This window comes from Bacteroidota bacterium (genome assembly GCA_016714535.1).
In the GTDB taxonomy this organism is placed as follows: domain Bacteria; phylum Bacteroidota; class Bacteroidia; order AKYH767-A; family OLB10; genus JADKFV01.
In genome coordinates, this window is record JADKDR010000006.1 from 1 (window position 1) to 115,343 (window position 115,343).

Annotated in this window: 85 protein-coding genes and 5 pseudogenes (1 of these 90 running past the window's edge); 40 read left to right on the top strand and 50 right to left on the bottom strand. The window is 39.1% G+C overall.

The genetic code is table 11. The features are described from left to right. Positions 1-30: 30 nt before the first annotated feature. The gene (locus tag IPO27_09660; GenBank protein MBK8846779.1) at positions 31-270 is read left to right on the top strand and encodes a hypothetical protein; all 240 of its coding nucleotides are present in this window, start codon (positions 31-33) and stop codon (positions 268-270) included. Between the two features lie 304 nt (positions 271-574). On the opposite strand, the gene IPO27_09665 is transcribed toward IPO27_09660, so the two are convergent. From IPO27_09665 to IPO27_09790, 26 genes are all read right to left on the bottom strand, one after another. Further along, positions 575-1,609 (bottom strand): tail fiber domain-containing protein, encoded by a 1,035-nt coding sequence (locus IPO27_09665; protein ID MBK8846780.1) that lies wholly within the window; start codon positions 1,607-1,609, stop codon positions 575-577. Further along, complete coding sequence (locus IPO27_09670; protein MBK8846781.1) at positions 1,609-3,048, bottom strand: hypothetical protein; 1,440 nt, start codon at positions 3,046-3,048, stop codon at positions 1,609-1,611. The genes IPO27_09665 and IPO27_09670 overlap by 1 nt, the downstream gene beginning before the upstream one ends. 25 nt (positions 3,049-3,073) lie before the next feature. Continuing rightward, positions 3,074-4,039 carry a T9SS type A sorting domain-containing protein gene (locus IPO27_09675; GenBank protein MBK8846782.1) on the bottom strand — a complete coding sequence of 322 codons (966 nt, stop codon included), beginning with the start codon at positions 4,037-4,039 and terminating at the stop codon, positions 3,074-3,076. An 18-nt stretch (positions 4,040-4,057) separates the two neighbouring features. After that, entirely contained in the window at positions 4,058-4,939 is an 882-nt protein-coding gene (locus IPO27_09680) for a T9SS type A sorting domain-containing protein (protein MBK8846783.1), read from the bottom strand. 411 nt (positions 4,940-5,350) lie between these two features. Further along, entirely contained in the window at positions 5,351-5,704 is a 354-nt protein-coding gene (locus IPO27_09685) for a hypothetical protein (GenBank protein MBK8846784.1), read from the bottom strand. A 21-nt stretch (positions 5,705-5,725) separates the two neighbouring features. Next, the gene (locus tag IPO27_09690) at positions 5,726-6,661 is read right to left on the bottom strand and encodes a T9SS type A sorting domain-containing protein (GenBank protein MBK8846785.1); all 936 of its coding nucleotides are present in this window, start codon (positions 6,659-6,661) and stop codon (positions 5,726-5,728) included. A gap of 694 nt (positions 6,662-7,355) precedes the next feature. Next, on the bottom strand, positions 7,356-7,820 hold the full coding sequence (locus tag IPO27_09695; GenBank protein MBK8846786.1) for a hypothetical protein: 465 nt from the start codon (positions 7,818-7,820) through the stop codon (positions 7,356-7,358). Positions 7,821-7,826: 6 nt separating this feature from the next. Continuing rightward, positions 7,827-8,309 (bottom strand): T9SS type A sorting domain-containing protein, encoded by a 483-nt coding sequence (locus IPO27_09700; protein ID MBK8846787.1) that lies wholly within the window; start codon positions 8,307-8,309, stop codon positions 7,827-7,829. 215 nt (positions 8,310-8,524) lie between these two features. After that, positions 8,525-9,253 (bottom strand): hypothetical protein, encoded by a 729-nt coding sequence (locus IPO27_09705; protein ID MBK8846788.1) that lies wholly within the window; start codon positions 9,251-9,253, stop codon positions 8,525-8,527. Positions 9,254-9,382: 129 nt separating this feature from the next. Further along, positions 9,383-9,772, bottom strand: coding sequence for a hypothetical protein (locus IPO27_09710; GenBank protein MBK8846789.1), 390 nt, complete (start codon positions 9,770-9,772; stop codon positions 9,383-9,385). Positions 9,773-9,805: 33 nt separating this feature from the next. Next, entirely contained in the window at positions 9,806-10,750 is a 945-nt protein-coding gene (locus IPO27_09715; GenBank protein MBK8846790.1) for a T9SS type A sorting domain-containing protein, read from the bottom strand. Between the two features lie 437 nt (positions 10,751-11,187). Next, entirely contained in the window at positions 11,188-11,529 is a 342-nt protein-coding gene (locus IPO27_09720; GenBank protein ID MBK8846791.1) for a hypothetical protein, read from the bottom strand. A gap of 194 nt (positions 11,530-11,723) precedes the next feature. Further along, a complete protein-coding gene (locus tag IPO27_09725) occupies positions 11,724-12,002 on the bottom strand; it encodes a T9SS type A sorting domain-containing protein (protein MBK8846792.1) in 279 nt (92 codons plus the stop codon). 236 nt (positions 12,003-12,238) lie between these two features. Beyond that, entirely contained in the window at positions 12,239-12,595 is a 357-nt protein-coding gene (locus IPO27_09730; GenBank protein ID MBK8846793.1) for a hypothetical protein, read from the bottom strand. A 321-nt stretch (positions 12,596-12,916) separates the two neighbouring features. After that, positions 12,917-14,914 (bottom strand): fumarate reductase/succinate dehydrogenase flavoprotein subunit, encoded by a 1,998-nt coding sequence (locus IPO27_09735; GenBank protein MBK8846794.1) that lies wholly within the window; start codon positions 14,912-14,914, stop codon positions 12,917-12,919. Between the two features lie 86 nt (positions 14,915-15,000). Further along, a complete protein-coding gene (locus IPO27_09740; protein MBK8846795.1) occupies positions 15,001-15,792 on the bottom strand; it encodes a succinate dehydrogenase cytochrome b subunit in 792 nt (263 codons plus the stop codon). Between the two features lie 135 nt (positions 15,793-15,927). Then, on the bottom strand, positions 15,928-16,518 hold the full coding sequence (locus IPO27_09745; GenBank protein MBK8846796.1) for a DUF479 domain-containing protein: 591 nt from the start codon (positions 16,516-16,518) through the stop codon (positions 15,928-15,930). A gap of 387 nt (positions 16,519-16,905) precedes the next feature. Then, positions 16,906-17,040 carry a hypothetical protein gene (locus IPO27_09750; protein MBK8846797.1) on the bottom strand — a complete coding sequence of 45 codons (135 nt, stop codon included), beginning with the start codon at positions 17,038-17,040 and terminating at the stop codon, positions 16,906-16,908. Between the two features lie 62 nt (positions 17,041-17,102). Next, a complete protein-coding gene (locus tag IPO27_09755) occupies positions 17,103-18,374 on the bottom strand; it encodes a hypothetical protein (GenBank protein MBK8846798.1) in 1,272 nt (423 codons plus the stop codon). A gap of 92 nt (positions 18,375-18,466) precedes the next feature. After that, entirely contained in the window at positions 18,467-19,939 is a 1,473-nt protein-coding gene (locus tag IPO27_09760; GenBank protein ID MBK8846799.1) for a T9SS type A sorting domain-containing protein, read from the bottom strand. Between the two features lie 92 nt (positions 19,940-20,031). Then, the gene (locus IPO27_09765) at positions 20,032-20,532 is read right to left on the bottom strand and encodes a T9SS type A sorting domain-containing protein (protein ID MBK8846800.1); all 501 of its coding nucleotides are present in this window, start codon (positions 20,530-20,532) and stop codon (positions 20,032-20,034) included. After that, the gene (locus IPO27_09770; protein ID MBK8846801.1) at positions 20,498-21,508 is read right to left on the bottom strand and encodes a hypothetical protein; all 1,011 of its coding nucleotides are present in this window, start codon (positions 21,506-21,508) and stop codon (positions 20,498-20,500) included. Before IPO27_09770 ends, IPO27_09765 begins: the two co-directional genes overlap by 35 nt. Positions 21,509-21,599: 91 nt before the next feature. Beyond that, positions 21,600-22,607, bottom strand: coding sequence for a T9SS type A sorting domain-containing protein (locus IPO27_09775; protein ID MBK8846802.1), 1,008 nt, complete (start codon positions 22,605-22,607; stop codon positions 21,600-21,602). Then, a complete protein-coding gene (locus tag IPO27_09780; GenBank protein ID MBK8846803.1) occupies positions 22,598-23,269 on the bottom strand; it encodes a hypothetical protein in 672 nt (223 codons plus the stop codon). The genes IPO27_09775 and IPO27_09780 overlap by 10 nt, the downstream gene beginning before the upstream one ends. Then, positions 23,248-25,152, bottom strand: coding sequence for a hypothetical protein (locus tag IPO27_09785; GenBank protein MBK8846804.1), 1,905 nt, complete (start codon positions 25,150-25,152; stop codon positions 23,248-23,250). The genes IPO27_09780 and IPO27_09785 overlap by 22 nt, the downstream gene beginning before the upstream one ends. Continuing rightward, a complete protein-coding gene (locus IPO27_09790; protein ID MBK8846805.1) occupies positions 25,122-25,835 on the bottom strand; it encodes a hypothetical protein in 714 nt (237 codons plus the stop codon). Before IPO27_09790 ends, IPO27_09785 begins: the two co-directional genes overlap by 31 nt. Before the next feature lie 473 nt (positions 25,836-26,308). On the opposite strand from IPO27_09790, the gene IPO27_09795 reads away from it, so the two are divergent. The 4 genes from IPO27_09795 (at position 26,309) to IPO27_09810 (ending at position 30,005) form a co-directional block, all read left to right on the top strand. After that, on the top strand, positions 26,309-27,118 hold the full coding sequence (locus IPO27_09795) for an MCE family protein (GenBank protein ID MBK8846806.1): 810 nt from the start codon (positions 26,309-26,311) through the stop codon (positions 27,116-27,118). A 162-nt stretch (positions 27,119-27,280) separates the two neighbouring features. After that, positions 27,281-28,621: a (Fe-S)-binding protein gene (locus IPO27_09800; protein MBK8846807.1), complete on the top strand. Its 1,341-nt coding sequence runs from the start codon at positions 27,281-27,283 to the stop codon at positions 28,619-28,621. Positions 28,622-28,730: 109 nt separating this feature from the next. Then, complete coding sequence (locus IPO27_09805; GenBank protein ID MBK8846808.1) at positions 28,731-29,510, top strand: (Fe-S)-binding protein; 780 nt, start codon at positions 28,731-28,733, stop codon at positions 29,508-29,510. Between the two features lie 42 nt (positions 29,511-29,552). Beyond that, positions 29,553-30,005: a hypothetical protein gene (locus IPO27_09810; protein MBK8846809.1), complete on the top strand. Its 453-nt coding sequence runs from the start codon at positions 29,553-29,555 to the stop codon at positions 30,003-30,005. A gap of 14 nt (positions 30,006-30,019) precedes the next feature. Here the strand turns inward: IPO27_09810 and IPO27_09815 are convergent, their stop codons facing one another. From IPO27_09815 to IPO27_09830, 4 genes are all read right to left on the bottom strand, one after another. Beyond that, positions 30,020-31,015, bottom strand: a complete 996-nt coding sequence (locus IPO27_09815; protein MBK8846810.1) for an NAD-dependent epimerase/dehydratase family protein — start codon at positions 31,013-31,015, stop codon at positions 30,020-30,022. Between the two features lie 64 nt (positions 31,016-31,079). Next, positions 31,080-31,685, bottom strand: a complete 606-nt coding sequence (gene gldD / locus IPO27_09820) for a gliding motility lipoprotein GldD (GenBank protein ID MBK8846811.1) — start codon at positions 31,683-31,685, stop codon at positions 31,080-31,082. A 19-nt stretch (positions 31,686-31,704) separates the two neighbouring features. Continuing rightward, positions 31,705-33,030 carry a gliding motility-associated protein GldE gene (gene gldE, locus IPO27_09825; GenBank protein MBK8846812.1) on the bottom strand — a complete coding sequence of 442 codons (1,326 nt, stop codon included), beginning with the start codon at positions 33,028-33,030 and terminating at the stop codon, positions 31,705-31,707. A gap of 55 nt (positions 33,031-33,085) precedes the next feature. Continuing rightward, positions 33,086-33,511 carry a single-stranded DNA-binding protein gene (locus tag IPO27_09830; protein MBK8846813.1) on the bottom strand — a complete coding sequence of 142 codons (426 nt, stop codon included), beginning with the start codon at positions 33,509-33,511 and terminating at the stop codon, positions 33,086-33,088. Between the two features lie 365 nt (positions 33,512-33,876). On the opposite strand from IPO27_09830, the gene wecB reads away from it, so the two are divergent. From wecB to IPO27_09865, 7 genes are all read left to right on the top strand, one after another. Then, entirely contained in the window at positions 33,877-34,974 is a 1,098-nt protein-coding gene (wecB, locus tag IPO27_09835) for a UDP-N-acetylglucosamine 2-epimerase (non-hydrolyzing) (GenBank protein ID MBK8846814.1), read from the top strand. Positions 34,975-34,999: 25 nt separating this feature from the next. Then, a complete protein-coding gene (locus IPO27_09840) occupies positions 35,000-36,289 on the top strand; it encodes a glycosyltransferase (GenBank protein ID MBK8846815.1) in 1,290 nt (429 codons plus the stop codon). Between the two features lie 9 nt (positions 36,290-36,298). Further along, entirely contained in the window at positions 36,299-37,168 is an 870-nt protein-coding gene (locus IPO27_09845; GenBank protein ID MBK8846816.1) for a hypothetical protein, read from the top strand. A gap of 126 nt (positions 37,169-37,294) precedes the next feature. Next, complete coding sequence (locus tag IPO27_09850) at positions 37,295-38,323, top strand: hypothetical protein (GenBank protein ID MBK8846817.1); 1,029 nt, start codon at positions 37,295-37,297, stop codon at positions 38,321-38,323. A gap of 2 nt (positions 38,324-38,325) precedes the next feature. After that, positions 38,326-39,237, top strand: a complete 912-nt coding sequence (locus tag IPO27_09855; protein ID MBK8846818.1) for an NAD(P)-dependent oxidoreductase — start codon at positions 38,326-38,328, stop codon at positions 39,235-39,237. A 369-nt stretch (positions 39,238-39,606) separates the two neighbouring features. After that, entirely contained in the window at positions 39,607-39,834 is a 228-nt protein-coding gene (locus IPO27_09860) for a hypothetical protein (GenBank protein MBK8846819.1), read from the top strand. Between the two features lie 33 nt (positions 39,835-39,867). After that, positions 39,868-40,266, top strand: coding sequence for a hypothetical protein (locus IPO27_09865; protein ID MBK8846820.1), 399 nt, complete (start codon positions 39,868-39,870; stop codon positions 40,264-40,266). Between the two features lie 142 nt (positions 40,267-40,408). Here IPO27_09865 and IPO27_09870 read toward each other — a convergent pair whose 3' ends face one another. The 7 genes and pseudogenes from IPO27_09870 to IPO27_09900 form a co-directional block, all read right to left on the bottom strand. Then, positions 40,409-41,866, bottom strand: a complete 1,458-nt coding sequence (locus IPO27_09870) for a DNRLRE domain-containing protein (GenBank protein ID MBK8846821.1) — start codon at positions 41,864-41,866, stop codon at positions 40,409-40,411. Between the two features lie 604 nt (positions 41,867-42,470). Beyond that, on the bottom strand, positions 42,471-42,620 hold the full coding sequence (locus IPO27_09875) for a hypothetical protein (protein ID MBK8846822.1): 150 nt from the start codon (positions 42,618-42,620) through the stop codon (positions 42,471-42,473). Beyond that, positions 42,607-43,194 (bottom strand): zeta toxin family protein, encoded by a 588-nt coding sequence (locus tag IPO27_09880; protein ID MBK8846823.1) that lies wholly within the window; start codon positions 43,192-43,194, stop codon positions 42,607-42,609. The genes IPO27_09875 and IPO27_09880 overlap by 14 nt, the downstream gene beginning before the upstream one ends. 552 nt (positions 43,195-43,746) lie before the next feature. After that, a pseudogene (locus tag IPO27_09885) lies at positions 43,747-44,384 on the bottom strand (hypothetical protein). Positions 44,385-44,610: 226 nt separating this feature from the next. Beyond that, positions 44,611-45,969, bottom strand: a complete 1,359-nt coding sequence (locus tag IPO27_09890; GenBank protein MBK8846824.1) for a T9SS C-terminal target domain-containing protein — start codon at positions 45,967-45,969, stop codon at positions 44,611-44,613. Positions 45,970-46,049: 80 nt separating this feature from the next. After that, entirely contained in the window at positions 46,050-48,485 is a 2,436-nt protein-coding gene (locus IPO27_09895) for a TonB-dependent receptor (GenBank protein ID MBK8846825.1), read from the bottom strand. A gap of 221 nt (positions 48,486-48,706) precedes the next feature. Continuing rightward, the gene (locus IPO27_09900) at positions 48,707-48,850 is read right to left on the bottom strand and encodes a hypothetical protein (GenBank protein ID MBK8846826.1); all 144 of its coding nucleotides are present in this window, start codon (positions 48,848-48,850) and stop codon (positions 48,707-48,709) included. Between the two features lie 459 nt (positions 48,851-49,309). Between IPO27_09900 and IPO27_09905 the strand changes: the two genes are divergently transcribed. The 7 genes and pseudogenes from IPO27_09905 to phoU all read left to right on the top strand — a co-directional run bounded on the left by IPO27_09905 (position 49,310) and on the right by phoU (position 54,657). Further along, positions 49,310-49,486 (top strand): hypothetical protein, encoded by a 177-nt coding sequence (locus tag IPO27_09905; protein ID MBK8846827.1) that lies wholly within the window; start codon positions 49,310-49,312, stop codon positions 49,484-49,486. A gap of 101 nt (positions 49,487-49,587) precedes the next feature. Further along, positions 49,588-50,070, top strand: coding sequence for a hypothetical protein (locus IPO27_09910; protein ID MBK8846828.1), 483 nt, complete (start codon positions 49,588-49,590; stop codon positions 50,068-50,070). 413 nt (positions 50,071-50,483) lie between these two features. Then, positions 50,484-51,462, top strand: a pseudogene (locus IPO27_09915) (PstS family phosphate ABC transporter substrate-binding protein). A gap of 16 nt (positions 51,463-51,478) precedes the next feature. Then, on the top strand, positions 51,479-52,366 hold the full coding sequence (gene pstC / locus IPO27_09920) for a phosphate ABC transporter permease subunit PstC (GenBank protein ID MBK8846829.1): 888 nt from the start codon (positions 51,479-51,481) through the stop codon (positions 52,364-52,366). Next, positions 52,359-53,216, top strand: a pseudogene (pstA, locus tag IPO27_09925) (phosphate ABC transporter permease PstA). Before pstC ends, pstA begins: the two are co-directional and overlap by 8 nt. A gap of 35 nt (positions 53,217-53,251) precedes the next feature. Next, entirely contained in the window at positions 53,252-54,025 is a 774-nt protein-coding gene (pstB, locus tag IPO27_09930) for a phosphate ABC transporter ATP-binding protein (GenBank protein ID MBK8846830.1), read from the top strand. 36 nt (positions 54,026-54,061) lie between these two features. Next, positions 54,062-54,657: pseudogene (gene phoU / locus IPO27_09935) on the top strand (phosphate signaling complex protein PhoU). A gap of 108 nt (positions 54,658-54,765) precedes the next feature. Here the strand turns inward: phoU and IPO27_09940 are convergent. Continuing rightward, positions 54,766-57,153: a carboxypeptidase regulatory-like domain-containing protein gene (locus IPO27_09940; protein MBK8846831.1), complete on the bottom strand. Its 2,388-nt coding sequence runs from the start codon at positions 57,151-57,153 to the stop codon at positions 54,766-54,768. A 60-nt stretch (positions 57,154-57,213) separates the two neighbouring features. Between IPO27_09940 and IPO27_09945 the strand changes: the two genes are divergently transcribed. From IPO27_09945 to IPO27_09975, 7 genes and pseudogenes are all read left to right on the top strand, one after another. Then, positions 57,214-58,098: a class I SAM-dependent methyltransferase gene (locus IPO27_09945; GenBank protein ID MBK8846832.1), complete on the top strand. Its 885-nt coding sequence runs from the start codon at positions 57,214-57,216 to the stop codon at positions 58,096-58,098. Between the two features lie 105 nt (positions 58,099-58,203). Then, positions 58,204-58,773 (top strand): GNAT family N-acetyltransferase, encoded by a 570-nt coding sequence (locus tag IPO27_09950; protein ID MBK8846833.1) that lies wholly within the window; start codon positions 58,204-58,206, stop codon positions 58,771-58,773. Then, positions 58,745-60,283 (top strand): acyl-CoA carboxylase subunit beta, encoded by a 1,539-nt coding sequence (locus IPO27_09955; protein ID MBK8846834.1) that lies wholly within the window; start codon positions 58,745-58,747, stop codon positions 60,281-60,283. Before IPO27_09950 ends, IPO27_09955 begins: the two co-directional genes overlap by 29 nt. A gap of 3 nt (positions 60,284-60,286) precedes the next feature. Further along, complete coding sequence (locus tag IPO27_09960) at positions 60,287-60,700, top strand: ribonuclease P protein component (GenBank protein ID MBK8846835.1); 414 nt, start codon at positions 60,287-60,289, stop codon at positions 60,698-60,700. Further along, on the top strand, positions 60,684-60,911 hold the full coding sequence (gene yidD, locus IPO27_09965; protein ID MBK8846836.1) for a membrane protein insertion efficiency factor YidD: 228 nt from the start codon (positions 60,684-60,686) through the stop codon (positions 60,909-60,911). Before IPO27_09960 ends, yidD begins: the two co-directional genes overlap by 17 nt. Positions 60,912-60,987: 76 nt before the next feature. Continuing rightward, positions 60,988-62,657: pseudogene (locus IPO27_09970) on the top strand (S41 family peptidase). A 577-nt stretch (positions 62,658-63,234) separates the two neighbouring features. Then, entirely contained in the window at positions 63,235-63,486 is a 252-nt protein-coding gene (locus IPO27_09975) for a T9SS type A sorting domain-containing protein (protein MBK8846837.1), read from the top strand. Between the two features lie 73 nt (positions 63,487-63,559). Here the strand turns inward: IPO27_09975 and IPO27_09980 are convergent, their stop codons facing one another. Next, on the bottom strand, positions 63,560-64,459 hold the full coding sequence (locus tag IPO27_09980; GenBank protein MBK8846838.1) for a LysM peptidoglycan-binding domain-containing protein: 900 nt from the start codon (positions 64,457-64,459) through the stop codon (positions 63,560-63,562). Positions 64,460-65,013: 554 nt separating this feature from the next. Here IPO27_09980 and pruA point away from each other — a divergent pair. Next, positions 65,014-66,636, top strand: a complete 1,623-nt coding sequence (pruA, locus tag IPO27_09985) for an L-glutamate gamma-semialdehyde dehydrogenase (protein MBK8846839.1) — start codon at positions 65,014-65,016, stop codon at positions 66,634-66,636. 554 nt (positions 66,637-67,190) lie between these two features. On the opposite strand, the gene IPO27_09990 is transcribed toward pruA, so the two are convergent. The 4 genes from IPO27_09990 to IPO27_10005 form a co-directional block, all read right to left on the bottom strand. Further along, positions 67,191-74,732, bottom strand: coding sequence for a T9SS type A sorting domain-containing protein (locus tag IPO27_09990; protein ID MBK8846840.1), 7,542 nt, complete (start codon positions 74,730-74,732; stop codon positions 67,191-67,193). Next, positions 74,678-85,786: a hypothetical protein gene (locus IPO27_09995; GenBank protein ID MBK8846841.1), complete on the bottom strand. Its 11,109-nt coding sequence runs from the start codon at positions 85,784-85,786 to the stop codon at positions 74,678-74,680. Before IPO27_09995 ends, IPO27_09990 begins: the two co-directional genes overlap by 55 nt. A 109-nt stretch (positions 85,787-85,895) precedes the next feature. Beyond that, positions 85,896-87,614, bottom strand: coding sequence for a hypothetical protein (locus IPO27_10000; protein MBK8846842.1), 1,719 nt, complete (start codon positions 87,612-87,614; stop codon positions 85,896-85,898). A 31-nt stretch (positions 87,615-87,645) separates the two neighbouring features. Beyond that, positions 87,646-88,083, bottom strand: a complete 438-nt coding sequence (locus IPO27_10005) for a hypothetical protein (GenBank protein MBK8846843.1) — start codon at positions 88,081-88,083, stop codon at positions 87,646-87,648. Positions 88,084-88,552: 469 nt separating this feature from the next. Between IPO27_10005 and IPO27_10010 the strand changes: the two genes are divergently transcribed. Next, positions 88,553-90,592 (top strand): thioredoxin family protein, encoded by a 2,040-nt coding sequence (locus IPO27_10010; GenBank protein ID MBK8846844.1) that lies wholly within the window; start codon positions 88,553-88,555, stop codon positions 90,590-90,592. A gap of 16 nt (positions 90,593-90,608) precedes the next feature. On the opposite strand, the gene prmA is transcribed toward IPO27_10010, so the two are convergent. The 3 genes from prmA to IPO27_10025 are packed head-to-tail and all read right to left on the bottom strand — an operon-like array spanning position 90,609 to position 91,957. Further along, positions 90,609-91,091, bottom strand: a complete 483-nt coding sequence (gene prmA, locus IPO27_10015; protein MBK8846845.1) for a 50S ribosomal protein L11 methyltransferase — start codon at positions 91,089-91,091, stop codon at positions 90,609-90,611. A gap of 24 nt (positions 91,092-91,115) precedes the next feature. Continuing rightward, positions 91,116-91,439 carry a 50S ribosomal protein L11 methyltransferase gene (locus IPO27_10020; protein MBK8846846.1) on the bottom strand — a complete coding sequence of 108 codons (324 nt, stop codon included), beginning with the start codon at positions 91,437-91,439 and terminating at the stop codon, positions 91,116-91,118. Then, positions 91,439-91,957: a GNAT family N-acetyltransferase gene (locus IPO27_10025; GenBank protein MBK8846847.1), complete on the bottom strand. Its 519-nt coding sequence runs from the start codon at positions 91,955-91,957 to the stop codon at positions 91,439-91,441. The genes IPO27_10020 and IPO27_10025 overlap by 1 nt, the downstream gene beginning before the upstream one ends. 122 nt (positions 91,958-92,079) lie before the next feature. On the opposite strand from IPO27_10025, the gene IPO27_10030 reads away from it, so the two are divergent. The 4 genes from IPO27_10030 to pdxA all read left to right on the top strand — a co-directional run bounded on the left by IPO27_10030 (position 92,080) and on the right by pdxA (position 97,449). Continuing rightward, entirely contained in the window at positions 92,080-93,903 is a 1,824-nt protein-coding gene (locus IPO27_10030; GenBank protein ID MBK8846848.1) for a gliding motility-associated C-terminal domain-containing protein, read from the top strand. Positions 93,904-94,340: 437 nt separating this feature from the next. Further along, positions 94,341-95,480: a cystathionine gamma-synthase gene (locus IPO27_10035; protein ID MBK8846849.1), complete on the top strand. Its 1,140-nt coding sequence runs from the start codon at positions 94,341-94,343 to the stop codon at positions 95,478-95,480. 86 nt (positions 95,481-95,566) lie between these two features. Beyond that, positions 95,567-96,262: a TrkA family potassium uptake protein gene (locus tag IPO27_10040; GenBank protein ID MBK8846850.1), complete on the top strand. Its 696-nt coding sequence runs from the start codon at positions 95,567-95,569 to the stop codon at positions 96,260-96,262. Positions 96,263-96,387: 125 nt separating this feature from the next. Then, positions 96,388-97,449, top strand: a complete 1,062-nt coding sequence (gene pdxA, locus IPO27_10045; protein ID MBK8846851.1) for a 4-hydroxythreonine-4-phosphate dehydrogenase PdxA — start codon at positions 96,388-96,390, stop codon at positions 97,447-97,449. Positions 97,450-97,526: 77 nt separating this feature from the next. Here the strand turns inward: pdxA and IPO27_10050 are convergent, their stop codons facing one another. Further along, a complete protein-coding gene (locus IPO27_10050; protein ID MBK8846852.1) occupies positions 97,527-100,424 on the bottom strand; it encodes a tail fiber domain-containing protein in 2,898 nt (965 codons plus the stop codon). Positions 100,425-100,436: 12 nt separating this feature from the next. Beyond that, positions 100,437-101,384 (bottom strand): T9SS type A sorting domain-containing protein, encoded by a 948-nt coding sequence (locus IPO27_10055; protein ID MBK8846853.1) that lies wholly within the window; start codon positions 101,382-101,384, stop codon positions 100,437-100,439. A gap of 556 nt (positions 101,385-101,940) precedes the next feature. On the opposite strand from IPO27_10055, the gene IPO27_10060 reads away from it, so the two are divergent. Together IPO27_10060 and IPO27_10065 are read left to right on the top strand one after the other, a co-directional pair. Continuing rightward, entirely contained in the window at positions 101,941-102,522 is a 582-nt protein-coding gene (locus tag IPO27_10060) for a DUF3109 family protein (protein ID MBK8846854.1), read from the top strand. 143 nt (positions 102,523-102,665) lie between these two features. Beyond that, positions 102,666-104,780 carry a peptidylprolyl isomerase gene (locus IPO27_10065; GenBank protein MBK8846855.1) on the top strand — a complete coding sequence of 705 codons (2,115 nt, stop codon included), beginning with the start codon at positions 102,666-102,668 and terminating at the stop codon, positions 104,778-104,780. 69 nt (positions 104,781-104,849) lie between these two features. Here the strand turns inward: IPO27_10065 and IPO27_10070 are convergent, their stop codons facing one another. Beyond that, positions 104,850-106,067 carry an FtsX-like permease family protein gene (locus IPO27_10070; GenBank protein MBK8846856.1) on the bottom strand — a complete coding sequence of 406 codons (1,218 nt, stop codon included), beginning with the start codon at positions 106,065-106,067 and terminating at the stop codon, positions 104,850-104,852. Positions 106,068-106,237: 170 nt separating this feature from the next. Between IPO27_10070 and cysQ the strand changes: the two genes are divergently transcribed. From cysQ to IPO27_10095, 5 genes are all read left to right on the top strand, one after another. Next, positions 106,238-107,041 carry a 3'(2'),5'-bisphosphate nucleotidase CysQ gene (cysQ, locus tag IPO27_10075; GenBank protein MBK8846857.1) on the top strand — a complete coding sequence of 268 codons (804 nt, stop codon included), beginning with the start codon at positions 106,238-106,240 and terminating at the stop codon, positions 107,039-107,041. Positions 107,042-107,065: 24 nt separating this feature from the next. Further along, positions 107,066-109,372, top strand: coding sequence for an oligosaccharide flippase family protein (locus tag IPO27_10080; GenBank protein ID MBK8846858.1), 2,307 nt, complete (start codon positions 107,066-107,068; stop codon positions 109,370-109,372). A 135-nt stretch (positions 109,373-109,507) separates the two neighbouring features. Further along, positions 109,508-110,260 carry a hypothetical protein gene (locus tag IPO27_10085; protein ID MBK8846859.1) on the top strand — a complete coding sequence of 251 codons (753 nt, stop codon included), beginning with the start codon at positions 109,508-109,510 and terminating at the stop codon, positions 110,258-110,260. Between the two features lie 14 nt (positions 110,261-110,274). Next, positions 110,275-111,144, top strand: coding sequence for a M23 family metallopeptidase (locus IPO27_10090; GenBank protein ID MBK8846860.1), 870 nt, complete (start codon positions 110,275-110,277; stop codon positions 111,142-111,144). Between the two features lie 15 nt (positions 111,145-111,159). Continuing rightward, entirely contained in the window at positions 111,160-111,528 is a 369-nt protein-coding gene (locus tag IPO27_10095; GenBank protein MBK8846861.1) for a YraN family protein, read from the top strand. Positions 111,529-111,537: 9 nt separating this feature from the next. Here the strand turns inward: IPO27_10095 and IPO27_10100 are convergent, their stop codons facing one another. Further along, positions 111,538-111,885 carry a hypothetical protein gene (locus IPO27_10100; protein ID MBK8846862.1) on the bottom strand — a complete coding sequence of 116 codons (348 nt, stop codon included), beginning with the start codon at positions 111,883-111,885 and terminating at the stop codon, positions 111,538-111,540. A 164-nt stretch (positions 111,886-112,049) separates the two neighbouring features. On the opposite strand from IPO27_10100, the gene mfd reads away from it, so the two are divergent. Further along, positions 112,050-115,343, top strand: the 5' portion of a protein-coding gene (gene mfd, locus IPO27_10105; protein ID MBK8846863.1) for a transcription-repair coupling factor. 60 nt of this gene lie beyond the right edge of the window; 3,294 of the gene's 3,354 nt are visible here — the first part of the coding sequence; it begins with the start codon at positions 112,050-112,052; the stop codon falls past the right edge of the window.

Consider the following 115,343-nt stretch of genomic DNA (forward strand, 5'->3'; position numbering starts at 1 on the left):
TTTAATGCCAACTATAGCAAAAAGCTTTTGATGGACGGAATGACCGCTGCCGAAATAAAAGATCTGAAAGATCCATCGTATAATAACATCATCCTTAATGCCCTATCGCGTTCCGATGCATTTGTAAATGCAAGCGATGATATGCCAAAGGAATTTGCCGCATACATTAAGAAATCGGGCAAGCCTGTGTTGAAGCATACCGAAGAAAACTATGTGGATGCATATAATGAGTTTTACGAATCGATGATAGAAGAGGAAATGCCTGTATAATTCTCCTTTCGTTCCATTCTTAAATAATAAAAAGCCGGACTGTTCCGGCTTTTTTCTTTGGTAATTATTTCAAAATTAGTGCTCTTGCTGGTATCGCATGCTAAGAGCGTATTGCTTTCTTATTTCAATTATTTGGTACTATAACTATTGTTATTGGCAACCAAAGTTGCCATTTTAAAAAAAACAAATTTACTGCTTCATCATTTTCTTACTATCCACAACTTTGCCATCTGCTATAAGTGTGTAAGTGTAAATACCGCTGCTAAGGTCAGGTGCGTAAACGTGGATGCTGCCTGCTCCTTTTTCAGTTATGGTTACCTCTTTTAGTACAGTACCCTTGGCATCTACAAATATGATAGCAGCTTGCTGCACACTGATAGTATATAAAAGCGTATAGTAGTTTCATCCTTGTATGGATTGGGATTATTTTGATCAGAATAATAGTTTGCGAATTTGATAATTCTACATCAATCTGATTTGCTTTCGTTTTGTTGTTTGATGAACAACAATTTGAAATTTGATTTTTCAAATCATTTATTTGGGTTTGTTGTTCTTTAAATCCTGCTATCAATATTGATATAAGCGGAGTATAATTAATCGCTTTGTGAGTTGTTGGGCCTGATACAACATTGCCCTGTGAATCAACCATACCAGGGTCTGTAACATCTTTTATGATTGATGGGATAACCTTTTCAACCTCTTGTGCTAATAAACCATATTGGTGTTCCTGATCAAGACCCAGATATTGATTTTTTTGAAAATCAAAATCATAACTTTTGGGCGATAATTGAGTAATAAGGTTTGTAGCATTGCTTAAATCAACAATATTTTTTTTAATGGTTGAGTCAGTGATCCATGTTGCCGCAGAGAAGCCTGGCCCAACAAAATAGGCAGCCCAGTTTGTGCCTGCATTTATAGCAGTTGAGTATATTCCATAGTTAGTACCAGCGCTACCACCACCAGTTGCTGAACATTTTACACCATAGCTACTGCCACCGTATCCTTGTCCACGATTTGCATCAGCTAATACCCCTATGTTTTCACTTGTGCTATTAACACTTTGTGCATATCCCTTTAATGCCCAATTTCTGCTAGTTGCATTAAGGGCACTAAAATCGCCACTTTGGTTATTTACAGAATTGGGACTTTCGCAATTCGACCACACCCCTGTGCAATTTGTTGAAGTTCCGGAAGAGCCTGGATTTACGCGAGTATATAAACCATATGAAGCTGTGGCATTGCCTTGTACATCATTATATATGCCTGTACTTTGCCCACCTTTTGATATAGTACTTAATGATAGCCCTCTTGCAGAACCTGAGGTGGTTGTTACATCCATCACAGATCTCCTCTGCCTGCTAACCCACTTGTTGCCACATCCAAATCACCACTATACAACGAGCGAGCGTTAGTATTGGTACTATTGGGATCTTGAAAATTCTTCACATAAATTCCGCCAGCGTTATCACCATTGCCCAGTGCCCCATTATCGGCCAGCACAAACAAACGCGAACCATTTGAATTAACCACTCCTATCCCAATATCATGATTATTATTTTCGTGTACTACAGTAGTGCAAATTTCAGTTGTATTCGATCCTTTGGTCAAATAATTTAATGTTAAGCCTGTACTACATGCATTAATGAATCCCGATCCAGGGTTATCATCATCACGCACCCAAATTACATTACCATTAGCATCTAAACTTAAAACACCTTGTGTGGCATTGGTAGGTGGATTAACAGCATTATTAACATCAGTAAAGCGTAGCCCACTGAATGTACTTCCAAGTATATTTGACGGGCTATTAACTTCCAAAGTATTTTGTGGGGTGGTTGTATTAATACCTACTTGGCCAGCAACCGCAGCACCATTACCGCCTTCGACAAAAATTGAGGGCGCAGTACTGTTCATTCCAATCATTAATGAATGGTTGATAGTATTCGTAAGAGGATTTGTTAGACCGGGAAAACCTGCATACAAGCCAACGCCTGAACCAATAACAAAAGCATTGGTCGCATTTGAGCGTACATAGTTTCCAAAGCTTTTAGCATATGGGGATAAAGCATCTGCATATATTCCATAGCCATGAGTTCCAATTCCTGTTGAAGTATTAAAAGAACCAACAGTCACACCAAATTGGTCGTTCGATGTATTATTGCATCCAATGGTGACACTCTGTGCGCCAAATGCAAAGTTAATTTTTCCTAATGAAACTGCTGTTTCACCATTTGCCCAACAGGTATTGCCCGCAGCAAAACTGGCATCACCCATTCCTTGCGTATTAAGCCCAAAACAAGCAGATCCTATCCCAATATTAACATCATCCCACAGTGGAGCTTGGGCATCGCCTGCTCTAAATGCAGAACTACGCGGGTACCATATCATCCGTGCATCTTGTAATCCGTTTGGCAACAAAGTGCCAAATCCACTTGTGCCTAATGCAATTATACCACCATCAGGATATGGGCCTGGATTTGGCGGATATGGCCCATTCGATCCTACGGTTAAATTAAAAATTGGGGTAGGGTTGTTCATGCCTATGAAGCCATCATTCCCTCTAATAGTCATGCGTTGCAAGTTGTTGGTGAAAAAATTGATTGGCTGATTCGCTAAGTCATTTCGAATTTCAAGCGTACCTGGAGTTCCTAAATTATTCCATCCTAAAAAGTTAGGCCCGATTGCAGGCCTGTTGTTCCCGAGAATTGTTGTTTGTCCATACAATGCGCATTGCATAAGTATTAGCATCACAATTGTCAAAGAAATTTTACTGTTCATTTTGTTAAATATTAAATTGTTATTTTTAATGTAAGACATTTATTTTATAATTCTGAGTGGTTGTTTTAAGGAAATAAATACCAGCATTCCATTTCGAACAATCGATATTGCTTTCACTTTTAGCATCAATAAAATATTTAGAAACAAAGCAACCAATCATATTGTAAATAGTAAAATACCGTCCTTTTTCAGAGTAGTTTTTGATTTGAAAATAATCATTTGATGGATTGGGATAGATGGTTAAATCAAAGTCGCTATTTTCAAATATAGAATTTGAAATGTTGCATAAATTTGAATCAATACTAACACAAACGTCATCTATTAAATAATAACTGGCAATTGAAAATTGATTACCAATATTTAATGTGTCCGTAATATTATCATCAAAAAAATTGCCAATAGTCATAAACCTATAACTTGAATCAGCAACAAATGAAGCCATGAAATGAAACCAATTTATCGTGTCGGCTAAAACGGAATCTGAGTGTACTTGCGCAAAGTTTATTGGGTGCGCAAAATTGCCTTGACCAAATTTTTCTGTTGTAAATAATGCTCCAAGTTTATTTGTCGCATAGACCATATTTGTTGCTCCAAGTAGTATTGCATAAAATGAAACATAATATTTTGTATTGGTCAAAAGAGTATCTAATAAATCTGCCTGTATATATTCTCGTACATTTAAGTTTGGAAAAGGTGAACTAAAATAACAACCAATTCCGGCATATGAAATTCCGGAAACCGGCTGTTGGTATGCATCCAGTATCACTGGCGGGCTAACAATTGGATTAGAAGAACAACCGTGCAAAAAATCTGGAGTTTGATTATTTATGTTGCTATCGGATGCAGAGCTCCATCCAATACAGTATTGCATTTGATTAAATTCAGTTGGACAAACAGAGTATTGTTCGAATGAAGGGTTAGGCACAAGGTTTTGCTGAGCAAACCCTAAATTAGAAGAGACTAAAAAACAAAATAACAGTAATTTTTTCATTTTGTTTTATTTTAAAAATTAGACTATTAAGAATTTAATTGTGTAGTGTTTTTTGTTAATTTCAAGAAGTAAGAAGAAATACAATCCTGTAACAAAATCTTTTGTATTAATCTCAACCATATCATTTTTAGTCAGTGATATTTTTGATTGCATTTCATATCCAGATGAATTGTATATTCTTATTGCTTCTATTTCTAAGTTAGGCTTATTGTGTTGGAGCACTAAGGAAGTTCCTCTCTCGATTGGGTTTTTGTAAAAAAATGGCAATTTTGTTTCAATGGTTTCAAGAATATAAGTTGAAGTATCTTCAATTACTTTTATGTCATCTATGTAATAGTATGCAGCATAAAACCAACCATTTACTATCTGTACATTTAAAGAAGCATTTGCCCTAAAGGTACCAATCGTCAAATATTTTTCGCCACCTGTTGCCATAAAATTGCCGCCAATCTGTACCCAATTTAAAGTGTCCTCTAAAATAACATTTGAGGTGCTTTCTATTTGGGGTATATAATTTAGTGTTAATGCTGAATTATAATCTTTGATAGTGTCATTTGAGAAACACATTCCAATTTTATCAATTGCAAAAAGTGATGTATTTGCTAACGATACCCAAAAACTACATGCATAGTTATGACCATGTTTCAAACTATCAATCAATGAGATTTCGATATAATCTCGCTGCTCCGATTGTTCGTAGCAAAAAAGACCACTGAATGCATTGCCTGATTTGGGCAATTGATATCCTTGTAAATTTGTATAAACATTAATTCCACAACTTGGATAAGTCGTAAAATAATCAGGAGTACTAATAGTTGGATTAAACCATGGGTAACAAATTAATGTTGGATAGCTCCAAGTACTACAATTTATTGTATCCTCAAAGGACCAATTAGGCACAAGGTTTTGTTGTGCTAAACAATAATCACAGTAGATTAAAAAATTAAATAACAGAACTTTTTCATTTTGAGATTTTAAAATTTACTCAAAAATACAATTGTTACTTGCAATATGTTTGTAAAGATATAAAATGAATTAACGTGTGCAACACGTCTGTCTTAATATTTATGTACAGGTAAGAATCTTAGCACCCAAAGTAAAGTTGAGGTGTCGGAAAAGTCTATCTATTTAAAAAAATTTGGATTACATATTAAAAAATTGCGTGAAGCTAAAGGGCTAACACAATTTCAAGTAAGTATTGATATGAATAAAGGTAGACAAAGTCTTTAACGTATAGAAACAGGAAGAACTAACCCGACAATTTTTTACCTCAAAGAATTAGCTGCTGCTCTTGATATAAAATTAAAAGACTTAACTGATTTCAAATATTAGTTTTTCACTACCTAAATTAATTCCACCCAATGCAATAATACCCCCATCAGGATATGGGCCTGGATTTGGCGGATATGGCCCATTTGCGCCTATAGTTAAATTAAAAATGGGCGCTGTGTTGTTCATGCCGATGAACCCTTGGTTTGCGCCAGCGACTCCAATGATGGTCATGCGTTGCAAATTAGCGGTTCGGAAGTTTACATCTGCGGCATTTGTACTGCCAAGGAAGTTGCCTAAAACTGGCGTATTACCAGTTAAGTACCATGGGATTAATTGGCTATATGCTGCATTTATATGCAGCATAATTATTATTATTGAAATTATTTTTTTCATTTTATTTTAAGATTAAACTTGTTATCGAAATATTTTTTTTGTTAACACCTTTGCATTATCGCAAAGTATAAGATTATAAATTCCTTTGTTTAAAAACGATAAATCAATTATTGTGGCTTCGGTACATGATTGCGATTTTACAACTTGCCCAAGTAGATTGACAATATTTAATTGATAGTATAAATTTTCTAAATCAACAAAACTCAATTGATGCGTGATTGCATTGTAAACAATTTGAGGCTCAACATCAAGAATGCTTTCTACACCTACATTGCAATTGGCGCCAACGCACGAAACATTGACACTATCAATAAAATAATATGCAATGGCGTATGGCGAACCGTCATTCACAGTATCGGTATGATTGTCGTCAAAAAAATTACCTATATAAATATTAGAGTAAGCACTGTCGGCTACAAAATTCCAGCTCAACAAAGTCCAATTTACAGTATCATTTATTATACTATCAGTAAACACTTGTGCTTGATTTGAAATATCAGCAATTGTAAAATTATTATAGCTGTAAGTTGTAAACCGCATGCCGAGCTTGTTGCTGCCTGCACTATTACTGTTTTGGTTTGTCCAATTACCCCTACTTACACGCATCGAAATATTGTAAATATTTCCTACAACCATTGTGTCAAGTAATGAAGCTCCAATTATTTCACGGCCGAATATGTACCAAGCATAAGCGACTAACCCAACATAAGCATTACCATCAAAATTATTTTGGTATCCGCAAAAATTATCAGGAATACAAACCGGATAGGGAGCACATGTATTATAGTAATCGGGTGATTCTAAAACGCTATGCCACCCAATGCAACTATCTACTTGGCTTGTATTGTTGGGGCAACTCACATATTGTTCAAAACTCGGATTAGGCACCAAGTTAACTTGCGCTTGCAAATTAAAACTATAAACCAACAACAATACAATAAACCAATACTTACCCATGATGAAGAATTTATTTAAGTGAAATTATTTTTATAAAAATACTTATAGCACAACGATAAATTGGTATAAAGATAAATAAAATTTGGCTGCGGGTGATTTTAGTTTGAAGTTAAAAGTTTGAAGTTTGAAGAAAAATTCATTCCACCTCAAAACTAAAATGTTGTGCAAAAAAAGTAGCTATGCACAAAAGCGCAGCCGTGTCGGTATTTCTTGCTTTATGTGGTGTGCAAAAAATGGCTTTGTTGTTTTATTAAAATTGTAAAGTGAAAGACTGTAAAAATAATAGGTGAGAAAATTTATTTTGAAGATAAAAATTGAGCTTACAAAACGTACATACTCAAAAAGCCCGCACAGCAAGCGAAAGAAAAGGAATTGAATTGAATTGAATTGAATATGTTGAATTTAGTTTTCATAAGTAACTTATATAAGGCAATAATAAAAAATTTAATCGAAACAATTATGTGTGTTGATAACTAAAAGCGATTATATCATACTTAAAATGAACCGGGTAATAGATGAAAAGATAAAACATTAATTTCTCTGCAATGTCATTTTTTCCCTCAACTCCGCCACCTCCCTTTGCAATTGAGCAATCACTGCCAATAAATCTTGCTCCTTATTTTCGATTGTAATAATTATTTTGCTGGCAGCAATGGTGCCGTTAACGGTGAGTGTATACGTTGGGGTGGTTGTATTAATACCTACATAACCTTGGTTGGCTCCCGCTACGCCCTATGATGGTCATGCGTTGGGTGTTATTTGTAAAAAAATTAAAGTCCCCAAGTGGCACTGTACCCATATTAATATTATCTGTACCGCTTGGATTTAAAATATTAAATTTTTCTCCTGCAGTACCGTTATTACTCAACATGCGCCAAGCATGTGTTACCCCCGCAGGGCCATCCGTACGGAATACTTCTCCAAAGTTTATTCCCGGATAATTAGTTGAGGCTGTCATAAAATTGGTGTTAACATGTAGGGCTGAGTTGGTAGTTACTCCCGAAGGAAAATTACCAATGCCAACGCCTCTAATTATAGGTGCTGTTCCCATAAATTCACCAAATGTTGCTGGTGTAATTTGAAACTGTGCATTTATTAGTGTCGAAAATAAGATTGCTAATGCAAGCAAGCCTATTTTTATTTTATTATTTTTTTCCATTTTGTATTATTTAAAATTATTGATTTTTATAAATTTTATTGATTTAGTTTTTGAGAATTTATTTTCTTTTAATTGGATAAAATAAATACCTGAAGAAAGATTTTCTACATCAAGTTTTATTTCATTCAAATAGCTAATCTGTTTAAATAAAACATGCTTGCCATCTACATTAAAAATAGCCAACTGATTGTATTTGCCTTTTAAATTTGTGAGCATTAATTCGCCTTCAACTGGGTTAGGAAAAAATTTTATTTCTAAATTACCGTTTTCTGCAATTCCATTTCCACAGATGTATGCATTGGGGTTAAAATAGTTTGTGTTAAAATTTGGAAACTGCTCTTTGCATATTCGACCATTGAATGTTAAAGGAAAAGTTTGATAATTGCATGCGGTTCCGTAGTTATTGGGATTTTGAATATACCCTATAGAATCTTGATAATAAAATGCTACTTTAATCCCCGCATTCTTATTTAGTTGCAATCCAAGCAACTCATTGTGAGCATAACTTACCCAGTATATAATATTTTTGAATTGACAATTAATTGCGAATCGTTTCTATTCAATTCGTATTGTGAAATATATCTCCAACAGGATTGGAAGCCCTGAAAACACTATATATAGTTTACTATTGTCTGGGGAAAATGCACAACCATATTCTTGCGAGTCTGTTGATAAAACGACCATATTATCTAATTCTCCAGTAATTAAATCAAAATCAAAAGCCTTAACCCTTTGCGTAAATTTACAAAACAATTTTTCTCCATTAGGAGAAAAGCACATACTTCCTGCATTACCAATGGTGTCCACACGGGTAGTGTATCACCAATATTTGTAATAACAGGCACAGTATCCACACCCAATGCATTTATTTTATAAGCATAAAAGGCATTTACGCTGTAAGCATGTGCCACTATCCAAAAATCAATGCCATCGCAATGGCGCGTTACAGCAAGTTGCTCGCTGCTTGGTGAAAAGAGTTGCACGTTCTTTTGTATAATAGCACCTAAGCCATTGTTTGCATTTACATTTATTACGGTGTAGCGCAAGCCATGCGTACCAAAATTTTCCCAACAGTCAACAGTAAATAAATAATAGATACTATCGTTGCCCGGGTTGGGCACTATGGCTGCTCCGTTGCTGCTGCTTTCGCAACCTACATCAAATCCATTTGTCATCATTATGTGGTTTTGGTTCCACACAGTATCACCATCGGTATAAAATAAAAGATTGCCTGCTGTATCACTCATTACTGCACATGCCTCGCGTTGACTCATGGGGCTTAGTGTATCAAGAACAGGTACACCGCTACTATAATCAATTCCAATACCTTCGCCAAAGTACCAATGGTTTGTGCGTTTAATTTCAGAAGTCTGAGCAATCAAAATATTGATAGAAATAATTTTCAACGAAATAAGTACGATTAGATTTTTCATTTTTTATATTTTTTGAATACACTAATATACGGAGTAAAAAGGAATAATGTGGTTGCATACGTAAATAAATTTAGGCAACTTCAGTTAAACACAAATTATAAAAACAAATTAGGGGCGTTCTTTTTTGCCTTATTGCGCTATAGAATAATTTACACCAGAGTTGGTTGCTGTGCGATATTCAATTCCAAATAGGGAGCCATCGGTTGCTGTTACACCAGTATTATCATTTGTAAACTGATGAAAGTTACTTCGTTTAAAATTCAAGTGCTGATGCAGTAAATTTGAAGCAGTAAAAAAATCAAAATCACCAATGCCTACAAAACCATCTGTTGTTGGACCATTGCCGGTGAGACCGCCTGCACCGTTGAAGATTCGCATGCGAGGATTTGCATTGGTGCGGAAATTTAAATTTGCAAGTCCTTGGCATCCAACATAGTCACTAGCACCAACAGTTGAATTTCCTAATAATCTCCATTCAATTTGAGCTATAGATGCCTCACAAACTATTGTGAGTAACATCAAACAAACAATTTTTTTCCTACGTTTAATTTTTTAGTGCTTTATAAATATTTTAGAAACTTGTGTAGTGTTATTTTGATAATATATTTTTGCAAAATAAATACCCTTTGCTAATTTGGAATGTAATTCGATTTTACTATTTGAAAGTTTGCCATCCGTTTGATAAACAATTTTTCCATCGCTGCTCCACATAGAAATTTTTCCAATTGAGCAATTTGATTCAAAGTTTAATTCAAATGCATCATTTAATTCAAAACGAACATCGCATTTATTCAATCCTATTACATTTATTGATAACGAAGTGTCTTCAACTACTGAAACATCATCAATGAAATAATATGCTGCATAAAAATTTACATTATTTGGATATATTGAATCAACTTGAGTATTTGAATTATCATAGAAGTTTCCTATGGTTATAAATTTTTCTCCCCCTGCAGCTATGTATTCCCCATTTATCTGAAACCAATTCATAGTATCTGTGAGCAAAATACCACCAATGGAATTTATCTGAGGAATAAAATTTATATTTCCTGCTCCTAATGCAAATAAAGAATCCTTTGTTAAAGCTGCTCCAAGTTTATCAACTTGATAATTAGCTGCATCTGCTGTTGAAGCCCAAAAACTAATTTTATATTTTTTTCCTGCTTGCAAAGAGTCGCTTAATGCTACTTCAATATATTCCCTTTGATTATTCTGTTCCCAACAAAATAATCCACAATACGCCTCACCAGATTTTGCTACTTGATAACCAACACCAGGATAATTAAGTTGTGTACCACAAGGTATTAAGTAATAAGGGGTAAAATAATCCGGTGTACTATTAGTTGGATTAAACCAAGGAGAACAAACCATTTGCGGATAGACTGTTTGTCCACAATTCAAGGTATCTTCAAACGACCAATTAGGCACAAGGTTTTGCTGTGCTAAACAATAATCACAGTAGATTAAAAAATTAAATAACAGAACTTTTTTCATTTTGAGATTTTTTAAAATTTACTCAAAAATACAATTGTTACTTGCAATATGTTTGTAAAGATATAAAATGAATTAACGTGTGCAACACGTCTGTTGCCCAATATTTATGTACAGGTAAGAATCTTAGCACCCAAAGTAAAGTTGAGGTGTCGGAAAAGTCTATCTATTTAAAAAAATTTGGATTACATATTAAAAAATTGCGTGAAGCTAAAGGGCTAACACAATTTCAAGTAAGTATTGATATGAATAAAGGTAGACAAAGTCTTTAACGTATAGAAACAGGAAGAACTAACCCGACAATTTTTTACCTCAAAGAATTAGCTGCTGCTCTTGATATAAAATTAAAAGACTTGACGGATTTCAAATATTAGTTTTTCTCTCATTATCACTTATCTTCAACTCCATCAAACCTTTTTGAGATTCCAAAATAAAAGCCATTAAATGTTGTCGTCATTCTCGGTTGTAATAATTATTTTGTTGGCAGCAATGGTGCCGTTAACGGTGAGTGTATACGTTGGGGTGGTTGTATTAATACCTACATAACCTTGGTTGGCTCCCGCTACGCCTATGATGGTCATGCGTTGGGTGTTATTTGTAAAAAAATTAAAGTCCCCAAGTGGCACTGTACCCATATTAATATTATTTGTACCATTTGGATTTAAAATATTAAATTTTGCTCCTGCGGTTCCATTATTACTAAGCATTCGCCAAGCATGCGTTACTCCAGCAGGTCCATCGGTACGGAATACTTCGCCAAAGTTGATTACATAGTTGGCCATTTATGCTATGTGAATTTATTACTACTAAACATAAGTAAGTGGATTTTGTTTACACATACTTGCACAAAATGTTTTGCAGCATGGTCACCTGCCTACAAGGCGGGTGTGACAGATTTGTTTAAAAAATCTCACGCTTGAATTGAGATCAATCGAGTTTATTTAACCGCTTTAGCTCTACATTTATAATGGCGATGTTATAGACCTTTCTTTATTAGTTTCTTTAACATGGTTCCCTTATCTGTTGTTATAGTTACCAAATAAACTCCATCTACGTAGTTTGAAATGTCGACTAAAAATGTTTTAGCATTAGCATTTTCTTGCTTTATTAATTGCCCAACCAGTGATTCAATTTTATAAGACCACACTTCATAGTCAGATTGTATAAATACAGAACCTGTTGATGGGTTTGGGAATAACGAAGTCTTATACCAGGGTGAATTCTCGAAATTCCTATCGGATAGTTTAGATAACAAGTTGTAAAATTTGGATTGCTGTAAAGTACAACTCCGTCTTTTTCAAAGCATAAAAGTGTAGGATAATAAATGTCAGCAATTGCGATTCCAGTTACACCGCTATTAAAAAATTCCCATGGTGCTTCCTATTCCTTCAATCCAATATTCATCAAATCCTGTGTTCTGATATACCAGAAATTTTTAACCTTTGTGATAATTGTTTCCAATAAGTATACTGTCAATTATGTCCACCTTAATTAAAATAGGCTAGAATAATAAATAAATGAAATGGGATAAACAGTGATTGTGTCATTTACAGATAATGAGAAGTCATAAAGCAACTGCTCTTGAGTGCTTCCTGAAGCAATTGAAAAAACTTTTTTCTGAACTGTGTCTTCCCTTAGTAGGGCAAAAAATGTTCCTGTTGTCACAATACTGTCATTGGTGAAAAGATACTTTTTATAATTCACCGAATTGTAGGTGGAGTCACCGTCAACGAAATATTTTTCATCGTAAACTGACCAAATAGCAGTTGAATCAGGGAAATTTAAGTTCTGTCCATGCACTGACATCGAAGCCAGCACAATAGTCAATAAAAATAATAAATGTTTCATGTTTTTTTGTTTTAAATGTTCTTATGTTTTTAAAATGACTATTAACTTCAAGCTCTCCAAAATAACACATCAATTCATGATGGTGAAGCAAATGAGAAAAATCAATTTCTCAATAGCTGAGCTTCAATAGCATGATGTAAATATAAAAAAATAACAACTTGCGATTGAATGATAATAAATAATTCAAATTTTTTCATCTTACACACTTTATGAAACAGTGTCCAAGGACGCCATCAAAGGCTAAAACAAAATCAAAAAAAAGCCGGAACAATCCAGCTTTTTCCTTTTGAAGTTAATTCAAACTATCAAAGATATTTCAAATTACTTATAACTCCGCTGACTGCGTTGCACAAACTCATAGTTGAGATCTTCTTTGTGTAATTGTTGAGGTACATCTTCGCCCATATATTGCCATGCTGCTGCATAGCTGTATTTCTCATCATCGCGTAGCGCCTCTCCTTCATCGTCCTGAAACTCAGCACGGAAGTGACCTCCACAGCTTTCGTTACGGTCGAGGGCGTCCATCATCATTAGCTGTCCAAGCTCAATAAGATCGGCAACACGTGAAGCTTTTTCAAGATTCTGATTAAGCTCATCGCCACTTCCTGGCACATTTACATTTTTCCAAAAGTCGGTCTTCAAGACTTTAAGTTTTTCCAAGCCTTCTTTCAAGCCGCTTTCGGTACGTTCCATGCCACAATGATTCCACATTATTAAACCAAGTTCACGATGATACTCGTGTACTGTTTTGGTTCCCTTTGTAGCTAATAGTTGTTGTACCCTGTTTTTAACAGCATTTTCAGCCTCGTCAAATTCCGGGCTTTGTGCCGAAATTGGTTTCCTTTCAATATCGGCCAGGTAGTCGCCAATGGTTGAAGGAATAACAAAATACCCATCGGCCAGACCTTGCATGAGTGCACTGGCGCCTAATCTGTTAGCTCCATGGTCGCTAAAGTTTGCTTCGCCTAATGCGAATAAACCTTTAATGGTGGTTTGCAAATGATAGTCAACCCATAATCCTCCCATAGTGTAATGCACGGCAGGATAAATCTGCATGGGCTCTACATAGGGATCTTCTCCTGTTATCTGCTTATACATATCGAAGAGGTTACCATATTTCTCGGCAACAACCGCTTTTCCAAATTCAATCATTTGGGCATCGGTAGGGTTTTTAATTCCGAGTTTGGTGGCTTCTTGTTTGCCATACTTCTCTTTCATATTGCTGGCAAAGTCAAGGTAAACAGCTTGTCCGGTAACGTTTACGCCATAACCGGCATCGCAGCGCTCTTTAGCTGCACGTGATGCTACATCACGTGGCACCAGATTTCCGAACGCAGGGTACCTTCTTTCGAGGTAGTAATCACGGTCATCTTCAGGTATATCACTTCCTTTTTTCTTGCCTGAGCGCAAGGCTTCTACATCTGATAAATTCTTGGGCACCCATATACGGCCATCGTTACGCAAAGATTCACTCATCAGTGTAAGCTTACTCTGATGATCGCCACTTACCGGTATGCAGGTAGGATGTATTTGCGTGTAACAAGGATTCCCAAAGAATGCACCACGCTTGTGCGCACGCCATATGGCAGTGGTATTGCTACCACGAGCATAGGTTGTAAGGTAAAAAACGTTGCCATAGCCACCGGTGCATAATAATACTGCATGGCCGGAATGGCGTTCAATAGCACCTGTAACCATATCGCGAACAATGATGCCACGGGCGTGGCCATCAACAACCACAAGGTCAAGCATTTCGTGGCGCGTGTATGATTTTATTTGCCCCGACTTAATCTGACGATTCATGGCAGAGTATGCTCCCAACAATAATTGTTGTCCGGTTTGACCTTTCGCATAAAAGGTTCGTGACACCTGTGCACCACCAAAAGAGCGATTATCAAGTAGTCCGCCATATTCGCGGGCAAAAGGTACGCCTTGAGCCACGCATTGATCAATAATGTTAACGCTTACTTCGGCCAGACGATGAACATTAGCTTCGCGGGCACGGTAATCACCACCTTTGAGTGTATCATAAAATAAGCGATGAACACTATCGCCATCATTACGATAATTTTTTGCAGCATTAATACCTCCTTGAGCGGCAATACTGTGTGCCCTGCGCGGACTATCCTGAAAACAAAATGTTTTCACATTGTACCCTAACTCGGCCAGTGATGCAGCTGCAGAAGCTCCTGCCAATCCGGTTCCTACTATAAGTATATCATACTTACGCTTGTTAGCCGGATTTACTAGTTTGTACTTAAACTTAGCATTTTTCCACTTATCGGCCAATGGCCCTGGAGGAATTCGTGAGTCGAGCATATTTTCTTTTGTTTATTACTATTTCTGCTTTTGATAATTACCCTATATAGTAATGGTTGCTACCTCGGCAGATATTTTAATTCATTTTATTTGTTGAAATAGAAATACAAAGGCATGGCAGCAAACAGAATTGGAACAATTATTCCAAAGGCATATCCCACAAATTTAATAATGGGTGTATAAGTCTTATGTCTGATACCCAACGTTTGAAAAGCACTTTGAAAACCGTGCAATAGATGAAACGATAGAGCTATCATACTAAATACATATAAGCATACCAACCATAGTTCATTTTGAAAATCGGTTTTTACCTCGTGATACAGATTTTTGATTATTAAAACCTTATTTGCTCCTGCTGAAAATTCTTGTGACTTAAAGTTAGGTTTCTCAGGCATTTGCTTCACCATGTCGGTAATATCTGTAAAGGTGGTTTCATTGGTTTCAAGGTTGGTAAGATATTGAGCCCATGGTACTTCGCTAAATTTGTACTCGTACCAAAAATTGCTCATGTGTACAACAATAAAAACAAGAATTATGGTTCCCAGTATTCCCATATTACGAGCCGACCATTTGCTTGTAGCACCGCTTGTTTGTCCATATCCCTTTTTGCGGGCACTCATGTTTTTAAGCGTGAGTACCAAAGCCAATACTGCATGTGCTACAATAGTAGCATAAAGCAGATACGATACAGTCTTGATAAGCGGGTTGGAAGTCATTAGTATGGTGTAGGTATTGAAGGCATACCCATCGTCATTACGAAACAACTGCAAGTTGCCAACCACGTGTATGAGTAAAAACAAAACCAGGAACAACCCTGTAAGTGACATTAAAACCTTGCGTCCAATTGAGGATGTGAATATTCCCAATAAATTATTCATAGAGTCTTGAATTTTTTTTCTGAAAAAAGCATGCAAATGTAGGCAGAATTCAATTGGATGCAAATGTTGTGTTCACTTGATTTTTTATTTTTAAAAATTGTGAACTTAATTAATTTTTATAGCTTTTTCTATCGATTAGAAACTATTGGTTAAACAGAATTGCTTGCAGCTTACTATCAAGTCAGGGAAAAAGGAATTAAAATCTTGTTCGTATTCCGCATAATCGGCAACCAGATAGTTGGTAGCATGTTCCATATTGTTGTCAAAACGGGCTCTGCGGCTCATACCACGAAAAACATTTTGCATGCCTTCGATATACTGATAATTATAAAGCCAATTGTTAGGTTCGATGTAATTGAGGATATAGCGCGTGCGCTCGGGCAAAATAGCTTTGTGTTGGTGAAGCAAGTCGTAAAATTGCTGCGTATAATGCAACAAAGGCTGATGATGATACTGTTGCCATTGTATTGCCAAAAAGTGATCATAATATAAATCTGACACAACCGGTGCATACTTGCCTACCGTAGGGTGCAGCCTCTTTTTGGTTTGGTGTACGCGCGGATGCGAATCGGTGTAGCTGTCAATGTGCTTATGCAACAAAATCCCTTTTTGAATATCGGGATGAAACATGCTTTTGTCCACACCCTTTAGTTGATCAGCAATAAAATTTCCAATTTGAATCAGCTCGTTTTCACCGGAGAGGTATATGTGTGCAAGGTAATTCATGCATTGCTGATGTTATATTTTTTAGAAAACGAATATGAGAATAAATTTTGGTAACCAAGTTTGTAGATGAGCTTTCAATCACATTACGATAAGAAGATAATGTCACATCTTCAAAAAGGAAAGGTTTAGGATCAACGCCAATTCTATTTATAATATGATTTGATTTAAAATTGCAGCAAAACATGATTTGTAATTTGTATTGCATTACAACTTGATATGTGTCAAAAAAATTGTAGTTGGGTTTGCAACTTAAAATGGTATCAAAATAAATCTAAGAATTGACATTACGATTTTTCCAAATAGGTGATGCAGTTAGTATGTACTCAGAAAGATGGTTAACTAAGTGATATGGAATTATAAATTTCCATACCTGATTAAGTTTTACTACTATTTTACTATCACAAGTTTTTGATATTGGTCAATGGCTCCATTGTCAATTGCAATAAAATATATCCCATTACTTAACTCCGCTGTGCTAACTCGGTTGTTGGTATCATTTGTCAACATTACTGATTTGAGCAAATTACCATACCCATCAAATATTTTAGCATTTATTTTTCAAACTAATGGTTCCTACATTTATTTCAAAATAATCTTTTGCGGGTTTGGTACAATAGAAACAATTGGCTTTGTGCCGGCAGGCGGTACACCCAACCCCAATGTATCGCAACTGCCCGGCAAAGGCCAAGCCTATAATTTGGATAATTTGGTATAGTGCCTCTGTGAAACCGCGGCATAATAATTTTATTTTGTAAAACCTTGCACCCTATACCAACTACATCAGGTGAATCTATTACATGGATGTTGCGCCTGCAAGCCCCTCCGCCAGGTATATAAATTCTATTATCGGCCGCCAAATAAGGCCAGGTAAATCCTTCATAATCACAACTGTCAAACACAATAGAATCCAATACCGCAACTGTATCACGAGTGGCCTTCCAATTTGTTTTAGTAAGGTCATACTGTTCAATTGCCCATCCAGTTGACAAATATAAAAGTTGGCTATTGGGAGAAAATATAGGCGTACCATAAATTTTTTTCTCTTGCCAATTACTTAACAAACCTATACAACGGTCAAAGTCATATAGGTTGATGCGTTTATTGGAGCAATTTACATATTTACTGCCATCTGGAGAGAAATACTGCACACCTTGCGAACTATGCCCGCCAGCCCAAGTGTTGATATGGCCATAAATTTGCGTAAATGGCCCACTCACTCCTTGTGGGGTTAACAAAAAAGTATAAAAAGTATCGCCTTCTGCTGAATGGCATAATACCCACCAATCTCTACCGTTGCCATGCTTTACAGCGTTTATATACCCATCCATTTTATTCCAATTTAGCGCTTGATTTTTACTTATAACAGCCCCATTACCATTATTTAGTGACATATCTATTTTGGCTAAGTATAAGTGTGATGGTAAAACAGAAGGTGGTATATCATTTTCAGGTGAAAAGGAAAATAAATTGTAAATAGGTAAGGTATCTAAAAGTGGTAAAATAATACTGGATTGTGGTCCATACCCTCCATAATTAGGGCTTAATACAGCATAAGTATTCATCAGTGTGTCACCATTCGGCAAAACATTATTATTTCTATCATACACTCTTTTCATGTCATTATAAAAGAGGAGTTTACCACTACTATCGCTTATCATACTTAGAGTCCAAAAAAATTCGTTATTTATTGAAGTTGTATCAATAAAGGCACTATCGTAAGTAAAGTTAATACTGCAACCTCCACTAAGAGGATGCTGGCCTATATTTGTGCCTAAGTACCACCAATTATCCATTTTGTTTTGGGCTTGGGTTAAGGCAGTGCAGAATAAAAAATAAATAATTAGTTTTTGTTTCATTACACATAAGTGTTTTAAAGTGTTTGAATTGTATTCTTTGGAAAAAATCAGATATGGAAAAACAGCTTTCCATACCTGATTAAGTTTTACTACTATTTTACTATCACAAGTTTTTGATATTGGTCAATGGCTCCATTGTCAATTGCAATAAAATATATCCCATTACTTAACTCCGCTGTGCTAACTCGGTTGTTGGTATCATTTGTCAACATTACTGATTTGAGCAAATTACCATACCCATCAAATATTTTTAGCATTTTATTTTTCAAACTAATGGTTCCTACATTTATTTCAAAATAATCTTTTGCCGGGTTTGGTACAATAGAAACAATTGGCTTTGTGCCGGCAGGCGGTACACCCAACCCCAATGTATCGCACACACTACCAGGCAAAGGGCCAAGCCTGTAATTGGGATAATGAGGTATAGTACCACTATGAAACTTTGGCATAATAATCTTATTTTGTAGAACCTTACACCCAACTCCAACTACATCTGGTGAATCTATAACATGAATATTGCGTCTGCAAAAACCAAATGCCGGTATATAAATACGATTATCAGATGCTAAAAATGGCCAACTAAATTTAGCATAGTCGCAACTGTCAAAGACAATGGAATCGAATACCGCGACAGTATCGCGAGTTGCCTTCCAATTAGTTTTAGATAAGTCATACTGTTCAATTACTAAACCAGTTGATAGATAAAGCACTTGACCATTGGGTGAAAAAGCCGGTGCTGCCCATATTTTTTTTTCTTGCCAATTGCTTAGTAAACCAGTACAACGGTCAAAATCATAAAGGTTTATGCGCCTATTGGAGGAGTTTACATACTTAGTTCCATCGGGAGAGAAATACTGAACATATTGAGAACTATGGCCCCCAGCCCATGTATTAATGTGTCCATAAACCTGTGTAAAAGGACCATCTACCCCATAAGGTGTTAGTAAAAAGGTGTAAAAAGTATCACCTTCAGCCGAATGACATAATACCCACCAATCTCGTCCATTACCGTGCTTTACAGCGTTAATATAAAAATCCATTTTTGCATAGTTTAACGCTTGATTTTTGCTTACAACTGCCCCCAATCCATTATTGAGTGACATATCTATTTTTGCTAAGTATAAGTGAGCAGGAAGTAACAAAGGTCCCAAATCTTTTTCACCCGATACAGAGAATAAATAATAGGTAGGAATAGAGTCAATTAAAGGTAATATAATACTACCTTGAGGCCCCCCACCTACGTTCGGGCTTAGTACACTCCAGGTATTCATTAATGTATCGCCATTTGGCATAATATTGTTATCTCTGTCATATACGCGCTTCATATCATTGTAAAATAACAAATTGCCACTACTGTCACTTATCATACTCAAAGTCCAAAGCAAATCATTATCAATCGGGGTAGTATCTACTGAGGCTGAGTCGTAAGTGAAATTAATACTGCAACCTCCACTGAGTGGATGGACTCCTATGGATGATCCTAAGTACCACCAATTATCCATTTTGTTTTGGGCTTGGGTTAAGGCAGTGCAGAATAAAAAATAAATAATTAGTTTTTGTTTCATTACACATAAGTGTTTTAAAGTGCTTGAATTGTATTCTTTGGAAAAAATCAGATATGGAAAAACAGCTTTCCATACCTGATTAAGTTTTACTACTATTTTACTATCACAAGTTTTTGATATTGGTCAATGGCTCCATTGTCAATTGCAATAAAATATATCCCATTACTTAACTCCGCTGTGCTAACTCGGTTGTTGGTATCATTTGTCAACATTACTGATTTGAGCAAATTACCATACCCATCAAATATTTTTAGCATTTTATTTTTCAAACTAATGGTTCCTACATTTATTTCAAAATAATCTTTTGCCGGGTTTGGTACAATAGAAACAATTGGCTTTGTGCCGGCAGGCGGTACACCCAACCCCAATGTATCGCACACACTGCCCGGCAAAGGGCCAAGCCTATAATTTGGATAATTTGGTATAGTGCCTCTGTGAAACCGCGGCATAATAATTTTATTTTGTAAAACCTTGCACCCTATACCAACTACATCAGGTGAATCTATAACATGAATATTGCGTCTGCAAAAACCGAATGCCGGTATATAAATACGATTATCAGATGCTAAAAAATGGCCAACTAAATTTTGCATAGTCGCAACTATCAAATACAATGGAATCGAATACTGCAACAGTATCGCGGGTTGCCTTCCAATTAGTTTTGGATAAGTCATATTGCTCAATTGCTAAACCTGTTGAAAGGTACAGCACCTGACTATTGGGAGAAAAAGCAGGAAATGCCCAAATTTTTTTCTCCTGCCAATTGCTTAATAAACCGGTACATCTATCAAAATCATATAGGTTTATGCGCTTGTTTGAAGAATTTACATACTTAGTTCCATCGGGAGAGAAATATTGAACACCTTGCGAACTATGGCCCCCAGCCCAGGTATTAATGTGTCCATAAACCTGTGTAAAAGGTCCATCTACCCCATAAGGTGTTAGTAAAAAGGTGTAAAAAGTATCACCTTCAGCCGAATGACGTAATACCCACCAATCTCGTCCATTACCGTGCTTTACAGCGTTAATATAAAAATCCATTTTTGCATAGTTTAACGCTTGATTTTTGCTTACAACAGCTCCCAATCCATTATTGAGTGACATATCTATTTTTGCTAAGTATAAATGCGATGGCAAAAGAAAATTTCCAAAATCATTTTCAGATGAGACAGAGAATAAATAATAGGTAGGATTAGAGTCAATTAAAGGTAATACAATACTACCTTGAGGCCCCCCCCCCCCTGCATTTTGATTTAAAACAAGCCATGTATTCATTAATGTATCCCCGTTTATCATTATGTTATTATTTCTATCATACACCCGCCTATTATCATTGTAAAATAATAACTGCCCACTACTATCACTTATCATACTCAATGTCCAAAGAAAATCATTATCAATCGGGGTAGTATCTACTGAGGCTGAGTCGTAAGTGAAATTAATACTGCAACCTCCACTGAGTGGATGGACTCCTATGGATGATCCTAAGTACCACCAATTATCCATTTTGTTTTGGGCTTGGGTTAAGGCAGTGCAGAATAAAAAATAAATAATTAGTTTTTGTTTCATTACAAATAAGTGTTTTAAAGTGTTTGAATTGTATTCTTAGAAAAAATCAGATATGGAAAAACAGCTTTCCATACCTGATTTAGAATTAAAATCATTTTACAATAACAAGCTTTTGGAATTGTTGCACACTGCCATTGGCAATAGCTACAAAATATATTCCATTGGTTAATCCATTGGTTTTTATCCGGTTTGTATTTTCATTTGATAATATTTGAGACTTTACTACATGCCCATAAGCATCAAGTATAGTTAGCAATTTTCCTTTTACATCAATCCCTTCTGCTTTGATTTCAAAATAATCTTTTGCCGGGTTGGGTACAATATCAAATGAAAAAGAAATTGCAGAATTGTTTGTATTTATTGTACGCATACTATAACCATCGAGCATGCAAGTGGCTTCATCATTGTAACCCATATCATCATAAAAGTGCGATAATATGGCGCGCGATTGATATACCCCTACTCCTCCATTAAATGGGCATTGCACTGCTATATCATATAAGGTGATTTTATCATCTTCGCTTAATGCTGCATTTATTTTATACTTAATTGCTATTGCATTTACAGTTTTTATGTTAGCCTCGTGCACCTCATTGGCTTGTACATTGTTATTTTGGTTACTGGCTATTTCTTTTTTTACTTTATCAATAACGGCTAATTGCACACTGCTTTGGTTGGCAGTACTTTGGCTAACTTCTAATGCTGTACAAGCCAATAAATACGCATCAATATCACTTTGCAATATTACGGTTGCATTTGTTATTGCATCCATAGCTGCTTTTGCATCATGGAATTTATTGTCACTTGTAATTTGCTCATTTATTATAGCAGTTTCAAGTGTTACTTCGCCAGCGGTTTTTTCGGTTAAGGTCTTTTTTACTTCTTTCAAATCACCTATTGTACTTGCTTCTGTAGTGTTATAAAAATCAGTCAATACTGTATTGCCGTTTTTTAAATCAGGATATAATTCAAGTTTTTCGTTCAATGCCTTTTTCATTTCGAAAAGTGTCTGTGCCTCAAACTCTTGTAATGTAGCAGTACCATCTGCAATCGTTAATTCAAACCCATTGATTTCATCATCATCTTCCCTTATAGGCAATTCGCATAATGATACATTGCATGTTGCTTTGGCACTGTGCTTATATCAAACCAATCAAAACCAAATCCTAAATTATGTGTGGGTGCTTCTATGAATATTCCTTGTGTTGGATAATTTAATACCCTAAATAAGTTGGTTGCAGAAGTCAATGCATTCAATGGTATCAACTGCGCCCCAAGACCGGGATAATTATTTAAAAAATTCCAATGATTTCCTTTGTGTAATTGTGGCCCCATATTAGGTTGCGCACGCAATCGTAAGCCTTGCCAATGTTCGTTTATTTCGTTTGAGTTAAAGTCGGTGCTGTTGCAATCATTTAGAAAACGGAAACCCACATCAGTATTGTGCGAGGTGTTGCACGAGACCGTATTGCTATTAGAGGTTTGAAAATCGTATGCAATAGACAGCGGTATATAGCTAATACCTGCTGTAGAATAACCTACCCCTTCTACATTATTGCAGGATATGTTATTGGCATGCGAGGCTTCAAGAGCTATGCCTAAATCAGGTGTTGGGGGGTGGATTGTACCCATAAGTACACGGTTATCGGTAACGGTGGCATTATTTATAGTATTTAATCGAATACCTCGTCTTGCATCGGTCATGGTTATTAAATTACTTTTAATAGTGGTATTCGTAATTACGGGTAATGCGTTTTGCACCAAATACCTGTTCTTGGTAAACTATTGCCACCAGGATTTTCAATAAATACTTCGTTATTATTTACCGTAATCATACCTGTACATTCTTCTATGCGCATACCATGTTGTGTTTCGGTAAGGGTATTTTCATAAACGCTTACACCAGCCAAATCATTCATGTTGCTAAGTACAATGCCTAATCTATTATCGCCTAAAGCACTTGTTGAGCCACTTAAGTTATTATAAACTTCACCCGAAATGCCATTGAGGTATATACTGCGAAAGCAATCATCAAACTCCATATCATTATTAATATCACCTTCTATGGAAACACTGTGAAATACTTCCCCTTGGCAATATACAGCAGTTTGTAAATGATTGAACAACGATGTGTTTGTAAGGCCGTAATAGGTTGGTGCACCACCTTGCTCAATGATGTTTTCAAATAAATTATTTACAATATAACAATTTGAGTTATAAGTTAAAACACCGCAATTAAGATTTGTAAAAGTATTTTTTTGTATGGCAGCATTAGTATGGCCTACTTGCAGGTAAACAACATCATGTGCTACAATGCCTGCAAATCCGGCAGCATTAATGTCAGGTTGTTGCCCAAGATAAGGCAATACCAAGTTGGCAGTAGTAGCAAAGTTATTGCTTACAATATAACCAAGATTAGTTTGAGGCATAGCATTGGGAGCAATATAAAAGGAAATAAAATTATTATAAAAATTATTCTGCCTCAAGTATGTGATAGCTCCATCATAAGCATGTACAGCATACTGAGCATCGCTAACAGTACTTTCTTGGATGGTAAGCTGCCCGTCAATTACACGTATGCCATACCACATTTTGTCGCATGCACTTAGATTGCAAGTGCCTACGAATAAGGAATTGTTATTGTCAATAATTATTTCTGCTGCCGGCCCCATTATAATATGAGGGCATCCAACAAATGAAAGTGACTGATCAATAGTAAGCGTACCATTAATATGTATTCCATCAGGATAGGTAATATTATTTGTGCCGAAGTGCGTAATCAAGTCGGTAGCAGTAACATCTGTAAAATAAAGTGGAATAGAGCCAGCAGGAGGCGTTCCGGTACAGCAATCTTGGATGTAATAGGTCTCTTCACAAAAACCATTATTAACTATTATTGTTGCTCCAAATCCATTGACACATGTAACTTCAAGTAAGCAATTACCAACAGGATTTATGGTATGAAAATTTCCAGGGTCGTTGGGTATGACTGTCCAGGTATAGCCTTGGTTAGCAAAACAATTATCAACTTCTACTATGATGGGTGTGGTATTACAAGCTGTAAAACTTGAGCCTTTTAACACTGGTGAAGGATTTACTGTAATTGTCACTTCATCAAAGTCAGTACACTGTGTACCGTTAATTGTAAGTACTAACAGAATTGTAAATGTGTAATTAATTGGGGCATTAGTTAAATTAATTGGAAATGTTGCTATTGGGTTCATTGAATTTGGATTATCAAAAACAACTCCGGGGGGCGCGGTCCAAGCGTAAATTGGATTTAACGCTGCATCAGCAGGGCAACCGGCATCTAAAAATGAATATGTGCCGCAAGTCACATCATCACAACCTGCATTTACTAATCGGCTAATAAAAAAATTATCAATATGCGCCCAACATTGTATTCCTGTATTTGCATTTGGCACAGGGTTAATAGCTACTCTATTAAAATTTACTGCTGAGGTATTAGTAAAACAAAAATAATTTCTGGTAAAGGTTGTATTGTTTTGGATAGGCATTTGTGCATATATCTGCTGATTGTTTATTCCAAATGTAATTTGATTACCTGGAAAAAACCAATTACACAAGGTAATATTTAACTGTTGAAATGGGTTTACTTCACTCCTGAAATCAAAATGACCCAAAAGTACGTTTCCGTCATTAATATTGGATCAGCTAACGTTGTAACAATTGCTTCACTTCGCCCATTACGTGACCACATTGCAGCCCAAGGATTCATATTGAATTCTCGTAATTGAGGTGAAAGATTGCCATCTTGCCAACAAGGAATATTACATTTAAATTCATCAGAAGGAACACCTTGAATACATACTAGTGGGAAATTTGTAAATTGTCCATTGCAATTAAGTTGACAAGGATCATCACAATGACCTAAATGAAATGGGAAGGCTACAATTGCAGTTTTTACATTGAGCATAAAAGTAGCGGCAACATTACAATTGCCACAAGTATCAGGGTTGTATTTTCTTAAAAATTTAAATGTGTATAAATCGCCTTCTATTATATTTGAATCTAATATTGCCTGAATAAGTGAATCACCAGGCACATACGTTGAATGAGACCATATTAAATCAGGGTTTGTGCATGTGTTTCCATGAAATAGCTTGATGCTTTTCCACTCTGGAAAATTTGAAAAACCTGCTACCCCATGAATAATATCAAGTCTAATATTGGTAGTATCTGCAATAAAAGATATATACAACACACTATCATTCATAGTATATGTATTCCAATTATTGTTGTTTGATATTAGACCTAATGGTATTGGGTTGCTGCATGTTTCGCCTAATGCAAAAATTTGTTTCAAAGGCAAAGAGATAAAAATTAATATTACGAGCAATAGCTTATTGAATTTTTAAATGTTGATTGTTTTTGTGAATCAACTCGTGTTGATAATGCAAATTGATTTGTACTCATAGTTTTTGTTTTTAAATTATTAAAATTTATGAACCGCTACTATAATTATTACTTATCGGGGTATTAAAAATAAAGGCAAACCCTGGCAGGTAGGTGTTAGCATGATAATAAATTCGATTGAAATTATTTTTCATTGCAGAAAGATTTTATGCAAAAGGTCAAGTATTGTCAAAGAGCGTGATGTAAAGTTAAGTAATGTTTTTTTAGCAAACAACATATTAATGATTTTATTTTTTCAAGGTATTCCAATCAAGAATTTTTCTTATGATTGGTTAAACTAGCTTTCTAACTAATAACATTCGAAGCACTCTCTTGCCAAACTATTTTATATTCCCTTATATTTGAGCCAAATTATTTAAGAGAGTGAAATACGGCAGAGAAATTAAAATTGGAATTTTACTCACAGTAGCTGTTGCGTCAGGCTTGTGGGGAATTAACTACCTCAAAGGTTCTGAAATGTTTTCGAGCAATGTTCACGTTACGGTGCAGTATGATAATGTAAGCGGATTGGTTGAGTCAAACGGTGTTTTGCTAAATGGCTATAAAATAGGTCAGGTATACAAACGCAGGTTTTTGCCTGACAATTCAGGAAAAATTGAAGTTACTCTTGAAATGAAAAAATCAATTTTTGTATCTGACGATGCCATTGCTACCATTATCAACAGCGATTTATTGGGAGGCAAGGCAGTGCAAATAGATTTAGGAATCAGCAAAAACCCTGTTCAGGATAAGGGAGTATTGCGCGGAGCCTTGCAACCGGGCCTTGGCGATCAAATTGCACCTTTTAGAGATAAAGCATCTAATTTAATGGGATCAGTAGATTCATTATCTCATAATTTAAATGTTGTTTTTAACAGAGAAAATCAGGTGGCAATGGCGCAATCGATTAAAAATCTTGAAACCATTACACAAAATTTCACTGAATTAAGCAAATCAAATGGCTCGTTAGCGCTTGCTTTATCTAACATAAAATCAATTACTGATAATATTAAAAATCAAAATCAGAAAATTGAAGAAGCCATAGGTAATCTGAATAATCTAAGCAAGCAACTTTCCGAAGCAAAGTTGAGCGAAACGGTAAATAACCTTGAAAAAACATCCGGCGAACTAAATGCTGTTTTTAGCAAAGCTAAACAGCGGAGAAGGAACTGCAGGCAAATTACTCAACGATGATAAGCTGTATAAAAACCTTGAAGCTGCCACGGCAGATTTGGATAAATTACTTATCGACTTAAAGCAAAATCCAAAGCGATATGTTCAGGTTTCGGTATTTGGCCGCAAGGACAAAACAACACCCAAGTGATTTTTGTTAATTAACTAAATCCACATGTACGTATGAATGAAAAACCGTTTTCCGAAATTCTTGTTGAATCTATTCCGCAAATATTTTTTGCCATACTCTTATCCATTGGCCTTGCACTCTTTATAAAAAATATTCAAAAGCTTATTCGCAACATCAATCTGGGTAGGGATAAAGTGATAAACGATAGAAGGAGCGAGCGTTGGCGCACCATGGCTATGGTGGCGCTGGGGCAATCAAAAATGATGACACGACCTGTGGCCGGTTTTTTTCACATCTTAATATATGCCGGTTTTATTATTATCAATATAGAAGTACTCGAAATTATACTTGATGGAATTTTTGGAACACATCGCTTGTTTGAATTTCTGGGGCCGTTGTATAATTTTCTCATAGGTGGTTTCGAAATTCTTGCCTTGCTAGTACTGGTGGCCTGTGTAGTTTTTTTAATGCGCAGGAATGTACTCAAGCTAAAGCGATTTTGGATGCGTGAGATGACCAGTTTTCCTCGTACCGATGCCAACCTCATCCTCATCACCGAAATTGTATTGATGTCCTTATTTCTGTTTATGAATGCAAGCGATAGCATATTGCAAAAGCGCGGTATTGCACATTATGTTGAGGCAGGAAGTTTTCCGGTAAGCAAAATCTTTGTTCCATTGCTCACAGATTTTAGTTCGTCTGCACTAATCGCTATAGAGCGTTTTTGCTGGTGGCTTCATATCATTGGCATACTTGCATTTATGAACTACCTGCCATACAGCAAACATCTGCACATTCTCTTTGCTTTTCCTAATACGTGGTATAGTGATCTGGATGCCAAAGGAAAATTTAATAATTTGGAAAGTGTAACACAAGAAGTAAAACTAATGCTTGATCCATCGCTGCCACCACCTGCAAGTGATGGCACAGCACAACGCTTTGGTGCCAAGGATGTGCAAGACCTTACATGGAAGCAATTGATGGATGCTTACTCATGCACCGAATGTGGCAGATGTACATCGCAATGCCCAGCAAATATTACAGGTAAAAAATTATCGCCACGCAAAATTATGATGGACACCCGCGACCGATTGGATGAAGTGGGCAAACAAGTTGATATGCATGGTATTGAGTACAAAGACGGGAAGGCATTACTTGGCGACTATATTACTGAAGAAGAATTGTGGGCTTGCAATACATGCAACGCATGTGTGCAGGCGTGCCCCGTTAACATAAACCCGCTATCAATAATTATGGATATGCGCAGGTATTTGGTAATGGAACAAAGTGCAGCACCTGCCGAGTTAAATGGCATGTTTACTAAGATAGAAAACAATCAGGCACCCTGGCAGTTTTCGCCAGCCGATCGAATGAACTGGGCACAGGAAAATTAATTTTCAAAAAAAAGAATTCGCTTATGAAATAAGCATTACAAAAGTTGACACCCAATAAAAATGAATATATGCGATTCCATCTGACCATTAAAAAACAAAAAATAAACAGATGAAAATACCAATGATGTCTGAAATGCTTGCCGCAGGCGAATCTCCTGATATTTTATTTTGGGTTGGATGTGCCGGTAGTTTTGATCAGCGGGCACAAAAAGTTACCAGGGCCATGGCAAAAATATTAACGCATTGCCAAATAAAATTTGCTGTGCTTGGCACCGAAGAAAGTTGTACTGGTGATCCAGCTAAAAGGGCAGGCAACGAGTTCTTATTTCAAATGCAAGCCATGATGAATATACAGGTACTGAATGGCTATGAGGTAAAAAAAATTGTAACCGCTTGCCCACATTGTTTTAATACGTTGAAAAATGAATACCCATCGCTGGGTGGTAATTACCAAGTTGTGCACCACAGCATGTTGCTACAACAATTGCTTAACGAAGGTAAATTGTCAATTGCAGGAGGAAATTATAAGGGAAAAAAAATAGTTTTTCACGATCCATGTTATCTTGGCCGTGCCAATGATGTATACGAAGCACCGCGCGAAGTTATTACTAAGCTTGATGCTGCCTTGCATGAGATGAAACGCAGCCGTGCGAATGGTTTATGCTGTGGGGCCGGAGGTGCGCAAATGTTTAAAGAACCTGAACCTGGAGAAAAAGATGTGAATATAGAACGCACCGAAGAAGCATTAGCACTTAATCCGAATGTGATTGCAGTTGGTTGTCCTTTTTGTATGACCATGATGAGTGACGGTGTTAAGCTTAAAGAAAAAGAAGAGCAGGTAGCTGTGCTTGATATAGCCGAGCTAATAGCCAATGCCGGAGAACTATAGAATTATTTAATATTTACCAATTAACCTAAAATTACACACGTCATGTTCGTTACATTTGATACCCTTAGCAATGATAGCAAGGTTTGGATTTTTCAGGCAAATAGATTGCTTGATGATGCTGAAGTAGCGCTACTGATGGATAAATGCAAGGCATTTATCGATAGCTGGACCTCGCACAATACCGAACTCAAAGCATCGGCCATCATAAAGCATCAATTATTTTTAATAATTGGTGTTGATACTTTGTTTGCTAACGCAAGTGGATGCAGTATAGATAAGGCATTCAGATTTGTACAGGATATAGGCGCACATTTGAAAATTGATTTTTTTAATCGCCTGAATATTGCCATTGAGGGTGGAAATCAAATCTCAATAATTAAATCGCAAGAAATTACTGAACAGCAAGGCGAGTACTTTTTTGATAACCGCATAGAAACTAAAGGCGAATTACTAACCGACTGGAAAAAGCCGCTGTCGCAATGTTGGGCATTATAATATAAGTAAGCCTATTATTTGCTTTGTAAATATTCGCTGCAAACACGTTTAAGCGTTTCATCTGATTTTGTAAATGTTACTCCCAATTGCTTAACTGCTTTATAGTTGGAATATCTGGCCCTGCGTTGCGAGGCTGCTGCAACATCTTTACTAACTATGGGCTCATGCCCGGTAAGCAGGCCATACACCCATTCAACTCTTGCGGCAAACGATGTCATCCATGGTCGCGCATAAATGGATGGTGGCTTCACACCCAGATTTAAGGCTATTTTTTCAAACAGCTCTTTGTAGCATATATTATCACCGTTAACTATGTAACGCTCATTGTTTACAGTTGATTCTAAAACAGTGGTAATGACTGTTACTACATCATTTACATCCACCATACCTGTACACCCACCCGGATAAAAGTTAAGCCCTTTAGCAATGCGGCCAATAAGCGCTGATGAATCGTTAGTCCAATTACCCTGTCCAATAATAAGAGAGGGGTTGAGAATAACCCCTTGCAAACCTTCGGCAAAGGCTCGCCAAACATGCATTTCGGCCAGGTACTTACTAAGGCCATAGGTCGTAACATATGCATCCGTTGCGCGTGGTGTGTTCTCATCAATTTCGCGGCCCGGGGCATCGCCCAGAGCGGCTATGGAGCTAATGTGAATTAACCGCTGCACCCCTTGGCGAAGGCAACTGTTGGCAACATTAGCCGTTGCATCAGCATTATTCCTAATAAGTAAATCGTAATCATTATTGGTAAATGATACATAGGCCGCAGTATGAATTACTATATCCATGCCTTGTGTAACTGTATCCGTATACGTAGGGTCGGTTAAGTCGCCTATCTCCCATGTTATACGGTTTACCTCAACACCATTTTGCACTGCTAACCCGTTTAGTAGTTTAAGTGACGATTTTTCTCTTCTTGCGCCAAACAATTCATGACTACTCTTTAAGAGCTTAACGGCAAGGTGCGAGCCTAACAATCCGGTTGCTCCGGTTATAAGTATTTTCATAACCGAGAAAAAATGTATAAAGTAAAAGTACTTAGCCTTCGTATCATAGGTTTGTTATGACTTGTTATTTCCACTCCAAACTTTGAATTAAGGTATCAATATCAGCTTTACAAAAACTGATAACCGGTTGCAGCGAATCGTAATTAGGAGCAGCATTAAAATACAAGGCCCCCCTTAAAAAATGATTTACACTATCGGTAACATAAAACTGCACGCTGCAAGCAGCATTGCCCTCAATGTCATAATACAATCCCTGTGCACTCTTATCGGAATTGAATACAATGCGTGGTTCTATGGCATCTGCTTTAACGGTATGCTTATACACCAGGTCGTAACAATCCTGCAAGTGTTTTGGCAAGTCGCCCTTAAGTTGGCGATAGGTTAAATGTATTTCGCCATTATAGGTGGGGTAAGAAACATTCATCCAACATTTTTCTTCAGGCCTTGCTGCATCAGCTACCATGGTAGCAATGTTGGCTTTCTTAAAACTAAAAGGGCAATCGGCAGGGCTATAGCGTTCATAAGAACGCGTAGGCTGGTCAATACGGAAATAACCTCGTGGCTTGGGCAATGCATCGGTTGAGCAACTGTTGCCAAGCAATATGAATGCTATTGCAAGACATAATGCACTTAAAAAATAATAACTATGCTTAGCTGTTCTCTTTATCATATATACTTACCGTAACAAGCTACACCTTCCTCGAAACCTTTACCCTCTTTATTTTGCGCCTGTCGGCAGCTTCAATGGTGAAACTAATATTGCCATATCTTATTACATCATTTTTCTGAGGAATTTTTCCTGCCAGTTCAAGTATCAACCCTGCAAGCGTAACGGCCTCGCTTTCGTGTGGTTCTAACAGACTCAATTCTATTTGCATAATCCTGCTTACATCCATGAGCATTATCTTTGCTTCGAATACAAAATTATGTTCATCGAGTTTGCTATAGTTAGGTTCTTCATCATCAAACTCATCATTCAATTCTCCTACTATTTCTTCAAGCACATCTTCTAAGGTAACTATTCCGCTTACACCGCCATACTCATCAACAATTACAGCAAAATGTGTTTTGCGTTCCTGGAAATCTTCAAGCAAATCATTTATCTTTTTGCTTTCAGGAACGAAAAAGGGCTCGCGCATAAGCTTGTGCCAATCAAAATCATCACCTTCGTTTATATGTGCTAACAGGTCTTTTATATGTAAAATGCCTTTTATATTATCTATACTCTCATCGTACACCGGCACACGCGAGTAACCGGATTCAATTATCTTTTTTAATAATTCAATGAACTTGGTATCGAACTCAAAAGCAACCAGATCGGGCCGCGTGCGCATTATTTGCGTAACATCAATATTGCCAAATTTAACGATACCCTTTAATATTTTTTTCTCCTCTATCGGAGTGCTCTGGTCACTGGCAATATCAATAGCATGATTAAGCTCATCGATGGTAATACTATAATTTTGTGCTTTTACATTTTTTTCAATCATATTGGTGGCAGAGGTAAGGGCAAAGCTTATAGGAGAAAGTAATTTGCTTACAGCATAAATAGGGAAAGCCATTTGCGCGGCTATAAATTCGCTTTTGCGTGTGGCATATACTTTGGGAAGTACTTCGCCAAACATGATAATGATAAAAGTGACCACCCCAATTTCGATAATGGTTCCAAGCAATGGATTTGTGGTAAAGTCAAAAATAGACTCTAAAACAATGGAAGAAAGTATAACAATGGCAATGTTTACAAAGTTGTTTGCGATAAGTAACGTAGCTATAAGTTTGTTTGGCTGAGCAAGCAAGTTTGTAAGAATACCTGCCGCACGCTTATGATTGCCATTTCGCATGCCTTCGAGTTGCTCACTACGCAACGAAAAAAAGGCCACTTCGCTACCTGAAAAAAGTGATGAACATACTAACAAAATTAAAATTGAAAGTAGCTGAAATACAATGCTGAAATCGAAAGGCCTGATTATAACGGAAAGTTGCACGACTAATTCAGCCCGCGAGTGTGTGTCCAATTTTATATAATTAATTTTTCGATTGCAAATATACCGCAAATAAATTGCACTTTGATTAAAAAGGCAAATCGCCTGCAGCATCATTTTCAATGCTGAAATTATCATGTCTCTCATGCGAGGCCTCCGGTGCCGGGTTTTCGCCAGTAATCTTGCGGCCCAGCAGGGTTAAGCTATCCCCCACTATTTCTACACTTGAATGTTTTATTCCATCTTTATCGTCCCACTGCCTGCTGCGTATTCTGCCTTCTACATAAATAAGTTGCCCCTTTTTTAATTGAAGTTTTTCAACACTTTCGGCAAGTCGCTGCCACAAAACAATATGATGCCATTCCTTTTGTTCACGCCTTTGCCCATCGCGTGTCTTATACACTTCGTTAGTTGCAAGTGGAAATTTAGCCATGGTATTGCCACCTTCAAGATGACGAATCTCCGGTTCTTTGCCAAGATTACCTATCAGCATCACTTTGTTTAGTCCAGACATTTTTAGTTATGATTATTAAGAGTTATGGACCTCAATATTATTAAAAAAATAATATCCTGAATAAGTTTTTGACAATTGCTAAAGCCTGCTTTTTCGCCTCAAGTAAAATAGCCTTAGTACTTCCTTAATAGGCATTTCACCTTAAATAGCTTACTTTTTTTGGGGTCAATGTAAACAGTACCTTACTATTCAAATCCGCAAAGTTTTATATCAGGGTTCATTTTTTGCCAAAATGCACTTGTAAGTTTGAATGAGGAGGCAATAATCACTTAATTTGCTCCCTCAATTAAAAAATGAGGTTTGGGAACATACCTAAAACCAGATACCTGATTTTCGGTATCCGTTTTAATTGTAACATCAATCATATGAAGAAAAAACTTTTATTAATAGTAGGAACACGGCCAAACTTTATAAAGATCACACAATTTCATCATTTCAATAATCAACTTGGCAATCCTTTCGAAATAAAAATATTGCACACCGGCCAACATTATGATGATAAGATGGCAGATGTTTTTTTCAGACAATTTGAATTAACACCCGACTATTTCTTAAACATACCTGCCTCGAGCGCCAATACGCAAATGGCAGAAATAATGCTGCGCCTTGAGCCAATTGTACAAGGCTATATGCCTGATTTGATGATGGTGGTGGGTGATGTTAATTCTACCTTTGCTGCTGCCCTTACCGCCAATAAAATGGGAATAAAAGTGGCACATGTAGAAAGTGGGTTGCGCAGTTTTGACCGAACCATGCCCGAAGAATACAATCGCATATTAACCGATGAAATTACTAATTTCTTTTTTGTTACCGAACAAAGTGGCATGGATCACTTATTGAAAGAAGGCAAGAGCAAAGAGGATATTTATTTAGTGGGCAATACCATGATTGACACCCTGGTAGGGTTTGAAAATAAAATTCAGCAAAGTGATATTCTTACTCAATATGGATTGACTCCCAAAAAATTTGTATTGATGACCATGCATCGTCCGGCAACCGTAGATTTTAAAGAAGGCCTCGAAAAGCTTTTGCAGATTATCAATTTTGTAACAAACGAATACCACCTGGTATTTCCTATACATCCACGCACCTTGCATCGCATTGATTCTTTTGGCTTAAAAGAAAAATTTGTAAGCAATAAAAAATTAATTTTGACAGAGCCGCTCGATTATTTCGCTTTTCAAAAGCTAACCAGTGATTGCATATTTGTACTTACCGACAGCGGTGGCATTCAGGAAGAATCAACCTACCGGCAAGTGCCCTGCCTTACCTTGCGACCCAATACCGAACGGCCCAGTACCGTTAGTATAGGTAGTAATGAGTTGGTGCCATTTGAAACAGAGATTATTAAAAACAAAATAGAATCCATTATCAACGGATCTTATAAAAAAGGAAATATACCTCCGCTATGGGATGGTAAAGCAACACTGCGTATATTGCAAACCTTACAGAGTACTTTATAAATACCTTCACGAAAACTACCGGTAAATGCACATTCTGATTATTCCATCATGGTACAAATCCATTAACGAACCTGTACTTGGCAGCTTCTTCGAAGAGCAGGCGCGTGGATTGATGCAAGAAGGAAACAAAGTGGGCATTATGTATTCTAATTTTTATCCGCTAAAAAAGATTTTTGAAAAAAAGGCAGAGTACATTTATTACATGGATGACAATGGCATTCCGACCTATTCATTCGCCATACAAAGCTTTGTACCCCGATCGCGTGACTTAAACTATTATTATATTGGTCTTGCTACTGTTCGCGTATTTAAACATTATGTAAAGCAAAATGGCTTTCCGGATATTATACATGCTCACAGTGCATTTCATGCCGGCATAGCTGCTGCGTTTCTCAGCAAAAAATATAATATTCCATATGTGATTACAGAACATCTTACCCATTATATGACAGGCGGTATCAATCATGTGGACGACTTGGAATACGCGCGAAAAATATTTACGGGTGCATCAAGGGCTTTTGCAGTTAGTAATGCCTTTAAAATTGAGCTGACCAAAACCTTAAACCTTACCGATAACACCTTTAAGGTGATGCACAACATGGTGAGCAATCACTTTTTTGAAAATGCATTTGAGAAAAAATATATTCAAGGTGAGCCCTTTATTTTTTTGATTAACTCGTTTCTAAATGCACGTAAAAATCATGAACTTGCCTTTAGCGCTCTTCGCATTTTAATAGATAAAAAGTACAATGTCAAAATAAGAGTTGGAGGATATGGAGAATATGAAACGGAGTTGCGCAGAATAATTGCATCATTGCGCCTTCAAAACCATGTTACCTTGCTTGGTTCGCTTAGCAGGGCGGCTGTAAAAGAAGAGATGAGCAACAGCCATGCCTTTTTGCTGCCAAGTAAATATGAAACCTTTGGTGTGGTGCTAATTGAAAGCATGGCATGTGGCAGGCCTGTAATAAGCACTAACAGCGGAGGCCCGGCTGATATAGTAACCGAGCATAATGGAATTTTGCTTCACACTTTTGATGTAAATGATTTTGCCAATGCGATGGAGCAAATGATTTTAAATTATGACACGTATGATCAGCAAGCAATTTCAAATCACTGTTTCGAAAATTATTCGCAAACACGCATCAGCAATTTGCTGATGAAAGAATATGCTGAAGTGCTGGCAAGCAATAAAACTGCTACTTCGGTTGTGTCGGGTAATAACACCAACTTGCTGCTTACATTTAATTACTGTCCTTATTTTGCTTCGCAGCCGGTAGACTATGTGCAATACTTAATTGATACAACCAATTAGGTGCTTGCCATGTTAAAAGAAGAATCTGTTCATGCGGCCTTTTTTGTTGATATTTTCTGGCTGCAGCAACTCCAAAATAGATCACTAAAGCATGCTAGTGTGCTTGAACATTATACGGCAGTAGTTAATCAGTTGCAGCAATTGTTAATGCAAGGCCATCGTTTATTTATACTATATAATCCTTGCTGGATGTTGGCAAGGTACAATGAGCAAACACAACAATGGCAGGTAACCGGCCAGGAGCCAACAGACGAAAAATCGGTTTGGGATACCGGTGTAACTGCCATGGAAATTATTTCGTCTATTTATAATTCGGCAGGGGTACCTTTAGCTGAATTAGGTATTCGAAGTTATCCGGCCTTCGAAAAATATGTATTGCGTTTTATTGAAACCTATTCGGATGAAATACGATATGACTTTTCGTTAATACAAGCCATAACCGGGAATACAAATTTCGCGTATACACTTTTAAACAATGGGCAAACGGGCAACACACAAAAAATGTTTGAATCTTACATACAGGTGAGTAAGAGTTCAGACAATCTTTTAAATAATTTAGCCTTGCTCCTTAAGCCATCTTTGAAAATACGCAGAGAATTGGAAAAACGGGAAAAAGATGCGATGACATCATTTGCACTTGATACTACTATAAACAAGCAACTACATGTAATTGAGTTGGAAAAAATGTCCGACTCTCAATATAAAAATCTGTTGCAAACCAATTCGGGAAACTATTATCTCAACGGCAATTTGAGATTGCTTGATGAAAACAAAATTGAAAAATTAGGAAAGGCATTAAAAGGATTGCGCCAATCTTTTGTGCTAAATGATATTGTCACCATTCTTGAAAAAAATGGAACTGTAAAAATTAACCCCTAGCCTAAACAACCTCAGACCATGATCTATTTTACATATGCAGAACCATATAGTGGCGTATTATCTAGCCAAGCTATAGACGTCTGTATTTTTTTGAGACAAAATCTCAATGTAAAAATCAGGTTGGTAATGCTTATATCAATTCGCAATTTTTTTGCTGAACGCAAAAAAATAAAACAGGAATTGCCCAGTGCGTGGGTAATTCCCATGTTTCCAAAAATGTCGTCATGGCGGCTTAACCGCTTTACACTTTTATTTATTTGCTTGCTTACGGGCGAACGTGTTATTATAGCCCGCAATGTGCTTGCAGCACACATAGCATTAGCTCTGCGCAAATGGGGCATTGTAAAAAAGGTGTGCTACGATGGCCGTGGGGCAATGACAGCCGAATGGAACGAATACAAGGTTGTTCCCAGCATTGATATAAGCCGCGACATCGTACAACTGGAAGCAGACGCAGTAATTAAGTCAAACTTTAGAATAGCCGTATCAAACCATCTTGTTATCTATTGGAAAAACACATTTAACTATGCTGACCAAAACCATGTAGTTATACCTTGCACACTTAATTCGGGTTTTCGAAAACTGGAAATAACAACCGAAAAAATAAAAGCAGCGCGTAATCACCTTAACTTTGCCGATGATGAATGTATCCTCGTTTATTCTGGCTCTACATCTGGGTGGCAATCTTTTTATCTTATTAGTGATTTTTTAAAGCAGCTATTTAGTGTTTCCAAAAAATACCAGGTTGTTTTTTTAAGCGAATCCAATAAAGAGATAGAAAAGTTGATTAGCGAATTTCCGGATTTAGTAACACAACGTTGGCTTCCCCATAAGCAGGTACAAAAAGTACTGATGGCATGTGACTATGGAGTTATGATACGCGAAAATTCGATAACTAACCGGGTAGCCTCCCCAACAAAATTTGCCGAATATTTGAGTGCAGGTCTAAAAATATTAACCAGCGACAATCTGGGCGATTATACAGAATTTGTAATGGAACATAAATGCGGAATGGTAGTTAATTCGAAAGAAGCTATACGCTTAAGCCCATTGAGCACAGCTGATCGAACAGAAAATATTAAACTAACCGATGCCTTCTTTACCAAGCAGGCGCAAATGATGAATTATAAAAAACTAATAGATAATTTAAAGTAAGGATGAGTAAAATTTTGGTAACCGGAGGAGCAGGGTTTATAGGAAGCGCAGTCATAAAACATTTACAACAAGCACAGCACGAGATTTTCGTTATTGATAATTTAAGTTTTGGCAACAGGGATTTTATTCAAGTGAACGATACACATTTTTTTAAGCATGATATACTTGACCGCGCCACTGTTATAGAATTATTTACAAAAATAAAACCCGATATTGTGTTACATCTGGCAGCTATACACTTCATACCATATTGCAACGCACATCCGCATGAGTCGGCCAATATAAATATACAAGGCACTATCAATGTACTTGATGCCGCTCATATTGCCGGAGTTAAGCAATTGCTATTTGCCAGCACAGCAGCAGTTTACCCTATTAGTGATGAAGCCGTAAGCGAGACCAATGCAACAGGGCCTATGGATATCTATGGCCTTTCGAAACTTGCAGGCGAACATCTTTGCAACGAATTTTTCTTGCAATCAGGAATCAATACCATTGTGTGCAGATTTTTTAATGCGTTTGGCCCTAACGAAACTAATCCACACCTCATTCCTGAAATAGAAAAACAAATTAAGGAAGGCACCCGCACCATCAAACTTGGAAACCTCACTCCGAAGAGGGATTTTATTCATACCTACGATATGGCAAGTGCCATGGAAATTATATTAGCTAAACTGAACGAAGGACTGCATGTAATAAACCTTGGTCGTGGAATAGAATATTCTGTAGTAGAAATAGTGGAAGCATTTGAAAAAAATCTTGGCGAAAAAATCACGATTGAAGTAGAAGAAGCTCGTGTGCGCAAAGTAGAGCGCATGCATCTGCTGGCAGATGTTTCTAAATTAAAATCATTGGGCTGGGAACCTAAAATAAGCATAGAAGAAGGAACCAAGACCCTGCTCCAGAATAATTAACCTGACCACATTTTACTTAGTGCTTCAACGAATTAAAATCTAAACGGGCATTACTAAACGCACACTTGCTCTCCCATAATTTCATATAACTAAAATAGATACTTAGACAAATATGAACTTGATGAAATCTGTTATCATCATTTATTTGTAATCGTGCTTTTCGGTATTAAATGCACAAAAGAAAATTACCCATCAGGATGTAGGATGGTATATGGTGGCAATTACATACAAGGTGCGCCTTAATTTAACCTGGTACGCAGAAACAGAAGGCCGGACATTTATGAATACCCAAAAATTAAATCAGTGATATGTTCGAACAATAATGAAGTATAAATTTAAATCGGCATTGAACTTGGTCCCGGCTTTGCTTTGTTTCAATCGCTACCAAACGATGCTTTTTATACTGAGCGAAAAATTACCAATGAACTACGACCCTATGTTGAAGTAAACCATGCAACCATTTTTGGTAAGTATAAATTTAGTAAGCGATTTTGGAGCGAAGCCCGCTATTTTGGTATAAACGATAACGTGGCCAATGAGCTGGTATGGAGGCAACGACTTCGACTTATGGTTGATCGAAAAATTTATTCCAAGTAAAATTTTTCGCTTACACTTGCTATTTAGAATGATATGATGATCAATACAGATAAGCAAATTACGCATAACATATTTGATCAAAACCGCTTAGGTGCCAATGCAGCTATAGCGTTTAATAAACAGATTACCTTAGCGTTATCGTACTTTGATTTTTACCAATCAACCAACATAGCAGCCTCATTGCTAAACAGGAAAATGTATCACCTAAGTCTTATTTTATATTTTGAGAATAAAAAAAAGCGGGCAATAAGCCCGCCTTTCACGAATAAAAAATACCGCTTACAATTAATTGTAAGTTGTTTGCTGAGGATTGAAATTCCCCCATTTATCGGTCCAATTGGTTGCACCAAACGCTCCCTGATAATTTACACTTTCGAGTTTGTGTCGTTGAAAGCATCAGGGATTAAAGAGGTAAAAAAAAGAAGGGGATAGAAAGCATACTCTTTCTTGTCCGCTGCACACTTTATTACTTGCACCCACTTTCAGCATCCTATAAGCCCCTCTTTTTTTATTTCTTCTGATCTTCGTGCTAGCGGCATGTGCTTCTCTCAGTCCAAAGCGTTTTCGTATATAATTATTGTATGGTTAATTTCTGCGTAAACACTTTTTCTCCATCACTAACCTTTACAAAATAAATACCTCGCGACAATTCAGAAACATTTATTTCCTTTTTAAACAAACCCGCACACAAAACCTCACTTCGCGAAATCTTCTCTCCAATTACATTGAATAATTCAATTGTGACTTTTGATTTAATTTTCTTGCCCGACTCGACATAAAAATTATTTTGTACAGGATTAGGATAAATAATAAAAGGTGAATCGTAAATTGTTTCCATTCCAGTTTGTACAGTATAGCAAATATCAAGCTTAGGGTTTTTAGTCGGATTAGAATAATTGCTTGAAGCAAATACCAACGAACGAAACTGTTGTTCCGTCTCAAGCCTTATCATAAAACCAAAACTATTCAGCGGGTTATTGTACATATCACTTACCAATTGCGTCACATCAATATTCAGATAGTCCTGGTTTGCAAAAACAGATGCAGGAATTGATGCTTTATTCAAAGGAGTAGAAGTTGGTTGCGTCATCCACGTTACAGTTTTCTCATCCCAATAAGATGTGACCCGCTGTATAAATCCGTTGTTCGGACCGCTCAACCATGAATGCACTCCATTTGCGTAATTAGTTGTTGGATTGTTGTAAAGCGAAAGAGAAGCGGAAGTAATTATTGCATTGCTTGGAATGGTTGACATATCAAATTCCAATAAAGACCTGCCCGTATCGGGAATTCCTATGTTTGTCCATGCATGTGCACCAATAGCGTCCTGGCCTCCATAATTCGTAGTTGCATTATTGTAAGGCGGAGCATTCCAGATTATGGCATCCGTCCCGCATCCGTCATGCGGTTGAAGCGTAAAGCAAGCAGTTGTCGGTGGCTGATAATTTATCGTGAGCTTAGGCCATTTTGATGAAACAGTATAGTCACTTGATGCAAAGACCATCGCCCTGAAATTAATTTCATCCTGCAATCGAAGCATAAAACCAAAACTGTTCAGAGGATTATTAATCATATCCTGCACAAGCGCAGTCACATCAATGCTTGGATAATCTTGGTTCGGACTTACACTTGCAGACACAGTCGCTTCATTTTGTGTCGTACTTGTTGGCTGGTTAAACCATGTTACAGTATTTTCATTCCATGATGAAGTAACTCTCTGCACATACAAATCATTCCCTCCGCTCAATGTTGAATGCTGACCTGAAAAATATGTTGTTGCAGGATTATTATATAAAGAAAGATAAGCAGAAGTAATTACTGAACCTATAGGTATTGCGCTAAGATCAAATTGAATTAAAGTTCTTCCTGTATCCGGCACACCTGCATTTGTCCATGCATGCGCTCCCATTGCATCCCAAGTGCCATAATTGGTATTACCATTATTAAAAGGTGGAGCATTCCATATTAATGCATCTTTTCCGCAATTGGAATCAGGTTGCATAATCAACTCCGACTGCTGACCGTAAACCATCACAGATGATAGTGCAAAAACAAGGCTTAGTAAAGTTTTTCATTTTGATTTGGGTTGGTTGGTTAGAATTATTTATGGTAAATTAATGCTCAAATATATAAAGTTGTTGTGTCGTCATAGCATTGCCACAAACGCCAGTCTGTGAAAAAACCAAACGGCCACTAAGAACACGCTAATTACATGTGGTAAAAATAAAAATTACAACAACACTGATGACATACCTTAGCAAATAAGAATAAAATATGAATCACAAACCAGCAGGCTGCCAATATAAAATTGAAATATCAAGTTTAAATTGCAATATTGGATTAGAAAATGTTGTGTGTTATGTGCATGCCTAGCAGGTAAGCAAAATTAGACAAGTGTTTTAAGTGCAACATATATACCCTTAGTTAAAATCATTAAACTTCCTACTAAACTTCGATACAAATACACCTATCCACAGCAAAAGCTGTATCTTATTTTAAGCGCAACGTGGCTGGTGTTGCTGAACATTTATCCCGTTAGCTTGCGGTCGGGACCATCTATACACAAAACACCTCACTTGCTTTACTCGTTATGGGGTTTTGTATAGATGGCTAAATGCTTTGGCGAAGCACCTTTATCACGGCTTTATTTTCACTATTTTGTTGCCTCTCATTACAACTAACTCCGTATTTTTTTGTTTCTTAAACTCCACCAATTTTTCGTAAACTTTTTCAAGTCCCACTAAAATCTTATTTCTAAGTTCTATTTGTTTTTCAACTGTTGTCATTATATATTTTTTTTAGTTCATTAAACCTTATATCATCAATAATATTTATTATTCCGTCAACTGTTTTCTCAGCTAAAAGTTCATGTTGCCCATTTGAATTATCAAAAATCAATGTTCCATCTGCAATTGGCAAGTAAATCTCAAAAAGATTTTTTATTCCTCTGTAATATCTCCTTTCAATAATTTCTGATTCAATATTATGTCCTCCTTCAGAAACCCTAATTTTTACACGCTCTTTGGCTAATTCAACATTTTGAAGCCAAAAGAAAAGCAAAGTTATAGTATATCCTTTGTCTTTTGCTTCTCTAATTTTCGACTTATAACTTCTGGTTGATAGTGTCGTTTCAAAAGCGAAATTTTCATTGCTTTTTAACAGCTCATCAATTCTTTTTAGCATTATTCTTCCAGCTTCAAATGCTACTTTTTCGGGTTGAAACGGTGATAATCCTTTTGCAATTTCGTCAGCGTTTACAAATTCCTTACAGTCAATAATTTCTGGAAGAATAGTAAACGAAGCTGTTGTTTTACCTGCTCCATTGCAACCAGCAATTATGTAAAGGTTTTTGTCGGTCATAATTTACAAACTTACAAAATAATAAGGTCAGTTTTACAGTGTCTATTTCTTTGAAATTTGACTATGCAATTCGCCCAACGTCAGCCTGTGAAAAAACCAAACAGCCCGCAGCTACACGTTAATAACATGTCGTAAAAATAAAAATTACAACAACACCTTTTACCTACCTTAGCAAAAAAGAAATAAATTATGCATCACATACCCGCGGTGTGCCGTAATCAAATGGAGATATCCAATTTTGATTGCAACATTGGAACAGAAAATGTTGTGTGTTTTATTGATGCCGCGCAGGTAATCAAAATTAGGCAAGTGTTTTAAGTGCAACATATATACCCTTAGTTAAAATCATTAAACTTCCTACTAAACTTCGATACAGATACACCTAAGCACACCAAGGACTTTAGTTCTTACTAAGTGCATCCCGGCTCGTGTCGCTGAACATTTATCCCGTTAGCTTGCGGTCGGGACCATCTATAAACAGAAAACCACTCACTTACTTTACTCGTTTGGGGGGTTTGTATAGATCGCTAAATGTTTAGCCATTGTGTTAATTTAATCTAACCAAAATTTCTGTGTTAAGTAAAATACAGTATCAATGAAGTATAAAATCTCATTTTGTGTCAACACATTTTCATCATGTAAATCTTCTAAAATGACTCCCAATTCATCATTGATATAATCATTGTTACGATTATTATGGGAACCGTTCACTTTCAAAAATTCTTTAACTCTCTCCAAATTTGTACCAGATGTAATTGTAACAAATTTTTGCTGAACAACTGCATATAAAACATCATCTTCTTTTGTAAAACCTTTCAATTCATAGGCTGTGTCAGAGAAAAAATAATTGTGAAGTAATAAATTGTACAGATAATCCCTCAATGAATTATAATAAACAGAATCGTTAAGTTTTAAGACATGCTCAGTGTCTTTCAAGTAGACTTTTTGCTCAGCGCCTTCACTAACATACTGAGAAAAATCAACATCTCTTATCCAAGATTTTTCTCCGAAATATAATCTTCTAAGATCTTTGTTTCTTTCCTTTTGAAAGACTTTTCGATTTCAATTGTTGAGCCTGCTTGCGAGCCATTGTTATGGTAACTGGTAATTGCTTGTATAGTTGTTCCAAATCTAACTTTGCTCTTTCCTGAAATGATATTGTGTAGTTCATTTTTTAAATCATTTTGCATTTACAAATGTGAAAAAAATCTAATCAATATAATTGTTCAATTTAATAGCGTTTAATAAACAGATCACCTTAGCGTTTTCGTACTTTGATTTTTACCAATCAACCAACATAGCAGCCTCATTGCTAAACAGGAAAATGTATCACCTAAGTCTTATTTTAAATTTTGAGAATAATAAAAAAAGCGGGCAATAAGCCCGCCTTTCACGAATAAAAAATACCGCTTACAATTAATTGTAAGTTGTTTGCTGAGGATTGAAATTCCCCCATTTATCGGTCCAATTGGTTGCACCAAACGCTCCCTGATAATTTACACTTTCGAAAAAACTGTCTTGAAGTTTAATATCTGAAAAATTAGCATTACCCAACAATACAGAGTTCTGCATTGGCAAAAAGTTGGGATTGGTTAAATTGAATGCATCATTTATAGCTAAGTCTGAAGTAGCCGGTAGTTGCTGATTGATGTTGTTGCTAAACCATACACCAATATCTAAAGCACCTGTACCACCCGATTGCTTGTAAGCTGTATCGCATCCTGCAATCACATTATGCTTAAATGAAATATCGTTAGCAATAACGTTGGCTTCAACTGCACTGCCATCTAATAAAAGTCCATAAGGGTATCCGGCAAAAACAGAATTGAAACAACTCAACTTCGTATTTCTGCGCAAATGCACCGCACGTTTAAAATTGGTGTTGATTACTGTGCCAGAATTTGCCTTTGGCCCAAATACACTTACATTACTGAATATAGGACTCGTATAAGGTGAGTACGAATTACCATTGGCATCATTGTCCGATTCAAAACCATTAGAACCCGAAACATCGGCATTGTTAGGATCGCGTAAGGCAACTGCAAATTGAATTTTTCCGCTATAGCCAAAATCAGTATCAAAATCATCATCTAATGCACGGTGCGATATTAAATGCTTTGCATTTACGGTGCCACCAAAAAACTCGAAGGCATCATCGCCCGAATAGGATATCTGAACATGATCGATGGTGGTACCATTTCCTACACCACCAAGTGTTAAGCCATTGATTTCCTTATTTGGTTCAAGGGCAATACCACAAAACTCAATACGTACATACTTAAGTGTACCACTGTTATCAGCAGGGTCGGCACCGCCAAAGAATGAGCGTGGTCCCCCTTCAATCTGAATTTCGCCTGCCGGCTGATTAACTGGTGCGCGACCACAAATTATTATTCCACCCCAATCGCCATAACTGCGCGAACCAACTGCCTGATTGCTTGTAAAAACAACTGGCTTATCGGCAGTACCTGTTGCCTGCAGTTTACCTCCGCGCTCCACTATCAACGTCCCCTTCGTATCCTTATCGCCCTTTATTACTGTGCCTGCCGGTATGGTAAGCGTACTGCCATTAATTACATATACAAATCCTTTAAGCAAATACGAACTATCGGCACTTAAAATTCTATTGCCCATAATGCTATCTTTAAGCGTAACTACTTTACTGCCCGGTATTACTACAGGCGGATCTTCTGTATCATCCTTTTTACATCCGGCAACTGCACTTATTGCCAAGGCTAATACTAATGCGTTCTTTAATAATTGTTCTTTTCTCATTTTAGTTTTTTTCTTTTATACTGTTTTTAGTTTTTAAAATTTCTGTTGGCATTTTCAACAAATGCAAGTGGTTGAGTTATTTATAACTTGTAATTAATACCCAGACTAACTGCCGAACCAACCTGGTAACGCATGATGGTTTCGTCCTGCGCATTAATTTTATTATCAAGATTAGCGTCCTGCATAAAAATAAATGCGGCATTTAAAGCATCTCTTATTCCAATCTTAATATCCCAATGTTTGCTTATTTCTTTAGTGAGCGATGCATCGATTACATGACGCGGCATTTCATAAATATCCGGATTGCCATCAGCTCCAACAGCAAAAATACGGGGGCCTATCAGGTTATATAAAACAGATGCCTGTATTCCACTTTTATCATTATCATAAAAAAATCCTCCATTAATAATATAAGGAGACTGCCCCATCAGTGGACGTGTTGCAACTTGATTTGTTGCCTTGCTGCCAAGCGAAACCCTGCTATAGATATAACTGCTATTGATTGAAATAGAAAGATTATTAATAAACTTTCCGAGGTTTAATGGTGCTAACGATTTTTTTATCTCTGCTTCTACGCCATACGTACTTGCATAATCCGCATTGCCAAAAGAAAAATTACGTGTTCCTCCTCCCGATCCTGTAAGTGCATATTTTTCAATTGGATTTATAAATTTTTTATAAAACAATCCAAATGTAATTAGCTCCTTGCCCGATGGGTAAAAATCGTAGCGTACATCAAAGTTTGAAATATTACAGTTTTTAATCTGTGGATTTCCGGTAAGCGATTCGTTGTATACAAAATCGTAATAACTGAATGCGGCCATTTCTCTAAACTCGGGGCGATTTACAGTGTGTGCATAAGCAGCCTTAATAAATGCTTTTTCAGAAACCGGATAAGTAGCAATAACAGAAGGAAGAATTTGAATACTTTTATTATCTACCGTAATTGGATTTCTGCCATAATCCAGCATCGACAGGGTTTGATTGAGCGCTTCAACCCGAGCACCGCCTGAAATGGTAAACCGACCAAACTGATACTCTGATTGAACGTACCATGCAAGCAATTGTGTTCCTGCATTATATTTATCGGTTGGGTTAGTACCTTCTTCAATTTTAAATCCGGTGGTGCTATTTATATTTTCCTGATTAAATACAGTTTCGAGTGGAGCATACAACAATTGATTGTCGAACAAATCAATGTTTGATTTTTTGTAAGAGAGCCACCGCGCTTTATAATCTCGGTTACGATATTCTGTATATATTCCTGTTTTAATTTTCCACTTTCCATTGTTGCTATCATTTTTTGTTGGCATGTATTCCGCATTGGCAGCACCACTTAGTAATTGCTCGTTGAGTGTAGAATAAAATCTTCCCAAATCTTCGAGGGAGGCAGAAGGTGGCACCACCAGCATGTATGGCGTATTTGCATCAGCACCTAAGTTGCGCACCGTGCGCAACCTGCGATAGTCGGGTTCGTTGGTAAGTGTATAATTATGTGCAATGGTCCAGTCTAATTTTAACTGCTCATGCGACCCACGCTCATGCTCACCGCCTAATTGACTGCTTAATAATGTTCGCTCAATATATCGCGAAGCATAATTTAATTCCTCATTGCCGCTCTCAAAATTTTTACCTTCACGCGTAACTCCTGAATTAGTGCCGGAGCGGTTAACGAGATTCTTTAGTTCAATTTTATTCCGTGAGTTTACAATCAGGCTAGTATTATTTAGGGCGCTTATATTTACTCTTACAATCGATTCAATATCATCAAAGTGATAAACCGTATCGCTTTTGTTATTTTTAAAATCGTATAAGTTGTAGTTGTATATGCTACGGTTAATGTTTCTGGAGTCATAGTTATAAACAATACTAAACAGATTTGATAAGGTTGAATTTCGCAATTTAGTATTGCCTGCATACATTAAACCTATTTGCTGGTCGGGCATTGCACTTGTTTCATTGTTAACCCATGTATTCGGAAGTTCCTGACCTAGCCTTACTTGTTGTTCTGTTTGCTCATTGCTCAACTTGGATGGAAAAATGCCTGGCAGATTTCTAAATTTTCCGCTTAAGGTAAACAAATCGCTGCCTGGTGCATATGGTTTATTAAATTTCTGAAAGGTGGTACCCTGCCTGAAACCTGTTGAATAAATTACCTGAAATAATTTATCATCAGATGTGTTGCGGGTATAAATTTTAATCATTCCACCTGCAAATTCAGCAGATAATTCAGGCATTGCAGTTTTCATTATTATAATGCGATCTAATAAACGAGTAGGAATCATATCAAGTGAAAATGCCTTCCGATCAGCTTCTGCGCTTGGTGCAATGCCATTATTAAGTAAAATGGTATTGTATCTTTCTGCCAATCCGCGAATCATAATAAAGCGGTCTTGTTGCAAGGTTACTCCGGGTATTCTTCGCATTACATCAGCCGCGCTTCGGTCTTGTGTCTTACTCATTTGCTGACTAGAAACCGCATTGGCAATCTGCGTTGTATTGCGAAGCTCAACCAAAACGGCATTTTCGGTGTTAGTTAATTTACGAGATACTACTTCGGCTGTTTTTATTTGCTGCGCATTTGTATGTAAGGTGATTTCTATTCTTGCTTCGCCATTTTCAAATTTGATATTCTGATGGTATCATTTACATATCCTACAAATGAAATTACTATGGGGTGTATCCTTATTCTTTAATATTAGTTTAAATTCGCCATTAAAGTCAGTTTGAGTTCCGTTCAAGATGCCAAGCTCTGTAATAGATGCTCCGGGCAATGTTTCTTTTGTTGAGCTATCAATACACGTCCGGTAACCTGTTGGCCTATTGCATCATACAGTATCACACCGAGCAAAAGGTGTGTTACCAATATTACTTTTTTCATTTCCAGTATTTTTTATTATTCGTAGTGCAAAAGTGTATCTCCATTGTTAGGTAATAATTACCGGCAGGTTAAATATGCTTTACTGAAAGATTAAGCCGGTATTAATTAAGTTTATATCAAATGTAAATGGTAACAATTACATAATGCTTCTTATACACAAAGCGTTTTCTTAAACGGATAATACCAAAATTCTAATCGCTCTTGTCTTAGGGTTGGTTTTAAGTGGTTGCGAGCTTGAAGCCTGCAAGCGCAGGCCCAATAAATTGTTGGCAACAACCATCAATAGGTAACATTAAGTTAATATTGGCAAAACATTGTGTTATTATTAAGTAGAATTTATTTGTAGCACGAATAGAAAAAACTTCTTATGATAAAATTTCAGATGGTAGGTATCATCATGATGTTATTAATCCAGCAATGCAGCAATTTCACAGTCAATAACAGACACAAGCAAAGGTTGTGCCAGCAAAAAAAAATTGGTTTGAATCTGTTAATGTCAGAGGATACACGCAAGTGCGATATAATAGGTTGCTCGAAACCAATTCTTCATTGGGATGCGAATCGTGTGATAGGTCATGGGGCGATGGTGGTTCGGTATTTATCAGACGTATGCGGATTGTTTTTTGGAAGACTTAATGATTATGTTTACGTTTTATATTCAGCCCGATCTTGCAAGCTCTGCAGTTCTACTGCACAAATATTTGGACAATTACGCGATGCTTATTTTGATGTTTCGGTTGACAAAAAAACGAATTTCGTTTTCGCAATGGGCAAGCAAAGTACCTTATGGATTCATGAATTTGCAAAGCAGCCAGAACCGACTTCCCTTGGATCGCGATGAAGCCTTAAACAGCGCTGTTTCTAACGAGCGTGATTTAGGTGTGTTTTTTTATTGGGCTCCACAGAGCAGACGCAAGCTATTAGCATCGTTGGTTGCCGATGGTTATAAAGGTTCGGGAGATTATGGTGTGCTTGCTGTTGGCGGATATAATGGACAAACTGCCAACCGCAATGATGGCAACAAAGATTTACATTATGTAGCGCGCCTTACATATCCATTTCAAATAGGTCACAAATTATTGAAGCAGGTGTGCAAGGATACACCGGCAGATATGTTATATCAAAAGATCAATTCACAGCAGGAACCAAAACAACATGGAATGGCAATTATGATGACCAGAGTGCGGCAGCATCGTTGGCATTATATCCCAAACCTTTGAGAAAGACCGCAGAATATACTATAGGCGCACCTGAATTTAATACATCAACCGACTCTAACGAAAACCAAAGAACTACAAGGGGAGGCTGCTTATTTCTTACCTTACCACATTTGGAAAGAATACGATAATTCCTTTTCGCGTATACAATATTATGATGGTGGAAAAAAGCACGAGCGTGATGCACGTAGTTATAAAGTAAACGAAATTGAAGTCGGGAATCGAATGGCAGTTTGCAACTAATTTTGAATTAGTCGCAAGCTATGTAGTATCTTCACTTAAGTATGAAGATATGGCTAAACAAAGAAATCATCAAAAGGACAACTATTGCGCTTGCAGGCATAGGTTAATTTTTAATCGTAAAAAAATCAAAATTAAAATAAAATGACAATAAAATTCAACTACTAATTGCTGCCATGATCTTGGGCATGGTGGCATACAACAACAACAGTACCGATAACAAAACCTGCGAAACCAAACAGCGGCAAGCCGGCACCATCAGCATTGATGGTTCGAGCAGCGTGTTTCCGCTAAGCGAGGCGTTAGCCGAAGATTTTAGAGCTGGCAACCAAAGTGTAAATGTATCAGTAGGAGAATCAGGCACTGGTGGTGGTTTTAAGAAATTTTCGCGTGGCGAATTAGATATTTCAAATGCATCGCGCCCAATAAAAGCACCGAAGACTCTGCATGCAAAGCGAATGGTGTTGAGTACATTGAATTAGCAGTTTGCTACGATGGCCTTGCAGTGGTTGTGCATCCTGAAAATAATTTTCTTACCAATATTACCGTGGCAGAATTAAAGAAGATGTGGGAACCCGAAGCACAGAACAAAGTAAAAATGTGGAGCGATGTAAATGCTTCATGGCCAAAACAAGAACTGCACTTGTTTGGAGCAGGCACACAATCCGGAACGTACGATTATTTTACCGAAGCCATTAATGGTAAAGCAAAGGCAAGTCGCGGTGATTATACAGCAAGCGAAGATGATAATGTATTGGTACAAGGTATTTCAACGGATAAACTTGCGTTGGGATATTTTGGTTTAGCTTATTATGAATCAAGCAAAGAAAAATTAAAACTACTTGGTATTGATAATGGCATGAGCACTGCATTTACAACCCTATCGAAACGGTTAAGCAATGGCACGTACCAACCTTTATCGCGCCCACTTTTTGTCTATATAAATAACAAGTCGTTGTCAAATCAGCAGAAGTGAGTTCATTTGTTGATTTTATGTTAGCAAATTGTGACAAGCTCGCTACCGAAGTTGGGTATGTACCATTGCCGGCAGCAGCTATCGAAAAGGTAAAACAAAAATTTGCCGCACGCAAAACAGGCAGCAATCTTATTGGAAAAAATTCGGTAGGTTTAACCATTGATGCAGTTGTTCAATAATTCATACTAAAGCATATTGCAAGAAGCAAGAAAAATAAAAGAAAAAATAATTGAAGGCGCGCTATTGGGGTGCGCCTCTCTTAGCATTTTAACTACTGTAGGTATTATCATTGTTCTTGTTGTACAACTTTTTTCTTTTTTTCAAGTCGTTTCGGTTTGGGATTTTCTTACCGATACTCAATGGACACCATTGTTTGACGACAAGCATTTTGGAATCATTGCTCTATTGAGTGGTACATTCTTAACTACAGTTATCGCCATTGCTATTGCTTTGCCATTTGGTCTTATCATAGCCATCTACCTGAGCGAATATGCCAAAAAAAGAACCCGTCAGATATTAAAGCCAATGTTGGAAGTGCTTGCAACTGTGCCAACGGTGGTTTATGGATTTTTTGCTTTAACGGTGGTAACTCCGTTTTTACAAAAATTAATTCCGGGGCTTGCCGGCTTCAATGCCTTGTCTCCGGGTATAGTAATGGGAATAATGATTATTCCATTGATTACCTCCATGAGCGAAGATGCTATGTATGCCGTGCCACGTGCCTTGCGCGAAGGTGCTTATGCATTAGGTAGCTCAACATTTCAAACAGCCTGGAAAGTGGTAGTGCCATCTGCATCATCAGGTATAATCGTTTCCGTTATCTTAGCTACATCACGTGCCATAGGCGAAACTATGATTGTGGCCATAGCTGCAGGGCAGCAGCCGCGCTTAACACTCAATCCACTTGTGCCCATAGAAACCGTTACCACCTATATTGTACAGGTAAGTATGGGAGATGTACCACATGGTTCGATAGAATATCAGACCATATTTGCCGCAGGGTTTAGCTTGTTTGTGTTCACCTTTGCACTTAATAATTTGAGTTTTTTCATCAAGAAAAAATACGCTCAGGTATATGAATAACACGCAACAAAAGAAATTAAATAATAACTTGTTTATTACCATTGCAATAATTGCAACCTCCTTAGCGCTGTTAACACTTTGGCTATATTGGTTATATCAATTGGGATTACAGGTGTTTCGCGTATAGGCATTGGCTTTTTAACAGACTTGCCATCAAGAAAACCGGAGAGTGCCGGTATTTATACTGCTTGGATTGGTACACTTTGGATATTAATTACGACATTAATAATAGCTTTTCCTATCGGTGTGGCCGCAGGCATTTATCTTGAAGAATATAGCAAGAAAAACTGGTTTTCAAATTTTATCGAAATCAATATTTCTAACCTTGCAGGTGTACCTTCAATCATTTATGGTCTGTTAGGCCTTGAACTTTTGTTCGATTTTAGGATTAGGTCAAAGCATTATAGCCGGAAGTCTAACACTTGCTTTACTTATTTTGCCTGTAATAATTGTATCAACCCGCGAGGCGCTCAAAACAGTACCTAAAACCATACGCGAAGCTTCATTTGCATTAGGTGCCAGCAAATGGCAAACCATAAAAATGAGTGTGGTACCATCGGCATTCGGAGGCATACTTACGGGTATTATATTGGCACTGTCGCGGGCCATTGGCGAAACCGCTCCACTTATTGTTACAGGCGCACTTACCTATGTACCCTTTACTCCAAAAAGTATTTTTGACTCCTATACTGTGTTGCCAATTCAGATTTTCAATTGGGTATCGCGGCCTCAACACGGCTTTGCCATTAATGCTGCGGCTGCTATTATTGTACTCTTAGTTATTACTTTTATATTAAATGCCGGTGCTATTTATTTGCGTAACAAATGGCAAAGCCAGGTGAGATGGTAAGAAAAAAAAATACGTTTACTAGTTGAAAAATTGCAATGGAATCACCCAGAAATAAAACATATAAACTCGAAGCAAAACATATTAATTGCTACTATGGAAGCTTTCATGTGTTGAAAGATATTTCTATGACGGTTCGCGAAAACACCGTGACTGCGCTTATTGGCCCTTCGGGTTGTGGCAAATCTACCTACCTGCGTTTATTCAATCGTATGAATGATTACATTGAAGGATTTAGAATTGAAGGCGCTGCCGAAATTGATGGCAAAGAAATTTATTCGAAGAAAGTTCCGATAAACGAATTGCGAAAAAATGTGGGTATGGTATTTCAAAAACCTAACCCTTTTCCAAAAAGTATTTTTGAAAATGTAGCCTACGGCTTGCGTGTAAATGGCATTAATGGAAAATCTGTACTTGCCGAAACAGTTGAGCGATCGTTAATACAAGCCGCTTTATGGGAGGAAGTAAAAGATCAGTTAAATAAAAACGCACTTCGCTTATCAGGCGGTCAACAGCAACGCTTATGCATTGCCAGGGCGCTTGCTATCGAACCTTCGGTAATATTAATGGATGAGCCCGCCTCTGCACTCGACCCTATTTCGACTTCGAAAATTGAGGAATTGATCTATGACCTGAGGCGAAACTATACCATTGTTATAGTAACACATAATATGCAGCAAGCTGGCCGCGTAAGTGACAATACCGCATTCTTTTACATGGGAGAGCTTATTGAGTTTGACGAGACCAAAAAAATATTTACCAATCCCGCCAAAGTACAAACTCAGAATTATGTTACAGGCAGGTTTGGATAATTTTTTATACTTTCACTACGAAAACAATTACAGAAAATGACACATCTCGATATTGAATTAAAGATATTAAAAGAAGAATTGGCCGAAATGTATCAATTGGTATTTGCCCAATTGAACAAAGCAAAAATCGCCTTGCTTACCAATGATAAAGAACTTGCGCGCGAAGTAAACTTTAACGAGCGTAGAGTTAATTCACTTGAATTAACTATTGATAAGGATTGCGAAAATATTTTCGCATTATTCAACCCTGTGGCAATAGACTTGCGATTTGTTTTGGCTTGCTTAAAAATAAATTCCAACCTGGAACGCATAGGCGATATAGCAGATGGCATAGCACGGTATGTAAAAGAAACAACCGCACAGTTTGATGATTTATTGCTTAAAGAATCGCGCCTGTTGGATATGTTTGATATTGCAATTTCTATTTTAGATGATGTGCATCAGTGTTTTGTTAACGAAGACACGAAGACCGCCCGCAAGGTTTTTCGAAAAGATGATTTACTTGATGATATTAACTTAAAAGCAAACGCTGTAATCGAAAAGTATATCAAAGCAAATCCGGATTCGGTTATGCAATGCCTCCACATTATTTCCACTATTCGTAAACTGGAGCGCGTAGGCGATCAGTCTAAAACATTGCTGAAGAAGTAATATTTTATATCGAGGCAAAAATATTAAAGCATAAGACCGATAAAGAAAAAGCAAAAACAGATTAAACATACGCTGCAAATGCTTATGGCTTAAAACTGCCACCTGCAGCTTAACACGGGTATTAAACCAAGTTGCCTGCGTGTTACAAACTCCTTTGTTAGCGCATCATATATCCATCCATTCTCATTTTCATTTCCTGTAATATTTTGAATATCCATTGCTAACAGTGTATTTGATTTCTTCCCGTTAATGCGATAGGTAATCCGTAAATCAGCTCTAAAATAATCTTTCAACTTTCTATTGAATGCCGGTGAAGCTTCAACAATGGTGGCTTCGGAATAGATAGATTGCAGGGTATCAAGTTGTTTGGTGCGCATACCACCGGCATATATCCCATGCAGATTTATTCCCCATGTATTCTCACGCTTATTCCTTTTCTCATATCCACCCGTATATTGCATAGAGTATCTTCCATTATAACGGCTATCGTACCAACGTTCTTGTATTTTTACTTTAGCATCATATACACTTACCGATACGAGGTGGTAAAAATTACTTAAAAGCGGCTTTTCGAGCGATACATTTACACCCCTGTTTCGCCCCTCACCATTATTTGCATAATTGGTAAGCATATCGTTTTCAAAACTGTTAAGCACACTGTAAATGCCACCCGAAGCAATATGATACAATTGCTGATAAAAAAACTGCGTACTTAACTGCATCATACTTGCCGATGTATAAAAGTAATTAACTGTACCCATTATACTTCGGTTTGGTTGTACTTTGTAATTATCAAACGCATACCTGAAATTGTATGCCCTGGCATTGTCGCGAACCTGTTGCATTTGCGCTGTGTTATTAAACGTAACACTTGCTAAATGACGTTTGCTAACTAAATACTGTGCTCGTAAGGCAGTGCTGATATTTGTATTGTCGAAGTTTGTAAATTCGGAGTGTTGTACTCCAAGCTCGCTGTAAAATTTACCGGTATTAATAGTGTAGTTTATATATCCGTAATAGGCATTTCGGTTGAGTTGCTGAGCAGGCACTGCATTCATATTAAATGCCCTGCGCGTAACCGACAATTGCGATATGTAAGAGCGTTGCAGATTCATAATAACACCATATCTTAATGAGTGCACACCATTTAGCGATTGATTCAAATACAAATGTAGAGGAAGAGCTGTGTCGCCCGTTTCGCTTCGCGATTGAATATATACCAATTCCGGAAAACGTGGTTTTACCTGATGATTAGTATAAAAGGAATTAAAAGCCCCCGATAGTTTCAGATAAAATTTGGTATCAAACGTATGTGTCCAGCTAAATGCCGCGAAAATATTTCGCTGCTTATAATTAATGTCCAATAATTGTTTTTGCGACTCCCATAAGCCCGAGTCTTGTTCATGCTTGAATACATTGCTGCTATTTCCTGCTACACCAAATAACTGTATTGTATTTTTTTTTCCTAAAGGAAAATTCAGATTGTACGTAACATCCTGAAAACGGATATCCTCACCACCAAAGGTAACTCCCATCATGGCAAGTATCCCTGTAAATGAGTATCGGTAGTTGATTAAATAAGAAGCCTTTCCTTTTTTTCCTAAAGGACCTTCGGAAGCTACATCAACACCTATCAATCCGGTTTGAATGCTACTGTTATGTGAAAGTGCATTTCCATTTCTAAACTTCATTTGCATGGCTGCAGCCAGGCAGTTTATGTGTTGCACTTTCATGTTGCCGTTGTACAAGCTTGTTCCTTCCAATACCTGATTGCTAAACATGGTAATTCCACCACCACTCGGTGCCGGACGATCGCTAAAGGTTCCTGCATTGGCAAGGTGATTGGGATTCATTACCGGTAAGTCATTAATAAACCATCCTGTTGCATTGGGCGAGTTGCCATTGGCACTTATATGATTAGTACCATCATTCAATTGCACTAAGCCGGGATAATACGTCATGGCACGCGCTGCATCATCATTGGCACTGGCAAAGCGCTGCGTTTGCTCGCTACTAATATGGTAAGTGGTATGAATGCGTGTAAGGGTGGACATGGCAGAGGATACCGTTGCTTCAGCAAGGTTGACCGAAAATACATCAAGCGTAATATTCAAATATAAAGGTTTGCCGGTTGCTATCAGCAACTCGGGTTGTATGTAGCTCTTATATCCGCTTTTAGTAACGGTAAGTATATATCTCCCAGCTTTTATATCCGGAATACTAAACTTCCCTGCTGAATCTGAGGTTACCTCAAACGTTGCCTGTACATTATAAATTCTTACTTCGGCCAGTGCCACAGGATTTTCATTTCTATCGCGCAGTTCCCCGCTAACCTGAGCATACACCCAATTCATCTGTATTAAGACGAACAGGAAAATAGATATAAGTTTAATTTTACAAAACATATCATCAGTATATAAAATGCAATAGTAATTAATTGAAGAATCGGTCAGCAGCTTGCGTAGATCAATTTGCAAACAGTTTTTTAATCATCACAACAATCTATTCAATACCTTTGCAACCTAACACTGCACACTATGCGCTTGCTTTGTCCCGAAAATTTTGCCGACTACGAACTAATCGATTGTGGAAATTTTGAAAAACTTGAACGTTTTGGCAAGTATGTTACCATACGCCCTGAGCCACAGGCTATATGGAACAAAAAACTGAGCGAAAAAGACTGGGAGAAAAAAGCAGATGTGCGCTTTGTTTCAAAATCGAGCTCTGCTGGCATGTGGCAAAAGAAAGGCAATATGCCCGATCAGTGGACCATCAACTATTCGTTTAATCACCTTAATCATAAAGCAGGTATTACCTTACGGCTTGGCCTAACATCGTTTAAACATGTTGGTGTTTTTCCTGAGCAGGCCGTAAACTGGGATTTTATTTTTAAATCGATAAAAAAAATAAATCATCCAAATCCGAAGGTGCTCAATTTGTTTGCTTACACCGGAGCAGCATCACTGGCAAGTAAAGCGGCCGGTGCCGATGTGGTTCACCTGGATAGCATAAAGCAAGTAGTATCGTGGGCACGGCAAAACATGGAGCTAAGTAACCTTGACAATATACGTTGGTTAGTAGAAGATGCGATGACCTTTGTAAATCGCGAAGTAAAACGAGGTAACAAATATCAAGGCATTATTCTTGATCCACCTGCCTATGGACATGGACCCGATGGCGAAAGTTGGAAACTTGAAAACATGATAAATGATATGATGGGCCAGGTAAAAAAACTATTGGATAAAGAACATTTTCTGGTACTTAATACGTATTCACTTGGATTTTCAGCCTTACTTATTGAGAATATGATGGACACCATTTTTGACAAAAATAAAAATCGGGAATTTGGAGAAATTTACCTGCCAAGTACGTCTGGTTTCAAACTCCCTTTGGGAGTTTATTCGAGGTATGTTACCTCCTGATTAAAATCCTTACAACAAAATTGCTCTACTTAAAGAATCGCGAAACTTATGCTTCACACTCAAACTGATAGAAATAAGTAGTGCCCACTACCTTTACAAAACCGGATGAAAATTGTAATAAACCAAGACCTGGCACTTGTAAGCCCCGACCGGCATAGCATATCGTGGCTTGTGAAATATCTTAATGACGGTGATATTTATACCAACACCCTAAAGATTCCCAAAGACTATGGCCGAAACGATGCGCTTAAATTTTTTAATTTTTGCAAACGACAGCATTCTAAAATCGGCATGGAGAATAACCTCATGGTGCTTCACCAACCAAGCGGAGAAATTATTGGAGGAATAGGCTCATGGCTAAAATATGGAATAGATGCCCATAAGGATGAAATTGGATACTGGCTGGCAAAGCCATACCGCAACAAAGGTTATACTACCGTTGTGGTTAAAAACTACTGCCATTATTTATTTGAAAAAAGACCTTCACTTGAACGCATTGAAGCAGGGATATTTTTACATAATATTGCATCGCAAAAAGTGCTTTCGAAATGTGGGTTCAGTTACGAGGGCATCATGCGTAACGAAGCATTAAAAGATGGCATGTTGCACGATACTGCATGGTATTCATTATTAAGACAAGATTTTTATGAAAAACAAAATAGAAATATTAGATAATAAAATTGCCGAAGCTCAAAAAGGGGGAGGCGAAGCACGCATAAAATCGCAGCACAGTAAAGGCAAACTTACTGCACGCGAGCGCATGCAACTTTTGTTTGACGATGGTCAGTTTGAAGAAATTGGCATGTTCGTTACACATCGTAGTTCCGACTTTGGACTTGACCGCGAAAAATATTTAGGCGATGGCGTTATTACCGGGTTTGGCTATGTTAATGGCAAATTGATTTACGCATTTTCGCAAGACTTTACAGTATTTGGCGGCAGCCTGAGCGAAGCCCATGCACAAAAAATTTGCCGCATTATGGACCTGGCCATGCAAAATGGCGCCCCGGTTGTTGGCCTCAACGATTCGGGCGGTGCACGTATACAGGAAGGGGTAGTATCGTTGGGAGGTTATGCCGATATTTTTTATCGCAATACACTTGCTTCGGGAGTTATCCCACAGATTAGCGCCATTATGGGGCCTTGTGCCGGTGGGGCGGTTTACTCTCCTGCCATTACCGATTTTATTATGATGGTAGAAAATACTTCGTATATGTTTGTTACCGGACCTAACGTAGTTAAAACAGTAACGCATGAAGAAATAAGCAGCGAAGAATTAGGAGGCGCACATACCCATGCAACCAAATCAGGAGTTACTCATTTTGCTTGTGCCAACGAGGTCGCGCTTATTCAAACTTTAAAAAAATTATTGAGTTACATTCCACAAAATTGCGAAGACGAGGCGTTACCATTACCCTATACGTTGGGTGATGAAACACGCCTGAAGTTAAACTCCATTGTGCCCGAAAATCCCAACCAACCTTATGACATGCGCGAAGTAATAACGGAGTTGGTAGATGATGATTTTTTAGAAGTTCATCGCGAATATGCTGAGAATATTGTGGTTGGATTTGCACGACTTGCAGGCCGCAGTATTGGTATAGTTGCCAACCAGCCAGCTGTGCTTGCCGGAGTGCTTGATATAAAAGCTTCGGCCAAGGCTGCTCGCTTTGTAAGGTTTTGCGATTGCTTCAATATTCCATTGCTTGTATTGGAAGATGTTCCAGGATTTTTGCCCGGCACCGACCAGGAGTGGAATGGAATTATTACCAATGGTGCTAAACTATTATTTGCCTTTAGCGAAGCTACCGTGCCACGTATCACTGTAATTACGCGCAAAGCATATGGTGGCGCATATGATGTAATGAACAGCAAACATATAGGTGCCGATATGAATTACGCCTGGCCTACCAGCGAAATTGCGGTGATGGGTGCTAAAGGCGCTGCCGAAATAATTTTTAAAAAAGAAATAAGCGAAGCTAAAGATCCGGCTCAAAAACTTTTGGAAAAAGAAAAAGAATACATTGAACACTTTGCCAATCCTTACCGCGCTGCCGAGCGTGGATATATAGATGAAGTAATCTTGCCTGAACAGACAAGAACAAAACTTATTCAAGCATATAAAATGCTTGAAAACAAAGTAGCCAAGCTGCCCAAAAAGAAGCATGCAAATATTCCGTTGTAATTCATGTCAGCAGATTTAAATCGTGTTAGCCATAAATTTTCGAAAAACGAAAGACTTTGTAGTAGAAAAATTTTTGACCTCCTAATTAATTCAGGCGAACAATTCTTCACCCATCCATTCAAAGTAATTTATTGCTATCACGCGTTGAGCTATATACAAGAACCGCTACAGGTGGCTTTTGTTGTTCCTAAGCGTATATTTAAAAAAGCGCACGATCGCAACCGAATCAAGCGACTAATGCGTGAAGCATTCCGCATTCAAAAAAACGAGTTAAAGCAAGCCATGTTTAATCAGCCAAAGAAACTTGCTGTTCTTATCATCTTTGTAAACAAAACTTTAACCCCTTACCACGAAGTAGAATCTAAAATTAAATTAATTTTACATCGTTTGAAAATGGTTCATGCACAAGGCAATTAAGAAAATACTGTTGATGTTAATCTTATTTTACAAAAATGCAATTTCACCTTTGCTCATGCCCGCATGCAGGTATGTGCCCACATGCAGTGAATATGGAATGGAAGCCATAAACAAGCATGGCGCCTTGCGTGGACTGTGGTTAACATTGAAAAGGTTTGCAAGGTGCAACCCTTTTGGTGGTCATGGGTATGACCCTGTTCCTGAGAAATAATTTTTTTTACACCCACCAATCAAACAAACAAAGTTTTATAGCAATGTATTTTAGAAATAATTAGTATTTATTAATAATGAAAAATAAAATTTTATCAAAAACAAAGATAACCCTGGTGGCAATTGGTATTGCCATTGGTAGTTTGGGCGTTTACAGTTTCGCTCCGGAGAGCGACAACTACTTCGAAATATCTCGAAACCTCGACATCTTTACTTCACTTTTCAGAGAGCTCAACATTTATTATGTTGATGATGTTAAGCCGGTGATCTTATGAAAAAAGGTATTGACGATATGCTCAACACCCTTGACCCTTACACCAACTACATACCCGAAAGCGATATAGAAGACTATCGGTTTATGACTACCGGGCAGTATGGAGGTATTGGTGCGCTTATAGGAAAAAAGGGAAATCAGGTAGTAATTACTGATCCATACGAAGGATATCCTGCGCAAAAGGAAGATTTGCGTGCAGGCGATGTCATACTTGAAGTAGATGGTAAAGAAGTGAACAACAAAAATGTAGATGACGTTAGTAAAATATTGAAAGGGCAGCCAAATACAAAAGTGAAATTAGTGTTGCAGCGCGATGGAGATAAAAAATTTGAAAAAGAAATAATGCGTGCCGAAGTACAAATTCCGGCTGTTACCTATAGCGGAATAATAAGTGATGGAGTTGGTTATATAAAACTTACGAGCTTTACCGAAAATGCCGGTGGCGAAGTGCGCGATGCCTTTCTTGCATTAAAAGAAAAGCATAACATTTCTTCACTGGTGCTTGACCTTCGTGGCAATCCAGGTGGGCTTCTGCATGAGGCTGTTAATATTGTAAATATTTTTACTGATAAAGGAACCGATGTGGTATTTACACGAGGCAAAGTAAAAGAATGGGACAAGCAATATAAGGCACTTAACAGTGGCATAGATTTGCAAATACCAGTTGCCGTGCTTGTCAATAGCGGTTCTGCATCGGCCAGCGAAATAGTTTCCGGAGCATTGCAGGATTTAGATCGTGCAGTGGTTATTGGACAACGTTCATTTGGTAAAGGGCTTGTGCAAACTACACGCCCGTTGAGTTACAATTCGCAACTAAAAATTACTACTGCCAAATATTACATTCCCAGCGGCCGTTGTATTCAGGCACTTGATTATTCGCATCGCAACGAGGATGGCAGCGTTGGCAAAGTGCCCGACTCCCTTGTAACTGAGTTTAAAACCAAGAGTGGAAGAAAGGTTTATGATGGTGGTGGCATTACTCCTGATGTAAAAATAGAAGCCGAAGAGCTTAGCAATATTTCGGTGAGCTTAATTTCTAAGTATTTGATTTTTGATTATGCCACACAGTATCGTAATAACCATGCAACCATAAGCGCTGCCAAAGACTTTCAACTTACCGAACAAGAATACACTGATTTTATTGCTTGGGTAAAAACGAAAGAATATGACTATACCACGCGTAGCGAAAAAGAAATGGACGAATTGAAAAAAATAGCTGAAAAAGAAAAATATTTCGAAAGTGTTAAATCGGAGTTTGAAACTTTAAAAAGCAAAATGAAACATGATAAGGAGAGTGATCTTATTAAGTTTAAACCTGAAATAAAACAACAACTCGAAAACGAAATAGTATCTCGTTATTATTACCTTAAAGGACGTGTAGAAAATGATTTCAAAAACGATTTGGAAGTAACTAAAGCTATCGAAGTATTAAAGAATCAACCCGAGTACAATCGCATCTTGAGCGGTCAATAATATTAGCCGGCATATTAATATTAGCAAAAAGGGTAATAACTTATAAAGTGTTACCCTTTTTGTTTTATAGCATCTTATTTTTACCATCTAACAAAATCTAAATTCTTACAGATGGCAATATTCGTATTTATAGTATTCGTATTTGTTGCCTTCGTTCATGCTTGTATATTCGGGTAAATTGGTGTTAGAACTAATAATTCGGCCTTAAAGATTATGGCAGCGTATTTATTTGCTGCCTCACTTAGTATAGGTGAATACATCTTATACTGGTCAGGACTTTTGGCTAAGTATAGTTTTGTTACCAATATTAATTATCCGTTACACTTCTTGTTTGGGCCCTTATTGTTTCTTTATGTCATACTCTTTATTCGGTAAGAAACTAGCTTGTTCAAATACTGGTATCACTTTGTACCAGCAATATTGATTACTGTAATAATTCTGCCTTACTATTTTGCATCACCCAAACTATATCATCCGCAGCAATTACAATTGGTGCATTGGTAAAGATTAAGGCAACGATAAACAGCTTAAGCACCTCGCTAATGAAGGAAGTGGTACACCTCTTTCATTTATTAATTTGGATAAAAATAATGATTACTTACTTAGGGTTTCACCTAATCCGGCTCATGAATTTGCATGCATTTATACAAATAACAAATCCGAAAAAAAAATATCCATTTTTAATGCAGAGGGAACTTTAATTTTTGAGAAAAATTTTTTTGAGCAAATAATAATAATTGAAACTCAATCATTGTCTGCCGGTGCTTATGTGGTAAACGTATCTGAGGGTGTAAATAAATACGTGACCAAAATGATAATTGCCAGGTAGCTGTTAAGCATTTGACACTGTTAATAAGAAAGATGTTGCATTGCAAATTAACATCCACACCTTTCTTACACTATTACTTATTCTCGCTTACTGATGTGTACGAAATATCTGCTTGAAAACGAGCATCCAATACACCTAACTTTTGCGCGGCCGCCTGCGATAATTTAATAATCAGCTTTTGGTTATCCCCCGTATCAGGTAGTTTTCCAATTATTTTTACAAACACAAATTTATTATTCATGCGGTTTGTTACTTTCATAATGGTTCCGGTTGGTGCTGATCTGTGTAAGGCAAAATACTTATTAGGATTCAAATCTGCATCATTTACCCATGCAGCTTCGCCTGATTCCCTTTTGTGTAATAATGAATTGTCGGGCATCTCAACTTCGTTGGTTCCTGCATTATCCGTGTTTTTTACAGGAGCGGTGTTTAACTTTATAGGGTTCATATCTTGCGACTTCTTAAGTTCAGCGGCATCTTGATCGGCTTCAAATTTCGCTTTGGCTCCTCTCGACAAAAATAATTTTTTTCCAACTGATATAGTGGCATCATTCAGCTCATTTATCTGCTGTATCTGCTCTACTGTGGTGCTATATTTTCTGGCAATTCCATTGAGCGTTTCTCCTTGCTCTACAATGTGAAATACAGGCACATCTATCTTTGGAGGTGTTACCGTTGTTACTGTCTTTGGGCTTTCTTTAGGCTTTACTGTTGTAGTGCTTGCATTACTCGCTACAGGTATCTTTATTTTTTGACCTGCCTTAAGTGTTGTTAAATTGCCGTTAGCCGCCATTATTTCCTTTGCACTTGTTTTATACGTTCTGGCCAAGCCATAAATAGTTTCTCCATTGGCAACTAGATGCATTTTATAGGTCTTTCCATTCTCTGTTTTAATTTCCTCCTGAGCATAAGCTTGCATCTGTGAAGCAACCAAAACCAACAATAATATCCCTATAGCAAATTTACTTTTCATATTTTCGAATCGATTAGAATAGACTTTGTGCAAATTTACGTTTCCCAACAAAATGATTCAGTTTGCCCGATATTTTTTTTAACACTTTGATTAACACTATTTCTTACTGCTTTTTACAGTAAGTTAGGTATTACATATCTTCATTTGCCTGTTAACATAAAACACGCCAAACCGTTTTCCATCTATTAATAATAGATGAACTACGTTCATCCGAATTTCGTAAATAACGGATATAATTACTACTTATTACTAATTCTTAAATCATTCCCATCACTTTATAAAAAAACTTTGAAGCCAACCACCTGATAAAAAAAGACATTTCTTACCTAAAAAAAGTTCCATTACAAATTACAATCGGCTAAGTGCCGCTTTAAAGAAAGGGCATACACAAGCAAGTGAAACGTGCTCATACATGACTCGCTGCTCTGCATTCCAAATATAATTAATTTAGAATAATGGCTTTTGTAATACTTACATAGAGCTGAAAAAAGAAAGGCCTTGTTGAGGAGGCATTATAAGATTACTTTTGCCCACCAATAAAAAAAACAAACTTCATGTACGGAATATTTAAAGTGCCTACCGCAGTCAACGAACCAATTAATAGCTATGCTCCCGGTACCCCTGAGCGTAAAAAACTTGAACAAGCTTTGTCAGAAGCTCGCAGTCAAACCATTGATGCGCCTATGTATATTGGCGGAAAAGAAGTTAGGACTTCGAAGAAGAAAAAATTATCACCACCGCACGACCATCAGCATGTTTTAGGAACTTTTAGCGAAGGCGATGCCTCTCATGTTTCTGCCGCCATTGATGCTGCTTTGTCAGCGCGCGAGGCATGGGTAAATTTGGCTTGGGAACAACGTGCAGCTATTTTCTTAAGAGCAGCCGAATTGCTTGCCGGCCCATATCGATATAAAATTAATGCTGCAACTATGCTTGGGCAAAGTAAAAATGCTTTTCAGGCAGAAATAGATGCGGCATGCGAAATGATAGACTTTTTTCGCTTCAATGTGCAATACATGACCGAAATATATCAGCAGCAACCAATTTCAAGCCCTGGAGTTTGGAATCGTGTAGAATGGCGTCCACTTGAGGGATTTATTTTTGCTTTAACCCCGTTTAACTTTACAGCTATTGCCGGTAATCTTCCTACCTCATGTGCTATGATGGGAAATGTAGTTGTATGGAAGCCTGCCAATTCCCAAATATATGCTGCTCGTTTATTAATGGAAGTGTTTATAAAAGCGGGATTGCCCGATGGCGTAATTAATCTTGTTTATGTTCCTGGAAGCACCGCAGGCGAAGTTATTTTTAACCACCCTGATTTTGCCGGAATTCACTTTACCGGAAGTACCGGAGTATTCCAAAATATCTGGAAATCAATTGGCAATAACATCTACAAATATAAATCATATCCCCGCATTGTGGGCGAAACCGGAGGTAAAGACTTTATAATGATGCACAATAGTGCGGATGTTAATGAAGTCGTTACTGCTATTGCAAGAGGTGCGTTTGAGTTTCAAGGCCAAAAATGTAGTGCTTGTTCGCGAGTTTACATTCCTCAAAGCAAATGGCCCGATGTAAAAGCTGGGCTTATTCGCGACCTTGCCTCCTTTAAAATGGGTGGCACCGAAGATTTCTCCAATTTCATTAATGCGGTTATCGATGAGGCAGCCTTTGATAAGATAACTTCCTACATTGAAAATGCTAAAAATGATAAAGATGTAGAGATAATTGCCGGAGGATCATTCGACAAATCGAAAGGATACTTTATAGCTCCCACTATTTTGCATGCCAAGCGTCCCGATTACATAACCATGTGCGAAGAAATTTTTGGTCCCGTGTTAACCATATATGTATACGATGATAATGCGTTTGAAGAAACTCTTGATCTGGTTGATCGCACCGGCACTTACGCGCTTACGGGCTCTATTATCAGTAACGATCGTTATGCAGCTGAGTTGGCTACACGCAAATTAGTACATGCAGCAGGTAATTTTTACATTAATGATAAGTGCACAGGGGCAGTTGTAGGACAACAGCCTTTTGGAGGTGGACGCGCGTCCGGAACCAACGATAAAGCAGGTTCAATGATTAACTTACTCCGTTGGGTTTCGCCACGCACTATTAAAGAAACTTTTGTGCCCGCTGCTGATTATCGTTATCCATTCTTAGGATAAAATAGTCATTCCGTTTGTGCCATCGCTTATATAAAGGCGGCATATTCAAATTCTTAATTTACTCTTAGCAGTAAAATTTAATTAAGCAAAAAAGGTGAAGCAGCCTTGCTTTTCAAATAAGCACCATCTATTTATAACTTGTTTCATGCTTCCATGTGAATTCAACTCTTGAATTCCATCAGGCATTTCGTGCTTTAAACTAATCCCTATTGCAATAGTTCCTCTTAAACCGAAAATAGAAAGTTGAATTCCAAATATGGTCGGTAAGCCTTATGAGTAAAGGATTTGCTTGATTTAGCCCTTGTAATATTTTCACCTGCATAGCAGTTGAGTTTTTTTGTGTATATCATAATGATATCAACGGTTTTAAGCCAAACCTGTATATAAATAAACTCTACTGTCTATTTGTGGTTAAACCGATCAGGCTTACTCCTATTTCGAAAGTTTTTTTAGCTAACCTCTCCCACTCCACTAAAAAACAAGCCGCCCCGGAGTTATCCGGGGCGGCCATGTTGAGGTACTATTCTTCTGGAAGATAGGTTCTTCCAGTTACTTTATCTTACAATCATACGTACCGTTTCTGTTAAGCCGTCAACCTGTACATTAACCAGGTACATGCCATCACTTAACTTGCTGATGTCATACGTACGGGTATTTACTCCTTCAAAGGCTGCCTCTTCGGTCATAAATACTACTCTTCCGATTGCATCGTATACGCGCACTGTTACTTTTCCTTCTGCCACTGCACTAAAGCTGATGTTCATCACGCCATTAGTTGGGTTTGGATATAGATTTACCAAGCCCGTTGTTGACGTAATTCCATCGGCTGCTTTGGGTGGTGCAGGACAACTAAACATGCCTACTGTGCTGCCCGGTGAACCTCCCGCATATGCATTCACTGTATTCCATACTGCCGTGCTGCATTGTGCTGTGGTGAAGCCTGGAGTGGAACATCCGCCTAAGCGCTCGTTTGCTTTATTCAATATCTGTGTCACGGTCATGCCTGTAAACGGTGCGGGGCCATTATAGATCAAGTTACCCAAGGTTACCGTTGGCAATGGTGCAAAGTTTGGATCGTAAGCATCAAATACTACCGCCATCTTTAAGCTCACTACCAAGGCAGCAAATGAACTGTTAAACGTTCCGCTGGTTGGGTTGGTAAGATTGCTGGTCAATACGGTTGCTCCACCTGTCAGTGGCTGACCCAACAAGAAGTTGCGAACTGCCGTTGAGTTGGTAAGTGACAACGTCTTACTTACACCACATCCTCCGCCTACTACCAGACTCGCTGGGAACGCTGCCGGGAAGTGATTTACAAGATACGTACCTATATTATTACCAGAAGGTGCTACACTCCATTGTGCCGGGAACTCGGTATGGAACAATGTTGGTGAACATAGATAGTTTGGTTGGGTAATAGTCACACTTGCAAAGGCTACACAGCCTCCCGCATCGGTTACCGTCACCTGATAGTTTCCTGCTGTTAAGCCGGTCACATCTTGGGTGGTTTTTACAGGTATCGTATTCCACTGATAGGTGTATGGGCTGGTGCCGCCTGCTACGCTGATATACGCTGCTCCGTCATTGCCACCAAAGCTGGTAGCATTCCTGGTGCTGTCTACCACTACGGCTACTGTAACCGGTGTTATTACTGCACAACTGCTGCTGGCACTGCATCCATTTGCATCTGTTACCGTTACCGTATAGGTTCCTGCAGGTAATCCGGTTATGGTGCTGCTGCTTGCAAAGGTATTCCATGTGTAGATGTATGGGGCCGTGCCTCCTGCTACTGCCACACTCGATGAGCCATTGGCGCCACCGCTGCAACTTGTATTGGTGCATGACTGTGATAATACCAATGGGTTAGGTCCTACCAATACTACACACAAGGTGATGGTACATCCATTGGCATCTGTTACCGTTACCGTATGTGATCCAGCTGCAAGGCCAGTACGGTCTTCGGTAGTTGCTCCGCCTGTCCATATGTAGGTATATGGGGCGGTACCGCCTGTTACCGTTATGTTGATGCTGCCATTGGTGCTGCCATTACATGTTGGATTTACATGCGTTTCAGTGATGTTAAGACCATTTACAGGTGCTGTTACCACATAGCTTGCTGTGGCCGTACATCCGTTTGCGTCTGTTACCGTCACCGTATACGTGCCTGCCATTAAGCCCGTGGCTGTTACCGTTGTTTGACCATTGCTCCAGCTATAGCTATATGGGCTTACGCCTCCCATAGCCGCGGCCGTAGCCGTGCCATTGTTATTTCCGCTACAGTTTACATTGGTGCCACTGGCTGTAGCTGTCAATGCTGCCGGCTCCGTTAAGGTTATGCTTACCGTTTGGGTACATACTCCATTGCTTACTGTTACCGTATATGTGCCTGCTCCTACGCCCATCAAGTCTTCGGTTGTTGCTCCGCTACTCCAGGTATAGGTATACGCGCCTTGTGGGTTGGTGGTCAGGTTTATGCTGCCATCAAGACCTCCGTTGCAACGGATGTTGACCCCGCCTGCATACGTTGGACTGTTTAGGGTTGCCGTAAACGTGCCTCCGCCTACTTTCACACATACACTTACTACACATCCATTGGCATCGGTTACTTGTACAAAGTTGTTGCCTGAACATAAGTTGGTACCTGTTTGGGTGGTCTGTCCATTGCTCCACCGATAACTGTAAGGGGCTGTGCCTCCTGTCATAGTCACTGTGCCCGTACCATCGCACAATCCACAATTGGCATCGGTGCTGCTGGTGCTTATCGTATCTAATACTGCCGGCTGCGTGATCTCGATGCTGGCCGTGGCCATGCATCCGTTAACATCTGTTACCGTTACTGTATATGTTCCAACTCCAAGGTTAGCGGTCATGCTCTGGCTTGCTCCGTTGTTCCATGCATAGCTGTATGGCGCAACGCCTCCCGTAGTTACTACACTGGCACTGCCATTGCTCTGGCCATTGCAACTTACATTGATACCACTTGCTGTGGCAACCATGATGGCCGGCTCGGTAATTTGAGCGCTATCAAGTTTTGTACAGCCATTGCTGTCGGTTACCGTTACATAATACCATCCGGCAAGGGCCGTGATGCTCGTGTTTAAGCTATCGATCGTATCGCCAGGGGCATTGGTCCATACATAACCATATGGGGCGCTGCCGCCATTCAGGTTAGTGATGCTGATGCTGCCATTGCCACCATTACATAATGCATTGGTTACTTGTAAGCTATACTGGATTGCTGCTGCCTGTCCTACCATTGCTGTGCATGTGGTGGTACATCCACTGGCATCCGTTATTAATACGGTATATACGCCTGCTACTAAGCCGGTGTTGATGCCATTGGTGCCGCCATTGCTCCACTGATATACATATGGTGGGGTGCCGCCAAATACATTTACCGTTGCTGTTCCTACTGCCTGACCACAAGATGTTGGGGTGCAGGTAGTGTTGCAGTTAAGGGCTGCACTTTGGGTCAGGATAATTGCTGCCTGAAGGCTACAGCCTAAGCCATCGGTTACGGTTACATATACTGTTCCTGAACTTAAGCCGGTGGCTGTTTGCGTGGTTTGGCCATTGCTCCATAAATAGCTGTAAGGGGCTGTGCCACCTGCAGGGTTCATCGTGGCTGTGCCATTGTTGCTACCCTGGCATACCGCTCCTCCGGTGCTAAAGCTATAGATTAATGGTAATGGATCGTTTACTGTTACCGTGCACTGGCTGCTGCAGCCATCGCTATCAAATACGGTTACTGTATATGTTCCTGCTCCCATGCCCGTAGCTGTCAGCGTGGTTTGTGCCGGAGCTGTGTTCCAGATTACATTATATACTCCATTGCCGCCTCCGGGTACTACTGTGGCCTGGCCATTCTGATAGCCACTGCAACTTACACTCTGCGTAACGCTGGCTGTGCATGTTACCGGAGTTGGTGCTCCTATAACTGCCGTGGCCGATATCGGTCCGCATCCATTAGCATCGTTTACTGTTACTGTATATGATCCTGCTGCAAGGCCGCTGATGGCACTTGTGGTTGCTCCGTTGCTCCACAAATAGGTATAAGGTGGGGTACCTCCGCCTACTACTGCCATGGCTGTGCCGGTTGGGTTTACACAACTTACATTCGTGTTGCTCGTACCTACCGATAAGGCCGTAGGTTCTGTTATCGTTACCGTGCAGGTGCTCGTACAGCCTGCTCCATCGGTTACCGTGGCAGTATACGTTCCTGCGCCCAGGCCCGTGGCAGTTTGCATGGTCTGACCATTGCTCCATGCATACGTGTATAGTCCTGTGCCGCCTGTACCATTTACAGTCGCGCTGCCGGTAGTTAATCCATTGCACGTTACATTTACTTGCGTAATGCCACATGCTAAGGCCGATGGCTGGTTGACAACAAAGCAATACGTTACACTACAACCCGCACTATCCGTTACCGTTGCATAATATACACCTGCTGTTACGGTAGCTGTATTGGTAGTGTTGCCACCATCATGACTCCAGCTATACGTATACGTGCCGCTGCCTCCTGTTGGACTAACCAACAATACACTCGTGCCTCCGTGGCAGGCGATAGTCGTTTGGCTAGGGTTAACTACAATTGCGCTTGCAGTAGTAAGTACATATACATTGCTTGCAGTACATCCGTTGTTGTCAGTTACCGTTACTGTATAGGTGCCCGCTGTTAGGCCGCTTATCGTGGCACTATTCTGTCCGTTGCTCCATGCATACGTGTAAGGCGCTGTGCCTCCGCTTACGCTTGCTGTGGCGCTGCCTGTATTCTGGCCATTACATGCCACATCCGTTTGGGTGGGCGTAATTACGATGGCTGCAGGCTCGGTAATCGTTACATTGGCAGTGATGGTACATCCATTGGCATCAGTAATCGTTACCGTATACGTGCCCGCTGCAAGACCGCTCACATTCTTCGTGGTGCTGCCATTGCTCCATGCATAGCTATATCCTGGCGTTCCGCCTACTACATTTATTGCTGCACTGCCGGTGCTGGCGCCATTACATTTTACATTCACCTGGCTCGTGCCGGTGATCATCGCACTTGGCTCTACTATCTCTATTTCTATCGAATCAACACAGCCTGATGCGTCTGTTACTGTTACCGTATAGGTGCCTGATGCAAGGCCGGTGGCCGTAGCATCAGTTTGTCCATTGCTCCATAAATACGTGTAAGGCGATGGGGCTACGGTGGCTACTACCGTGGCTGTACCACTCGTGCCTGCATTACACAATGCATCCGTGCCGCTGATGTTTAATACTAAGCCGCCCGGTTGGGTAATGGTTACACTTGCTGTTGCCGTACATCCATTGGCGTCTGTTACCGTTACGATATATCCGCCTGCTACCAGACCGATTGCCACGTCTGTGGTCTGGCCATCGCTCCATAAGTATGTATATCCCGGTGTGCCTCCTGCGCCTAGCGCTGTAGCACTTGCTGTGCCACCGCCTGTACAACTAATTGGTACTACCGTTGGGATACTTGCCGTAACCGGATTGGCCGGCTCTGTGATTTCTATACTTGCCGTATATGTACATCCTTGTGCATCGGTAACCGTTACTGTATAGGTACCTGCCATTAAGCCTGTGGCAGTCATACTGCCCTGCGTTGGTACCGTATTCCAGCTGATGCTGTAAGGTGCTGTGCCGCCTGCAATGCCGCTAATAGTTGCGCTGCCGTTATTGCCTCCATTACATAATACATTTACTCCTGTTAATGGACTAGCGGTAAGCGTACTACCGGCATTGATTACAATGCCTGTTACCTGCACGGTACATCCATTGGCATCCGTTACTGTTACACTATACGTACCTGCTGCTAATGCTGAGGCCGTTGCTGTTGTTTGACCATCGCTCCACAAATAGCTGTAAGGCATGGTGCCTCCGCTTGCTGTTACTGTGGCGGTGCCCGTTGATGGGGCACACACAGGTTGCGTGGTGCTAAACGTTGCTGCTAAGGCCGTTGGCTGGGTTACTGTTACACTCGCAGTCTTGGTACATCCATTAGCGTCTGTAACTATTACCGTATAGGTTCCTGCTGTTAAGCCGGTTGCTGTGGTGGTAGTTTGTGCTACCCCTGTATTCCATAAGTAAGTGTATGGGCTTGTGCCTCCGGTTACACCACTTATGGTGGCCGTGCCATCGTTACCTCCATTACAACTTACCGCTGTGCTGGTCAATGGATCGCAGGTAATTGCTGCCGGCTGAGTTAACGTCACACTGCAACTGGTTGTACAGTTGTTCTTGTCTTTTACGATCACCGTATACGTGCCTGCTCCTATATTGTTTACTATCGCGGTAGTGGCTACCGGTACGGTATTCCAGGTATATGTGTAACCTGGCGTGCCGCCTGTTACCGTTACACCTATCTTGCCCGTGGTGGCCCCGTTACATGCTATGGTCTGCAGTACATTGGCAGTGCAGGTTAATACCGATGGCTGGCTCAACGTTACGCTGCCTGTCTTGGTACATCCATTGGCATCGGTTACTGTTACTGTATACGTTCCCGCTGCTAAGCCGGTGGCTGCTGCGGTGGTCTGTCCGTTGCTCCAGGCATACGTGTATGGCGTCATTCCCCCTGTTACACTTGCGGTGGCCTGGCCATTGGTGGCTCCAAAACACTTCGGATTCTTAGGACTCATGCTTACAATCATGCCCGATGGCTGTGTAATGATTGCTACTGCATTCAGAATACATCCTCGTTTATCTTTTACCGTTACACTGTATGCTCCGGCTGCAAGGCCTGTTATATCTTGTGTGGTAGCTCCCGTACTCCATAAGTACGTATAGGCTGGTGTGCCGCCTGTTACCGTTAAGTCGATGGCGCCATTGCTGCCACCATTACAACTTACATTGGTTACGCTGTATATGGCAAGCATTGCACTTGGTTGGGTAATGGTAACACTTAAGGTCTTGGTACATCCGCCTGCGTCTGTTACTGTTACGGTATATGTTCCTGCTGCAAGGCCTATTACAAACTTCGTTGTTTTTCCATTGCTCCATGCATAACTATAAGGTGCGGTTCCGCCTGATGGCACTACCGTTATGGTTCCGTTGCTACCGCCATGGCAACTTACATTGGTCTTCTTGCTCGTTACATTCAAGGCCGGTGGCGCTGTTAAGGTAACGCTCGCGGTGCCGATACAGCCATTCGCATCTGTCACTGTTACGGTATAGGTTCCTACGCCTAAGCCGGTGGCGATGCTGTTGGTTTGAACTGGTACCGTATTCCAACTATAGGTATAAGGGCCCGTGCCGCCTATGGTCATCGATGTGGCCGAACCACTAGTGGCCCCATTACATGCCGGATTGGTACCGTTTACAAATACGAACAATTGGTTTGGTTGCGTTACCGTGGCCGTGCCCACTTTGGTACAGCCGTTGGCATCCGTTATGGTTACCGTATACGTTCCTGCTGTTAAATTGTTAATCGTTTGTGTTAATGCGCCATTGCTCCATACATAACTATAAGGAGCTGTGCCACCCAATGGTTGTGCGGTTACACTGCCATTGCTGCCACCAAAGCAACTTACATTAGTTACACTTGCATTACAAATACATCCTAATGCAGTTGGTTCGGTTATCGTGCCACTTGCACTTAGCGTACATCCGCTGCCGTCTGTTACCGTTACCGTGTAAATACCTGCGCCTAAGCCAAGGATAGATGCGCTGGTGCCACCTGTGCTCCAGCTGTAGCTATAGCTGCCACTACCGCCACTTACGTTGGCGATGATGCTGCCATTGGAGCCTCCGTTACAACTTACGTTGCCAAGACTCAGGTTGATAGCTAGGGCCGCTGCCTGACCTACCGTGTAGCTGCCTGCAGCAATACATCCGTTTGCGTCTGTAACCGTTACACTATATGTGCCTGCGGCTAAGCCTGTTTGATCTTCGCTTGTGCTGCCATTGCTCCATAGTACACTATACGCTGCTGTGCCTCCTGATATGGTCAGGTTGATGGCGCCATTGGTACCGCCATTGCAACTTGCATTGGTAATGGCTCCACTTAAAGTTAGAGCTGCCGAAGGCTGGCTTATCGTTACCGATTGCCCGTGGCCATACAACCCATCGCATCGGTGACTGTTACCGTCCACGTTCCTGCTGTTAAGCCGGTGGCCATCGCGGTGGTTTGTACCGGTACGGTATTCCACTGATAGGTATAAGGTCCTGTGCCGCCTGCTACATTGTTCAGGCATGCCTTACCATCGCTACCGCCAAAACACTTAATGTTATCACATGCTGTTAGGCTAAAGGTGATGGCCGCTGGCTCGCCTACGGTATAGGTACAACTTATGGTACAGCCGTTGGCATCGGTTACCGTTACTGTATAGATGCCCGCACTCAGGTTGTTTACGCTCTGCGTGGTTGCGCCTGTACTCCAACTGTATGTATAAGGTGCGGTGCCTCCGGTTATGTTGCTCGTTATCATTCCATCGCTGCTGCCATTACACATGGCATTGCTTACGCTGCCATCGCATATCAGTGCCGCAGGTTCTGTTATGGTAAACACTACTGCCAGATTACAGCCATTGCTATCGGTAATTAATACCGTATGGGTGCCTGCACTGATGCCTGCAAATATGCCGCTGCTTTGGGCCGCGCCTCCATCAAGGCTATAGTCATAGCCTGCTGCATGCACTCCGCCTCCACTCCATGGTGTACCGCCAAAGGCTGCGATGTTTACACTGCCCGTTTGGCCATTACATAATGGTTGGCTGATGGTCATATTCTTATCCAACATGGTTGGTTCAAAAATATAGAAAGTCATGATCGTATCGCAACCTAAACTGTCTGTTACGGTTAGCGTATACGTGCCTGCTACAAGGTCGCTGTTGATTGCGGTGGTAGCGCCATTGCTCCACTGATATATATATCCCGGGCCAGGTACCGCTCCACTTACATATACCGCTATTTGACCTGTACTGTCGCCATGGCACATGTTTGGCGTGATTACTTTGCCAATGGCAAAGGCTGGGTTTTCTAGTATCTCTACATCGATCATCCGTACACATCCCAAACTATCGGTTATCATAAGGGTATACGTGGTGGCTACTACATTGCTCAGGTCTTCGTCTGTTGATCCGTTGCTCCACAAGAACGTAAATGGGGCCGTGCCATTGGTTACCGTTATATCTATTGCTCCTGTGGCTTCTCCATTACAATCTACATTGGTGATGCTTGTGATTTCTGCATCTACCGTATTGCTATATACACTTATCATGCTGCGTACTCCATCGCATGTTGCATCGGCTACGCTGTCGGCTGATACATAGAAGTTGTAGATCGTATATCCCATGCCATTGGGGCCCGGATTATATACGTCATGAATATCCGGATAGTTGATTGGAATATCATCTAAGTCTCCATATGCTAACGGATTGCTCACACAGGTACTATCATCCCACCAGTTTAATGTGATGCCAGGGTCTACACCATTAGGGAAGGCTGCATCCTGAAGGTTGATGTTGGTACTGTCTAAACATATCCATACAGCTGTATCTGTGCGTGGGGCTGCAGGATAGCTGCATCCGCCTCCGCTGATACTTAAGGTATCTCCATTGCTGTCTAAAAACGTAGCAGTATAGGTATCTCCATCAAAGAAGTAGAACGTTATGTAACTGCTATCGTCTGGTATTACTTCTACGATATCTGCAGTGGTTACAGGAGTGGTCTCTAGCAAGTTATCGCCTGTGCATACCGGGGCTACGCTATTGCTAAAAGGTCGTCCGCTGCCGCTGGTTAACGATACCAGTGTCCATGGGCTGTTGCCTCCAAGCATGCTGATGGTCTCCTGGAACTGTCCATCCGTTGGGCCTGTACGGTTATACTCGTCTTTGTTGTTTACACAAATACATGGGTCAATCAACTCAGGTGGGTTACCATTGTGTAATCCACAGATGGTGCGGCCTAAGGCAATACTGTTTGAACTAATACAAGATGGTGGTGGATATGGGCTGTTAGCATTGGTGATTACATATACTGTATATGTGCCTACTGCTAACCCGCCTATCGTATCTGTATATATCGTATAAATATCTGGTATTAAGTCAAGATCAAAATCATCTAAAATCAAATCTCCATCGGAATCGTATGGACCGCTATAGGATGTGCTGCCTATTACATCTCTGATTGTGTCGCCCATTGTATTTCGCCATATATATCGGAAAGGGGCACCGCCAAATAAATTCTCGGCTCGTAGCTCTCCCGTAAAGTTGGTGCATCCATCTACACTATCCTGATACATAAATATCTTCGTCTCTGGTTCCTGGAAGTTTAAAGTAACTGTGTTTGAAATACCTACACAACTGCCCATAACTGGTGGTAATGTCACCGTCACCGATACTAAACCATTTAAAAGCTCGTTTTGACCTACCACCACCGAATCACTTAATACAGGGCCATTTAAATCATTCCATTCAAACGTTGTTCCCGGAGGATAACCGCCTGCATACGCACCCGTATCTACCGCGTGTACATAATAACTGTCATTGTCATTTACGCATAAGATCGTATCGCCTGGGGTGATGATAGGCTTGGGCAACGGAGTAACATTTACTGTGGAAGTAAACTCCTTTGTACATCCCGTAACTGTGTTGGTAACTGTGCATGAATAAGTAGTAGTTGAAACCGGAAAGGCTTCGGGATCTGCAACAGATGTACTGCTTAAACCAGCCGCAGGGGTCCATGCATAAGAGAATGAACTAGCCGGATTAACATAAGTAATAGCAACACTATCTATTTGTAATCCTAAGCTGGTATTGGCTATACCGTCTACAGTATTGAAATTCCATTGCAATGCAACCGTGCCTCCAATAGCTGAATTAATATTAAATTCAGACGCCAACCAGGTACTGTTGGATCCATTGGTACTAAGCGATGCGGCTTGAGTAAATGCCCCACCATTAATACTTGTTCTAACCGAAGCATTATCAAATCCGGTTGGTGGCACGCCACTTTCTCCATTATAAACAAAACGGAATCTAACTTTAGCCGAAATTGCTGTAGGAGGCATTGCAAACGTTGCGGAGGTTAAATCCCCGGTATTAGTACCTCCGTTATCGAATGTACAAGTACCATCTTGACCATAGTAAGCCCAACGAGTTGGGTTTGGAGGAGTTCCGGTAGGACATGCTGTAGTAACATGCCATAATCCTGTTGCGCTCCATCCACTAGGTAGCAAAGGATTTTCAAAATCAATAAATGCAACGGTTGATGTAGCTCCTGATCCACCAACACCTTGAATACTTAAATTAATATTTGCCGAATCGCCAGAGCAAACTAAGGCAGGGCTAACGGTATTTGATAAGAGTATTGGTGCAGGATTTACATTCACTGTAATCAAGGCAATATTGGAACAACTAGGGTCGCCCAATGTGGCATCACTACCAAATACGGTATAGGTAGTGGTAACTAAAGGGGTAGCAACAACCGATGAACCGGTAGTTGCGCTTAGTCCTGTTGCCGGAGCCCATATATAGGTATTATAGTTTGTAACGGTTCCAGCATCAACTGAAAGCGTTGTTGAGCTATTCTCACAAATTGGATTTATAGAAGCGCTGGCCGTAAGTGCAGGAGGAGGAGTGATAGTAATTATCCATTGTGTACGACCTCCGGTATTAATACATGTGCCATTAGTACGTTCAACATAGAATGTATCGGTGGCTGTTACTAGCGGTGAATATACTTGACCTGTAAATAACAAAGCGCCTCCGATAGAATCACTAAACCATTTTACTGTGTCGGGTGCATCAGAAGTGAATGTTAAAATTGCAGGGCCACAATTAACTGATGGACCGGTAATAACAGGTTTAGTTGGAATTGGTAAAACATTTATGGTAACTGAACTTGTACTTGTACATCCCGAAACATTATTAATAACAGTAACCGTGTAGGTAGTAGTTGTAGCAGGAGTAGCGGTAGGTGCGGAAACAGAAGTGCTGCTTAAGCCTGTTGCCGGTGACCATGCAAATGAGGCTGGGTTTGGTGGACTAAATAGCCAACCCTCATTAGCTGCCGTCCATGCCGCTACAGCATTTCTACCAGGTACAGCAACACCTAATGTGCCGGCTGCATTCTCAATACCTAATGTAGTAATATCACCAGCTCCACAAACGATAGAGGTTACATGCATTTCAATTGTATTAAACGTTTCGTTTAATACAACCATTACGGTAGTAGGTGCACCTGTACCGCCAAACCTAGGTATACCTTGTGACCTTACCACAAACTTACGGAATGGCGCTACGCCATTTGTAAATACATCCGTTGTGCCTGCAGTTTGGTTCCAATCTTCCCAACCATAAGCTAACACATCATTTGGAGTAGTGGCATTTGGCAATAACTGACCTGAGCAACAGCCTGAAAGAGCACTATTTGCGGTAAATGTTAAGAATCCATTTGTGGAAACAGAAACTGCTGTTGGCGTTGTTCCATAATAATTGAAGGCAAAGCCGGGAGGTAACGATATATTTTGCCATGTACCATCATCCGCAGATCCTGCGCTTAGAGGAGTAACCAAGATTCCACCGTTTTGCAATATCGTTGGTGCACCGGTTGGTGTAATTGGGGCAAATGGTATACTTGTAAGAGCATAGTTGCCCGTAATATTAACCCCCGAAACCAAAACAGAACTGTCACCTATGCAAATAGTTGATTTAGTAGGAATGATTCCTGAAATAGGAATTGAATTGCCAATAATAACGGTAATAGATGCTGTGTCCTGACAGCCACTTAAGTTATCAATAGCCAATACGGTATAGGTGGTATTCGCTAAAGGATTGGCATTAACAGATGCTCCTGTAGTTGCGCTTAAGCCTGTAGCAGGCGACCACTCGTATATATAATCAGGATTAACGCTTGAAGCTGTTAACACGGCAGGTCCATTACCATCACAAATTGGATTATTGGTTGCCGAAACGGTTACATCTGGAGAAGGAGTTACAGTAATGATAACTTCGGTTCTTGGTCCTGCACAACCACCATTATATTCTTCAACATAAACCGTATCGGTAGCGCCAACAAAATAAGAAAAAGGTGAACCGGTGCCTAGTTGCGTGCCACCTGTAGGGGCATCAAACCATCTCAAGGTAAATCCACCTAAGGCAGTAGCTGTCAAGTTAACACTTCCAAATCCACAACGTGTAACACCCGAAGCCGTTGGAGCTAAAGGTACAGACAACAAATTAACATTAATGGTATCAATTTTTTGGCATCCGCTTATGGGATCTGTAACTGTCAATATATAAGGATTCATGGTATTAGGTACCAAAGCAGATACGGTTAATACAGGATCTTCGACAGAGGTGGATGATAAGCCTGTGGCTGGTGACCAACTATACAATACATTACCACCTGTAAAGCGAACATTAGGACGATCGTTTTGATTAGGCGCAGCTATAAATGCTCCTGTTATAGCAGCACATGCTGAGGCATTTAATGCATTAAAACTTACTCCAGAGGTTGGAGAAGTGGCAACGATGTCAAAAAAGCCCGCAATATTATGTATAAAGCACTGATCTATTAAAACGTTGCTTACGCCATCCCATAAAAACGGAGTATTAAATACATAAGTATTCCAACCAAGTGTGCTGGTAATGGCAGGATTATTAAACACTGGAGTTAAACCGGTAGTAATATGAGCGGTGCTAGGAAATGCTGCGGGAATAAGACCATCTGCACGCATGCTCATGGTAATATTATACGTGGTAGTAGTTAACTTATTAACTACAAAGTACGCCAGAGAGGTAATGTTAGTAGGTCCTATTAACCCGGCTGCATTTAAATCAGCCGCGGTGAAAATCATTTGTGACCTCTGAGTGGTGTTTCCACCATATACTTGCCCATTTATAAAATTAGGATTAAAACGATTACCAACAGGCACCACACTTGACTTAGCAGCTGTAGAATTAAATGTTAAATCGGGGCTGGAGGTACAAACGGTCGTATCGGTATAACTAAGCAATAAGGATGGACTAGGATTTACCGTTAAATTGATGGTTGCTATGTTGTTACATCCACTTACCGAATTATTCATTACAACGGTATAAATTGTTGAGCTCAATACATTGGTAACAACAACCGAGCTTCCTGTGGTCGCACTTAAGCCGGTTGCAGGACTCCATGTAAACCCATCATAACCACTCAACGTGCTGTCAATAGCAGTTAAGGTAGTGTTTATGGTATCACAAAACGATAAACCACCCGAAGAGGCTATGCCACCAGCTGGCGGTGTAGTTACCGTATAATTTACTATGGTAGGAGGCCCTGCACAAGGTGCCGAAACATCCCAATTATAGAACAATCCATTAAAGCCTACAGGGAAGCACGGGTTACTCACATTACCGAAACATGTAACCGTAATTTTACCGGGAATGGTAGAAGGTAATGTAGAGGTATTACTAACATTTAAGTTCGGATTCAAAATTGGCTGTAATCTCCAGCTACCTTGTGGTACATATAAACCCAAATTAATTGTTTGTAATGCGGTTACCCCACCTGCAGATAAGAAGAAGGTATCTAACACCGAAACTATCTGACCTAAATTATTTACCAATGCAATTACCAAAGGAGCGTTACTTACAGGTGCATTGGTAGATACTTGTACTGAATTAATTATAACCCCCTCGGCAGCTGTCACTGTGAAATTCATAAATGAGGCATTATCAGGGAAAAATCCAGCACTGGTACCAATATTATTATTCATGAGAACAGGAGCTATTGGAGGTACTTCCCTTACATAATAAGAACCGGAAGTAGTTACATATGGGTTAAAGGTCGGACCTACAGCTAGTATTTGTCCTCCAATGGTATCGGTCCATATTAACACATTATTTATATCTCCAGCGGTAGCTGAGAGGTTAACGATATCGGGGCCACACACCACATCACCCAATGCAGCTGGAGCTGCAGGAATTGGTGTTGGCGTAAAGTTAACAGTTACCGATGAGGTAGCAGAACAACCCGAACCATTCTCTGTAGCTGTTACTGTATAGGTAGTAGTACCATCAATCTTAACAGTTGGATTTTGTACGGTCGAACTGCTCAATCCGGCCGAAGGGCTCCAACTTACCGATACTGTTGTACCTGCTGTGGCCGTAAATGTAATATTAGGTCTTTGTGAGAATACTGCGTTGGGTGCAGCTGCACATTGTGAAGCATTATCAGCAACAATACTGGTAGTAGAAACAAACGGAGTAATCGTTTGATTAAACGTACAATTATTAGTGAAATTTACATTAAAATGGCATGTATTGACAACGATGCTAGAAACACCATCCCACACAAAAGGCGCGCTGAACACATGAGTATTTATACCAACAACAGGCGTATAAACAACCGGACCAAAAACAGTGGATGGCGTGGCTACTGCCGATCCAGAAGTTAATGCTGTTAAGCCTGTATGGCCTAAGGAAATTGTAAATCCTTCTAAGGGTAAAGTTCCATTCGTGTTAACTACATCAAATTTAATCTCGCTTAAGCTACTACCTGCAGAAAGTCCGGCAGCGCTTAACTCTGATGCACGTATTAGCATCTGCGAACGGTTGCTGTCAAAGAAGTTTCCGTAAGGTGCTGGTTGCGTGGTTGTGCCATTTTGTACCGTGCCGTTACCAATATTTGCATTAACAGTAATAAAGTTACTTGAAACCGCATTGGCATTTAACTGAACTAAGGCGCTGTCGCATTCATCTATCAATATTGTACCTGTAGGAGCAACCGTTGGTGTTGCACCAACTCCTACTGTTACAGTTTTAATTCGGTTACAAGTACCTAAACAGCCATTAATATTTGGAACGGTAACCGGTGTAAAGGTTGTACATTCAACTTGATCCACGTTATTTGTACCTCTTACGCAACCCGAAGCCACCACATTTCCATCGCAGAATACTGTGTAGTTGGTAAAGTTGGTGTTAATGCCGGCTGAAATATCGAAAGTAAAAGGACCATTAGTAGAAAGTACCGGTGCCGATGTTACGTTATTATTTTGATTTGCATAAGGTCCGCCACTTAATATAGTTGTTGATGATGCATCTTTAATTGTCCATGTAATTTCATCCTGAATCGTGTTGCCGTTCGGGCTAAAGCCATTAATATTTACAGTTAAATTGCCTATTTGTTGCGCTGTAACAGTATAGGTAGTTGTAGCAGTAGGTACAGCAGTTACCACTGCACCTGTGCTAGTCACTAAGCCACCTGAAACGGGTGCTGTCCAGGTATACTGATATTGATTTAACTGAGGAATTGATACGTTAGTAGCAGTAAGTGTTACAGTAGTAGGTGGTACCAGTGCAGGGCTGCAAATAAGTGGAATATCAACTGCAGCAGTAATAGTATCCGGATCAACTATATCTACAAATACAGCTGTACGTGGTCCTTCGCAGAAAGGTGCAGCCAAGGTGGTTTCGGAAACATAGAAGGTAGTATCGCTGGCTATTACCGGTGAATAATTTGCACCTGTAAATAAAGCTGTGCCTCCTGAAGCATTGGCATACCACTTAAATGTACCGCCACTGCCCGAAGCAGATAATGATGCTGTACCATTACCGCAAGGTACTGAAACTACTGATGCTGTTGGTGCAACCGGAGGTGCAACTACACTTACAGTAACCGTAGCTGTTGATGTACAACCGGCCAAATTGGTAACGGTAACGGTATAGGGATTTGGACCCGCTGTAGTAGGTGTTGCTATTGGCGATTTTATTGTTGAACTATTTAAATCTCCTGCTGGAGACCATGCAAAGTTTAAGTTTGGATCACCAAATGAATATTGTATGGTACCATTAAAGTTACGTGGGGTATTGCTAAATGCAAATGCACCACCAAAACCGGCACCACCGCAACCTTGTCTTATTGCCAGATTAGCATCATTTGACATTGGAGCATTAAATACCGTTCCGTTGGTATAAGAAACTGAGCCAGCAGAAACCACTACAATACCATAGGTTTGACCTGCAGGAATGGTAATGTTGGTTACCAACCCCGTTATGGGTGAATTGGTACCTTGAGCAACCGTGCCTGTACCTGCCAAAGTCCAGCCAGCACTGCTAGTTAAAGTAGGCCCTGCAAAACCACCAGGCAGATACCAAACCTGAGCGGATGAAGGCAAAACAGTAGTAGAAGTGATAGAAAACCCGGTTAATGTAATGGTATTTGTTGCCACAACATTAAAGGCATTACCACTAGCACCGTTACCCGCTAAAAGCGGGGTAGTTAAACTTCCCGATAAGAAAGTACCTGCATCTAACTGCGAAGTGCCACCTAAGCAAATTGCCGATGGAACAGCAGTAGGAGTTGTGGAAGGATTTGCAGTCACCGTTATGGTAACAGGTGTTCTACCACTTGGGCAAATACCGTTAAAACTCTCTACATAATAGGTAGCTGTAGCGGGGAATGCCAATGTATAAGTAGGCCCTGTATTAACAAGTGTACCCCCAACCGGTAATGTGTACCAGTTTAAGGTTGACAAACCTGATGCAGACAACGTTCCGGTAGTACCGGCACAAATGCCAGCACTTGTTGTAGTTGGATTAGGATCGCCTGCACCTAAATTGGTAATTGACACTGTATTTGTAGAAGTACAACCTGCGCCATCAGTAACCGTCAAGGTGTAAACGGTGGTGCCGATTACCGGTGTGATGGTTGGAGTAAGTATAGTAGTACTTGAAACACCCGTTGATGGTGACCAAGAATAAAAGAGAGGATTAACAATGTTAACATTATAATCTTCTGTTTCGCCAAAGCCATAAGTTCCAACAGGCACAATAGAAGCTGATGTTCCATTTTCAACATTAATTACACGCATGCGGGTTATACCATCTTTAGCTGTAGCAGGAACTGTGAAGTTACCTGCAAAAATATATGGGCCGTTGGTGCCTGCAGGCGTACCTGCAACACGCTCGGCAGGATTTTCCCAAACTCCATTTTGGTTATAGTCAATAAATATGGAACAACCACTGGTAAAGATACCACCGCAGGTTCCAATATTAATTGAAAATGCTATAGTAGCACCTGCATTTAAACTTGGCGCTGCCGGAGCACCTACACCTGAGGTATAGTTAGAATATTGAAATGCAAGCGAACCAGGCCCGGGAGCAACTGCTCCGCAAATTGACGGGTTATTTAATGTGCCTACAGTAACGCCTAATATTTCTTCGTCACTTGTAGAGGTTGCATTACTGGCGCCATAAGCACCACCACCTGATACTGAAGTGATAGTTACACTTTGACCATCGCATATTGAAGCTGAGGTTGGCGCAATAACAACACTTGGACTTTCAGTTACTACAACAGCAGCTGATACACCAAAACAGTTTTCGCCTGAATTATTAACGCGTAAACTGTAAGAGCCTGCAACTGTTGGTGTATAACTTGCCGATGTAGCACCAAAAATTTCTACTCCGTTTAACAACCACTGATAAACAGGTGTTATTGCACTGGTAGTTCCATTAAGTGGCTGCAGTGAACATGGTAATCCTGCAGGTGTTATACTTACCGTAGGAATACCCGATACGCAAGCAGGAACAAGATATGCACCGATATGCTGAGGCAACACACGCGGATTACAATCTAGGTCGTTGGTAATATATCCAGGTATAGCACTACCTGTGCCGTTAAGTAAGACATCGTTAGTTGCATGGAGGTTCGAGTTGTTATTAAAAAACAATGGGTCACCACTTACGTTAGCTGCAGTTACCTGCGTAGCAAAGGCAGCATTAAAGGTAGCTACAGGATTAAAGCCAACCAGCAATGAAGTATTCCATCCTATGAAACCAGAAACACCGGCATCATTAGCAATATACATATCATTTTGATTTACTGTTGTACCGGTGCCTCCAAGCAGCGTTGAAGAGTTGGTATTATAACAATTGTGACGTACGTTTAAACCTGTCTGAGCAGCAGTAAAGTTGGCAAAAATGTTGTTTCTTACATCAAATCTAGGTCCGGTTGTACCTGCTACCTGGAAGCAAGAATTGGAACCGTTTGGCGAACCACTTCCATCAATACTTACACTATTATTATAGATAGCATACGTTGAAGATGTATTTAAAGTACTAACACTATGTATTCCCAACAGTACTCGCACGATGGAGGCAGCGCCTGCATAAGCAGATGATAAACCTGAAACTGAGTTGTTAAACACTCTTATTTCCATTTACCAAGTGTAGTTGCATTGGTCATTTTAATACCCGAAACCTGCACAGTACTGGCACCATCGTTTTGTCTTAGATTGCTGATAATATTATTGTTAACTACGTTAATCCCTAAGAAAGAGCAATGTTAATTGCATCTATTAAGAAGGCAGTAGCGTTTAAGTTACTCATGTTGGTAATTTTATTGTTGCTAACTGTAAAACCGCTTTGGTTAGTCATAGTAATACCAAAAGGAGATGTACTGGAAGCATTTGGATTACTCATGTCATGCGCAACTGCAGGGTCACCTATAATATTATAAGTGTTGCATGATGAAGTGATAATCCTGTTATTAATATCAGGAAATGTAGCGTTACCGCTTATTATAATACCGCTTGTTCCGTTTTTAATTACAAAGTCGCGGTAAGTATTACCACCGTTAGCACCCAATGCTGAGGTAGGAGTGGTTTGCGCAAAATGACGAATAGCCTGGCCACCACCGGTACAGGTACGGTCGCCCGTACAAACAAAATTAGAGAAGGTATTATTGGTTGCGCCATCTGTTGATGATGAGTTGATCACTCCGATTGAGTTATCTACCTTACCATTAGTTGTTTGATAAGGAGCAGTTGTGCCCTGTACACCATTATAAGTAAAGTCAACATTGTTAACGGTTAACCAGTCAGTACCCACTAAGCAGAACATCGGTTCAAAAGTAGTACCTATTGTAGCGGTACCCGTTTGGTTACCAATGCCACCCTGGTCAGTACCACGGTAACGTAAATCAGCGTGACTACCTATACGGCTAATTGTTATTGTATTAATTGCAGAAGTTCCAGTAATGTTAGACATAACGATAGGAAAAATGTTGTTACCACCTGCAACTGTAGTGTCATATACGGCATCAGTAAGGTTTAAACTAACCGCACCTGCTATTCCCCTATGATTTAAATCGGCAACAGCTTCTGATAAACTTGGATAGGTTTGACCTACACCTACATTATAAGTACCCCCTACAACTGCAACAGGTGCGCCCGGTGTAAAGCGGAAGTTCATTAAAGTTGTAAATTTGTTGGAAGTCATCATACTCATGTTAGCCGTTTTTGAACCGGTAACGGCATCTATATAATTAGTGTTACCACCGAGGCCACCTTCGATACCTATAGAAGCAGTTTCAGAAATACTGTACGAACCACCTACCGTTCCGGTGGCTGTCATTGGCCCATAAACAAATTCAATAACGTTAGTGCCTTCATACAATTTAACCTGAAAATTCAATGCCTTCACATTACCTGATGAAAATGCAGGGACATTGGTATATTGAATGGTCATAACCTGAGAGCCCGGTGACCCGGTAGTTTGATGCAATACACTACCTGTAATACCATTAACGGCAGTACCAATAGTAAGATCATCCCAATATGGGGCAATGGTCGTGTTTGGAGTCGTTATAGTGAACAGGTTGGTATTAATGGCAGAAATAATCTTGGTTGCATTGGTTGCACCGGCTGTTGGATAAACGTAACCATTGGTAGTAACTCCAATGAAATTACTGCCACCACCAAAGAATACTCCATTATACGTAAAATCAAATGGAAGAGGAATGTGTGCAGCACCTTCAGTACCGCTTGCAATACTGCCTATGGTAGTAAAGTCACCCAGGCCTGTACCCACGGTCGAAATTTGTGTAGCACCACCGCCCACAGTAATAGGTACATAAGCACCGGTAAAAGTTGTTCGCGTATAGTTTATCTGAGCATTGGCAACCATGGTGGTCAATGATACCACCAATCCCGTAATTAGCGCAATGTAACCACGGAACGAAAATTGAGTGAAGTAGTTCTGTACCATATTATTAATGATTTATTATTTTATTTTTAAATTATTTAGTGAGGGTAAAAAGCTCGTTAGCATCAAATTGTGTCGGAGGATTGCCTGCATTATTTAATTGCAGTTGCATTTGAGCCCCGTCATAAGCAATGATTCCTGAATAAACAAATTGCCTTTCGTTGCTAGCAAGGGTTATGGTCTGTGTCTGACTAGCACCGCCATTTTCGCTGTAAAAATCTATCATTCCAAAGCCATGTACCGGAACTGAATTTTCAAGTTCCATTTTATAGACACCGGTTAATACTTCGCTTCCGATGGTAAGGGAAACCGTCCAATCGCTATTAAGCTTAAGCTCAACCGACTGTTGTTTGGCATTGGTACCTACCCATTTAGCAAAATAGTCATTACAATCCGTTTTCACAGACTGAGCATACACGCTTCCTGCCAAAACGGTCAGGACAAACAGAAGGAGAAAGGAGAATTTTTTCATATTATTTTGGATTTATTTAATTATTTTTTTGATTTTTAAACGATATGAATCTTTGCAAAGCCCAATAGGGTTGACATTTGACAACGAAAATACATTTCCGATAATTCTTATTAAAACTATAGCCAAGAAAAAAATATATAAAGGGGACCTTGAGGAATTGGATGTTTAATCCATTAAACACACTTAATTCGGTGCAATATAAGTCCTTATTTGAATTTGCAAAAACAAAATTCCCTGTTTTTTATTAACACGCTGAAATTTAAGCTGTTTAAATCTTATTGAGGCCTATGGTGTACACAATGTTCAAAGGGTATTTCAAACCTCAATTAACTCAATTATGGTAAGCCCCTTCAAGTTGAAATGGGTTAGTCTATTGACTATGCCCACAGTTAAGTTGCCTTTAACCATTTTGTACCAAAGCAATGCACAGCAAATACTATATTTGCCGACCTAAAAAATTGCATTTGCTATGAGGTTATTCATTTTAATTATTGGTTTGGTGATTTGTTCGTCAGGAATAAATGGTGATTGTTTTGCTCAAATTCAGGATCCGGTAAAATGGTCTTTTAGTGTAGAGCAAAACAGCGCAGAAGAAGCTACCATCATAATGAAAGCTACTATGGACAAAGGGTGGCATATATACCCGCAAAAGCATACCGGAGAAACTGGGCTGGCAACGGAATTTACCTTTACAAAAAACGCAAAAAATTATGAAAAAAGTGGGAAAGCGATAGAACCGGTGCCACATTCAGAATATGATACGATAAACAAAGTGTCGGAAAATATACACGAGGGAACAGTAATTTTTAAGCAAAAGATTAAGCTTATTTGTAAAGCAAAATTTGAAATAAAAGGCTCGGTATTTTATCAAACCTGCAATAATGGAATGTGCCTTGCGCCAACAGATGTACCCTTTACCTGTATTATAAATAAAGACTCAAAAGAAGAAGCATGCACCGGTGAACAAACTAGCTCGCAAGATACGGCAACCATAGCTGTTGACACTATAACGGCTGCTGCTGTGCCCCCTGCACCGGTAGCTACCGATACCAATAAATTAGCAAGATCGGCCGACCTCAATATTTTAGAAAAAGAGTGCTCAGAAGGCATAGACGAGGCCTATGAGTCGCAATCGTTATGGGGTATATTTATCTTATCCTTTTTAGGGGGATTATTGGCCTTACTTACACCGTGCGTTTTTCCAATGATACCCATGACGGTAAGTTTTTTTACCAAGCGAAGTAAGACCCGTTCAAAGGGAATAAGCAATGCTATTATATATGCAGTTTCTATTATCGTTATTTATGTAGCGTTAGGTATGCTGGTTACCATTATTGCAGGGCCATCGGCCTTAAATGAAATGGCAAGCAGTGTATTTTTCAACCTCTTGTTTTTTGTTGTGTTTGTCGTTTTTGCACTTTCATTTTTTGGAGCCTTCGAAATCGTATTGCCAAGCAGTTGGGTTAATAAAGCCGATAGCAAAAGCGACCGTGGCGGGTTAATAGGTATTTTCTTTATGGCCTTTACCTTATCACTTGTTTCGTTTTCGTGCACCGGTCCCATTATAGGCACCTTGCTGGCACAGGCAGCGCAAACGGGAGCCTTGCTAGGCCCCACTATTGGAATGTTTGGTTTTTCACTCGCGCTGGCATTGCCGTTTGCACTTTTTGCCATGTTTCCGGGATGGTTGAACAGCCTACCCAAATCGGGCGGATGGCTCAACTCGGTTAAGGTGTGCTTAGGTTTTCTTGAACTTGCTTTGGCTTTAAAATTTTTGAGTAATGTAGATTTAGCATATCACTGGGGAATACTGCAACGCGAATTATTCATTGCCTTGTGGATTATTATTTTCGGTTTACTGGGCTTGTATCTGATAGGAAAATTAAAGTTTTCGCACGATAGCGATTTGCCTTACATCTCTACTCCGCGATTAATTTTTGCTATCCTATCATTTACTTTTACCATGTACCTGGTGCCTGGATTATGGGGCGCACCTCTAAAGATAATTAGCGGGTTTCCTCCCCCCGATTTTTATAAAGAATGGAATACCAATTCGCACGGTTGCCCGCATAACCTCAATTGCTTTCACGATTATGAAGAAGGAATGGCTTATGCCAAAGCAGAAGGCAAACCGGTAATGGTGGACTTTACCGGCTGGAGTTGTGTTAACTGCCGTAAGATGGAAGATAACGTATGGAGTGATGCGAAAATATTGAAAAAGCTTTCAGAAAAATATGTACTTATATCCTTATATGTAGATGATAAAGAAGTGCTGGAGGGTGGTGCTGTTAAATCACCTTTTAGCGACAAAACCATAAGCACTACCGGAGGTAAATGGAGCGACATGCAAACACAATGGTATGGCAGCAACTCGCAACCATATTATGTATTGCTTGACCATAACGAACGTATACTTGCCGCACCCCGCGGATATACTCCAGATAAAAATGAGTATAGTAAATTTTTGGATGAAGGACTGTGTCGCTTCAAATTGAGAAGCGTAGAATAAGGAACCATAAGCGTTTTTATTTCTTATAAAAAACTGCTGCACACCAATTTTTCTTTACACGATGTTCCCGGTAGTGTAGTTGGTTTGCTGCTGCTGCCCTGGTTATTTCATCCAAATCATCTTGATAAAAACCGCTGCAAATAAATAGTCCATCAGGTTGTATACTTTTCGAATACGCATTCAAGTCACTTAGTATAATGTTACGGTTAATATTGGCAATAAAGATATCGTACGATTTATTTACAAGCCAATTTGCATCGCCATTATAAATGGAAATACGGGTGCAATTATTTCGTGCAATATTCTGTTGTGCATTTATAACACATTGCTCATCGTAATCTACTGCATCAATGGTTGAAGCGCCAAGTTTTTCGGCCATTACAGCCAATATGCCGGTGCCACAGCCCATATCGCAAACTTTCATGTTATGGAATTGGATGGGCAACATCAGCGCCAGAATTTGTTCTGTAGTTTCATGATGGCCAGTGCCAAAACTCATTTCGGGTTGTATGATTAATTCATGCTAATAGGCAGCAGGTGGATGAAACTCGGCACGGATGTAAATTTTATCTTCAATAACTACGGGATTGAAATTGGATTCCCATTCCATATTCCAGTTTTGTGTTATTACTTTTTCTTTTTCAAAATCGAAAGAAACTACCGCCTTGAGCTTGTTAATTTCTTGCTCGATACCCTCGTGGTCTAACAATGTTAGCATGTATGCAAACACGCTGGAGTCCTTTGTTTCAAACATTTCAAAAGGCAATTCGCCAAGCAATGCAATTAGAATTTCGGAATTTTCTTCCGAAAAATTTTCCAAGGTAAACGTATAGCAAGTGTACTCCATTACGATAACATTAAGCGCATTACAAAATCATTATTTTCTTCGCTTCCCACATAAAATTTTTTGGTGCCAAATATTTCGAAGCCGGCATTTTTGTAAAAACTGATAGCGCGATTATTCTCTTGCCAAACACCCAACCACAAACAATCGAACTTGTTTTGACGGGCATATTCAATGGCGTAGTTCATCATAGCACCGCCAAATTTATATCGCCAATACTGGCGGTCAACATAAATTCGTTCTATTTCGAGATTGGCAATACCCTCCAGGTTAGGGTGTGTGCGGTCGCTACGCAATTTAATGTAAGCTACCGGTATTTTATTTACGTACCCAATGGCAAAAAAAAGCATCGGGTTATCAAACTCTGCTTCTACCTTTACTAAAAGGAAGGCATCGGCTATATACTCCTGAAGGTCGGTTTCTGACTTTACATCCTTGTATGCATCATAAAAAAATTGTGCTCCAATTTTACAAAGTAAGGCTGCATGGTCCTTCGTTGCCGGAAGTATTTCTAAAAACATATCAGTAGGCATAACCGCACAAAACTAGCTATTCTCAAAAGACTAAAACCGGAGTTTAATTTTAAATTACTCTAAACATTAAAACATCGTTATATTTGTGAAAAATTATATTTCCTCTTCCTATGAAAAAAGTATTCTATTTATTTGTGTTTGCCTTAGTAATTTCTAACATAGTGCTGGCGCAATCGCCAACGGTGCAGGATTGCCCATGTGCTATTCCAATTTGTCAGCCTATTTATTCGGAACTAAATGCCTACTCGGGCACGGGTAACATTCCACAAGAAATTAATAGTATAATCTCTTGCCTTGGGCAGGGTGAGAAAAACAGTGTGTGGTATTCGTTTACCGTTCAAACAAGCGGGCAGGTTAAATTCTCTATTACCCCCAATGTATTAACCGATGACTATGACTGGGCCGTATATAACCTGAGCAATGCTAACTGCAGCGATATATTTGCCAACCCAAGTTTAGAAGTTGCCTGTAACTTTGCCGGAACTCCAGGGGTAACAGGCCCAAATGGATTGCCGGGTGCACAAAATGGCCCTCCCATCAATGTGTTGCAAGGTCAAACCTATGTGATTAATGTGAGTCAGTTTTCGGTATCGCCTAACGGCTATACGATAGACTTTAGTGCCAGTACAGCCAGTATTTTAGATCAAACACCACCAACTATTGATAGTGTAAATACAAATTTTACGTGCGGACAAGATTCGTTTCAGGTAACCTTTAGCGAAAATATTCAATGTTCGAGCGTTGATAAAAATGATTTCCTGTTACTTGACCCTACCAATGATACCCTGATAATTGATAGTGTGTATGCGGTAAATTGTAATTCGGTTTGTGGTTACTCGCGTACGTTTGTTTTTTATTTTAATCCGGCAGCTAATTATAACGGTACGTATATACTAAGCCTGATAAATTCTATTTCGGATATATGTGGTAATGTAGCACCACCTGCTAATTTCAATTTAAATATTTCGGCTTATAGCTACAATAATACGACTACCGATGTTAATTGCAATGCAGGTAATGATGGGGCAATAAACGTATCCATTTTATCCCCCGGAAATTTCACCTATTTATGGAGTAATGGACAAACGTCTTCCTCCATTAGCAACCTTGCAGCAGGAACCTATACGGTTACCGTTACACAGTCTGGAGTTGGATGCCCCGAAATAATATCCTTTACGATTAAACAGCCTGATCCATTTAGTATAAGCAATACCATAACAGGAAGCCCCTGCTCAGGTAGCAATGGCAGCATTGCTATCAATGTTGACTCGGGCGGTGTGGCACCATATACCTATTTGTGGAGTAATGGCAATACTACCAATAGCTTAACTTTACTTGCTCCTGGAGCATATACGGTAACCGTAACAGACACACAAGGATGCACAACAGTAAAGAATTTTACGGTGCCAAGTGTTAATGATGTAACTGCAGCATTTACGTATGTTGACTCGCTTAGCTGCGAAGGATCCCGCGTGTTTTTAACCAACACCAGCACGGGCGCTACTACTTACACCTGGATTTTTGATGGAGTAAAAGATAGCCTGAATGCGGGCCCCAACGCCAATGTGTTTTTTGCTGCCGGCAGTAATCACAGCATTAGCCTGATAGCTATTAATGGCGCTTGCAGCGATACCAATGCCATTATTTATACCTTGCCTGAACTAGGTGCCGTTTCGGAAATTACCAATATTTTTACTCCAAATGGTGACGGTATAAACGATTGTTTTGCCATAGGCAAAACAGGAGAATTTACATCGTGTACCACCGTTGAAATTCATAACCGCTGGGGAAATAAAATTTGGAGCACTACCTCAACCAACAAATGTTGGGAAGGAAAAGATGACAAAGGCAATGCAGTGCCCGAAGGAACCTATTTTTATATTCTTGAATTTAAGGATAAAAAGTACACCGGCCATGTGATGGTAGTAAGGTAGTTTGTAATTAAACTTTTACAAAACAAATGATGCTCAACTGCTGAATAGAAGGTCTTGTATTCTGAGTTTAATTGATTGTAATATCCGGAAGTTTTATTCGAGACATTTTTTTGCAGAAAGATTTTCTTCTGTGTGCGCATTTCTAATGTTGTTGCTATCAACAAAATTTTTGACACATTTCCATTTTTAAATTGCCTGCTATCCGTTATCAACACGCAATCAATAATCAACTGAAAGCAATAGCCACGGAACCAAATTTGAGCTTGTTAAAAAAAGAAGCGCAAATCTAATTTACGCACAAAAGTAGCAGTTGTAGATATGAAACACGCCAATCATGCATTATTAGGATTCTGAAATAAGAGGAGTTAGGATAAAGATATAGTACTTCCATTCTCCCTTTCTTTGCTTACTTTTGCACGCTTAAAATTTTTAAACTCATGCGATTTAATACCAAGACCATACATGCCGGATTGGAACCTGATCCGAGTACAGGAGCAATTATGACCCCGATATTTCAAACCTCCACGTATGTGCAGGAAGCCCCTGGCAAACATAAAGGATATGAATATGCACGCACACAAAATCCTACACGCGATGCGTTACAAAAAAACCTGGCAGCCCTTGAAAACGGCAAGCATGGCCTTTGCTTTAGCAGCGGAATGGGTGCCATTGATACTTTAATTAAGACTTTGAAACCAGGCGATGAAGTGATTAGTACCAGCGATTTATATGGTGGCACGTATCGCATATTTACCAAGGTATTCGAAAAGTATGGTATTAAATTTCACTTTACTCCTATGCATGATGTAGCTGCGGTGGGCAAGTACATTAATGCAAACACCAAACTAATCTGGGTTGAAACACCAACCAATCCAATGCTTAATATAATTGATATTGCGGCTGTGTCAAAACTTGCGAAGCAACACAATGTATTGGTGGGAGTTGACAACACCTTCGCTTCACCATATTTACAAAATCCGATTGACTTTGGTGCTGATGTAGTAATGCATTCAGTTACCAAATATCTGGGCGGACATAGCGATGTAGTAATGGGCGCACTTGTAGTAAAAGACGATGCACTTGCTGAGGAGCTGGCTTTTCTGCAAAACTCATGTGGCGCAGTTCCGGGGCCGCAAGATTGCTTCCTAGTATTGCGTGGCATTAAAACCTTACATGTGCGTATGCAACGTCATTGTGAGAATGGCGAACGAATTGCCAATTTTTTGGCCAACCATGAACGTGTTGAAAAAGTATATTGGCCGGGATTTGCATCGCACCCAAATCATGATGTAGCAGCAAAGCAGATGCGCGGTTTTGGTGGTATGATGTCGTTTGTTATAAAGGGAAACAAAATGGACGATGCCTTGAAATTTTTGTCACAAACACATTTGTTTTCGTTGGCCGAATCGTTGGGCGGAGTAGAGTCATTAGTAGGGCATCCTGCAAGTATGACCCATGCTTCTATTCCAAAAGAAGAAAGAGAAAAAACAGGAGTGGTAGATTCACTTATCAGGCTAAGTGTTGGCATCGAAGATGCAAATGATTTGATTGAAGATTTAACAGAAGCATTAAAGTAAAATTTTTGTCGTGCTTAATTATTGAAATAGTCGTGGTATATAGTTGAACGATGAATTAATAATTATGACCAAATAAGTTAATAAAAATGGGAGTTTCAAAATTTGCCGTTATAGGATTAGGCCGGTTTGGTCAGGCCATTGCACGCACGCTTGCTAATCGCGGTGCTGAGGTACTCGCTATTGATAGCAACGAAGAATATATAGAAGATATTAAAGAAGATGTGGCAGTAGCTGTTACACTTGATGCTACAGATATTAAAGCATTGCGTACCCAGAACCTACAAGATATGGATGCCGTAGTGGTTTCGATAGGTGAAGACTTTGAAGCCCTAATGCTATGTACGGTGCTGTTGCAAGAGATAGGTGTGTCGCGCATTATTTCGCGTGCCAATGGCAAACATCAACGCATGATACTTGAAAAAATGGGCGTTGGCGATGTGCTTTCTCCTGAAAATGATGTAGGCCTTGCCGTAGCCGAAAGATTGTTGAATCCGACCATTCTTACCACCCTCCTCTTACCCGACAGTTACGAAATCGTTGAAGTAAGAACACCACGTATTATTGCCAATCGTACTATTGAAGATATTAACCTCAGAGGTAAATACAACCTCAACCTTATCACATTAAAAAAGCACAGCGATGAAGGACATAATGGAAATTCGGAAGTGGTAGCTCATATTGTTGGCGTGCCTTCAGGCGAAACACTGATTGAAGAAAACGACACACTGATTTTATTTGGATTGACTAAAGATATTGAACGATTTATACAGATAAATATGTAGCGTAATTAAAGTGGCTTTGCATTGCAATAGCATTGTGCCGGATATTGAAAAATATTACACCTTGATTTTTTTAATTTGTAAAAGCCTGTATGGTAAAATTTAATTGTCATTAATAAAAAATAAGTATGCAAGATAACGAAGGAAAAATACGGGTAGGAATAACCATTGGTGATATAAACGGTGTTGGCCCCGAGGTGGTAATTAAAACATTTAGCGATAGCCGAATGTCGCACGTGTGCACACCGGTAATCTATGCCAGCAACAAATCTATTTCGCACTACCGCAAACTTCTTAATGCTAACGACTTTAATTTCAATACCATTAAATCGGTTAATGATATAATATGGCGTAAAGTAAATTTAATTAATTGTTGGGAGGAGGAAATTGCGATAGAACCGGGGCAAGCCACCACAGACGGAGGCAAATATGCTTTTAAATCATTGGAGCAAGCAACGGCAGATTTATTGCTGCAAAAAATTGATGTGCTGGTAACAGCACCCATCAATAAGCAGAATATTCAATCGCCCGACTTTAATTTTCCCGGACATACGGAGTACTTAGCCAAGGCAGCAAATGCCAGCGATGCACTCATGATGCTGGTAAGTGATGATATGCGTGTTGCCTGCGCCACAGGCCATATGGCTTTGCGCGATGTAGCCGCCAAAATCACTAAACAAAATATTCTAAAAAAGCTATCGCTATTAAGTGAAAGTCTAAAAAAAGATTTTGGAATACGTAAGCCAAAAATTGCTGTACTTGGACTTAATCCGCATGCAGGCGACCAGGGTCTGCTTGGAAAAGAGGAGCAGGAAATAATAATTCCTGCTATTAAAGAAGCCATAAACAAAAACATAATGGCCTATGGTGCGTATGCTGCCGATGGGTTTTTTGCAAGTTTGCAACATCGTAAATTTGATGCTGTGCTGGCCATGTATCACGATCAGGGATTGATTCCTTTTAAAAGTGCTGGCTTTGAAAAAGGGATAAACTTTACTGCCGGCTTATCTTTTATACGTACCTCACCCGACCATGGTACAGCCTATGACATTGCAGGTAAAAATATTGCTAACGAATCATCCTTTAGACAGGCAATATATTCGGCTATCGATATTTTTAAAGCCCGCGCACAACATGCCGAAATAAATAAAAATCCGCTTGCATTTAGCAAAAAGGGAAGTGATCATTGATGTATGGTTTACTAAACAAATAAAACAGGCTGATAATTTTTTATCAGCCCGTTTTTAGTTTGCAACTATTTTTATTTCTACTGTTTCATCATTTTTTTACTATCAATCACTTTGCCATCTGCTATAAGTGTGTAAGTGTAAATACCGCTGCTAAGGTCTGGGGCATATACGTGGATGCTGCCTGCGCCTTTTTCAGTTATGGTTACCTCTTTTAGTACAGTACCCTTGGCATCTACAAATATGATAGCAGCTTGCTGCACACTTGTTGGAATATTAAAGCGTATAGTTGTTTCATCCTTGTATGGATTGGGATTATTTTGATCAAGAATAATAGTTTGCGAATTTGATAATTCTACATCAATTTGATTTGATTTCGTTTTGCTGTTTGATGAACAACAATTTGAAATTTGATTCTTCAAATCTTCAATTTGTGTTTGTTGCTCTTTGATTCCCGCAATAAGGATTGGTATTAATTCTATATAATTCAGTGCCTTATAATATTCACCTTTATTTATGATAGTTCCATCATCATCTAATTGGTCGGGTTCAAAAATAGTAGATACAATTTCAGGAAGTACTTTTTCTACATCTTGAGAAATAAGTCCATATTGCAATCCTTTGGCAAGATTCAATTGAGGAATTTTTGAGTTATCGTACTCATACATTTTGGGGCTAAGTTGATTTAATAATGCTAAGGAATTTTTTAATTCCGATACATTTTTCTTTAAAATACTATCAGAAGGACCAAAATAGCCTCCTACAGAATAAACGCCACCATTAAAATATCCTGCTGCCGAAGGGCAAGTGCCTGTTGTGCAATTTTGTAAATTAACGATGCCGTAAATGCCATAACTGGCTATACTACCAATATTTGCGTGACCATATACTCCATAATTGATTCCTGCATTAGCCGATGTAGAATAGCATCCATAATTAGTACCTGTTAACGACCCACCAGTTGCTGAACATTTTACACCATAGCTTAGTCCAGCATATCCTTGAGTTCTTAGTGCATCCGCCTTTACACCGATTATTTCACTTGCATTACTGCTTGATGCATAGCCTATTAATGCCCAGTTTCTACTTGATGCATTAGTTGAGGTAAAATTACCACCATAATTATTTGTTGAATTGGCACTTTCGCAACTTGCTTTCACGCCTTTACAATTTGTGGATGTGCCTGGGCCTGGATTAACTCGCGTTTCCAATCCAAATGCAGCCGTCCCATTGCCTTGTACTTCATTTAATATGCCTGTACTTGGGCCACCGGTTGATATCGTAGTTAAGTTTAAACCACGTGCAGCACCGGTATTTGTAGTGACATTCATTCTCAAGCCAGTACCTATTTGAGCATTTACAACATTTAAATCGCCACTATACAACGAGCGAGCGTTAGTATTGGTACTATTCAGGTCTTGAAAATTCCTCACATAGATTCCGTGGGCGTTATCACCATGGTTTGGTGCACCATCATCTGCAAAAACAAAAAGGCGCGAATTACTTGAATTAACCACTCCTATTCCTATATCATGATTATAATTTTCGTGTACTACTGTGTTGCATATAATATTACCTGCGGTAGCTTTTGTTAAAAAATTTGTTGGCAAGCCACCCGGGCAGCCACTTATACCGCCACCACCTACGCCTATATCGTCTCGCCAAAAAACTTCACCATCGGCATTTGATACTAATACGCGATTAATAGCAGCATTACCATTGGCATTAAAGGCCGCTTGTGGCAAGGTACGCAATCGTAAATTTCCATTTACATCAAGTGTGCGTGTGAGTATGTTTGTGCCATTATTGATGCCAACTCTTGCAAAAGCATTTACATTATTGGTGTTTATTTGCATATCTCCAAGGTTGGTGGTTTGAAAGTCGGTATGAATGCCTGCTGTTACTGTTGAATTATATGCATAAGTTAATCTTAATTGCGGACTACTCGTATTTGCATTTACAATTGAATTAGGGTCGTTATCTAAAATCTCGAAGCGGGCGGTAGGATGGGTATTAATACCATTTATATAAAAGTTTCCAATTCCAATATTGCCAGTATTGGAAGCTCTAAAAACTTCCATCCCATGGAAGCTCCTAGAGTGTGAAGCAGGATTAGGAAAACCGTTTGAACTATCTGCAAATTCCGTAAAAATGATCCTAAAAAAATCGGGGGCACCTAAACTATTAATATCATCACCCCAGCATAAAACGCCATCAGATCTATTTTGTGCTTCATCTTTCATCCCAGTATAAATATGACAGCCATTATTAACCAAAGTACCAAGGTTCATCCAATTGCGATATCCTGTTTGATTTAAGTTACCAAAAATAGACTGACTTGAAATATGTAATGAACTTAAAGGCTCATAATTCGGTGATTCGTTTGCGGCAAAGTTAATTCCAATTCGCGAAACATTGGGCGTAATAATATTATTCATTTGATCTCGAAAGTTACCCTGGGTCACGACCATCCTTTGTCTTGTCATAGCACCATTTAATGTGTTGCTCGTACTAAAAAATATTGGTCCAATTTCACGCAATGTGATGTTGCCTGATGGATTAAGTCCGATTCCATTATAAGCCAAGCCAACATGGAATCCATCAGTTGCTGTTACCCCTGTATTATCATTTGTAAACTGATGATAGTGTGAAGTTGCATTGGTTCTATGCTGATGCAATACACTTGTAGGCAAAAACGTACCGTTAGTACCCATATCACCAATGCCAATGAGTCCGATGCTTTGAAAATATTGATCTTTAATAACCATACGGCAATTATCGAATGTGCCGCCTCCTGAATTAGTAAATAATTTTATATCCTGCAGCTGCTCTGTTTTTAAAAGCAACGGCTGTGCATTAGTAGTACCAAGGTAACTACCAAAGGGAGGTGCATTCCCTATTAAATACCATGGCGTTTGCGCATCAAGAGTGCTGATTATAAATAATAGCACAAATAAAATTCTGAATATATTTTTCATACTGTTTGTTTATTAATAAATTATAAATTTTTTAGTTACAGTTTTATTGGCTGACTGCAAAACAGCAAAGTAAATGCCTTGTGCAAGTTCAGGCAGAAGAATTTGTGTGGGTTGTTTAAGAATTTCCTCTAAGCAAATATTACCGTTTACATTAATTATGGAAAGATAAAGATAATTTGTATTTTTAAAATGTACATCCAACTTATTACTTTTTTGTATATAAAAAATACTTTCTTCATAAAGAGAAATATCAGGCAACCCCACATTGCAATTTCCATTTGTGCAAAAAACATTTACACTATCAATGAAATAATAAGCATAACCAAACTGGCCTATTGGTGCAGAAATAACAGCTGTATCTGTGTGGCTATCATCAAAAAAATTGCCAATATACATGTGTGTATATGCAGAGTCAGCAACAAAATTCCACTCCAGCAAAACCCAATTTAATGTATCTGTAATAATGTTTGCCGTATAAACACTTGCATAATTATTTATATCGCTATTGGTATACGTTGAAATTTGGTTGGTTGTGAAACGTATACCTAATTTATTACTTGCGGAGCAATTGTAGGATTGATTGGTCCAATTCCCTCTACTAACCCGCATTGAAATATTATAAGTATTCCCCACAATCAATGTATCTAATAGAGTAACCCCAAATATCTCGCGACCAAAAGTATACCATACATACGTCAATAGGCCCATATATGCATTGCCATCAAAATTATTTTGATAGCCGCAGAAGTTATCGGGAATACTTACTGGATAAGGCGCACATGTATTATAATAATCTGGCGACTCTAAAACACCATGCCACCCAACACAACTATCTACTTGGCTTGTATTGTTGGGGCAACTTATATACTGCTCAAAACTCGGATTAGGCACCAAATTAACTTGCGCTTGCAAACCAAGCATACAACATACCATACCACAAAGCAAAATGTACTTTACCATAGTAAGAATTTATTAGTTTTTAATTTTTATAAAAATACGCATTGCATGCTTGCAATGTTTGTATTAATAATATTTTTTTTGGCTGTGATTTGGTTTAAAGTTGACTCGTTTAATAATTTGTAAAAGGGGTACTGTACATTCAGTTATTCGAGATGTTCCAATGGGGATCTCACAGAATAGATAAAAAAGATTTTTATCTTTAAACAAATGACCCTTACAACAACCTACTTATACTATCATAAAATTTACTTCAACTATTATTTTTTTATTCTTGCTCAGTGGTTCGATTAGCAGCCTTTTGTTGATTTTTGCTCGTTATGTAAATGCCCAAATAACAGACAAGATATTCAGGTTGAGCATTTCAAATCGTACTATGTACACTTCGAGATGCTGCTGCACGAGCATTTCGAAGCGTAGCTTCGTTTATCTATACTTTCGATATTTTATTTAAAAAATATTCGCCTTCATTACAAAATGTAATTTATACTTTCGCTGCTCTGTATTAGATTTACAGCCTTAGCAATAAAATTAAAAAAGAACATTGACCAAGAAAAAGATGATAGCAGTAGGCAACACATTGGTATCGCGCGATGTGGTAGAAAAGGAATTCGTTTGTGACCTTGCCAAATGCAAAGGTGCATGCTGTATTGCCGGAGAGAGTGGCGCACCATTATTAGAAAGCGAATTGGCCATTTTAGATAAAATTTACCCTAAGATAGAATCCTATCTTACCGAGCGTGGCAAAGCAGCCATTGCCAAGCAAGGCAAGTATCTGATAGACAAAGATGGCGAACATGTAACTCCCCTGATTAATGAGGTGGAAGAATGTGCTTATACCATCTACGATGAGCATAATGTAGCCAAATGCGGGATAGAAAAGGCCTGGCATGATGGCAAAATAGCCTTTCGCAAACCGATATCGTGTCATTTATACCCTATAAGAATTACCTATTACAAGGATTACGATGCCATTAATTACGAGCGTTGGGATGTATGCAAGGCGGCCTGCAAGCTTGGTGCACAGTTGCAGGTGCCGGTTTATACATTTGTAAAAGATGCATTGATTGTAAAGTATGGACAGGCCTGGTATGATGAATTAGACACTATAGCCAAGGCGATGGAAGCTGATAAAGGTTGATTCTTTAATCCATTTGCTTAAATTTAGTCCTAATTACCTTTATTTCTGCAATTTTTACTTTTAAAATCATTTATATATTTGCGCCCTCCATTTTTTATGGGGTAGTAAACAATTATATTTTAAAACTATATTTTTTTTAAGCAATGGCAATTATTGGTAGAATTCGCAACCGGATGGGAACATGGATCGTGTTTTTTGTAGGATTTGCATTATTGGCTTTTATTGTAAATGATTTTTTCATGGGCAATAGCTCCATGTTGGGCAACAATGAAGAGCGTAACAGCATAGCTATGGTAGCAGGCAAGCCGCTTGACCGCTTAGCATTTGATTCCCGTGTTAGCGATGGTATCGAAAACGTAAAAGCTCAGCAACAAAAAACAGAGGTAGATGCACAAACTACTGACATGGTGCGCGATCAGGTATATAATGATATGTTGCGCGAAGCAGTTATGTCTCCACAATTTGAAAAATTAGGGCTTATCGTGACTGATGATGAATTAAACGACATGGTACTTGGTAATAACATTGATCAGGAAATAATTCGTGCATTTAGTAATCAGCAAACAGGTCAGTTTATGAAAGATCAGATTGCTCCCTACCTAAAAAGCCTGAACGAAGCAGGTACCGACCCTGAAAAGTTGAAAGCTAAAAAACAATGGGTAAATTTTGAAAAGCAATTACTTAAAAAACGCCTTGACGAAAAATACAACGAAATGGTGAAAGGCGGAATGTTTGTAACTAGCGAAGAAGCTAAGACTGAATATGCCAACCGCATGAGTAGCTCTGACATACGCGCTGTTGCACTTACTTATAATACGATAGTTGATAGCACCGTTGCAGTAACCGATGAAGAACTGAATAAATACTACAACGAGAATCAGTACAAATATCAGAGCTATGATGATACACGCTCAATGAAATTTATCTCTTATGACATACAGCCAAGTGCCGAAGATCAGCAAATGGTGATTCAGGATATGGCCAACCTATCAACTCAGTTTTTAAAAACTTCCAATGATTCGTCTTTCGCAAGCACCAACAGTGATGAACCACCAAACTTTACATATCGCAATAAGGGTGCATTTAGTCCCTACCTCGATTCGGTAGTGTTTAACAAACCTGTAGGAAGCATAATTGGACCAATATTCGAAAATCAGGCTATGCGTATGGCTAAGGTGTTAGGATTTAAAGTGATGCACGATTCAGTTAAAGTGCGTCACATTCTATTAAGCCTGCAAAATCCTGCAGACAGTGCGGCAATAAAAAACCAGGCCGACTCATTAATAGGTGCATTAAAAGGCGGTACGCCTTTTGAATTAGCAGCCATGAGCATGTCGCAAGACCCGGGGTCTAAAGAAAAAGGTGGTGACCTTGGTTGGGTAACTCCTGATGTTGGCTTTGTTCCCGAATTTAAAGAAGCAACTTTTAATGGAAAAATAAACGAACTTCAATTAGTAAAATCACAGTTTGGATATCACATTATTCAGATAACTGATCAAAAGAATATGTCGAGTCGTGCAATCGTTGCCGAAGTAGTGCGCAGCATTCGCCCAACCAATAAGACCTATGAAATTGTGCGTCAGCGTGCCAATGAATTTGCCGGAAAAAATCAAACTAGCGATGCTTTTGAAACAGCCGCAAAAGCGCAAAATTTATTCTTACGTCCGGCAGATAATATTACTTCCAGTTCTAAATTCATTCCAGGCCTTGGACAGAACTGTCGCGAAGTAGTACAATGGATGTACAATGCTAAGCAGGGAGATGTTTCTACTCCGATACGTGTTGATGAAAAGTACGTTATTGCCATACTAACTGCAATAAATAACAAAGGAGTAAAACCGCTTGATAATGTGCGTAAAGAGGTAGAAGCAGAAGTACGCAAACAGAAAAAAGCACAACAGTTTATAGAAAAGATGAGTGGTGCTGCCAACATCGATGCCCTTGCTCAAAAGTTAGGTAGCATGGCAGATACGATTCCAAATGTAAATTTTGCAAATCCTAATATTGGACGCTATGGAATGGAGCCAAATGTTGCCGCAATAGCAAGCACGCTTAAAGCCGGCCAAACATCAAAACCTGTAAAAGGTGCTCAGGGCGTATATGTAATTAGCGCCTATAAAGTAAATGCTGCAGGTGCCAACGATGGCAAAGACACTAAGAACCAAATGATGATGATGTTCGGTAACCGCGTTTATCAGGCATTTGAATCGCTCAAGGAAAAAGCCAATGTGAAAGATAACCGCGCGTTGTTTTTTTAAATCAAATTTTCAATAAAAAAATATAGGATGAACCCGAACAAATTGTTCGGGTTTTTTTTTGGCAACAAGTCATTCAAATCGTATGGCATTAATTGCTTTCATGCGGCTTACCCACCACACCGGAAGCAACAGGAACAAAAAACTTATAACAAAGGTTCCTAAGTTAACCATGAGTATATACGTTAGGTCGAAATCGATGGGGGCAGTATCGAGGTAGTAGTCCTTTTTGCTAAGCTTAACAATGTTAAAATGCTTTTGAATAAATGCCAACCCCAGCCCTATTACATTACCAAGCAACAAGCCTACACCAATTAGGTAGGCTGCAATGGTAGCAAACATGCCTGCAATGGTAGTGCGACCTGCACCAAGACTTTGTAATATGCCAATAGTAGGAGTGTTGTCCAAAATTAAAATCAATAAGGCGGCAATCATATTTACACAAGCAATAATAATCATTAACACCAAAATGATGGTCACATTGCTATTAATTAAATTAAGCCAGCTAAACAATTGCGGAAAACGCTGTGTGATGCTTTCGGCAACAAGTGTATTACCGGTTTTATTGTAAATGGCGGTAGTGGTTTCAGCAATGCGATCTTTGTCTTTCACAAAAACTTCGTAACCTCCTATTTCACCCTGCTCCCAATTGTTTAATTTCTGAATGTGTCGTATATCACACATTACATAATTGTTGTCAAACTCTTCGAGGCCGGTATTGTAAATGGCTGCCACGGCCCACTTACGGACTCGCGGAGGTTGTTCCACAAAATAAAACAATACCTGACTTCCAATTTCAAGTTTCATTTGATTGGCAATAGTTTCGCTTATTACCACCTCATTACTTACTGCGCTATCAAAGGTGGGCAACTTGCCTTTTACCAACGATGTGGTTATAAAATCGGGTTGGTAATCGCTATCGCATCCTTTAAGCACAATGCCTTGCAAATCATCGCCCGACTTAATAATGCCCGGCTTTATAGCAAATGCTGACAGGTGAGCAATGTTAGCAAACTTTGATAATGCTGCCACAGGTACACTATCCCTATGTATCGGATTCATGAGGTACGAATCATTATTATCAAAATTTTTTATAATAATATCACCTGCAAAACCACATACCTTATTGGTTATTTCCTTTTTAAATCCGCTTACACTAAGCACTGCAACCAACATTACTGCAAGGCTTAAGGCCACACTCCAAATTGCAATATTGATAACCGGATTGCTAAGTGTTTTACCTCGCTTGCCGGCCAATATTTTCTTTGCTAAATAAAATGCTGTATTCATGCGTGGACAAAGTAAAATATAAAATGCAATTGATGCATCTTAAATAATTGCTACCGGGGAGGAAAGGAAATTTACATTCCCCATAATTGTTATCAAATTAATGTAAGAAAGGGTACGCAATGCCAACATAATATTCATATTTGCGCTCATAAAAAACTACTAAGCTTTATATGAATTTATCTGATTTATTGTTACAAGCTGTTAAGGCATCTATCAAAGCCGGAGCAGAAATTTTGGATGTATATGCCCAACCAATCAATGTTGAAATCAAAGATGATAAGTCACCATTGACGGAGGCTGACAAACGTTCGCATCAAGCCATTATGGCTGCGTTGCAACCACTCGGCATACAGATTATGAGCGAAGAAGGCAAAGCAATAGCTTTTGCCGAACGCAAAGACTGGGAATATTATTGGCTCATAGACCCTTTGGATGGCACCAAGGAATTTATCAAACGCAATGGGGAGTTTACTGTAAACATTGCGCTTATCAACAAAGGGCGAGCTATAGCAGGTGTAATTTATGTCCCTGTTCTTAATGAATTATTTTTTGCTGCCGAAGGTACAGGTGCTTATAAGATAGAGAATTATGATAACGCCTCTCAACCTGCAACACTTGATGCATTAAAAGCACACGCACGCAAACTTGATGGCAATGTGAGCGCAACAGCATTTACGGTAGTAGCCAGCAGGTCGCACCTCACACCCGAAACCGAAGCCTTGATAAATGACTTACGCACCAAACATGGCACTATTGAGATGGTAAGCAAAGGCAGCTCGCTCAAGTTATGTTTAGTGGCCGAAGGCAAAGCTAACATCTATCCACGCCTTGCCCCTACCATGGAATGGGATACAGCCGCAGGTCAGGCCATTTGCGAACAGGCCGGATGCACCGTAATTAATTACCATTCGCAACAACCCATGCAATATAACAAAGAGGATTTGCTCAATCCCTGGTTTGTTGTGTCACGATAACCATATACGTTTTGTTGCTACTAAATGATTGATTTTTTAAATAAAAAGGTAAAGCGCCAGTTTAAAGAAAAGGGTTTTAAGGAACTGGTTTTTGGCAGTGCCACTACGTTTGCATTACGCGTATTGGGTATGCTTGCAGGGGCTCTTTTTACTTTTATAATGGCTAAATTATTTGGTGCAAGTACGGTGGGCGCATTTCACCTTTCGCAAACGGTGTTGTTACTTTTCACCATCCTTTCCAAACTGGGAATGGACACTGCCATTGTTAAGTTATTTTCTCAAAATATTGTTTATAATAATTGGCCCAAGGTGCTTGGGATTTACAATCGTGTTATAGCTACTACCATTCCACTTGGAATTTTTTGGGGCGTAGTTCTTTATTTTACATCGGGGTTAATAGCGGAATATGTTTTTAATAAGCCCTATCTCGAAGATTATTTAAAAATAATTTCCATTGGTATTTTACCAATGAGCCTTCGCTTTATAAACAGTGAGTGCTATCGTGGTATGCGTCAGCTGCGCCTGTATGCATATAGTCAAAATGTTTCTTACTTTATCTACTCACTGGTAGTAATGAGCATTCTCTACTATGTGTTAAAAGACCAAAACAAATTTGTACCTAATATCAGTTTCGTAATTGCGCTGGGAATTCTTGCCGTGTCAAGTTCATTTTCGGTTTCGAAAAAAATAAAAGCGCAGGTAGGCGACAAGGAAGCCATACCAGTGCAAAAAAGAGAGATTCTTAAAACATCATTACCCATGATGTTAAGCAATAGTATGATGCAGATATCGGGGTGGATAAACACCTTGTTTCTGGGATATTATTGCACCGATGCCGATGTAGGTATTTATCGCGTGGTATTGCATGTGGCTACGGTTTGTGCTTTTATTTTAGTTTCAATTAATAGTGTAGCTGCACCGCGCTTTGCGCAGTTATATGCTAAGCGCGATATGCTAGGCCTTGCAAGGGCAGCACGTCAAACTTCAGCAGTTAACTTTTTTGCATCGATTCCCATTTTTCTACTCATCATCGTTTTTAGAGAGCGCATAATGGGATACTTTGGGGCTGAGTTTGCCATTGGTGCGCAGGTATTGCTTTTTAATATGGCAGGACAGTTTATGAATATCTTTTGTGGATCGGTAGGCAGCTTTCTTAATATGACCGGCCGCGAAAAAGAATTCCAGAACATCCTCATCATCAGTACGGTGATTAATCTCATAAGCTGCATGATTTTTATTCCCATGTATGGCTTAATGGGAAGCGCTATTTGTACCATGCTTTTTATGAGCAGTTGGAATATTATTTCAGCCATTTACATTTATTACAAGTATAAGATACAAACTTTCTACTGGCCTTTTACCGGACGTATTAATGAAGATGTGGTTTTAAAGTCACCACTATTAAAGGATGAAATAGACCTTGAACGACTAGGTAAAAAATTGCCTTTAAACTATGAAGTGCCAAAGGTAGATGTAGCTATTGTTGGTATACAAAAAGCAGCCACATCATCCCTTAAACATTATATAGGCGAGCACCCCGATATGGTAACACATGATAGGCTTGAGTTTACTTTTTTTGTAAACGATAAAGAGTACGAACAGGGTTACGAAGAATGGTACCGCAACGATTTTGATACTGCTATAGGAGCTGACAAGCGGGTACTGATTAAAAACGTGGGCATCGTTTTTTGGGAAGAAGCTATGGTGCGTCTGAGCGAACACAATCCGGATGTAAAGGTAATATTACTGTTGCGCAATCCGGTTGATCGCGCTTACTCTGCCTATTGGTATGGTCGCAATAAAGCTGTAGAAACATTGCCTACATTTGAAGAAGCATTGGACGCTTCGCCAACACGTTTCAAACGAAAATCCGATATCAGCATCACCTCCTACTATGAACAAGGACATTACTATGACCTGATTAAGCGCATGGAAAAATATTTTCCGAAGGAAAATATTAAAATAGTTTTTCAGGAAGACCTGCAAAAAGAACCTGCTGCCCTTATGCATGATGTATATCAATTTTTAAAACTCGATACCGGTTATACGCCCGATGTATCTAAAAGATATAATGAATCGGCTTCGGCCAAGTTGGGCATTGTAAATAAAATTTTTAATTCAGACGATTCTATTCTTAAGCAACTACTTCAACTTGTACCTTATTCGGTGCGCAATCAGCTCAAGAAAAAGATTAAAATGATTAATCAGAAAAAATTTACACAACCTTCTATGAATATTGAAACCAGAAAAAAACTCATAGAATACTATAAACCATATAACAAACAATTAGGCAATTATATAGGACGCGATTTAAGTTTTTGGGATAAGTAAATTGCTACTGTACCTATTCACCTAATTTTTTAAAACCACAGAAATGGCCAACTGGGCAATGACCTGGTGTAATAAGAAAAGTTTCCAACTAATTCCCTTTCTGAGGAATTTATTATTTTACATTACATTTGCCCTATGAGTCGTTATTTAATAGCCTTACTAATTTGTGTTAGTGCACTTGCAAGTGCAGGGCAAAGCAGCATTCGTGATAGTGTAATCAATTTATCAGCCATAAATCTTAGTTACGGTTACTATTTACCCTTTGCCGATATGGGCGAGCGCTTTGGAGGTTTTTCGAATGTGCATGCGAGCTACAATATTAAGACGCGTAAAAACTGGATGCTAAGTGCTGAAGGTGGTCTTATGTTTGGCAATCAAATTGAAGTAGACAGTATGTTCAAGAACATAAGCACCAGCGATGGACAAATTATTGGTAATGATGGCAAGGCGGCTACTGTTCGTGTTTATCAAAGAGGGTATACTATTACAGTTAATGGAGGAAAATTATTTCCTATTGGTAAACCAAATAAAAATTCGGGAGTAGTGGTAATGGTAGGTGCCGGTTTTGTGCAACATAAAATCAGGATCGAAACACTTGGCAACACGGTAGAATATTTAAATAAGCAATACAAGAAAGGTTATGACCGCCTTACCAATGGATTGCTGATAAGGCAATACATCGGCTATCAATATCTGGGCAATAAGCAGTTGGTAAATTTTCATTTTGGAATAGATATAAACCAAGGATTTACACAAGGCCGAAGGAGCTATTTATTCGAAACCGGCTTGCCAGACAATGCCAAACGCACCGAACTATTTATAGGTATACGTGCCGGCTGGTCGCTACCACTGTATAAAAGAGCGAGCGATAAGTTTTATGTTGATTAACCGGGAATAGTCAAATGGCAACCGAAGCAAAAGAAAAAAAATTAATAAAAAAATTGCGAACCACCCTGCGTTTGGTGGTAATGAATGACAGTACCTTTGAAGAAAATTTTTCGCTTCGCCTTACACCTTTAAACCTGGCAATAGTTACCGGTTCGGTTATGCTTGTGCTTGTAACGCTTACCATATACCTTGTAGCGTTTACCCCACTGCGTGAATATATTCCGGGCTATGCAGATGTAGGCATGAAACGCAAGCTTATAAGTATGGCCTATACTACTGACAGCCTTACGCGAAAAATAGAAGCACAAAATAGCTACCTCAACAACCTTAACAGTATTATTAATGGCGACTTACCAGCCACTAAACTCAAAGATACGAGCACTACCAAAGCCTTTTACGATTCGATACGTGTCTTGCAAAAAACCGTAGAAGACAGCCTACTACGCGCGAATATAGAATCAGGTGCTGGGGATGAAGCCCTTGATGGCGATGCCTCCACCAAATCAGGAATTGCATCGGTATTTTTTTTCAACCCCGTTTCAGGAACCGATGTTTCGCACTATGAACCCGTAAAAAAACACTGGGGTATTGATGTGGTTTCAGATGCTAATGCTACCATAAAAGCAACGCTTGATGGTACAGTGGTGATAGCTGAATTTACCAGCGAAACAGGCCATGTGCTAGCTATTCAACATAGCAACAACCTGATTTCTTTATATAAACACAACTCCTCACTATTAAAAAAGGAAGGCGACTATGTGCGCGCAGGAGATGCTATTGCCATCATAGGAAATTCGGGTGAATTAACCACCGGCCCACATCTCCATTTCGAATTGTGGTACAATGGCACCCCAGTAAATCCGGTTGATTTTATAAAATTTTAATAGCGCAGGTGGTGTATGGCACAACACAATGATCTAGGAAAAGCAGGTGAAACCCTGGCAGCAAATTTCTTGCGCGAAAAATGTTATATCCTTTGCGAATCACAATACCGCTACAAAAAATCGGAAATAGACATTATAGCAAAAACAGAGAATATACTTGTATTTATTGAAGTTAAAACGCGCAGCAGCGCAGTATTTGGCGAACCCGAAGAACAAATATCAACTAAAAAGCAAGAAATGATGATTGCCGGTGCTAACGCGTATATTGAAGAAAAAGGTTGGCAAGGCGAATCGCGTTTCGATGTAATTTCAATTATTCTATCTCCCTCCACCCCTGCTGTTATTAAACATATTGAAGATGCCTTTTATCCATTCGGTTTGTAATTGCAGAAACTACTCCTCATCATTCATATGTAATATATGCAATAGCCGGTGAATAACAGGCGCAAAAAACACAGCCGTGAATCCTAAAAAGGCAACACCACTGTATAATGCATATATTGATGAAAATATTTTAGCTTCATTGTTTTCCAATTGCACAACTGGACCCATTCCTGTTAGTATCATACAAGCCATGTGAAAACTGTCAATCCATTTAAGGTTTGCAAAATGGTGATATCCAAGTGTGCCCAATACCACAGAAAAAAAAACCAGGGCTCCAGCAAACAAAATGTATTTTATTAATCGAATTGTAAACATGCGTGTAGATGCCAACTTCTGTTTGTGTCCTTCAAGTTTCATATCAAAATTTTTTTTTATAAAAATAATAAAATGATGTACTAGCAGAACCAATCATGCTGTAGTAATTTCAACATACTGATGTTTTAATTTTTCTTTCCTACTTTTGCACTTGACGCCCGCGAAAATGTTTCGCGGGCTTTTAGTACTTTGTATCCACTGTAGTTATGAAAATAGATGATCTGATAGGACTATATCGCCAACACCCCATGATGCCTGCCTTGCAGCGCCTGCATAATACGCATGAGGTTCCGCACATAGCCATTAAAGGACTGCATGGCAGCACGCCTGCCATTGTTATTTGTGCGCTCTATACCTTGCAAAAGTTTAATGCTGTGTTTATTCTGAATGATCAGGAGGAAGCCGCTTACCTGCTCAACGATTTGGAAAACTTACTTGGAACAAGCAATGTCATATTCTTTCCATCCTCGTATCGAAAAACCAACGACCTTTTTCATGCAGATAATAACCATGTATTGCAACGTGCCGATGTGCTAAACCGCATAAGCAGGCAAACCGATGGGCTTCTTATAGTAACTCATGCGGCTGCAGTATTTGAAAAAGTAACTACCAAATCGAATATTGAACAAAACACATTTGACGCAAAGCGTGGTAGTACTATTAACCAGGATTTTCTTTCAGAGTTTCTTGACGAGAATGAATTTGAACTAACCGATTTTGTTTATCAGGCAGGGCAGTATGCCCTGCGTGGAAGTATTATGGATGTGTATTCATTTGCTAACGAACTCCCATACCGAATCGAATTCTATGATAACAAAATTGAAAGCATCAGAACCTTTGATCCAAACACACAACTGTCGGTACAGCAACTGGATTTCATTTCTATTATTCCTAATATTCAAACCCGCCTGTTAAAAGAAAGCAAAGAATCATTCTTTAACTTTATCTCTCCAAAATATCGCTTGTGGTTTAACGACCTCACTTTTTTCAACACAATTATTCCTGAATTATATCAATCGGTAATTGACAATCCCCTGCCTGACGAAAATTTTAAAAATCATTTCGAAAACTTTGAATCGCTCGAAGTAATTCATGCCCATTTCGAAAGATATAAAATGATTGAATATGGCAATACGCATCTAAATAAAGACGCAGAACAAATTACATTTAATACTAAAGCTCAACCAAGCTTCAACAAAAATTTTGATTTGATAGTTGCTAATATCATTGAGCATCAAAAGGAAAAAATTAAGACCACCATCATTGCCGATCAGTCAAAACAAATTGAACGCCTCTATTCCATATTTGAAGATATAGCCAAACCATATACGAATAGTGGACAGCCATTGAATTTTACTACCTTACTTCTGGCATTGCATGGTGGCTTTATCGATCATGATTTAAAAATTGCCATCTATACCGATCATCAATTATTTAACCGATACCACCGTTACAGGCTAAAAAAGAATTTTGGAAAAGGTGAAGCCATATCGCTTAAAGATTTATACGCACTAAAGCCGGGCGATTTTGTAACTCATATCGATCATGGTGTAGGCCGCTTTGGAGGCTTAGAAATGATTGAAGTAAATGGAAGAAAGCAAGAAGCTATAAGGCTAATATATAAGGACAATGATGTACTTAGCATTAGCATTCACTCGCTGCACCGTATAGCACGTTATAGTGGAAAAGAAGGAGCCGAACCCTCATTAAACAAACTTGGAAGTGCTGCTTGGGCCAATTTAAAATTGAAAGCAAAAAAGCGAGTAAAAGATATTGCCAAGGAACTCATAGCGCTGTATGCCAAACGAAAAATGCAAAAAGGTTTTGCCTATGCTCCCGACAATTATTTGCAAGCAGAGTTGGAAGCATCTTTTATTTATGAAGACACCCCCGACCAACTCAAGGCAACCGTTGATGTAAAAAGCGACATGGAAAAACAACAACCAATGGACAGACTTATATGTGGAGATGTGGGCTTTGGAAAAACCGAAATTGCCATACGTGCAGCATTCAAAGCGGTGTGTGATAGTAAACAAGTTGCCATTCTGGTACCTACTACCATACTTGCCTTGCAGCATTATCGCACTTTCTCGGAGCGATTAAAAAATCTGCCATGCAACATTGACTACATCAATCGTTTTAAAACTAGTGCACAGCAAAAAGAATCGCTGCTAAAACTTAAAGAAGGCAAAACAGATATTATCATCGGCACGCATCGCCTCATTAGCAAAGATGTAAAGTTTGACAACTTAGGTCTGCTCATAATTGACGAGGAACAAAAGTTTGGAGTAGCATCCAAAGAAAAACTAAAAGAGATACGGGCAAGTGTAGATACACTTACACTTACTGCAACACCTATCCCACGTACATTGCAGTTTTCGCTTATGGGTGCACGCGATTTAAGTATTATCAACACACCGCCACCAAATCGGTATCCGGTTACTACAGAGATTCACACGTTCAACGAAAAAATAATTAAAGAAAGTATCCTTTACGAAGTATCGCGTGGAGGTCAGGTTTTTGTAGTGCATAACCGCATAAGCGATATTCATGATATTGCTGATATGATAAGACGCATGTGCCCCGATGTAAGTGTTGCTGTTGGTCATGGCCAAATGGAAGGCGACAAGTTGGAAGAAATTTTACTTTCATTTATAGAGGGTGATACAGATGTGTTAGTAAGCACAACCATTATCGAAGCAGGGCTTGACATATCAAATGCCAATACCATCATCATTAATCAGGCACAAAACTTTGGCTTGAGCGATTTACATCAGATGCGTGGTCGTGTAGGCCGAAGCAATAAAAAAGCATTTTGTTATTTGCTCACTCCACCAGTTACCGTGCTAACACCCGAAGCACGACAAAGATTGAAAGCCATTGAAGAATTCAGCGATCTGGGTGCAGGATTTCATGTTGCTATGCGTGACCTCGATATACGAGGTGCAGGAAACATGCTTGGTGGTGAGCAAAGCGGGTTTATTGCTGATATCGGATTTGAAACATTTCAGAAAATACTGGACGAAGCCATTTTTGAATTAAAACAAACTGATTTTAAGGATACGTTTGAAGAAGAAATTCAACATCGTGCATTGGTGCGTGATTGTGTAATTGATACCGACTTTGAAATATTATTGCCACAAGATTATATAACCAGCATAACCGAACGATTGAATTTGTATAAAGTATTGGATGATGTGACTAATGAAGAAGATTTGCAAAAATATGCAGTCATGTTGCGCGACCGATTTGGCGAACCGCCACAATCAACCATAGAGTTAATGGATGTAATCAGACTGCGGTGGAAAGCTACAAGTATAGGTTTTGAAAAAATGGTGCTCAAAAACCGAACGCTTAAAGGAACCTTTGGTTCAGACGACCGCATTTTTCAATCGGAAGGTTTCAATAAACTTATTGACTTTATAAAAAATCATCCACATCGTTGTAAGCTAAAAGAAGATAAAGGCCGCACACTTCTAATACTTGAGAGTATTGATTCG

Bases quoted from the DNA above. Each gene is read 5' to 3' on its own strand.
- IPO27_10085 (MBK8846859.1), top strand. From the start codon at position 109,508: ATGAGTCGTTATTTAATAGCCTTACTAATTTGTGTTAGTGCACTTGCA.
- IPO27_09745 (MBK8846796.1), bottom strand. From the start codon at position 16,518: ATGAATTACCTTGCACACATATACCTCTCCGGTGAAAACGAGCTGATT.
- IPO27_09770 (MBK8846801.1), bottom strand. From the start codon at position 21,508: ATGAAACAAAAACTAATTATTTATTTTTTATTCTGCACTGCCTTAACC.
- IPO27_10095 (MBK8846861.1), top strand. From the start codon at position 111,160: ATGGCACAACACAATGATCTAGGAAAAGCAGGTGAAACCCTGGCAGCA.
- IPO27_10035 (MBK8846849.1), top strand. From the start codon at position 94,341: ATGCGATTTAATACCAAGACCATACATGCCGGATTGGAACCTGATCCG.
- IPO27_09880 (MBK8846823.1), bottom strand. From the start codon at position 43,194: ATGACCGACAAAAACCTTTACATAATTGCTGGTTGCAATGGAGCAGGT.
- IPO27_10005 (MBK8846843.1), bottom strand. From the start codon at position 88,083: ATGAAAAAATTCTCCTTTCTCCTTCTGTTTGTCCTGACCGTTTTGGCA.
- IPO27_09810 (MBK8846809.1), top strand. From the start codon at position 29,553: ATGTTCGTTACATTTGATACCCTTAGCAATGATAGCAAGGTTTGGATT.
- IPO27_09855 (MBK8846818.1), top strand. From the start codon at position 38,326: ATGAGTAAAATTTTGGTAACCGGAGGAGCAGGGTTTATAGGAAGCGCA.
- cysQ (MBK8846857.1), top strand. From the start codon at position 106,238: ATGAATTTATCTGATTTATTGTTACAAGCTGTTAAGGCATCTATCAAA.
- IPO27_09805 (MBK8846808.1), top strand. From the start codon at position 28,731: ATGAAAATACCAATGATGTCTGAAATGCTTGCCGCAGGCGAATCTCCT.
- prmA (MBK8846845.1), bottom strand. From the start codon at position 91,091: ATGAGTTTTGGCACTGGCCATCATGAAACTACAGAACAAATTCTGGCG.
- IPO27_09755 (MBK8846798.1), bottom strand. From the start codon at position 18,374: ATGAAACAAAAACTAATTATTTATTTTTTATTCTGCACTGCCTTAACC.
- IPO27_09660 (MBK8846779.1), top strand. From the start codon at position 31: ATGGACGGAATGACCGCTGCCGAAATAAAAGATCTGAAAGATCCATCG.
- IPO27_09960 (MBK8846835.1), top strand. From the start codon at position 60,287: ATGTCAGCAGATTTAAATCGTGTTAGCCATAAATTTTCGAAAAACGAA.
- IPO27_09890 (MBK8846824.1), bottom strand. From the start codon at position 45,969: ATGAGAAAAGAACAATTATTAAAGAACGCATTAGTATTAGCCTTGGCA.
- yidD (MBK8846836.1), top strand. From the start codon at position 60,684: ATGCACAAGGCAATTAAGAAAATACTGTTGATGTTAATCTTATTTTAC.
- IPO27_09980 (MBK8846838.1), bottom strand. From the start codon at position 64,459: ATGAAAAGTAAATTTGCTATAGGGATATTATTGTTGGTTTTGGTTGCT.
- IPO27_10010 (MBK8846844.1), top strand. From the start codon at position 88,553: ATGAGGTTATTCATTTTAATTATTGGTTTGGTGATTTGTTCGTCAGGA.
- IPO27_09955 (MBK8846834.1), top strand. From the start codon at position 58,745: ATGAAAAACAAAATAGAAATATTAGATAATAAAATTGCCGAAGCTCAA.
- IPO27_09945 (MBK8846832.1), top strand. From the start codon at position 57,214: ATGCGCTTGCTTTGTCCCGAAAATTTTGCCGACTACGAACTAATCGAT.
- IPO27_09845 (MBK8846816.1), top strand. From the start codon at position 36,299: ATGTTAAAAGAAGAATCTGTTCATGCGGCCTTTTTTGTTGATATTTTC.
- IPO27_10025 (MBK8846847.1), bottom strand. From the start codon at position 91,957: ATGTTTTTAGAAATACTTCCGGCAACGAAGGACCATGCAGCCTTACTT.
- IPO27_09760 (MBK8846799.1), bottom strand. From the start codon at position 19,939: ATGAAACAAAAACTAATTATTTATTTTTTATTCTGCACTGCCTTAACC.
- IPO27_09815 (MBK8846810.1), bottom strand. From the start codon at position 31,015: ATGAAAATACTTATAACCGGAGCAACCGGATTGTTAGGCTCGCACCTT.
- pstB (MBK8846830.1), top strand. From the start codon at position 53,252: ATGGAATCACCCAGAAATAAAACATATAAACTCGAAGCAAAACATATT.
- IPO27_09865 (MBK8846820.1), top strand. From the start codon at position 39,868: ATGATGATCAATACAGATAAGCAAATTACGCATAACATATTTGATCAA.
- IPO27_10070 (MBK8846856.1), bottom strand. From the start codon at position 106,067: ATGAATACAGCATTTTATTTAGCAAAGAAAATATTGGCCGGCAAGCGA.
- IPO27_09995 (MBK8846841.1), bottom strand. From the start codon at position 85,786: ATGGAAATAAGAGTGTTTAACAACTCAGTTTCAGGTTTATCATCTGCT.
- IPO27_09710 (MBK8846789.1), bottom strand. From the start codon at position 9,772: ATGTTACTCACAATAGTTTGTGAGGCATCTATAGCTCAAATTGAATGG.
- IPO27_10000 (MBK8846842.1), bottom strand. From the start codon at position 87,614: ATGGTACAGAACTACTTCACTCAATTTTCGTTCCGTGGTTACATTGCG.
- IPO27_09740 (MBK8846795.1), bottom strand. From the start codon at position 15,792: ATGAATAATTTATTGGGAATATTCACATCCTCAATTGGACGCAAGGTT.
- IPO27_09870 (MBK8846821.1), bottom strand. From the start codon at position 41,866: ATGGTTTACGGTCAGCAGTCGGAGTTGATTATGCAACCTGATTCCAAT.
- IPO27_09840 (MBK8846815.1), top strand. From the start codon at position 35,000: ATGCACATTCTGATTATTCCATCATGGTACAAATCCATTAACGAACCT.
- IPO27_09850 (MBK8846817.1), top strand. From the start codon at position 37,295: ATGCTTATATCAATTCGCAATTTTTTTGCTGAACGCAAAAAAATAAAA.
- IPO27_10065 (MBK8846855.1), top strand. From the start codon at position 102,666: ATGGCAATTATTGGTAGAATTCGCAACCGGATGGGAACATGGATCGTG.
- IPO27_09690 (MBK8846785.1), bottom strand. From the start codon at position 6,661: ATGGGTAAGTATTGGTTTATTGTATTGTTGTTGGTTTATAGTTTTAAT.
- IPO27_09715 (MBK8846790.1), bottom strand. From the start codon at position 10,750: ATGAAAAAAGTTCTGTTATTTAATTTTTTAATCTACTGTGATTATTGT.
- IPO27_10090 (MBK8846860.1), top strand. From the start codon at position 110,275: ATGGCAACCGAAGCAAAAGAAAAAAAATTAATAAAAAAATTGCGAACC.
- IPO27_09705 (MBK8846788.1), bottom strand. From the start codon at position 9,253: ATGAAAAATCTAATCGTACTTATTTCGTTGAAAATTATTTCTATCAAT.
- IPO27_09670 (MBK8846781.1), bottom strand. From the start codon at position 3,048: ATGAACAGTAAAATTTCTTTGACAATTGTGATGCTAATACTTATGCAA.
- IPO27_10030 (MBK8846848.1), top strand. From the start codon at position 92,080: ATGAAAAAAGTATTCTATTTATTTGTGTTTGCCTTAGTAATTTCTAAC.
- pdxA (MBK8846851.1), top strand. From the start codon at position 96,388: ATGCAAGATAACGAAGGAAAAATACGGGTAGGAATAACCATTGGTGAT.
- IPO27_09800 (MBK8846807.1), top strand. From the start codon at position 27,281: ATGAATGAAAAACCGTTTTCCGAAATTCTTGTTGAATCTATTCCGCAA.
- gldD (MBK8846811.1), bottom strand. From the start codon at position 31,685: ATGATAAAGAGAACAGCTAAGCATAGTTATTATTTTTTAAGTGCATTA.
- IPO27_09665 (MBK8846780.1), bottom strand. From the start codon at position 1,609: ATGGATGTAACAACCACCTCAGGTTCTGCAAGAGGGCTATCATTAAGT.
- IPO27_09875 (MBK8846822.1), bottom strand. From the start codon at position 42,620: ATGACAACAGTTGAAAAACAAATAGAACTTAGAAATAAGATTTTAGTG.
- IPO27_10020 (MBK8846846.1), bottom strand. From the start codon at position 91,439: ATGGAGTACACTTGCTATACGTTTACCTTGGAAAATTTTTCGGAAGAA.
- IPO27_09950 (MBK8846833.1), top strand. From the start codon at position 58,204: ATGAAAATTGTAATAAACCAAGACCTGGCACTTGTAAGCCCCGACCGG.
- IPO27_09735 (MBK8846794.1), bottom strand. From the start codon at position 14,914: ATGCTCGACTCACGAATTCCTCCAGGGCCATTGGCCGATAAGTGGAAA.
- IPO27_10055 (MBK8846853.1), bottom strand. From the start codon at position 101,384: ATGGTAAAGTACATTTTGCTTTGTGGTATGGTATGTTGTATGCTTGGT.
- IPO27_09675 (MBK8846782.1), bottom strand. From the start codon at position 4,039: ATGAAAAAATTACTGTTATTTTGTTTTTTAGTCTCTTCTAATTTAGGG.
- IPO27_09830 (MBK8846813.1), bottom strand. From the start codon at position 33,511: ATGTCTGGACTAAACAAAGTGATGCTGATAGGTAATCTTGGCAAAGAA.
- IPO27_09730 (MBK8846793.1), bottom strand. From the start codon at position 12,595: ATGAAACATTTATTATTTTTATTGACTATTGTGCTGGCTTCGATGTCA.
- IPO27_09685 (MBK8846784.1), bottom strand. From the start codon at position 5,704: ATGAAAAAAATAATTTCAATAATAATAATTATGCTGCATATAAATGCA.
- IPO27_10060 (MBK8846854.1), top strand. From the start codon at position 101,941: ATGATAGCAGTAGGCAACACATTGGTATCGCGCGATGTGGTAGAAAAG.
- IPO27_10100 (MBK8846862.1), bottom strand. From the start codon at position 111,885: ATGAAACTTGAAGGACACAAACAGAAGTTGGCATCTACACGCATGTTT.
- IPO27_09695 (MBK8846786.1), bottom strand. From the start codon at position 7,820: ATGGAAAAAAATAATAAAATAAAAATAGGCTTGCTTGCATTAGCAATC.
- wecB (MBK8846814.1), top strand. From the start codon at position 33,877: ATGAAGAAAAAACTTTTATTAATAGTAGGAACACGGCCAAACTTTATA.
- IPO27_09765 (MBK8846800.1), bottom strand. From the start codon at position 20,532: ATGCAAAATTTAGTTGGCCATTTTTTAGCATCTGATAATCGTATTTAT.
- IPO27_10080 (MBK8846858.1), top strand. From the start codon at position 107,066: ATGATTGATTTTTTAAATAAAAAGGTAAAGCGCCAGTTTAAAGAAAAG.
- IPO27_09900 (MBK8846826.1), bottom strand. From the start codon at position 48,850: ATGAAAAAAGTAATATTGGTAACACACCTTTTGCTCGGTGTGATACTG.
- pruA (MBK8846839.1), top strand. From the start codon at position 65,014: ATGTACGGAATATTTAAAGTGCCTACCGCAGTCAACGAACCAATTAAT.
- IPO27_09720 (MBK8846791.1), bottom strand. From the start codon at position 11,529: ATGGCCAACTATGTAATCAACTTTGGCGAAGTATTCCGTACCGATGGA.
- IPO27_10040 (MBK8846850.1), top strand. From the start codon at position 95,567: ATGGGAGTTTCAAAATTTGCCGTTATAGGATTAGGCCGGTTTGGTCAG.
- IPO27_10050 (MBK8846852.1), bottom strand. From the start codon at position 100,424: ATGAAAAATATATTCAGAATTTTATTTGTGCTATTATTTATAATCAGC.